Source organism: Neiella litorisoli (assembly GCF_014773395.1).
In the GTDB taxonomy this organism is placed as follows: Bacteria; Pseudomonadota; Gammaproteobacteria; order Enterobacterales; family Neiellaceae; genus Neiella; species Neiella litorisoli.
In genome coordinates, this window is the sequence record NZ_JACXAF010000001.1 from 57672 (window position 1) to 173014 (window position 115343).

At 51.0% G+C, this 115343-nt stretch carries 101 protein-coding genes (2 of these 101 cut by a window edge); 63 read left to right on the forward strand and 38 right to left on the reverse strand.

The annotated features are described in order from the left end of the window. A protein-coding gene (locus IC617_RS00265) for an FxsA family protein (protein WP_191142985.1) crosses the window boundary here: on the reverse strand, positions 1 to 311 show its 5' portion. It extends 166 nt beyond the left edge of the window; only the first 311 of its 477 coding nucleotides appear in the window; it begins with the start codon at positions 309 to 311; its stop codon lies off the left edge, out of view. A gap of 121 nt (positions 312 to 432) precedes the next feature. Then, positions 433 to 831, reverse strand: a complete 399-nt coding sequence (locus tag IC617_RS00270; RefSeq protein WP_191142986.1) for a hypothetical protein — start codon at positions 829 to 831, stop codon at positions 433 to 435. Positions 832 to 991: 160 nt separating this feature from the next. Between IC617_RS00270 and cutA the strand changes: the two genes are divergently transcribed. The 6 genes from cutA to IC617_RS00300 all read left to right on the forward strand — a co-directional run bounded on the left by cutA (position 992) and on the right by IC617_RS00300 (position 7575). Then, positions 992 to 1336, forward strand: coding sequence for a divalent-cation tolerance protein CutA (gene cutA, locus IC617_RS00275; RefSeq protein WP_191142987.1), 345 nt, complete (start codon positions 992 to 994; stop codon positions 1334 to 1336). Beyond that, positions 1330 to 3123 (forward strand): protein-disulfide reductase DsbD, encoded by a 1794-nt coding sequence (locus tag IC617_RS00280; protein ID WP_224745692.1) that lies wholly within the window; start codon positions 1330 to 1332, stop codon positions 3121 to 3123. Before cutA ends, IC617_RS00280 begins: the two co-directional genes overlap by 7 nt. A gap of 307 nt (positions 3124 to 3430) precedes the next feature. Then, positions 3431 to 3892: a type II 3-dehydroquinate dehydratase gene (gene aroQ, locus IC617_RS00285; protein WP_191142988.1), complete on the forward strand. Its 462-nt coding sequence runs from the start codon at positions 3431 to 3433 to the stop codon at positions 3890 to 3892. A gap of 23 nt (positions 3893 to 3915) precedes the next feature. Next, positions 3916 to 4365: an acetyl-CoA carboxylase biotin carboxyl carrier protein gene (gene accB, locus IC617_RS00290; protein WP_191142989.1), complete on the forward strand. Its 450-nt coding sequence runs from the start codon at positions 3916 to 3918 to the stop codon at positions 4363 to 4365. 11 nt (positions 4366 to 4376) lie between these two features. Next, a complete protein-coding gene (gene accC / locus IC617_RS00295; RefSeq protein WP_191142990.1) occupies positions 4377 to 5720 on the forward strand; it encodes an acetyl-CoA carboxylase biotin carboxylase subunit in 1344 nt (447 codons plus the stop codon). A gap of 667 nt (positions 5721 to 6387) precedes the next feature. Beyond that, positions 6388 to 7575, forward strand: coding sequence for an ROK family protein (locus tag IC617_RS00300; RefSeq protein ID WP_191142991.1), 1188 nt, complete (start codon positions 6388 to 6390; stop codon positions 7573 to 7575). 310 nt (positions 7576 to 7885) lie between these two features. On the opposite strand, the gene IC617_RS00305 is transcribed toward IC617_RS00300, so the two are convergent. From IC617_RS00305 to IC617_RS00330, 6 genes are all read right to left on the reverse strand, one after another. Further along, entirely contained in the window at positions 7886 to 8221 is a 336-nt protein-coding gene (locus IC617_RS00305) for a 4a-hydroxytetrahydrobiopterin dehydratase (protein ID WP_191142992.1), read from the reverse strand. A gap of 118 nt (positions 8222 to 8339) precedes the next feature. Then, positions 8340 to 10331, reverse strand: coding sequence for a transketolase (tkt, locus tag IC617_RS00310; protein ID WP_191142993.1), 1992 nt, complete (start codon positions 10329 to 10331; stop codon positions 8340 to 8342). 9 nt (positions 10332 to 10340) lie between these two features. Further along, on the reverse strand, positions 10341 to 11306 hold the full coding sequence (tal, locus tag IC617_RS00315) for a transaldolase (RefSeq protein ID WP_191142994.1): 966 nt from the start codon (positions 11304 to 11306) through the stop codon (positions 10341 to 10343). 489 nt (positions 11307 to 11795) lie between these two features. Then, complete coding sequence (locus IC617_RS00320) at positions 11796 to 12029, reverse strand: DUF2375 family protein (RefSeq protein WP_191142995.1); 234 nt, start codon at positions 12027 to 12029, stop codon at positions 11796 to 11798. 195 nt (positions 12030 to 12224) lie between these two features. Next, positions 12225 to 13514 (reverse strand): ammonium transporter, encoded by a 1290-nt coding sequence (locus tag IC617_RS00325; RefSeq protein ID WP_191142996.1) that lies wholly within the window; start codon positions 13512 to 13514, stop codon positions 12225 to 12227. Between the two features lie 32 nt (positions 13515 to 13546). Then, positions 13547 to 13885 (reverse strand): P-II family nitrogen regulator, encoded by a 339-nt coding sequence (locus IC617_RS00330; protein ID WP_191142997.1) that lies wholly within the window; start codon positions 13883 to 13885, stop codon positions 13547 to 13549. A gap of 432 nt (positions 13886 to 14317) precedes the next feature. Between IC617_RS00330 and IC617_RS00335 the strand changes: the two genes are divergently transcribed. The 7 genes from IC617_RS00335 to IC617_RS19015 all read left to right on the forward strand — a co-directional run bounded on the left by IC617_RS00335 (position 14318) and on the right by IC617_RS19015 (position 24106). Next, entirely contained in the window at positions 14318 to 16570 is a 2253-nt protein-coding gene (locus IC617_RS00335; RefSeq protein ID WP_191142998.1) for a diguanylate cyclase domain-containing protein, read from the forward strand. Between the two features lie 69 nt (positions 16571 to 16639). Further along, the gene (prmA, locus tag IC617_RS00340; protein ID WP_191142999.1) at positions 16640 to 17515 is read left to right on the forward strand and encodes a 50S ribosomal protein L11 methyltransferase; all 876 of its coding nucleotides are present in this window, start codon (positions 16640 to 16642) and stop codon (positions 17513 to 17515) included. 147 nt (positions 17516 to 17662) lie between these two features. After that, positions 17663 to 18631 (forward strand): tRNA dihydrouridine synthase DusB, encoded by a 969-nt coding sequence (gene dusB, locus IC617_RS00345; RefSeq protein WP_191143000.1) that lies wholly within the window; start codon positions 17663 to 17665, stop codon positions 18629 to 18631. A gap of 28 nt (positions 18632 to 18659) precedes the next feature. After that, complete coding sequence (gene fis / locus IC617_RS00350) at positions 18660 to 18950, forward strand: DNA-binding transcriptional regulator Fis (protein ID WP_191143001.1); 291 nt, start codon at positions 18660 to 18662, stop codon at positions 18948 to 18950. A gap of 102 nt (positions 18951 to 19052) precedes the next feature. Beyond that, positions 19053 to 20645: a bifunctional phosphoribosylaminoimidazolecarboxamide formyltransferase/IMP cyclohydrolase gene (purH, locus tag IC617_RS00355; RefSeq protein ID WP_191143002.1), complete on the forward strand. Its 1593-nt coding sequence runs from the start codon at positions 19053 to 19055 to the stop codon at positions 20643 to 20645. Between the two features lie 109 nt (positions 20646 to 20754). After that, entirely contained in the window at positions 20755 to 22047 is a 1293-nt protein-coding gene (gene purD, locus IC617_RS00360) for a phosphoribosylamine--glycine ligase (protein WP_191143003.1), read from the forward strand. A gap of 121 nt (positions 22048 to 22168) precedes the next feature. Further along, entirely contained in the window at positions 22169 to 24106 is a 1938-nt protein-coding gene (locus tag IC617_RS19015) for a diguanylate cyclase domain-containing protein (RefSeq protein ID WP_191143004.1), read from the forward strand. Here IC617_RS19015 and IC617_RS00370 read toward each other — a convergent pair. After that, positions 24103 to 26292 carry a cation:dicarboxylate symporter family transporter gene (locus IC617_RS00370; RefSeq protein WP_191143005.1) on the reverse strand — a complete coding sequence of 730 codons (2190 nt, stop codon included), beginning with the start codon at positions 26290 to 26292 and terminating at the stop codon, positions 24103 to 24105. The genes IC617_RS19015 and IC617_RS00370 overlap by 4 nt on opposite strands. A 236-nt stretch (positions 26293 to 26528) precedes the next feature. Between IC617_RS00370 and tpiA the strand changes: the two genes are divergently transcribed. After that, complete coding sequence (gene tpiA / locus IC617_RS00375) at positions 26529 to 27284, forward strand: triose-phosphate isomerase (RefSeq protein ID WP_191143006.1); 756 nt, start codon at positions 26529 to 26531, stop codon at positions 27282 to 27284. Positions 27285 to 27357: 73 nt separating this feature from the next. On the opposite strand, the gene IC617_RS00380 is transcribed toward tpiA, so the two are convergent. After that, positions 27358 to 27582: a hypothetical protein gene (locus tag IC617_RS00380; RefSeq protein ID WP_191143007.1), complete on the reverse strand. Its 225-nt coding sequence runs from the start codon at positions 27580 to 27582 to the stop codon at positions 27358 to 27360. Positions 27583 to 27906: 324 nt separating this feature from the next. Here IC617_RS00380 and purU point away from each other — a divergent pair, with 324 nt between their 5' ends. Together purU and polA are read left to right on the forward strand one after the other, a co-directional pair. After that, the gene (purU, locus tag IC617_RS00385; protein WP_191143008.1) at positions 27907 to 28785 is read left to right on the forward strand and encodes a formyltetrahydrofolate deformylase; all 879 of its coding nucleotides are present in this window, start codon (positions 27907 to 27909) and stop codon (positions 28783 to 28785) included. A gap of 628 nt (positions 28786 to 29413) precedes the next feature. Beyond that, entirely contained in the window at positions 29414 to 32161 is a 2748-nt protein-coding gene (polA, locus tag IC617_RS00390; protein ID WP_191143009.1) for a DNA polymerase I, read from the forward strand. A gap of 639 nt (positions 32162 to 32800) precedes the next feature. Here the strand turns inward: polA and gloA2 are convergent. Both gloA2 and yihA read right to left on the reverse strand, forming a co-directional pair. Next, positions 32801 to 33190: an SMU1112c/YaeR family gloxylase I-like metalloprotein gene (gene gloA2, locus IC617_RS00395; protein WP_191143010.1), complete on the reverse strand. Its 390-nt coding sequence runs from the start codon at positions 33188 to 33190 to the stop codon at positions 32801 to 32803. A gap of 2 nt (positions 33191 to 33192) precedes the next feature. Further along, positions 33193 to 33834 (reverse strand): ribosome biogenesis GTP-binding protein YihA/YsxC, encoded by a 642-nt coding sequence (gene yihA / locus IC617_RS00400; RefSeq protein WP_369410341.1) that lies wholly within the window; start codon positions 33832 to 33834, stop codon positions 33193 to 33195. Positions 33835 to 33979: 145 nt separating this feature from the next. Here yihA and IC617_RS00405 point away from each other — a divergent pair, with 145 nt between their 5' ends. The 8 genes from IC617_RS00405 (at position 33980) to IC617_RS00440 (ending at position 41993) form a co-directional block, all read left to right on the forward strand. Beyond that, positions 33980 to 34594, forward strand: coding sequence for a c-type cytochrome (locus IC617_RS00405; RefSeq protein WP_191143012.1), 615 nt, complete (start codon positions 33980 to 33982; stop codon positions 34592 to 34594). After that, positions 34581 to 35294, forward strand: a complete 714-nt coding sequence (locus IC617_RS00410) for a DsbA family protein (protein ID WP_191143013.1) — start codon at positions 34581 to 34583, stop codon at positions 35292 to 35294. The genes IC617_RS00405 and IC617_RS00410 overlap by 14 nt, the downstream gene beginning before the upstream one ends. A gap of 47 nt (positions 35295 to 35341) precedes the next feature. After that, positions 35342 to 35998: a class I SAM-dependent methyltransferase gene (locus IC617_RS00415; protein WP_191143014.1), complete on the forward strand. Its 657-nt coding sequence runs from the start codon at positions 35342 to 35344 to the stop codon at positions 35996 to 35998. A 39-nt stretch (positions 35999 to 36037) separates the two neighbouring features. After that, positions 36038 to 36547: a GTPase-activating protein gene (locus IC617_RS00420; RefSeq protein WP_191143015.1), complete on the forward strand. Its 510-nt coding sequence runs from the start codon at positions 36038 to 36040 to the stop codon at positions 36545 to 36547. Between the two features lie 18 nt (positions 36548 to 36565). Further along, positions 36566 to 37045 (forward strand): DUF2489 domain-containing protein, encoded by a 480-nt coding sequence (locus IC617_RS00425; RefSeq protein ID WP_191143016.1) that lies wholly within the window; start codon positions 36566 to 36568, stop codon positions 37043 to 37045. Between the two features lie 116 nt (positions 37046 to 37161). Beyond that, complete coding sequence (gene hemN / locus IC617_RS00430) at positions 37162 to 38496, forward strand: oxygen-independent coproporphyrinogen III oxidase (RefSeq protein WP_439651242.1); 1335 nt, start codon at positions 37162 to 37164, stop codon at positions 38494 to 38496. A gap of 96 nt (positions 38497 to 38592) precedes the next feature. Further along, positions 38593 to 40506 (forward strand): permease, encoded by a 1914-nt coding sequence (locus IC617_RS00435; RefSeq protein ID WP_191143018.1) that lies wholly within the window; start codon positions 38593 to 38595, stop codon positions 40504 to 40506. An 83-nt stretch (positions 40507 to 40589) separates the two neighbouring features. After that, positions 40590 to 41993: a coniferyl aldehyde dehydrogenase gene (locus tag IC617_RS00440; protein WP_191143019.1), complete on the forward strand. Its 1404-nt coding sequence runs from the start codon at positions 40590 to 40592 to the stop codon at positions 41991 to 41993. On the opposite strand, the gene IC617_RS00445 is transcribed toward IC617_RS00440, so the two are convergent. From IC617_RS00445 to IC617_RS00470, 6 genes are all read right to left on the reverse strand, one after another. After that, entirely contained in the window at positions 41973 to 43220 is a 1248-nt protein-coding gene (locus IC617_RS00445; protein WP_224745693.1) for a mechanosensitive ion channel family protein, read from the reverse strand. The two genes, IC617_RS00440 and IC617_RS00445, sit on opposite strands and share 21 nt — an antisense overlap. Positions 43221 to 43360: 140 nt before the next feature. Continuing rightward, positions 43361 to 44095, reverse strand: a complete 735-nt coding sequence (locus IC617_RS00450; RefSeq protein WP_191143020.1) for an START domain-containing protein — start codon at positions 44093 to 44095, stop codon at positions 43361 to 43363. Beyond that, a complete protein-coding gene (locus IC617_RS00455) occupies positions 44022 to 47624 on the reverse strand; it encodes a hydantoinase B/oxoprolinase family protein (protein WP_191143021.1) in 3603 nt (1200 codons plus the stop codon). The genes IC617_RS00450 and IC617_RS00455 overlap by 74 nt, the downstream gene beginning before the upstream one ends. A gap of 110 nt (positions 47625 to 47734) precedes the next feature. Continuing rightward, complete coding sequence (locus IC617_RS00460; RefSeq protein ID WP_191143022.1) at positions 47735 to 49912, reverse strand: EAL domain-containing response regulator; 2178 nt, start codon at positions 49910 to 49912, stop codon at positions 47735 to 47737. Between the two features lie 498 nt (positions 49913 to 50410). Then, the gene (gene rraA, locus IC617_RS00465; protein ID WP_191143023.1) at positions 50411 to 50896 is read right to left on the reverse strand and encodes a ribonuclease E activity regulator RraA; all 486 of its coding nucleotides are present in this window, start codon (positions 50894 to 50896) and stop codon (positions 50411 to 50413) included. 93 nt (positions 50897 to 50989) lie between these two features. Beyond that, a complete protein-coding gene (locus tag IC617_RS00470; RefSeq protein ID WP_191143024.1) occupies positions 50990 to 51895 on the reverse strand; it encodes a carbohydrate kinase family protein in 906 nt (301 codons plus the stop codon). A gap of 179 nt (positions 51896 to 52074) precedes the next feature. On the opposite strand from IC617_RS00470, the gene IC617_RS00475 reads away from it, so the two are divergent. The 3 genes from IC617_RS00475 (at position 52075) to IC617_RS00485 (ending at position 55816) form a co-directional block, all read left to right on the forward strand. After that, entirely contained in the window at positions 52075 to 52596 is a 522-nt protein-coding gene (locus IC617_RS00475) for a phosphatase PAP2 family protein (protein ID WP_191143025.1), read from the forward strand. Between the two features lie 37 nt (positions 52597 to 52633). Further along, positions 52634 to 53686 (forward strand): MJ1255/VC2487 family glycosyltransferase, encoded by a 1053-nt coding sequence (locus tag IC617_RS00480; protein WP_191143026.1) that lies wholly within the window; start codon positions 52634 to 52636, stop codon positions 53684 to 53686. Positions 53687 to 53953: 267 nt separating this feature from the next. Further along, the gene (locus tag IC617_RS00485; protein WP_191143027.1) at positions 53954 to 55816 is read left to right on the forward strand and encodes a methyl-accepting chemotaxis protein; all 1863 of its coding nucleotides are present in this window, start codon (positions 53954 to 53956) and stop codon (positions 55814 to 55816) included. Here IC617_RS00485 and IC617_RS00490 read toward each other — a convergent pair. From IC617_RS00490 to argS, 5 genes are all read right to left on the reverse strand, one after another. Then, on the reverse strand, positions 55813 to 56193 hold the full coding sequence (locus tag IC617_RS00490; RefSeq protein ID WP_191143028.1) for a gamma-butyrobetaine hydroxylase family protein: 381 nt from the start codon (positions 56191 to 56193) through the stop codon (positions 55813 to 55815). The two genes, IC617_RS00485 and IC617_RS00490, sit on opposite strands and share 4 nt — an antisense overlap. Before the next feature lie 15 nt (positions 56194 to 56208). Then, the gene (gene hslU / locus IC617_RS00495; protein WP_191143029.1) at positions 56209 to 57540 is read right to left on the reverse strand and encodes an ATP-dependent protease ATPase subunit HslU; all 1332 of its coding nucleotides are present in this window, start codon (positions 57538 to 57540) and stop codon (positions 56209 to 56211) included. Positions 57541 to 57572: 32 nt separating this feature from the next. Further along, on the reverse strand, positions 57573 to 58097 hold the full coding sequence (gene hslV, locus IC617_RS00500) for an ATP-dependent protease subunit HslV (RefSeq protein ID WP_191143030.1): 525 nt from the start codon (positions 58095 to 58097) through the stop codon (positions 57573 to 57575). Positions 58098 to 58178: 81 nt separating this feature from the next. Continuing rightward, positions 58179 to 58760, reverse strand: coding sequence for an SPOR domain-containing protein (locus IC617_RS00505; protein WP_191143031.1), 582 nt, complete (start codon positions 58758 to 58760; stop codon positions 58179 to 58181). A 43-nt stretch (positions 58761 to 58803) separates the two neighbouring features. Further along, entirely contained in the window at positions 58804 to 60552 is a 1749-nt protein-coding gene (argS, locus tag IC617_RS00510) for an arginine--tRNA ligase (RefSeq protein WP_191143032.1), read from the reverse strand. 187 nt (positions 60553 to 60739) lie between these two features. On the opposite strand from argS, the gene IC617_RS00515 reads away from it, so the two are divergent. The 5 genes from IC617_RS00515 (at position 60740) to IC617_RS00535 (ending at position 64966) form a co-directional block, all read left to right on the forward strand. Then, a complete protein-coding gene (locus tag IC617_RS00515; protein ID WP_191143033.1) occupies positions 60740 to 61333 on the forward strand; it encodes an LON peptidase substrate-binding domain-containing protein in 594 nt (197 codons plus the stop codon). A 50-nt stretch (positions 61334 to 61383) separates the two neighbouring features. Next, positions 61384 to 61887 carry a glutathione peroxidase gene (locus IC617_RS00520; protein ID WP_191143306.1) on the forward strand — a complete coding sequence of 168 codons (504 nt, stop codon included), beginning with the start codon at positions 61384 to 61386 and terminating at the stop codon, positions 61885 to 61887. A 244-nt stretch (positions 61888 to 62131) separates the two neighbouring features. Further along, positions 62132 to 63547, forward strand: a complete 1416-nt coding sequence (locus tag IC617_RS00525; RefSeq protein ID WP_191143034.1) for a DUF4397 domain-containing protein — start codon at positions 62132 to 62134, stop codon at positions 63545 to 63547. Positions 63548 to 63597: 50 nt separating this feature from the next. Further along, on the forward strand, positions 63598 to 64269 hold the full coding sequence (locus IC617_RS00530; RefSeq protein WP_224745694.1) for a sigma-70 family RNA polymerase sigma factor: 672 nt from the start codon (positions 63598 to 63600) through the stop codon (positions 64267 to 64269). After that, positions 64262 to 64966 (forward strand): ChrR family anti-sigma-E factor, encoded by a 705-nt coding sequence (locus IC617_RS00535; protein WP_191143035.1) that lies wholly within the window; start codon positions 64262 to 64264, stop codon positions 64964 to 64966. Before IC617_RS00530 ends, IC617_RS00535 begins: the two co-directional genes overlap by 8 nt. 5 nt (positions 64967 to 64971) lie before the next feature. On the opposite strand, the gene priA is transcribed toward IC617_RS00535, so the two are convergent. Then, positions 64972 to 67176, reverse strand: coding sequence for a primosomal protein N' (priA, locus tag IC617_RS00540; RefSeq protein ID WP_369410342.1), 2205 nt, complete (start codon positions 67174 to 67176; stop codon positions 64972 to 64974). A 223-nt stretch (positions 67177 to 67399) separates the two neighbouring features. Between priA and rpmE the strand changes: the two genes are divergently transcribed. Together rpmE and IC617_RS00550 are read left to right on the forward strand one after the other, a co-directional pair. Further along, a complete protein-coding gene (gene rpmE, locus IC617_RS00545; protein ID WP_087504122.1) occupies positions 67400 to 67612 on the forward strand; it encodes a 50S ribosomal protein L31 in 213 nt (70 codons plus the stop codon). Between the two features lie 101 nt (positions 67613 to 67713). Next, positions 67714 to 68514: a thermonuclease family protein gene (locus IC617_RS00550; RefSeq protein WP_191143036.1), complete on the forward strand. Its 801-nt coding sequence runs from the start codon at positions 67714 to 67716 to the stop codon at positions 68512 to 68514. 17 nt (positions 68515 to 68531) lie between these two features. On the opposite strand, the gene IC617_RS00555 is transcribed toward IC617_RS00550, so the two are convergent. The 5 genes from IC617_RS00555 to IC617_RS00575 form a co-directional block, all read right to left on the reverse strand. Beyond that, positions 68532 to 69005, reverse strand: a complete 474-nt coding sequence (locus tag IC617_RS00555; protein ID WP_191143037.1) for a nuclear transport factor 2 family protein — start codon at positions 69003 to 69005, stop codon at positions 68532 to 68534. Positions 69006 to 69081: 76 nt separating this feature from the next. Then, on the reverse strand, positions 69082 to 69522 hold the full coding sequence (gene cynS / locus IC617_RS00560) for a cyanase (RefSeq protein WP_191143038.1): 441 nt from the start codon (positions 69520 to 69522) through the stop codon (positions 69082 to 69084). Between the two features lie 42 nt (positions 69523 to 69564). Continuing rightward, positions 69565 to 70482, reverse strand: a complete 918-nt coding sequence (locus tag IC617_RS00565; protein ID WP_191143039.1) for an ABC transporter ATP-binding protein — start codon at positions 70480 to 70482, stop codon at positions 69565 to 69567. A gap of 3 nt (positions 70483 to 70485) precedes the next feature. Continuing rightward, positions 70486 to 71310 carry a nitrate ABC transporter permease gene (gene ntrB, locus IC617_RS00570; RefSeq protein WP_224745695.1) on the reverse strand — a complete coding sequence of 275 codons (825 nt, stop codon included), beginning with the start codon at positions 71308 to 71310 and terminating at the stop codon, positions 70486 to 70488. 2 nt (positions 71311 to 71312) lie between these two features. Then, on the reverse strand, positions 71313 to 72788 hold the full coding sequence (locus IC617_RS00575) for a CmpA/NrtA family ABC transporter substrate-binding protein (RefSeq protein ID WP_191143041.1): 1476 nt from the start codon (positions 72786 to 72788) through the stop codon (positions 71313 to 71315). 392 nt (positions 72789 to 73180) lie between these two features. On the opposite strand from IC617_RS00575, the gene IC617_RS00580 reads away from it, so the two are divergent. From IC617_RS00580 to IC617_RS00590, 3 genes are all read left to right on the forward strand, one after another. Beyond that, positions 73181 to 75064: a sigma-54 interaction domain-containing protein gene (locus IC617_RS00580; protein WP_224745696.1), complete on the forward strand. Its 1884-nt coding sequence runs from the start codon at positions 73181 to 73183 to the stop codon at positions 75062 to 75064. Between the two features lie 74 nt (positions 75065 to 75138). Beyond that, complete coding sequence (locus tag IC617_RS00585) at positions 75139 to 75564, forward strand: DUF2178 domain-containing protein (RefSeq protein ID WP_191143042.1); 426 nt, start codon at positions 75139 to 75141, stop codon at positions 75562 to 75564. Continuing rightward, positions 75564 to 75794 (forward strand): helix-turn-helix transcriptional regulator, encoded by a 231-nt coding sequence (locus IC617_RS00590; RefSeq protein WP_191143043.1) that lies wholly within the window; start codon positions 75564 to 75566, stop codon positions 75792 to 75794. The genes IC617_RS00585 and IC617_RS00590 overlap by 1 nt, the downstream gene beginning before the upstream one ends. A gap of 85 nt (positions 75795 to 75879) precedes the next feature. On the opposite strand, the gene ppc is transcribed toward IC617_RS00590, so the two are convergent. Then, positions 75880 to 78531, reverse strand: a complete 2652-nt coding sequence (gene ppc / locus IC617_RS00595; RefSeq protein WP_191143044.1) for a phosphoenolpyruvate carboxylase — start codon at positions 78529 to 78531, stop codon at positions 75880 to 75882. A gap of 341 nt (positions 78532 to 78872) precedes the next feature. Between ppc and argC the strand changes: the two genes are divergently transcribed. From argC to argH, 5 genes are read left to right on the forward strand one after another with little or no spacing between them, the layout of a single operon-like run. Next, a complete protein-coding gene (gene argC / locus IC617_RS00600) occupies positions 78873 to 79907 on the forward strand; it encodes an N-acetyl-gamma-glutamyl-phosphate reductase (protein ID WP_191143310.1) in 1035 nt (344 codons plus the stop codon). Beyond that, positions 79904 to 80674 carry an acetylglutamate kinase gene (gene argB, locus IC617_RS00605; protein ID WP_191143045.1) on the forward strand — a complete coding sequence of 257 codons (771 nt, stop codon included), beginning with the start codon at positions 79904 to 79906 and terminating at the stop codon, positions 80672 to 80674. Before argC ends, argB begins: the two co-directional genes overlap by 4 nt. A 42-nt stretch (positions 80675 to 80716) precedes the next feature. Beyond that, a complete protein-coding gene (locus IC617_RS00610; protein ID WP_087504130.1) occupies positions 80717 to 81631 on the forward strand; it encodes an ornithine carbamoyltransferase in 915 nt (304 codons plus the stop codon). Between the two features lie 33 nt (positions 81632 to 81664). Beyond that, positions 81665 to 82879, forward strand: a complete 1215-nt coding sequence (locus IC617_RS00615; protein WP_191143046.1) for an argininosuccinate synthase — start codon at positions 81665 to 81667, stop codon at positions 82877 to 82879. 2 nt (positions 82880 to 82881) lie between these two features. Beyond that, entirely contained in the window at positions 82882 to 84801 is a 1920-nt protein-coding gene (gene argH, locus IC617_RS00620) for an argininosuccinate lyase (protein ID WP_191143047.1), read from the forward strand. A 129-nt stretch (positions 84802 to 84930) separates the two neighbouring features. Here argH and IC617_RS00625 read toward each other — a convergent pair whose 3' ends face one another. Next, positions 84931 to 88140, reverse strand: a complete 3210-nt coding sequence (locus tag IC617_RS00625; RefSeq protein ID WP_191143048.1) for a thrombospondin type 3 repeat-containing protein — start codon at positions 88138 to 88140, stop codon at positions 84931 to 84933. A 378-nt stretch (positions 88141 to 88518) separates the two neighbouring features. On the opposite strand from IC617_RS00625, the gene IC617_RS00630 reads away from it, so the two are divergent. Then, positions 88519 to 89604 carry an AI-2E family transporter gene (locus IC617_RS00630; protein ID WP_191143049.1) on the forward strand — a complete coding sequence of 362 codons (1086 nt, stop codon included), beginning with the start codon at positions 88519 to 88521 and terminating at the stop codon, positions 89602 to 89604. A gap of 68 nt (positions 89605 to 89672) precedes the next feature. On the opposite strand, the gene IC617_RS00635 is transcribed toward IC617_RS00630, so the two are convergent. Beyond that, entirely contained in the window at positions 89673 to 90869 is a 1197-nt protein-coding gene (locus IC617_RS00635; RefSeq protein ID WP_369410350.1) for an amino acid aminotransferase, read from the reverse strand. Between the two features lie 191 nt (positions 90870 to 91060). Between IC617_RS00635 and oxyR the strand changes: the two genes are divergently transcribed. Together oxyR and IC617_RS00645 are read left to right on the forward strand one after the other, a co-directional pair. Further along, entirely contained in the window at positions 91061 to 91963 is a 903-nt protein-coding gene (gene oxyR, locus IC617_RS00640; RefSeq protein ID WP_191143051.1) for a DNA-binding transcriptional regulator OxyR, read from the forward strand. A 69-nt stretch (positions 91964 to 92032) separates the two neighbouring features. Beyond that, positions 92033 to 92326, forward strand: coding sequence for a PilZ domain-containing protein (locus IC617_RS00645; RefSeq protein ID WP_191143052.1), 294 nt, complete (start codon positions 92033 to 92035; stop codon positions 92324 to 92326). 23 nt (positions 92327 to 92349) lie between these two features. On the opposite strand, the gene IC617_RS00650 is transcribed toward IC617_RS00645, so the two are convergent. Both IC617_RS00650 and IC617_RS00655 read right to left on the reverse strand, forming a co-directional pair. Next, positions 92350 to 93528 (reverse strand): cyclic di-GMP phosphodiesterase, encoded by a 1179-nt coding sequence (locus IC617_RS00650; protein ID WP_191143053.1) that lies wholly within the window; start codon positions 93526 to 93528, stop codon positions 92350 to 92352. Positions 93529 to 93566: 38 nt separating this feature from the next. Then, positions 93567 to 96182 carry a penicillin-binding protein 1A gene (locus IC617_RS00655; RefSeq protein ID WP_369410343.1) on the reverse strand — a complete coding sequence of 872 codons (2616 nt, stop codon included), beginning with the start codon at positions 96180 to 96182 and terminating at the stop codon, positions 93567 to 93569. A 234-nt stretch (positions 96183 to 96416) separates the two neighbouring features. On the opposite strand from IC617_RS00655, the gene IC617_RS00660 reads away from it, so the two are divergent. From IC617_RS00660 to IC617_RS00700, 9 genes are all read left to right on the forward strand, one after another. Next, on the forward strand, positions 96417 to 97490 hold the full coding sequence (locus IC617_RS00660) for a pilus assembly protein PilM (protein ID WP_191143054.1): 1074 nt from the start codon (positions 96417 to 96419) through the stop codon (positions 97488 to 97490). Then, on the forward strand, positions 97487 to 98071 hold the full coding sequence (locus IC617_RS00665; protein WP_191143055.1) for a PilN domain-containing protein: 585 nt from the start codon (positions 97487 to 97489) through the stop codon (positions 98069 to 98071). Before IC617_RS00660 ends, IC617_RS00665 begins: the two co-directional genes overlap by 4 nt. Beyond that, the gene (locus tag IC617_RS00670; protein WP_191143056.1) at positions 98061 to 98681 is read left to right on the forward strand and encodes a type IV pilus inner membrane component PilO; all 621 of its coding nucleotides are present in this window, start codon (positions 98061 to 98063) and stop codon (positions 98679 to 98681) included. The genes IC617_RS00665 and IC617_RS00670 overlap by 11 nt, the downstream gene beginning before the upstream one ends. Next, positions 98678 to 99193 carry a pilus assembly protein PilP gene (locus IC617_RS00675; RefSeq protein ID WP_191143057.1) on the forward strand — a complete coding sequence of 172 codons (516 nt, stop codon included), beginning with the start codon at positions 98678 to 98680 and terminating at the stop codon, positions 99191 to 99193. The genes IC617_RS00670 and IC617_RS00675 overlap by 4 nt, the downstream gene beginning before the upstream one ends. A 14-nt stretch (positions 99194 to 99207) precedes the next feature. Beyond that, complete coding sequence (locus IC617_RS00680; RefSeq protein ID WP_191143058.1) at positions 99208 to 101244, forward strand: type IV pilus secretin PilQ; 2037 nt, start codon at positions 99208 to 99210, stop codon at positions 101242 to 101244. Between the two features lie 185 nt (positions 101245 to 101429). After that, on the forward strand, positions 101430 to 101948 hold the full coding sequence (gene aroK / locus IC617_RS00685) for a shikimate kinase AroK (protein WP_191143059.1): 519 nt from the start codon (positions 101430 to 101432) through the stop codon (positions 101946 to 101948). Between the two features lie 12 nt (positions 101949 to 101960). Next, a complete protein-coding gene (aroB, locus tag IC617_RS00690; protein WP_191143060.1) occupies positions 101961 to 103034 on the forward strand; it encodes a 3-dehydroquinate synthase in 1074 nt (357 codons plus the stop codon). A 17-nt stretch (positions 103035 to 103051) separates the two neighbouring features. Then, entirely contained in the window at positions 103052 to 104581 is a 1530-nt protein-coding gene (locus IC617_RS00695) for an AAA family ATPase (protein WP_191143061.1), read from the forward strand. Beyond that, a complete protein-coding gene (locus tag IC617_RS00700; RefSeq protein ID WP_224745697.1) occupies positions 104578 to 105405 on the forward strand; it encodes a Dam family site-specific DNA-(adenine-N6)-methyltransferase in 828 nt (275 codons plus the stop codon). The genes IC617_RS00695 and IC617_RS00700 overlap by 4 nt, the downstream gene beginning before the upstream one ends. A 15-nt stretch (positions 105406 to 105420) precedes the next feature. Here the strand turns inward: IC617_RS00700 and IC617_RS00705 are convergent, their stop codons facing one another. From IC617_RS00705 to IC617_RS00715, 3 genes are all read right to left on the reverse strand, one after another. Further along, positions 105421 to 105594, reverse strand: coding sequence for a DUF2970 domain-containing protein (locus IC617_RS00705; RefSeq protein ID WP_191143063.1), 174 nt, complete (start codon positions 105592 to 105594; stop codon positions 105421 to 105423). Positions 105595 to 105636: 42 nt separating this feature from the next. Then, entirely contained in the window at positions 105637 to 105957 is a 321-nt protein-coding gene (locus tag IC617_RS00710) for a hypothetical protein (protein WP_191143064.1), read from the reverse strand. Positions 105958 to 106102: 145 nt separating this feature from the next. Continuing rightward, positions 106103 to 106810: a TorF family putative porin gene (locus tag IC617_RS00715; RefSeq protein WP_191143065.1), complete on the reverse strand. Its 708-nt coding sequence runs from the start codon at positions 106808 to 106810 to the stop codon at positions 106103 to 106105. 323 nt (positions 106811 to 107133) lie between these two features. Here IC617_RS00715 and rpe point away from each other — a divergent pair, with 323 nt between their 5' ends. From rpe to arsJ, 9 genes are all read left to right on the forward strand, one after another. After that, complete coding sequence (rpe, locus tag IC617_RS00720) at positions 107134 to 107841, forward strand: ribulose-phosphate 3-epimerase (protein WP_224745698.1); 708 nt, start codon at positions 107134 to 107136, stop codon at positions 107839 to 107841. Beyond that, positions 107841 to 108521 (forward strand): phosphoglycolate phosphatase, encoded by a 681-nt coding sequence (locus IC617_RS00725; RefSeq protein ID WP_191143066.1) that lies wholly within the window; start codon positions 107841 to 107843, stop codon positions 108519 to 108521. Before rpe ends, IC617_RS00725 begins: the two co-directional genes overlap by 1 nt. 9 nt (positions 108522 to 108530) lie before the next feature. After that, entirely contained in the window at positions 108531 to 109535 is a 1005-nt protein-coding gene (gene trpS / locus IC617_RS00730) for a tryptophan--tRNA ligase (protein ID WP_191143067.1), read from the forward strand. Positions 109536 to 109659: 124 nt separating this feature from the next. Then, positions 109660 to 111324 (forward strand): FAD-dependent oxidoreductase, encoded by a 1665-nt coding sequence (locus tag IC617_RS00735; RefSeq protein ID WP_191143068.1) that lies wholly within the window; start codon positions 109660 to 109662, stop codon positions 111322 to 111324. Next, positions 111321 to 111731, forward strand: a complete 411-nt coding sequence (locus IC617_RS00740) for a YeeE/YedE family protein (protein ID WP_191143069.1) — start codon at positions 111321 to 111323, stop codon at positions 111729 to 111731. The genes IC617_RS00735 and IC617_RS00740 overlap by 4 nt, the downstream gene beginning before the upstream one ends. Before the next feature lie 2 nt (positions 111732 to 111733). After that, a complete protein-coding gene (locus IC617_RS00745; protein WP_191143070.1) occupies positions 111734 to 112186 on the forward strand; it encodes a YeeE/YedE family protein in 453 nt (150 codons plus the stop codon). Positions 112187 to 112251: 65 nt separating this feature from the next. Then, entirely contained in the window at positions 112252 to 112650 is a 399-nt protein-coding gene (locus tag IC617_RS00750; RefSeq protein WP_191143071.1) for a metalloregulator ArsR/SmtB family transcription factor, read from the forward strand. A 14-nt stretch (positions 112651 to 112664) separates the two neighbouring features. Next, positions 112665 to 113672 carry an ArsJ-associated glyceraldehyde-3-phosphate dehydrogenase gene (locus tag IC617_RS00755; RefSeq protein WP_191143072.1) on the forward strand — a complete coding sequence of 336 codons (1008 nt, stop codon included), beginning with the start codon at positions 112665 to 112667 and terminating at the stop codon, positions 113670 to 113672. Continuing rightward, entirely contained in the window at positions 113672 to 114862 is a 1191-nt protein-coding gene (gene arsJ, locus IC617_RS00760) for an organoarsenical effux MFS transporter ArsJ (protein WP_191143073.1), read from the forward strand. Before IC617_RS00755 ends, arsJ begins: the two co-directional genes overlap by 1 nt. Here the strand turns inward: arsJ and IC617_RS00765 are convergent. Next, positions 114852 to 115343 carry the 3' portion of a TMEM165/GDT1 family protein gene (locus tag IC617_RS00765; protein WP_191143074.1) on the reverse strand. It continues 105 nt past the right edge of the window, so 492 of the gene's 597 nt are visible here — the last part of the coding sequence; its start codon lies off the right edge, out of view — the gene reads right to left on this strand; its stop codon occupies positions 114852 to 114854. The genes arsJ and IC617_RS00765 overlap by 11 nt on opposite strands.

Consider the following 115343-nt stretch of genomic DNA (forward strand, 5'->3'; position numbering starts at 1 on the left):
TGGCGTAGCGGCGGCAGCAACAACAAAGCACCGAGAGCATCGGTGATAAAGCCGGGGATCAACAAACATAGGCCAGCAAACGCCAGCATACCGCCTTCAATCACTTCCGGCGCAGTGGTTTGGCCTTGCGCCATGTTTTGCTGAGCGCGTTGCATCACGCTCAAGCCCTGACTGCGAACTAATGACAACCCCACGATTGCGGTCAGCACCGTCAAGCCAATCGCGCTTAATGCGCCAATTTGGCTACCGACTTGAATCAACACAGTTAACTCAACAATAGGGACCAACAAAATCAATAACAGAAAAGGCAAAGTCTTGCTCCAACGTCGTCTTGAACCATAAAGATGGGGGCATTTGGCTAATTTGCAAGCCAAGCCCTCATCGTTTGAGCGTCAGACAGCCTACAGGGCAAAAGGTTGCAGCCGCGCTCATTTAGTTCTTACCTGCTTTCTTAACAGCTTTCTTAGTCGCGTCTTCCACCCTGCGGGCCCCGACAACACCTATGACAACAGCAGCAGCGCCACCCGCTCTTGCCGAGTTACCGAAATCAAATTGCTCTTTGCTGATCTCGGCAACATCGGCAAGTTGCAAGGTCAACTCATCACTGGAAATGGTAGTGTCATCAATAGCTGTCACTATAAAGCTATGTTGCGTGCCATCAAGCATGGACACATACACTTGCTCGCCCAGCTCAATCTGTTCGGCATACGTGGTGTAAACCTCCCCATGGCGGCTGTTGTTATATTTCAATCGCACCGGCTGAACAGAAGAGCAAGCAATAAGGTGAAGGGCAATGGTGATCAACATGATCAAACGTTTAAGTGGCGACATTTGCTGTCCTTAGCACTGAGTCTTACAAGTATGACGTAAACGTTAGCACAGAATTTCACCAGCTGGATTTGATCGGAACTGATTTCTGCACTTGCGGCGAAGCGTGTTATAACAGCCCTTACAACTTGATTGATCAATTCGCCTCTCGGCAACGTTGTATATGACGAATAGAACCAACACGCAGCCCAGCAATGACGAAGTTCGAGTGGTGCTCACTACCTGCGCGTCCACCGAGCAGGGCGAGCAACTGGCGCAAGATTTGTTGTCGGCAGATTTGGTCGCATGCGTGAATATGTTGCCTCCGATGCAAAGTTTTTACCGCTGGCAAGGTCAACTTTGCAATGAAATGGAAGTACAACTGGTCATCAAAACCAGAGCCGAACATGTTGAGGCAATCAAAAGCTGGCTGGCTCAACACCACCCTTACGACACACCAGAAGTGCTGGTGTTGTCCGTTGCCGACGCCAGCCTTGCCTATCACCAATGGATAAAAGAAGTATGTTGACCCAAGCGAGCCGAATTCCTGCTTTGTTGCGCGATCAAATGCAGACATTGTGTTTGACATTAATGACAGCATTGATGCTGCTCATCAGTGCCAGCAGCGTTGCTAACCCGCTATCGTTTTTAAATGACACGCCGGAATTTTTGCCAGAGCACGAGGCATTCGAGTTCTCTGCAGACGTCATTGAACCGGGCAAAGTCGAGGTATTTTGGCAAATCGCTGACGGTTATTACCTGTACCGAGACAAGCTCAAGTTTGAACTGAATGGCGAGCTGATCACGCCCGAGCAGTTACCACCAGCAGAACCCCATGAAGATGAATTTTTCGGCTTAACTCAGGTCTACTACTTTAATTTGGTGGTGCCATTGAGTTACCAGAGTGACACCGATACCAATATCACCGTCACCTATATGGGCTGCGCTGAAGCTGGATTGTGCTACCCGCCAACCAAACAGAAAATATCAGTCCCGTCGACTGCCAACCAAACCACGTCTGCAACCAGCCCCAAAACACAGGCAGATTTAGCCAACTCGTTGGCATCAGATAGTAAATCAACCACCCTCGCCTTGTTCTTTTTACTCGGCCTCGGGCTGGCATTTACTCCGTGCGTATTTCCGATGTACCCGATTTTATCGAGCGTCATTGCTGGCAACCGCAATGCCTCGAAAGGCCGCGCATTCGCCCTCAGTTTTACATACGTACAGGGCATGGCGTTGACCTACACCTTACTTGGCTTATTGGTGGCCTCTTTTGGAATGCAGCTACAAGCCGCATTCCAGCATCCTGTCGTTCTAATCAGCCTGAGTGTGTTATTTGCCGGTTTAGCGTTATCTATGTTCGGCGTCTTCAACCTGCAATTGCCGGCCAGCCTGCGCGACCGGCTGCAGCAAACTAGCCAGAACATGGAAGGCGGCCGTTATGGTTCGGTATTTGGTTTAGGCATTATTGCCGGTTTGGTCGCCTCACCTTGCACCACCGCGCCACTATCAGCAGCGTTACTTTATGTCGGTCAAAGTGGCGATTTAGTATTTGGCGGCAGCGCCTTGTATTTGCTGTCACTGGGGATGGGCTTGCCATTGCTCATTGTAGGAACGCTTGGCGCCAAGCTGCTGCCGCAAAGCGGGCCGTGGATGAATACGGTCAAACACTTGCTCGGTTTCATGACTCTTGCGGTACCAGTATTTTTGCTCGAACGCATCGTTCCAGCGACAATCAGCTCAGCATTGTGGGCGCTACTACTGCTGCTAACGGCCAGTTATTTGCTGTTCGCGCTGCGCCAAGTCAGCAAACCCATCGTTGGCACTTTGGGTTATGCGCTAGCGGTGATTATGCTTGCTGGCGCCGGTTATTTTGGCTTGCAACTAGCCCCCGCAACGGTTGCCACAACAGCGCCAAGCCAGCAGTTATCAAAAGATGAACTCGGCTTTATCACCGTCACCAATCAGCAAGAGCTGCAACAGCAACTGGCCGATGCCGCCGCCCAAGGGCAACCCGCCTTGGTCGATTTCTACGCCGACTGGTGTGTCGCGTGTAAAGAGTTCGACAAATATACTTTTCCCGATCCGGCGGTGCGCCAAGCGCTAACTGGCTGGCGCCTGATCCGCATTGATGTCACCGCCTCAACATTACAAGACATTGAACTGCTCGAAGCCTATAACATTCTCGGGCTGCCGAGTTTGCTGTTGTTTTCGCCGCAAGGGCAAGAGTTGGCTCAATATCGCATCGCTGGCTTTTTAAAACCACAACCCTTCATCGGCCACATCCAAGCGGCAACCGCATCACAGCGCTAACCTGCCGCCGTGATGACTTGCTACTAAAATTACCGATTTGGCCTACACTAGAGGGTCAAATCGGGCTGTTTACTCAATCCATGCAGATAGTCGTGCGACGAAGCACGCCGTTAAAGCCGCTATTTTTGGTAAGGCAATCACATATTTTCGGAGATTAGACCAGAAAAAAGCTGCGAACAGACACGATTTTCCATTATCATCGCAAAAAACAACAAATACTCGTTTTTTCGGGAACTTTTCGAACAATAAATACTCTAACGAAAAGTTAACAACAAATAACAACATTTTTGCCGAGGATCCCTACAGAATGCCCAAAAAATATCGCATCTTGGTACTCAATGGCCCAAACCTAAATTTGTTAGGAACGCGTGAACCCGATAAGTACGGTCACCAAACCTTGTCCTCCATTATTGACCAGCTGCGCGACTTGGCATCCAAATATGATGTTGATATCGACCACCTGCAAAGCAACTCAGAAGCCGAATTGATTGACACCATTCATCAGGCGCACAACAAGGTCGATTTTATTCTGATTAATCCGGCGGCATTCACCCACACCAGCGTTGCCCTGCGCGATGCCTTGCTGGCCGTGGCGATCCCGTTTATTGAAATTCATTTGTCGAACGTTCACGCCCGTGAGCCGTTCCGGCAACACTCCTATTTATCAGATGTGGCACAAGGCGTGATTTGCGGTCTTGGCCCCATCGGTTATGAACTTGCCATGCTGGCTGCGTTTCAACAGCTGTCATCGGCCAACCCAACAAACTAATTCGAATAAGAGATCCCTACATTATGGATATTCGCAAAGTAAAAAAACTGATTGAGCTGGTTGAAGAATCTGGTATTTCCGAACTAGAGATCACCGAAGGTGAAGAATCTGTTCGCATCAGCCGTGGCGGTACGGTTGTAGCTGCAGCTCCCGTTGCTGCAGCACCTGTTGCAGCGGCACCAGTCGCAGCGCCAGTGGCCGCTCCTGCGCCAGCTGCAGAGTCTGCTGCTGAAGTTGCTGGCCATGCGCTGAAATCACCTATGGTGGGTTCTTTCTATCGTTCTCCTGCGCCAGGCGCTGCGGCATTTGTTGAAGTCGGCACTCAGGTCAACGTTGGCGATACGGTGTGCATCATCGAAGCAATGAAAATGATGAACCAAATCGAAGCAGACAAAGCTGGCGTTGTGAAAGCAATCCTAGTGGAAGATGGTCAAGCAGTTGAATTCGACGAACCACTCATCATCATCGAATAAGCGAGTCCGTCATGCTAGATAAAGTAGTGATTGCAAACCGAGGCGAAATTGCTCTGCGCGTATTGCGTGCTTGCAAAGAACTCGGCATCAAGACGGTTGCAGTGCATTCGACTGCCGATCGCGATTTAAAACATGTATTGCTGGCTGATGAATCAGTTTGCATTGGCCAACCGCCAGCGACTGCCAGCTATCTCAACATCCCGCGCATTATTGCCGCCGCTGAGGTGACTGGCGCGGTGGCAATTCACCCAGGTTACGGTTTCTTATCGGAAAATGCTGACTTTGCTGAGCAAGTGGAGCAAAGCGGCTTCATCTTCATCGGCCCGAAAGCCGACACCATTCGCGTGATGGGTGACAAGGTTGAAGCCATTAAAGCGATGAAAAAAGCCGGCGTTCCTTGTGTGCCGGGCTCCGATGGCCCATTGGGTGACGACGAAGCGAAAAACATCGCCATTGCCAAGCGCATTGGCTACCCAGTGATCATTAAGGCATCTGGTGGTGGTGGTGGTCGCGGCATGCGGGTGGTGCGCGCAGAAGAAGATCTGCTGCAATCCATTCAAATGACCCGAGCTGAAGCCGGCGCAGCCTTTAACAACGATCAGGTGTACATGGAGAAGTATCTTGAAAACCCTCGCCACATTGAGGTTCAAGTACTTGCCGATGGTCAGGGCGGTGCGATTCACTTAGGCGAGCGCGACTGTTCAATGCAGCGCCGCCACCAAAAAGTGATTGAAGAAGCGCCGGCACCGGGGATCACTGAAGAAATGCGCAAATTCATCGGTGAACGTTGCTGCCGCGCTTGTTTAGAAATTGAATATCGCGGTGCCGGTACCTTCGAATTCTTGTATGAAAACGGCGAGTTCTACTTTATTGAGATGAACACCCGTATTCAGGTTGAGCACCCAGTTACTGAAATGGTCACTGGCGTTGACTTGATTAAAGAACAGCTGAGAATTGCCGCTGGTCAACCATTGTCATTCAGCCAAGACGACATCAAGCTCCGTGGCCATGCCATGGAATGTCGGATTAATGCCGAAGATCCAGACAGCTTTATCCCGTCGCCGGGCACCATTGAGCGCTTCCACCCGCCGGGTGGTTTGGGCATTCGTTGGGACTCTCATATTTACTCAGGTTACAAGGTGCCGCCAAATTACGATTCGATGATCGGTAAATTGATTACCTACGGCGAGAATCGCGATGTGGCCATTGCTCGTATGCGCAATGCCTTGGGCGAACTAGTGGTTGATGGCATTAAGACCAACCCGCCGTTACACCTAAAAATCCTCGCTGATGAGAATTTCCAGCACGGTGGTACCAACATCCACTATCTGGAGAAAAAGCTGGGGATGCAGTAACCCACAGCAAGTAAAAACAGCAAACGCAGCCACATTGGCTGCGTTTTTTGTTTAGCGGCTAAGCGACTGTTCTCTTCGGCCTAGCGATCGCAGACCAGCGGTCGACGATGCACAACTGCTCTGACCTTAAATTATTTCTTGTATAAAATTAAATTATGATAAGCCAATCACAAAGTGAGCGTGGAACCGGTCCCACAGATAATGTATTCTTCATTTCACGGTTATAGCTCCAATTGCCCGCAGTTGAGGATTGCCATAACGCATGTTTCGGGTCCTAGCCTACCTAAACAGCAGCGCCAATAGTCAACCTGCGATTAGCCGCAATGGTGAGCCATACCGCCTTCTTATAAGTGTGTTGCGCGCACGTTCTAGCCTTTCGTCGCTCGCATCAGCTTCCATGCTGGCACTACTTATCAGATGTTACCTAGCCTTTTTTGTTACCCAGACCCATGGTCTGGGTTTTTTTTGCTCAATTGGTCACAAAACTCTATTTGCAGTGAACCTCTATTCAAGTTACAACAAAGTTAGGACTGCAAAATAATACTCAAAATAAATACACGGCAGATATTCAGCGCGAGATAATTGCTTTGCACAACATAAAAATACTCAGCGTTGACCAAGCAGCAGTCTGCTCCAAACACGACTTTAGGCCATTACAAGAACTACCATGAAAAAAATCACAGATACCGAACAAATCCGAGCGTCCAATCGCAAGCAAATCGTTGCTGCATTGCGTGCTCATGGACCATTGGCACGGGTAGAACTTTGTGAGATCACAAGCTTGAGCCCCGCCACCGTCACGGCAATCACATCTGATCTATTTAGTATTGGTTTTCTCAAAGAAAGCAGTACTACTCCCGAAGGACATCAGGGTCGAGGTCGCCCCAAGGTCAATATTGACCTCAACTCAGAAGCAGCTTTTGTCATCGGTATTCTGCCCTCGGTCAACCAGCTTGAATTTGTCCTTGGTGACTTAAAAGGCAACCTGCGTGAAACGCACAAGGTGGCCATTCAGCTCGATCGCCTCGATGAAGAGCAATTCATTACCTTGGTGATTGACGGCATCAATGACTTTCTGGCCTTTACCGGCATCGATCGCAATCGCCTCAGCGCCATCGGCATTGCGATGCAAGGCCCCGTAGACAGCGACGCGGGCGTGATCACCTGGAGTCCTGCGCTATCGATTACCAACGTCCAGATCTGCCAGCCGCTCGAAGAACGGTTTAACGTGCCGGTTGGCATTGCCAATGACTCAGATATCGTGGCATTGGCCTTGCGCCATTTAAATAACTACTCCCATGACATCAACCTGCTGAGCATTGTGCTCGGCCAAGGTGTGGGTATGGGTGCTTTAATCAATGGCCAACTTTACTCTGGCTCTCGCGGCGCCGCCGGCGAGTTTGGTCATGTCAAGTTCAACCTCGAAGGGCCGCAGTGCCGCTGTGGTGCGCGCGGCTGTATTGAAGCCTATTGCAGCGACTACGCACTATATCGCGACGCTGCCACCATCATGCATTTGCCGAGCTCAGATAACCATCGGCCAACCGCCGCTCAAATGCAGGCGATCCTTGATGAACTCGACAATGGCAACGAGGCGCTGCAGCGCATTTTTGATCAAGCCGGACGAGTGTTAGGACTCGGCATTGCCAACTTAGTCACTGTGCTTGATCCTGAGCGCGTCATTATTACCGGCGCCGGTGTTCATGGCTTCCCTTATATGGAACAAAGTTTGAAGCGAGCAATGAGCGAGTCGCTCCTGCCAAACCATTCAACCGACATTGTTGAGAGTTACAGCTGGCAAGAAGACTTAAAAGCAACTGGGGTGATTCAGCTGAGTCTAGAGCGAGGCGATTAATTCACTGTCCAGTTTTGTTGCCACTGTGGTGTGAATAAAAAACAAACAGAAAAAGTGTGATCTAAATCACCTTTCTACTATAATCAGCCCGAGCAATCCGCTCGAACTGATTTTAAGAGGAGAGAAAGGTGAACAGTCGACTCAAGAAGACCCTTGAGGACACCCCGTACAGCTTGTGGCTAACGCCGCAGCGGTACATACCAGAAGCGCGGGGTTAATCATGACAGTCGAAAATTGACAAGGCCAGCGATTCAACCAGCTGGCCTTTTTCTTGGCTAAATTTGAATTGATAGCCATCCACCTTGAAGCGTCATGAAAGCGCATCGGTTTTCGCGGCCATGACAAAATCGTTTTTGTGTAACCCTTTGATTTTATGAGTCCACCAAGTCACCGTCACCTTGCCCCACTCGGTTAAAATGGCCGGATGATGACCATGCTGTTCAGCCAACTCCCCAACTTGGTTGGAAAATGCTAACGCCTCGACAAAGTTAGTGAAACGAAACTGCCGCACTAACTTCAATATGCCCAGATCATCAAAGACCTGCCATTGGGGTACTTCTGCAGCTAGCGCCGGCATTTGTTCATCGGTTACCCGAGGCGCATCAGCACGGCACGCATCGCAAGTTTGTTGGGCCAGCTCTGTCATGGTTATGTCCTTTAATCGTCGTTTTAGGTGTCACTGTTTAACGTCTCACTAAGACTAGTCGATCAGGCAAACAAAAAGGGCTACCCGAAGGCAGCCCTTTAACATAGTTGGGTTTGGCTTACAGGCTGTTGGCTGCTTCAACAACTGCCTCAGCAGTAATGTTGAAGTGCTTGAACAAATCGCCGGCAGGCGCTGACTCACCATAAGTGGTCATGCCAATAACTTTGCCGCCTAAACCAACATACTTCCACCAGAAGTCAACATGCAGCGCTTCAACTGCGACGCGCTTAGTAACCGCTGCTGGCAACACAGATTCTTTGTACGCGGCGTCTTGCGCATCAAATACCGTGGTACATGGCATCGAAACCACACGAACCGCTTTGCCTTGTTCGGTCAAGGTTGCTGCTGCGCTAACCGCGAGTTCAACTTCAGAGCCGGTGGCAATCAGAATGATTTCTGGGGTCGCGTCAGAGTCAACCAACACATAACCACCTTTGGCAACGTCTGCTTGTTGCTCGGCCGAGCGAGCCATCGGCGCCAAGCCTTGACGAGATAGAACCAGAGCAGTCGGGCCGTCAGTTTTCTCAACACCTGACTTCCAAGCAACACCTGTTTCAAACTCATCACATGGCCGCCACGTGTCCAAGTTAGGCGTGTTACGCATGTTCGCCACTTGCTCAACTGGCTGGTGCGTTGGACCGTCTTCACCCAGGCCGATTGAGTCGTGGGTATAAACGTGTACCAAACGCTTCTTCATCAACGCCGCCATCCGCAATGCGTTACGGGCGTATTCCATGAACACCAAGAAAGTTGCGCCGTAAGGGATGAAACCACCATGCAACGCCAAGCCATTCATGATGGCACTCATACCAAATTCACGAACACCATAGTGCAGGTAGTTACCTTCAGCATCGTCGCCAGTGATCGACTTCGACGATTTATGGAAGGTCAGGTTTGATGGAGCCAAATCAGCCGAGCCACCGAGTAATTCAGGCAGTTCTGCACCGATCACATCCAATACGTTTTGTGACGCTTTACGCGATGCAACTTTGTTTGGCTCTGCGGCAAACTTAGCCAGCATCTCAGTGGACACTTGCTCCCAGTTTGCAGGCAGCTCGCCCGTTGCCCGACGCTTCAGCTCTGCAGCTTCTGCTGGGTATTCTGCCGCGTAGGCTTCGAATAGTGCATTCCACGCAGTTTCTTTTTCAGCACCGGCATCAAGCGCATTCCAGCCTGAGTATATGTCGGCAGGCACTTCAAAATCACCGTATTGCCAACCCAAGGCTTCTTTCGATGCTTTGATTTCGTCGGCACCGAGTGGCGCACCGTGACAGTCGTGGCTGCCGGCTTTGTTTGGTGAGCCAAAACCAATCACGGTTTTGCAGCAAATCAGCGTTGGTTTTTCACTGTCGCCTTGTGCCAGCTTAATTGCCGCAGCAACAGCTTCAGGATCGTGACCATCAACATTTTCGATCACTTGCCAGCCATAAGCGCGAAAGCGAGCTGGGGTGTCATCGGTAAACCAGCCTTCTACTTCGCCGTCAATGGAGATGCCATTGTCGTCATAGAACGCCACCAGTTTGCCCAGTTTCAAGGTGCCGGCCAGCGAACATACTTCGTGAGAAATACCTTCCATCATGCAGCCATCGCCCAAGAAGCAATAGGTGTAGTGGTCAACAACATCAAAGTTTGGTTTGTTGAAGTTTGCCGCCAGAATTTTTTCTGCTGCAGCAAAACCTACGGCATTGGCAATACCTTGGCCAAGCGGGCCAGTGGTGGTCTCAATGCCCGGCGCATAGCCGTATTCAGGGTGACCGGCAGTGCGAGAATGCAACTGACGGAATTGCTTGAGATCGTCGAGGCTCAAGTCGTAGCCGCTCAAGTGCAGCAAGCTATAAATCAGCATGGAGCCGTGGCCGTTGGACAGGACAAAACGGTCGCGGTTGAACCAGTCTGGATTGCTTGGGTTGTGGTTAAGAAAATCATTCCACAACACTTCAGCAATATCAGCCATACCCATAGGCGCACCTGGGTGACCAGAGTTGGCTTTTTGTACCCCATCCATACTCAGGGCGCGGATGGCGTTCGCTAAATCTTTACGGGATTGCATGAGAACCTCTTATCTGACTGCTTGAATACCGGCCAGCAGTTTGTCTTCCATTATGCCTTGATCCACTGTGAAGCCGCGGATGCCTTCAGCCAACTTTTCAGTTGCCATGGCATCTTCGTTGTGGCCCCAGCGGAACTCAGCTTCTGTCATTAATGCAGGCTTCTCTTGACTGGCCGCAACCGGTTTGAGCGCAGTTTCGAGCGTGCCTTCCATGCCTTCCAGCTCTTCCAACAGCGCAGGGCTGATGGTTAAGCGGTCACAGCCAGCCAACGCAATGATTTCGCCAGAATTACGGAAGCTGGCGCCCATCACAATGGTGTCGTAACCATGTTCTTTATAATATTGGTAAATCTTCGAAACACCGATCACGCCAGGCTCTTCAGCCGCGGCATACTCCGTGCCCGGATTTGCTTTTTTGTACCAGTCTAAGATTCGGCCAACAAATGGCGAAATCAGGTACGCGCCAGCTTCGGCACAGGCGCGCGCCTGAGCAAAGCTGAATAACAGCGTCAGGTTACACTTGATGCCTTCTTTTTCAAGTTGTTCTGCCGCGCGGATGCCTTCCCACGTTGAAGCCAGCTTAATCAGTACTCGCTCTCGGCTCGTACCGGCTTCTTCATACATGGCAATTAGCTTACGAGCTTTGGCAACGCTCGCTTCGGTGTCGAATGATAACCGCGCATCGACTTCAGTGGAAACCTTGCCGGGCACTTGTTTGAGGATTTCTTGTCCCATGGCAACAATTAGCTTGTCTGCAGCCAGTGCAACCGCTTGTTGATCGTCCTCAGTTTGCTCAGCGGCCCACTTGAGAATGTCATTCAATAGCGGCTGATAGGTATCCAAAGCCATTGCTTTGAGGATCAAAGACGGGTTAGTCGTCGCATCTTCCGGTTTAAAGCGAGCAATTGCATCAACATCGCCGGTATCTGCAACCACAGTCGTCACCTGCTTAAGTTGCTCAAGGATATTTGCCATGTGGTCGTCCTACTAATGTATTTACTGTTTCTTTTATGAGAGTTTTTGCGCAGTGACAACACTGCTCCAGCGACCCTCGCCAATGTGAGAAATGGGTAGTCCAAGCTAGTGACTACCAGAGTGCTCACTCGATATTGAGAGCAACCGAGTCACACCAAATTCATTCATCGTTGAACGAGAGTATGAGGATGTCGGCGACTTGCGACATCAAAAGGCGCCTGATCCAACCAGTAAAGCGGATCGAAACGGACGCTCATTGTACAGCCTTGATGCCGGATTTCGACTATTTATGCGAATAATTGCAATAATTATTTAGCCAAAGAGTCCCAGAACTCGTTCATGGCTAAGGTATGAGATTGGACTAAGGAATTGAATTACTAATTTTGGTTTTGTAATAACCAATTTCGGCGTTTGCCAGTGACGCTCACAACAACGGCTTACTACGGTGAATTTGCCAAGTTGCCGCATGATAATGCGGCGTATTGGGCATTATTCGAAATCAACTTCAGTGACGATTTCGGCCGAAGAGAGCGGCAGCACTCGGTCGCCAATGCGATTCAGTAAGTGACACTCGCCGGCTAATACGGCAATGATTTGCTTACCTTCTTTGTATTCCAGCGGAATAATGGCACGACCACCATCACCCACCTGCAACTCGAGGATCTCATCCCGAAGACGGAGATCTGATTCGCTGAAAAACAATACTGTTACTTTTAGGTTCATGATGCGTCCCACCTGCTTCACGGTCAAATCGACTGACCCAACCTACTACTGACAAAATATTTCCAATTGGGTCGGCTTTAGACTATCGCGCTTTTCAACCCGAAAGGCAATTATCGACACCACATTCACAACACTCAGCATGACTGCCAAGTTAGCAAAAAGCCGGGCGAACCCGGCTTTTCATGACGTTGCTGATTACAGATCGTAACCACGCTCGTCGTGGAGCACTAAGTCGAGGCCCTGTGTTTCTTCATCTGCAGTCACTCGCAGATCAACAAACACGCTGACCAGCTTCAACAGAATCCAGGTGACCACTGCGGTATAGACAAATGTTGCCACCACACCGGTTGCCTGAACGACAAACTGAGAGCCAATGGTCATGCCATCGGCCAGCCCCTGACCGCTGAAGATACCCAGTTCAGCAGAAGCAAATACCGCTGCCAACAAGGTACCTAGAATGCCGCCAACACCGTGGACTGGGAAAACATCCAATGAGTCGTCGATTTTTAATTTACGTTTAATTAGCTGAGTGGCGTAATAACACACCACACCGGCACTCAGACCAATCACTAAGGCGCCCATTGGGCCAACAAAACCCGAAGCTGGGGTAATGGTACCCAAACCAGCAACCATACCGGTGACGATACCCAGCACCGACGGTTTACCGTATTTGATCCATTCCATCGCCATCCAAGCCAAGGAACCGGCTGCCGCAGAAATATGAGTCACGGTCATTGCCATGGCCGCATCACCATTAGCCGCTAACGCCGAACCACCATTAAAGCCAAACCAGCCCACCCACAGCATACCGGCACCACAGACGGTCATGGTCAGGTTATGCGGCGGCATTGGTTGGGTTGGGAAACCTTTACGTGGTCCCAACACCAGCGCAGCAACCAGCGCAGCAACACCAGCAGTGATATGCACCACGGTACCACCGGCGAAGTCCAGCAAGCCCATTTCACCGAGCCAGCCGCCACCCCAAACCCAGTGAGTGACCGGCGCATAAACGGCCAGCAACCACAGCGCAGAGAAAATCACAACGGCCGAAAAACGCATCCGCTCAGCAAAACCACCGATGATCAGTGCTGGTGTAATGATGGCAAAGGTCATCTGGAATAAAGCAAACAAAGAGGCTGGAATATCGCCATTGAGCGCTTGCTCGGTTAAACCGGCAAAGAATATATGGTCGAACGAGCCAACCAAACCATTGCTGGCTTCACCAAAGGCCATGGTGTACCCCACCAGCAGCCAGAGCACCGAAGCGATACAGGCAATGGCAAAACACTGCATCAGTACCGACAGAATATTCTTCGCTCGGACCAAGCCGCCGTAAAACAGCGCCAAGCCTGGCAGCGTCATGAACAGCACGAGCGCTGTTGAAGTTAAAATCCAAGCCGTGTTGCCGCCGTTGAGCGCCTCTTCTGCGCGGGCAACACCAGAGATACTCATGAGCGCGCAGGCCCATAAAGCAAATTTAAACATGATTAGGTTCCTATTTATTATTCGATGCGCTGTTATAAAGCGTCGTGATCGGTTTCGCCGGTGCGGATCCGCACGACATGCTCAATTGGAGTCACGAAAATTTTGCCGTCTCCAATATTGTGGGTGTTTGCCGCGCCGGTAATCGCTTCAACAACCTGGTCAACACGATCCGAAGCGACAGCCACTTCGAGGCGCAATTTAGGAACAAAATCGACTTGATATTCGGCACCACGATACAGCTCGTTATGACCTTTTTGGCGACCGAAACCTTTGACTTGCGTGACAGTCAGGCCAAGCACGCCAACGCTGGCCAGCGCGTCGCGCACGTCATCCAGCTTAAATGGCTTGATAATGGCGGTAATCAGCTTCATCTGATTGCTTTCCTTTTAAAAATTGCATAAATGCAGCAATGCTGCGCTTAACCGCAGGTTGGTTCCCCTGCAAAGTTGCACTCAAGTAATGCTGCGCCGTCACCATTCAACTCGGTTGAATGCGATGTCGGGCAAATTGTTGTAGTTATCCAACGCGATTCGCGTCCGATCACTTGAGCCAAGCGCGATAAGCTAATTTGTTAGCAAAATTTATTCTTTAATCTAAGTCACATCGCGACTTAACAAATTACTAACAGGGCAAATAATTCGATCCGATACGGTGGTGCAAGACCCGATCCTCTTCTACGCTTGATCAGTTGAGCAACTTTTTACTTGGCGCAAACGAGCAACGGAGCCATTGCTTCAAGGTCTGTAAAAATGTCGATAAGGTACAAACCACCCTTTGTGAGTTTGCGTTGGCAGGTCGCCATCGTGCTCATTGCATCTAGCGCGATTGCCGTGCTGGCCTTAATGCTGTGGGCGGCTTCCGAAAGTAAACAAGAACTCAATCGACGGATTCTACTCGAACAACAACACCTGATCGCAGAGCTTCGCAACACCTCCAAGCAAGGCTTTCATATTCTGCAAGAGCGGGCCCAGCAGCTCGAAGCCGTGCTGCCACTGATCACTGACGAGCAATCCCTGCAGCGCTTAGCAAGCAGTTTCGACGCCACTATTATTGATGGCTCCGGCAAGTTGCTCGCGGGCAATAACCCGCCAACCGATGCCAAAGCACAACAATGGCAACAAGCGTTGTTGGCAAACGGCGGCGAATATCGGCGCTGGCATTGCCATCAACGATGCGAATTACAGTATTTTTCGGTGCATGATTCAGAAGCCGCCAAACTCACCATTCAGCGTATTGTCATTGATGATTTGATGGAAAAGCTGGACATCGCCCACTCGGCAAATTTGTGGCTCGTGGCACCGGCAGCCGACTCGCTCACCCTGTTTTATCAAACCGCCCCACTGCCAACACCATTCTCTAGTAGTGCCACCAGCCCGCCGCTTCCGCCTGATTTTGTCTTGATTGGTAATCATCGGCCCCAAGCAATGTGGCGCTGGCCGTTACAAAATGATGGCATCGCCGCTGAATTATGGGTGGCAATGCCAACTCAGCAATCCATTGCCGCAGTCGAGCAGGTCTGGCTCAAGACCACCACCTATATCGTGGTAACACTTACCATTTGCTGTGCCATGGCCATTGGCTTGATTTGGCGGCCACTACTGCGTTTGAGTCGTCAAGCTCGCCAGTTGCCGCTGCTCGCCACATCCAACCAATCGATCCGCACGCCTCAGCATCGATTAGTGCGCGATGAATCGCACTTATTTGCTGCTGCCAGCCAGGAGCTGGCTGATAAATTAAAAGCTCAGCGCCACCGACTGCTACAACAAACCCACGAATTAAAGCGCTTGGTACAACATGATCAACTGACCGGCCTCAACAACCGCTCGATGTTCGAGCAATCGCTGCAACAAACGCTCGGCCAGCTCGGTCGGCACCTGCAATCACTCGCCCTGATGTTTATGGATTTGAACAAATTCAAAGAGATCAACGACACCATGGGGCATGATCAGGGTGATCAGTTATTGCAGCAGGTCGCCATGCGGTTAGCCGCAACCATCCGTAAAAGTGATGTGCTGGCCCGATTTGGTGGCGATGAATTTGTCATCCTACTGCCAGAGCCCGGCGGCCAACATCAATTACAGCTCCTTGCCGATAAATTGATTGATAGCGTGATTGAGCCGATCCAACTTAGCAACACCACAGTACAAGTCGGCTTATCAATCGGGATTACCACCTGCAACGATCCCCAGTGCAGCATCAGTCAGCTGCTGCGCGAGGCCGATACCGCCATGTATGCCGCTAAACATTCCGGCTCGAGTTGCGCTCGTTTTTATCATTCGTCGCTCGGCAAAGAAGACCGGCAAGCACAAGCACTCGATAGCGCCTTGGCCGAGGCCTTGAATAACAACCAACTGCAGCTGCAGTATCAGCCGATGGTCAATCTGAGCAATGACGACATCGAGCATTATCAAGCGCTGATCACTTGGCCTGCGGCACCAGAAGCAATACGCCAGGGCGCCGAAGTCATTCAGCAACTGAGCAACCCGAAACTGCAACAGCAAACGTCGGAGTGGTTGTTAAGGCAAGTGCTCGACACCTTAGATCGGGTCACCGTCAATCAAATGCCTTGCCGCCTTTATATTCGTGCGGCCGACTGCCATCCTGAGTTGCTCCGTCAATTGGTGCTGTGTTGCCGCCGCGACAACACCGCCGCGCGCCGGCTCGGTTTGCTCATTGATGAACAAGACTACCTTGATCAGTTTGCTCAAATCCAAATGGAGCTGAATCTGCTGTATCAGGCCGGAGTTGCAATTGCCCTTGATGGTTTCGGCAACAGTCTTGGCGCCCTCAATCAACTATCACAAATGCCACCGGCGATGGTGCGCCTCGATGCTAAATTCTGCAGTGGCGTATCGCTACAAAATGGCTTTACCCAATCGCTGATCTTAATGCTCCACAAACTTAATATTAAAGTCGTCGCATCCGGTGTCAGTGATGCCGATGATCGCCGTAAATTACAGCAACTAAACTGCGACTTGGCGCAAGGGCCCTTGGTTGCTGCGGTGCTGTCAGAACACAAACTGATCAGCCAGTACACCGCCAGCTCGCACCTTTGAATTTGCTTTACGGCCGAGCGCCGTTAAAATGCCGACCGCGACTCCTTCCACATCTAACAGAGGCAATTCATGGCCTGGCTTCAACTTCGAGTAAATGCAACAGCAGCTTCAGCCGAATCCATTGGCGATGCAATGAGTGAATGTGGCGCCCTATCGGTGACATTCCTCGACTCCAAAGACACGCCTATTTTTGAGCCACTGCCGGGTGAAACCCGATTGTGGGGCGAAACCGACGTCATGGGTTTGTGGCAGGCCAACGCCGATATGGACGTAGCGCTGCATCTGTTGCAACAACAATTTGGCGAATTGACCTACAAAATGGAAGCGCTGGAAGATAAGGACTGGGAGCGCGCTTGGATGGATAATTTCAAGCCCATGCAGTTCGGTAACCGCTTGTGGGTTTGTCCGAGCTGGTGCGATGTACCACAGCCAGAGGCAGTGAACGTCATGCTTGACCCAGGATTGGCATTTGGCACCGGCACCCACCCAACAACGGCACTGTGCCTCGCTTGGCTCGATGGTCTCGATCTGCAAGGCAAAACCGTCATCGATTATGGCTGCGGCTCGGGCATTCTTGCCGTTGCTGCGCTGAAACTTGGCGCCGCCCGAGTGATCGGCATTGATATTGATCCACAAGCGATTCAGGCTTCACAAGCCAATGCTGAGCGTAATCAGGTGGCCGACAAGCTAGAGTTGCACCTTGCCGGAGAAGTCGAGTTACCGGCCGCCGATGTGTTAGTTGCCAACATTCTTGCTGGGCCATTGCAGCAATTGGCGCCAACCATCGCTGAACTTGTCAAACCCGACGGTGTTTTAGCCTTGTCAGGGTTATTGGTTGAGCAAGAAGAAAGTGTAAAGCAAGCTTACCAAGATCAGTTCAATTCGCTGCAAGTTGTCGAACAAGAGCAGTGGATGCGCATTAGCGGCATCAAGAAAAAAAGCTAGAACGGCTATTTTAGCGACAAGTTCACCTCAATTTGCGTCAGCGCAAAGCACATTCTTTGAACTAGCAATTGGTACACTATTTAACCTTTTCAGCTGCACAAAAAGGGCGTAATATAGCCGCCCCTTGGCAGTGATTGGTGATTTTTCGTGCAGATCGGTGATTTCAAATTAGAGCATCCTGTGATCTGCGCGCCCATGGCTGGCGTCACCGACCGCCCCTTTCGGCAAATGGCAAGAAAGTGGGGAGCGAGCTTAGCCGTCTCTGAAATGCTCTCTGCTAACCCCAGAGTTTGGGACACCGATAAATCGCAGCAGCGCATGGACCACAGTGGTGAGAGTGGCATTCGTGCCGTTCAAATCGCCGGTTCAGAGCCGGAGTTGATGGCCAGCGCCGCGCGCCATAACGTCGCTAACGGCGCACAATTGGTCGACATCAACCTCGGTTGCCCTGCGAAAAAGGTCAACAAAAAACTGGCTGGCTCGGCGTTAATGAAAGAGCCCGAGCTGGTCGAACAAATCGCCGCAGCGGTTGTTGCTGCTGTCGATGTACCGGTCACGCTGAAAATGCGAACCGGTTGGGATCAAGACAACAAAAACGCGGTCGACATTGCCAAACGTGTCGCTCGTGTCGGCATCCAAGCCTTGACGGTTCATGGTCGCACTCGCGCCTGTGGCTATCGAGGTGAGGCCGAGTACGACACGATTCGCGCGGTAAAACAAGCCGTCGATATTCCGGTGATTGCCAACGGCGACATCGACTCACCGCAAAAAGCCAAGCAGGTGATGGCTTACACCGCAGCCGACGGTGTAATGATTGGCAGAGGTGCTCAAGGGCGCCCCTGGTTGTTTCAACAGGTCGCTCATTATCTAGCGACCGGTGAAGAGCTTGCAGCCCCTCCGCTGATGGAGCAACTGCAAGTGTTACAAAGCCACGTGCATGCACTGCATGAATTTTACGGCCCTGTTAAGGGTATGCGAATTGCGCGAAAGCACGTGGGTTGGTTCGTTGAACCGTATGATCAGCAACGACAGTTCCGTGCCGCCTTCAATCAGGTCGAAGGTGAAGCAGAACAATTGGATATGCTGGTTAAATTTTATCACTCGATTAATCAATAAAGCCGCTGTAACAAAGAGCTTAAAACTTATGTTCGAAAACAACTTTAAAACTGAGACAGTCTCTACTGAAACTCCTTCTACACAAGTATCTCAACCAACTCTGCGCGAGTCGGTTAAGCAATCGGTCAGCAACTACCTTGCAACCCTCAACGGTCAGGATATCAACGACTTGTATGAGTTAGTTTTGTCAGAAGTAGAAGCCCCTTTGCTTGAAGAGATCATGACTCACACTCGTGGTAACCAAACTCGTGCGTCCATCATGTTGGGCCTGAACCGCGGCACCTTGCGCAAAAAATTGAAAAAATATGGCATGAACTAATTATTGCCTCAGGCAATAATTGTCATGACTTTTGGCTGGCTCCCGAGCCAGCCTCCTTCCCGCTAAACTAGCATTCAAGTTCACAGTAGATAGGTACAACTCATGGAAGCTCCACGACCGGTTAGGCGTGCTCTGCTCAGTGTTTCTGACAAAACTGGTATTGTTGAATTTGCCCGGGCACTTGCTGCTCGCGGTGTCGAATTACTCTCAACCGGCGGCACTGCGCGCCTGTTGGCTGATGAAGGTCTGACCGTCACTGAAGTGTCCGATTACACCGGGCATCCAGAAATTATGGACGGCCGAGTCAAAACCCTTCATCCAAAAGTTCACGGTGGCATTCTTGGCCGTCGCGGTACTGACGAAAACGTCATGACCGAAAACAATATCCAGCCTATTGATATGGTCGTGGTCAATCTGTACCCATTTGCACAAACCGTGGCAAAACCAGATTGTTCGCTGGAAGATGCGGTGGAAAACATCGACATCGGTGGCCCAACCATGGTTCGCGCTGCCGCTAAGAACCACAAAGATGTGGCTATCGTGGTTAACGCCAGCGACTATGACCGGGTCATTGCAGAGTTGGATGCCAACGACGGTTCGTTAGTTCACGCCACACGCTTTGATCTGGCCATTGCCGCCTTTGAACATACCGCCGCTTACGACGGGATGATCGCCAACTATTTCGGTACCATGGTGCCAAGCCATGCCGCCAACAAAGAAGGCGACGACGAATCTAAATTCCCGCGCACCTTCAATAGCCAGTTCATCAAAAAGCAAGACATGCGCTACGGCGAAAACAGCCACCAAGCGGCTGCTTTCTATGTCGAAGCCGAGATTGATGAAGCTTCTGTTGCCACCGCCACTCAGCTGCAAGGTAAAGCGTTGTCGTACAACAACATCGCTGATACCGATGCGGCCCTTGAGTGCGTTAAAGAATTCAAACAGCCAGCTTGTGTCATCGTTAAGCACGCCAATCCATGTGGTGTTGCAACTGACGACAACATCCTAGCGGCGTACGACAGCGCTTTTAAAACAGACCCAACCTCAGCATTTGGTGGCATTATCGCGTTTAACCGCGAGCTGGATGCCGAAACCGCCGAAGCAATCGTTTCTCGTCAGTTTGTTGAAGTGATCATTGCGCCTGTGGTTAGTGAAGCAGCTGCCCAAATCGTCGCAGCAAAACCAAATGTCCGCTTGCTCGAGTGTGGTCAATGGCAGAGCCAAACCAAAGGTTACGATCTGAAGCGCGTCAATGGCGGTTTACTGGTCCAAGATCGCGACCAAGGTATGGTAAGCCAAGAGCAGCTGACTGTTGTTAGTAAGCGCCAACCTACAGAGCAAGAAATGAAAGACCTGATGTTCTGCTGGAAGGTTGCCAAGTTCGTCAAATCCAACGCCATCGTTTACGCCAAAAACGAAACCACTATTGGCGTCGGTGCTGGCCAGATGAGCCGCGTCTACAGTGCCAAAATTGCTGGTATTAAAGCCGCCGATGAAAGCCTAGAAGTAGCAGGCTCGGTGATGGCATCGGATGCCTTCTTCCCGTTCCGTGATGGCATTGATGCAGCCGCTGCTGCAGGGATTACCGCGGTGATTCAGCCAGGTGGTTCGATTCGTGATGACGAAGTCATTGCTGCGGCCGACGAAGCCGGCATGGCGATGGTCTTCACCGGCATGCGCCACTTCCGTCACTAAGTACCCTCAAGGGCAGCCAATGGCTGCCCTTGCTCGATCAGAGCAACCCAATTGAACACTCTGCTTAGCAAAATGCTGAGCAAACACAACAGCAAAAAAGGATTCAAACATGAATGTTTTGGTAATTGGCGGCGGTGGCCGCGAACATGCCCTGGCTTGGAAAGCGGCGCAATCTCCGCAAGTCGATACCGTTTATGTTGCTCCCGGAAATGCCGGCACCGAGCTGGAAGCCAAATTAGAAAATGTCGCCATTGATGGCTGCGATATCCCAGCCTTGGTTGCGTTCGCCAAAACGAACAATGTTGGTTTGACCATTGTTGGCCCGGAAGCCCCGCTTGTGATCGGCGTGGTTGATGCATTTCAGGCCGAAGGCTTGGCCATCTTTGGTCCCACTGAAGCCGCTGCGCAATTGGAAGGTTCGAAAGCCTTCACCAAAGATTTTCTCGCTCGCCACCAAATTCCAACGGCCGATTACGGCAACTTTACCGACACCGATGAAGCTCTGGCTTATGTCCGTAAAGTGGGCGCACCAATTGTCATTAAAGCCGATGGCCTAGCTGCCGGTAAAGGTGTGATTGTTGCCATGGACTTGGCAACCGCCGAAGAAGCCATTAAAGACATGTTATCGGGCAACGCCTTTGGTGAAGCCGGTAGCCGCGTGGTGATCGAAGAGTTCCTCGACGGTGAAGAAGCCTCTTTTATTGTCATGGTTGACGGTAAAAATGTGCTGCCAATGGCGACCTCTCAGGATCACAAGCGTGCTGGCGATGGCGACACCGGTTTGAACACTGGCGGCATGGGCGCTTACTCGCCGGCTCCGGTTGTCACTCAGGACATTCATGATCGGATCATGGCTGAAGTCATTATGCCAACGGTTGAAGGCATGGCTGCAGAAGGTCACCCATACACTGGTTTCCTCTACGCCGGCCTAATGATCATGGCTGACGGTACGCCAAAAGTGATCGAGTACAACTGCCGCTTCGGCGATCCTGAAACTCAGCCAATCATGATGCGGATGCAATCCGATTTGGTTGAGCTTTGCTTGGCCGCCATTGACGGTAAACTTGATAGCAAAACGGCCGAGTACGATCCTCGTGCAGCTGTCGGCTTGGTATTGGCTGCCGACGGTTATCCGGGCAGCTATCCCAAAGGTGATGTGATCGCCGCGTTGCCAGAGCCAGCGCAAGACGATGCCAAAGTCTTCCACGCTGGCACCGCCATGAAAGACGGCCAAGTGGTTACCTCGGGTGGTCGCGTGCTATGTGCCACAGCTCTCGGTACCAACGTGACTGAAGCACAAGCGAAAGCTTACCAGTTGCTGCACCAAGTGAAATGGCCGACCGCCTATTTCCGTAACGACATCGGTTATCGTGCTATTGCCCGCGAACAAGCCGACAAGTAACGCGAAAACTGGTCAAAATGAGAGCCTGTCCTAGCAGACGGGCTTTTTTGTGATATGTTGAAAACACGCAGGGTAAATTTTAGTTCTCATTGATACCAACTCGACTAGGGAATGGTTGCGCGTGATCCCACTCAACAAGCTGATTACCGGGCATTTTAGAAAGCTGTTTCTGATTCCAGTACTGACTCTGGAGTTAGCACTACTGGCGATGTATTTTCTCGTCAACCAGCTGATCACCGATGAATCGCGACAAGACTTGCTGTTTGAGCGCTCGCAAAATGTCTACGAGCATCTCGCCATGCGAGCGCAGGATCTCAACCACCGCTTTTACGAAGTTCGGCGGATGCTGGAGTTAATTCAAGATCAACAGCAGCGCAGTTTTGCCAACCCCAGCAGTCAACAATACTTGCCCCATGGCCCTGCCGAATTTGCTTTAGCCGACAATGGCGTATGGCGCAAAAGCGTCGATAACGGCGGCGCCAGCGTGTTCGTCTCTCGCCAGTTTGCCAGTAACCCAGAAACCCAGCAAAAAGCCAAAGCGACCGAAAATTTCGATCCGCTGTTTATTGCCGCAGTTGAACAAATTGAACTGGTGGACGCGGCTTATTTTAATAGCTTCGACAATATCAATCGTTACTACCCATTTATTGAGGATGTTCATCTTCAGTTTCCCGCTGATATGCACATTCCCAATTACAATTTTTATTATCTAGCCGACTATCAGCATAACCCCGAGCGCCAAATGGTCTGGACGCCCGCCTATCTTGACCCTGCCGGACAGGGCTGGATGGTATCGGCCATTGCCCCAATCTATCATCAAGACCGACTCGAAGGTGTCAGCGGCCTAGATATCACCTTGGATTCGATGATCAGCGAAATTGAGCAGTTGGTTCTGCCATTTGCTGGCGAATCATTTTTAGTTGATGAAGGCGGTCGCATTATCGCCATGTCATCCGGCATTCAGCAGCTGTTAAATCTACGCGAGCTGACCCACCACGACTATGCCAATGTGGTCACTCAAACCCACGAAAAACCCGACGAATATCTAATTGAGCAGCTGCCCTACTCAGCATTTCGGCAAAGCATTAGTGGCATGTTTAAGCACAATGAACACACCCGCTACGTTGAACACAATGAAGAAATATTTCTAATCGCCAGCCAGCAAATCGCCGAGACCAGCTGGCGCTTATACAGCATCACCAATGCCGACCAAGTGGTATTGCGAATTAATGAGCTGGATCAGCTAGCCATTGAGTTAGGGATTGTTGCGATTGCCCTAATGATCTTGTTTTACGTGCTGTTTTATATCTTAGTGAAACACCAATCGGGCAAACTGTCGCAGCGCATCTCAGCCCCCATCAAAGAACTTCAGCAAAGCAGCCGCCAAGCCAGCAAGGGCAATCCGTTTATTGCTCCTAATGAATCGGGCATTGATGAGTTGGATGAATTGGGCGATAGCATTGGCTCGATGGTCAACATTCTGAACGAACAGGCTCGTAATCTGATCCGCGGACAACAGAAGCTATCATCGGAGCAAAGTCACCGCGCCCGCTTGGAACAACAGGTCAGCACCGATGAGTTAACCCACTTGCTCAACCGGCGTGGCCTACTGAGTCAAGGCGAGAAAGCGCTGCAATACGCCAAAGAACAGCAACAACCATTATCGGTGATCCAATTTGAAATCGGCCAATACCCGCAGCTAATCGAGCGCCATGGCATTCAAAAAGCCGAGCAATTAATTCTGCAATGTGCCAACTGCTGCCAGGCCTTGATGCCCGATAACGCAGTACTGTCTTACCCGGCAACCGCTCAGTTTATTTTATTGATGCCCAATGCCGATATTGAACACGCCATTAATCACGCCCGCCGGCTGCGCAGCGAGCTGTATTTGAGTATTGAGATTGATGGCAGCAGCGCCTCGGTGCTGACTCACTTTGCGGTGACGGCTGCCAGTCTGGAAAGTCACGAAAGTCTGCTGTCGATATTAACCAAAGCCCAGCAGTTGCTGGAGCAAAGCCGCCATCGACCGCAAACCTCCATTCATACCGAGCGACCTTAATCGTCGCTTGGCGGCTGCTCTGCCGGATCGTCGTCCCACTGCAAGACATTTCGCCAAATCGACCAGCGAGGCGTGTCAGGCTCAGCGCCTTCGCCGAGGATCCAGAAGCGGTATTGCTGATCAAAGTAACCGTTCACTTTTTGAATTTGCACCCAACTCGTTAAGTACTGGTGTAAATCTTCGTTTTGCCGAGCAACGGCAAAGCCCACTGGATACTGGCGCGGCGTCGTTTTCGAGACCACCACATTGTAGCTAGGGAAAAACAAGGTCCAGGCGTACCCTTCTTCGGCACTGATCACCAGTCCATCGGCATCAATCTTACCGGTGAAAAAATCACGCTCATGCTCAATTTCGATGAAATTGACATGGGGAAACTCATCGCGCAGCAGCCTGACCAATCGCTTATGCTGAGCAATCGCCAAGGTGACTTGTCTGACTCGGGCCTCTTTTGCCAACCTATCGTAAGCATGGCGATCATGATCTTTCACCACCAAGCCTAAATTGAGCGTCAGAATCGGCGGGCTAAAGCGCATTTGCTCAATGGTCTCGGCATCCATTTCAATGCCCGATACGGCAATATCGAAATAGCCCTGGGCGAGCGGCACTTTCAAGCTATCGCCATGATAGGGAATAAATTCCACTTCAACCCCCAGATCGTAAGCAAGCTGGCTGGCAATATTGATATCAATGCCAACCAATTCGCCACTGCGGTTGAAGTAGGAAAACGGCACTTTACCAGGTAGATAACCGATACGAAGTACGCCACGGCGCTTGATTTGTTCGACATTGGTCAGCGAGTACTGACCACCGTCGTACGTTTTTGGCAGGTCGGCATAGACTTGCTCGGGCACGCGGCCCACCCGCTTCATTTCAATCAGGGGGTTGGTGACCTGATCAACATTCAACAGCCAAGTCGACAATCCTCGCATCGATAAGATAAACGCCGCCGCACCGAGCACAAAAATAATCGCAAAGCGCAACGCGCCGCCGCCAACCGGCTTCCATTGGCGTTGGATCAAGCACAGCGATAGCAACACAAACGCCACCAAATGGACCACCGCCACAATCGACATCATGCGCGATGTCACCACGGTACCAACCAAGAATAATTGATACATGTCGGCCGGTAAGCGCATTAAGTCGAGCAAAAACGGCACTGCGACATTGACCGCGCCAAACAGGCTGAGTAGACCAGTCACGCCGAGTTGCGGCATGTCCAGCGCATCGATGGGGGAGCCAACAAACCAACCTGAAAACACCACGAACAGAATCACCATTAACTTGCCTGCGTTCGGGAAGCTAAAGGCAATCGGGATCAGTACATCAACCATCTGATCGGTCTGCTGATTTTCCAATTGGTGTTTGCGGTAAAGATCTTTACAGCCTTGTTCAATCACCGGCAGTACAATCAACACGTTGGCGGTAACAAATGCCGTGACCAGCGCATCGCGGCTCACTTGCTCCACTTCACGCCAGGTAAACGGCGTAAAGCAGGCGATCAATGCCGGTAAGATGATGTACGCCAGCAGCAGGCCGACCGCGATAAAGCTCAGTAAGAACACCTGCAAATTATTCAGCTCTGCCACCGTCATGGTGCCAGCAGCAGAAGCGGTAATAGCAAAAATGCCCACCGGCATGGTTTTTAAGGCATAGCTGGTGACGATGTTGAGCCCCTTGCCGGTGACCTTACACAGGTTCAATACGTCGGTTTTATCTTCGGTGCGAATAAATGCCACGCCAAGGGCAATGGCAAATACCACCACAGCCGGAATAGAGCCATCGGCTAATGACTTGAACGGGTTGGCGGGAATATAAATATTGAGCAGATCAGGTGGCGGCGATGAGGTGATCACCGAGGTCGAGAAAAATGACGCTTTGGCGATTGCCGGAAATGCCATCGACATGGCAAAAATAGTCAGCAGCGCGGTGCCCCATAGCAACAACAGCACCATGCCGGCTTTGTTGGCGAGGAGCTTTGCGTGCTCTTTAGTCAGCGAGCCAAAGCCACCGATGAGTGACACCAGAATGTAGGGAATAATGGTCATCTGCATTAGCATAATGACCGCTTCACCCACCACGTTCATCCAGCCGACTTTCTCACCAAAAAATAAACCGACACCAAGCCCAGCGATCAGGCCGATAAGAATCCACTGAGACGACGACAAATGAAAGATTCGAGAACGCATGCCAAACTAAACAATTAATACAAACTGGCGTTAATAATACAGCAATCACGCGCGCTATTTCTGTTGTTCACTGCTTTATTCACGGGATCGGCGCAAACGGGATTGATACATGTCAAACCAGCTCGGCTCTGCTAAGCTTTTGGGTTGCTCCGAGGCGGCACCACGTCTATCCTTTGTGCCACTTAAATTCAAACCCCAAGAAAAACCCACAAGAATCCAATTCAGGAGATTTGCTTATGCCACGCCCTTTAGTGATGGGTAACTGGAAACTCAACGGTACCAAAGAATCAGTAGAAGCATTGCTGAGCGGTATTCTTCCAGCCGCAGAGTCCGTCAAAGACAGTGCTGATGTTGCTGTTTGTGCACCAGACATTTTCATTGACCAAGTAGCCCGCAAGCTGACCGATACAGCCATCGCTTGGGGCGCGGAAAACAACGACGTTCACACCAGCGGTGCGTACACAGGTGAAACCTCACCGACCATGCTGAAAGAGTTTGGTTGTACTTACGTGTTGGTTGGCCACAGTGAGCGTCGTCAATACCACGGCGAAACTGACGCCAGCTGCGCGCAAAAATATGCCTTGTTGCAAGAGCATGACTTAATCCCAGTATTGTGCATTGGTGAGACTCTGGAAGAGCGTGAAAGCGGCCGTACCAATGACGTGATCCGCACTCAATTGACGCCTGTACTGGAAGATCTGGGTGTTGAAACCCTGAAAAAAGCAGTCATCGCCTATGAGCCAGTTTGGGCCATCGGCACCGGCAAAGCTGCAACCAAAGAAATGGCGCAAGAAGTACACGCCTTCATTCGCCAGTTGATTGCTGAGAAATCTGCTGAAGTCGCCGCTGGCGTGCAAATCCTGTACGGTGGCAGCGTGAAAGCAGCCAACGCTGAAGAGCTGTTTGCTCAAGCCGACATCGACGGCGCCCTCGTTGGCGGTGCTGCGCTAATCGTTGAAGAATTCAGCGCAATCATCAAAGCTGCTGGCTAATTGCCATTGCAGCCCAAAAAAAAGCAGGCCTTGCAATGGCCTGCTTTTTTTATCGCATTGTTTATTTAAGTTTTTAAGAACTTACCGCTTCCAACTCTAAGGCCAGATCATCACCCGATAATGCTCGCTCGATGGTGCCTAAGTTGATGAGGGTAAGGTGCTCCTTGCTCGTTCCAGAGGCATAAGATTCAATGGCCGAACTCAGGCACTGATCGCTCATGTCACTAAACTGAGGACGTGCTCTTAAGTAGTACAAAGCTTCTTCTGCGGTAAAACGAGTGCGAATGCTCCGCGTCATCAGATCCTCTCCTTTCTTTCATCCCACTAAGTATTGAGTTTAGTTGACTCATCAGCAGTTGTTGGTGGTCAATCAGCAGATAGTTGGTAATTGCCTGAAATCAGATACGATCTTTTTTTGCTTACCGACCACTGATTTTGCCCCTTTGACGCTAACCCATTGATTTGTGATTTTACCCAGCGGTCATTGTTTAGGCAGTGAACCAATCGATGCAAAATTGCCTTAATGGAGGGCGAAACAGGCCCTAGCAGTTGCTTAATAGTTGATCCCAACTTTCGTGTGGTTAATACTGAGCGCCCTATTCAACACTGAGATTTGAGTCACATGGCAGTACAAGGAGCAGCGCCAGTATCAGCAATCTTGCTGATTTCTTGCCCCGATCAAAAAGGATTGGTGAACACCGTCACCCAGTTTATCTACACCAATGGTGGCAACGTGGTCGATTTGGAGCAGCATGTCGATCGAACCGAAGGGCGCTTTTTCATGCGTGTGGCATGGGATCTCACTGATTTTGTCATTCCCCGCGAGTCGCTGGCCGATGCCTTTAACAAGGCGCTAGCAATCCCCCATCAAATGGAGTGGCAGCTTTACTTCTCAGATTGTAAACCGCGCATGGCGGTGTTCGTTTCCAAGCACGAGCATTGTCTGTTCGATATTCTTGCCCGTTACCAGTCTCACGAGTGGGATATTGAAATACCACTGGTGATCAGCAACCACCCAGACTTAGAGCAAGCGGTGACCAGCCTAGGCATTGATTACGTCCATATTCCGGTCACGAAAGACAACAAGGTCGAAGCGGAACAACAGCAACAGCAATTGCTTGAGCAATACCAAATTGATTTTGTGGTGCTGGCCCGATACATGCAGATTTTGTCTGATGAGTTCATCAAGTCTTACCCGAATCGCATCATTAACATTCACCACAGCTTCTTACCGGCATTCCCCGGTGCTCGGCCTTACCATTCGGCCTATGAGCGCGGCGTCAAAATCATCGGCGCAACCAGCCACTATGTCACCGCAGAACTCGATGCTGGGCCCATTATCGAACAGGACGTCGAGCATGTTCGCCATACCGATGAAGTCGAAGATCTGGTGCGCAAAGGCCGCGATGTCGAAAAGGTTGTGCTATCGCGGGCGATTTGGCGCCACTTCAACCACCAGGTGCTGGTTTATGGCAACCGAACCGTGGTCTTTGGCAGCTAAAACCGTGTTGCAGTAGGGCGAGTCGGGCTTTCCAAAAAGGGCACAAAATTCGTGCCCAACTTTTAATCAGAACGGACATTTAATAGCCAATTTGGAGCAAGCGCACGTTTTTGATCTTCGCTGAAAATAGCCCATGTAAAAAACTTGTTGCTCTGTTATATTTCCCAACCAGCATTTTGAGACTAAGCAAGAGCAGCACGGAAGCAGTCGTTCGTTCCCCGCATCACTCTACAAAGTTGTACACAGCCTCGATGTTTATTTGAGTATCATTATCAGCACTCAAATAGACAACAAAAATGCATTTATTCAATCAGTTACAATCTCTTTGGCAAAATGCCTCAGGGATCTCAATGCGTGCCCGAAATTTCTCAACAGAGTTATCCACAGACGACCGCAGATACCCACACGCTAAAAATCAACTTTTTGCAAGCCTTTTTTTCGTTTGAAATAATTACTCTAATCGAATCAAAACCATCACCAAATCATGGTCAATGAAGGAATCTTTGCGAGTGCGAATGATTGAATATTATTGCACCACTGAAGAGCGCAACTCAGCCGCAGCAATGTTGGCGTTGGTAAATCAATTTGTGGCATCCTAATGCCCCCTATTCTGAACAACTAAAAGACTATGACTAATGTCCCGCAGCAACCGCTGATCTTGGTTGATGGCTCCTCATATCTCTACCGTGCCTACCACGCGCCACCGCATCTAACCAATTCCAAAGGCGAAGCGACCGGCGCCGTTTATGGCGTAGTCAACATGCTGCGCAGTCTGATTAATCAATATCAGCCAACTCATATGGCCGTGGTCTTTGATGCCAAGGGGCCAACCTTCCGCGATGAAATGTATCCCGAATACAAAGCGCAGCGGCCGCCGATGCCCGATGATTTGCGCAGTCAAGTAGAGCCCTTGTATGACGTCATTCGCGCCATGGGGTTGCCACTGATTGCGATTCCTGGGGTCGAGGCGGACGATGTCATCGGTACGCTGGCGGTTCAGGCAAAAGCGGCTGGATTACATACGTTGATCAGCACCGGCGATAAAGATTTAGCCCAGTTGGTCAATGATGACGTGACGCTCATCAATACCATGAACAACACCATTACCGGCCCTGAGGAAGTGGTAGAGAAGTTTGGTGTTGGCGCCGAACTAATTATCGATTACTTAGCCTTGATGGGCGACCAAGTGGACAACATTCCCGGCGTTTCCGGCTGTGGCCCGAAGACGGCGGTGAAATGGCTAAACCTTTATGGCTCGATGCAGGGCGTGATCGACAATGCCGATGCGGTGAAAGGCAAAATCGGCGAGAAACTGCGGGCAGCAATTGACCACCTGCCGCTGTCCTACCAGCTCGCCACCATCAAATTAGATGTTGAACTAGAGCCACAACACGCACCGGCAGAGCTGCAAGTGCAACCTGCCGATAACGATAAGTTGGCCGATTTATATGGTCAGTTGGAGTTTCGCCGCTGGTTAAAAGAAGTGCTATCCGCTTCAGAGTCGGCAAACAGCGCCTCGAGCAGTGACCAAGACGCAGCCGAAGTGACGCCACAAGGCATTGATACCAGCCAATACAAAGTCATTCTGAACGAGTCCGAATGGCAAAAATACCTTGCCAAGCTGGAAGCTTCGTCAGCATTTGCAATTGATACTGAAACCACCTCGGTCGACTACATGGCTGCCGAATTGGTGGGGATCTCACTGGCAATCGAGCCCGGCCAAGCTGTGTATGTGCCATTGGCTCACGACTACATGGACGCCCCCGAGCAACTCGACCGCGATCGAGTGTTGGCCGATCTGCAGCCTCTTTTGAGCAGCGACAAGCACAGCAAAATCGGCCAGAATCTCAAATATGACATCAGTGTATTGGCGAAATACGGCGTGACCTTTAGAGGCCCGCTGCACGACACCATGCTGCAATCCTATGCCTACAGCTCGGTTGGCTCACGCCACGACATGGACAGTTTGGCGTTAAAATATTTGGGTCACAATGCCATTAGCTTTGAAGATGTTGCCGGCAAGGGCGCCAAACAACTGACCTTTAATCAGATCCATCTGGATCAGGCTGGCCCTTACGCCGCCGAAGATGCCGACATCACGCTGCAACTGCATCAGACACTGAGCGACAAACTTCAAGCAGAGCAATCGCTACACTCGGTTTATCAAGATATAGAGTTGCCATTAGTGCCGGTATTATCGGCGATTGAGCGCAACGGTGTATTAATCGATGACATGTTACTCAGCCAGCAAAGCACCGAATTAGCAATGCGCCTTGAGCAGTTGCAAAGTGAAGCGTATGAACTGGCCGGTAGCGAGTTTAACTTGTCGTCACCAAAGCAGCTGCAAGCAATTTTGTTTGATCAGATGAAGCTGCCAATCTTGAAGAAGACCCCGAAAGGCGCACCGTCAACGGCCGAAGAAGTGCTGCAAGAGCTAGCGTTGGATTATCCATTACCTAAGCTGATCCTCGAACACCGTGGTTTAAGCAAGCTCAAGAGCACCTATACCGATAAGCTGCCGCGGATGATTAATGCCACCACAGGGCGAGTGCATACGTCCTACCACCAGGCCGTCACCGCTACGGGTCGGTTGTCATCTTCCGATCCAAATTTACAAAACATTCCGATTCGTACCGCCGAAGGTCAGCGCGTGCGTCAGGCCTTTATTGCGCCACAGGGCACCAAACTGGTTGCCGCGGATTACTCGCAAATCGAATTGCGCATCATGGCCCACTTATCGGGCGACAAAGGCTTACTCAACGCTTTTGCGAAAGGCCTCGACGTACACCGAGCCACCGCAGCGGAAGTATTCGGTGTCGATGTTGACGCGGTAACAGATGATCAGCGCCGCAGCGCCAAGGCAATTAACTTTGGTCTGATTTACGGCATGTCGGCATTTGGCTTATCCCGCCAACTAAACATCGGTCGCCCGCAAGCTCAACAATACATGGATACTTATTTTGAGCGCTATCCCGGTGTGCTGGACTACATGGAGCGGACTCGGGCGCAAGCCAGCGAAGATGGCTATGTCGAAACCTTATTTGGTCGCCGCCTACATTTGCCCGACATCAAAGCCCGCAACGCCGCGCGTAAAAAGGCAGCCGAGCGTGCCGCGATTAATGCGCCAATGCAAGGCACTGCAGCAGATATCATCAAACTGGCCATGCTCAAGGTTTATCAATGGTTACAACAGCCTGAAAACCAAGACATCAAGATGATCATGCAAGTCCACGATGAATTGGTCTTTGAGGTGCCAGAAGGAAAATTAGCGGAAACTCAAGCGCAGTTGTGCCAACTCATGGAGTCGGCCGCGTCACTCGATGTGCCATTGCTGGTTGAAGCTGGCGCCGGAGACAACTGGCAACAGGCTCATTAAATATAACAAAAACAGCGAGTTAAAAATTTTATTTAGAGAAATGAATTTTTCTCGGAACTTTTGCCGAAACACCTGTCTAATCTTGTGTGAACGCTGCATACAACAGTTAGTGGTTGTGTTTCGCAAAGTGTGTTTTTTCTAGCCGATCATGAAGATCGGCTTTTTTTTGTCCAACATTCTTGTTCAAGGTCAAGTCACCTTCAGTTTTGGTAACTTTATTACGAAAGCTGCTTTCACCGGCCAGAACGAGTGTGTATAGTCAATCGCGTAGGGTACAGAGGTAAGATGTTCTATCTTTCAGACCTTTTAGTTCACGTAATTGAATAGGCTTATATATGCCGCCTCAGCTGTTCGCAGCTGAGGCGTTTTTTTTGCACGTCCCGTAGTAAATATCAAACTCAGCTCCAATCGCTCAACTCCTTTCAAGAAAACGGTTACTTTTCGACGTTACCGTAACTTTATAACGCCGATTCGGTAAGTTACCCCGCTCGAACATTCAGTCCATGCGATCGGTAAAAAATATTTCTGAACTTTATTTGAACTTTTAATTCGGCGGCGGGTCTGAACTTATGCAAGCAAAAAGTGCTTTGTCCAATCCCCCCTTATTGGAACCCTGCGTCTAGCCAACGCGGGGTTTTTTTATGGCTGAATTTCGTATAGCTCCAACGGCAAGCCATCCGGATCGGCAAAGAAAGTAAAGCGCTTGTTGGTGAATGGATCGACACGGACTGGCTCAACAGCAATGTCAGCATGATGCAAATGAGCAATCGCATCATCCAAATCGTCGACCCTAAACGCCAGATGGCGCAATCCACAAGCTTCTGGTCGACTCGGTCTTGCAGGCGGCTCTGGGAAAGAAAACAATTCAATCTGACAGCCATCCGGCAATGCCAGATCCAACTTCCAACTATCACGCTCTGCGCGGTAATTCTCCGCCACCACCTTCAGGCCCAATAGCTCGACGTAGAATGCCCGCGACCGTTGGTAATCACTACAAATGATGGCGGTATGATGAATGCCTTGAAGCAAGGTTATTGCGCCTCTTCGCTGTCGTCATAGTCCTCGGTTTGCTCTAGGCACCAGCGATTAACCGTCGCTTCCATTTGCTCCAAACCGAATTTTCGCAATGCCGAGAAGGTAATCACTTCGACCTGATCACCGTAGAATAAACAAGCTTCACGGACCTTTTTCAGCATTTTGCTGCGCTCTGACTGGCTCAGCTTATCGGCTTTGGTAAGCGTGACCAGCACTTGCAAGCCACTATCGACTGCCCACCCCACCATTTGCTGGTCTAAATCTTTTAGCGGATGTCGAATATCCATCAATACCACCAAGCCTTTCAGGCACTGGCGTTTTTGCAAATATTCGCCAAGCGCGCGCTGCCATTTATTACGCACCGCAATCGGTACTTTGGCAAAACCGTAGCCGGGCAAATCAATCAATCGGACCTCTTCGGTCACGTTAAACACATTGATCAATTGCGTTCTGCCGGGAGTTGAACTGGTTTTTGCTAAGCGCTTTTGTCGAGTTAGGGCATTCAGCGCACTCGATTTGCCCGCATTGGAGCGACCAGCAAAAGCAATTTCAATTCCTTCATCCGCTGGCATGTGGCGAATATCTGGCGCGCTGGTGGTAAAGCGGGTGTTTTGGAACAAAAGCTGTTGATCTGACACGATCATCCTCCGGCCATTGGGTTACTTTTTGATAATTTGGTGTACAATATCGCGCGAGTCAGCGCTGTGTGGTAGCAATTGTATCACGTCCCTTTAACGGGCGGCGTTTGCGTCAGACGAAACAAACTATAACAACAGGTAATAAATGAAAAATGTCATCTTAGCTTGCGTTATGGGTTTACTCGCCTCCACCTCTGTACAGGCAGTAGATCAAGCAGCGCTGGAGCAAACAGCCCTCACATGTAGCGCTTGCCACGGCCAGAATGGCCACGCAACCATGGATATTTATCCAAACCTTGCTGGTCAGAACAGTAAATACTTGGCCAAGCAATTACGTGAATTCAAAGCGGCCATGACTGGCGGTACCGGTCGTGTTGACCCAGTAATGGGTGGCATGGCAATGGGCCTCAGTGAAGAAATGATTGTCGCGCTTTCGGATCACTACGAAGCAATGCCAGCGAAAACGGGCACGACACCAGAAAGTGTTATTGAAGTAGCCAAACCGCTATACATTGGTGGCGACATCGAGCGTAAAATCGCTGCTTGTGTAGCTTGCCACGGTCCTCGCGGCAACGGTCAGGAGCTATCAGGCTTTCCAAAGATTTCAGGCCAGAATGCTGATTACATCAAAAAGCAATTGGAAATGTTCCGAGACGGCTCTCGTAACAACGACCTCAATGGCATGATGCAAGATGTTGCGGCCAAACTAACCGATGCCGAAATTGACGCATTGGCGAAATACTTAGGTGGCTTACATTAATCGCTTGATATCAAAAGGCGGCATTTGGTCGCCTTTGGTTATTGTATTGTGCTTGCTGGTTGGCACGCCGACTGTGTCGGCAGAGTCTTACCAAGCGGGCACCCATTACCGCCAAATCGGTAATGGCCAAGTTGGTCAAGGCGCCACCATAGCGATTGATTATTGGTTTTGGTTTGGTTGTGCCAGCTGCCAGCTGTTTGAGCAACGCCTTACTCAACTGCAAAGTGCTGATACCGAATGGCGCCACATCCCGGCCCAGTTGCGTCCCCACTGGTATTTTCATGCCAAGGCATTTTACCTCGCCGAACAACAACCGCAGGCCGACCAACTGATCAGCCAACTGCGCCAACAGCTTATCGATGATCCGCAAGGGTTAAGTGATATCGACAGCCTCATCGCTTGGTTTGTTGAACGCGGCGTTGATGTCAATGTTGCTGAGCAGCAACTAATGTCACCGCTACTCAATCAACAAATCGACGCCAACTTGACCAAGCAGCAACACTTGCAGATCCGTGGCGTACCTACCGTGGTGATCGGCAATCAATACTTGGTTGATGCCGGTATGGTGCAATCGGTTGAGGAATTTATCGGCGTCACCCAATACTTACTGGCGGTGCTTCGCCAGCATCGTGAAGAAGCCGGCTTCGAATGGACTGATGAAGATCTGCTCGCGCAACCTGAACCCGTCTCGGCTCAATAGCTCATTCGTCACTGCGAACCGCACTTTAACGTCAGTACCTCTTTACCATGTCTTGCTCCGATAACCATATCTGCCCGTTGTGCCTAAATCAGGCCATTGACCATTATCATCAAGATAAGGCGCGCGACTATTTTCAATGCCGACGCTGCCAGTTAGTGTTTGTTGACCGTGCGAGCTTGCCGCCACTCAGCGCCGAAAAAGCAGTGTACGATTGTCACCAAAACGATGTTGATGACCCCGGCTACCGGCGCTTTTTAAATCGCACCGCTGAGCCGCTATTGGAGCAGATTAACGCTCAGTCAAATGGGCTGGATTTTGGCTGTGGACCGGGCCCCGCATTGGCAGCCATGTTTACCGAGCAGGGTCACTCGATGGCGACTTACGATCCGATTTTTGCACCGGATCAGACGCCACTGAGCAGGCAATATGACTTTGTGACCTGTACCGAAGCCATTGAGCATTTTCACTACCCCCATCAAGAATGGCAAACCTTGCTGAAGCTGGTGCGCCCGGGTGGTTACCTAGCCATCATGACCAAATTAGTGGTCAATCAGCAACGCTTTAGTCAGTGGCATTACAAGCTGGATCCAACTCATGTCAGCTTTTTCAGCCGCGCCACTTTTGAATACCTCGCACAGCGAGACCATTTGACACTGGAATTTATCGATTCAGATGTCATGCTTTTTCAAACACCGAAAGATTAATGACCAATCGATCGATAACTGCAATCGTCAGGATCTGAAATGACCCGTAAAAAGAAAATCCGCACCGGCGGCCCATTAGCCGCAGCCAAGAAACAACGCCAAGGCGAGTCGGTCAACCCCAGTAGCAGCAAGAAGGCAGGTAAGGGCAAGGCGTCCGGCTCGCGCCACTCAGGCCCAGCACAACAAGGAACAGCAGCGCAAGCCGAAGCACGTGATAAACGTACCGGCAGCAAAAAGCCGATTTCGCTGACTCCTGTTGCTAAGCCAGCAACGGCGAACAAAAAAACCACAGCGGCGCCACAGTGGCCGCCGACATCTGAAAAAGCCATGTTGGCAGCACTGCAAGCTTTTGAGCAAGATGCCAGCTTTATGGCGCAGCTCGATACTCTAGAGCAAGGCGGTGTGCTGCCGACCGAACAGCAAGATGACTTTAACCAGAAGCTAGAGCGTTACGACTGGTTGCTCGAGCAACTCGATCCAGATGGCGATGATGATGATTGGGATGATCTGTCTGAGCAAGGTAAGTCGTTAAAAGACGAGTGGTCATAGGGTAAAGGAAAGTTATTGATGTCGTTGAAGTTAGCTTTACTGGTAGGTGCCGGTGTCATTATTGCTGGGTTGGCGTTTTATGCAGGTCGCCTGTTATGGATGGTAAAAGCCCAACGCGAGGCACAACAGCAACTCGCGGCGCAAAAGCGCCAACGCTTAATCGACCAAAACCAGAAAATCTGGCTTAGCATTGACACCATATGTCGTGCGACCCAACAAGGTCAGTGCTGCAGCTCGGAAGCGGCCATTCGCCTGTGTGTGTTATTAGATAATCTGGCGTTCAGCCAACGCCCCGATTTAGCAAACGAGTTCCCGGGGCTTCACGGACTGTCGCAAGCAATCAAGCATCATCCCACCCATGACGCTCGCAAAAGTTACTCGAAAAAAGAGATCCGCCAACTCGACCGCGAGCGCGAACAATTGGAACAAGAGTTCGATTCGCAGATACAACTAGATCTGAATCAACTCCTTAAGAAACAATTACCACTGATCGCTTGATCCTGGCGGCAAGGGCTAGGATCATGGCGCTTTGATCCTAGCCAGCCAGCAGCGGAGCGCTCATGCAAACAGGCCAACCTCAGCAATCAGACAGCGATGTAATTTGGGATCCTGCTTTGCTGGAAAAGTACAATACCAGTGGCCCGCGTTACACCTCTTACCCCACGGCTCTTTCATTTCATGATCAGGTAACACGCGCTGATATTATCAGCAGCTGGCAGCAAAGTGACCGCAATGAATTGTCGCTTTACGTCCATTTGCCGTTTTGTCACACACTTTGCTATTACTGCGGCTGTAATAAGGTCATTACCCGTCATCCAGAAAAAGTCGACCGCTACCTCGATGCGCTGGAGGCTGAGATAGCCGGATTACCGGCAGAATTCAAAACCAAACCGGTCAGCCAAATTCACTGGGGCGGCGGCACGCCAACCTTCCTAGACAGTGAGCAAAGTGAACGTTTAATGACGATGCTGCGTACTGCCTTTGCGGTACAAGATAGCGCCCAGATCAGCATTGAAGTTGACCCTCGGGAATTTCCTTTGGAGCGGTTAGACACCCTCAAACGCATTGGCTTTAACCGCTTAAGCATCGGCGTACAGGACTTCTCTGAAACGGTGCAATTGGCTGTCAATCGCATTCAATCCGAACAGTTAGTGGCTCATTTGATGGCACACGCCCGCTCACTCGGTTTTGATTCCATCAATCTAGATTTGATCTACGGCTTGCCCCATCAAACCATCAAAAGCTTTGCCGCAACTTTAGAGCAGGTTTTGGCGCTCGATCCGGAACGGCTGTCGATTTTTAACTATGCTCACCTGCCTGACCGATTCGCCGCGCAGCGTAAAATCAAAGATGAGCACTTACCGCCTGCAGAGCAAAAACTCGCCATCCTGCGCCACACCATCGACACCCTCACCAGTGCCGGTTATCAGTTCATTGGCATGGACCATTTTGCCAAACCTGACGACGAGCTCGCGGTGGCGCAACGGCAAGGTGTATTGCACCGCAACTTCCAAGGCTATACCACCCATCAGAACTGCGATTTATTGGGGCTTGGGGTCTCGTCAATTAGCCAAATAGGGCGCTCATTTAGCCAGAATCACCGTGAACTCAAACACTACTATCAGGCGATTGAAAGCCACCAGCATGCTCACACCAAAGGCTATGTGTTGAGTCAGGATGACGTTATTCGGCAACGCGTCATTCGCGATTTAATCTGCAATATGCAACTGACCGTCGGTGATATCGAAAAGCAGTTTGCGATCGATTTTAATGACTACTTTGCCGATGCCGTGCAGCAACTGCCCGAGCTTGCTGACGATGGCTTGATTGTTTGGGATGGCAACACCATCACTGTGGAGCCAGCAGGCAAGTTGCTGATCCGAAATATTTGCATGTTGTTTGATGCTTACTTGAAACAATCACAGCAACGTTTTTCCAAAGTTATTTGAGAATAATTCTCAACTAAACGCTTGCTCGAATCAGCCGCCGCCGCTATAGTGCGGCTGCTATTCAATTAATCAACACAAGTGCTCAACTGACTGCACATGATGCTTCTAACTCTCTCTATTTCGGCTCTTTTTCTCGGTCCTTTGCTGTATCGATTGATTGCCCGCAACAGCAACTTAATGAGTGCGTTAGATGCGTTTATCTTCGTCGTCATTGGCGGCGTCGTGTTGTTTCATATGCTGCCAGATATCTTGCAGGTTGGCGGCATCTGGTCACTGGCATTTCTGGCGTTAGGTCTAGCTGTACCCACCATACTTGAGCACACCTTCCACGCCATTGCTCGCCACGCCCATGCTGGCGCCCTGCTATTTGCCGCATTGGGCCTTGGGTTTCACGGTATGACTGACGGTGCCGCATTGGCCGAGGCAACCACCAGCGATCACCAATCACTGCTGGCTGCGGGAGTGATCCTTCATCGCTTGCCCGTAGGCTTAACGATTTGGTGGCTGCTGCGACCACACTTTGGCGCAGTCGTCGCCTTACTGGTATTGGCAGGGATCTCGGTTGCCACTGTTTTTGGTCATCAACTCGCAGAGCCACTGCTTCATGAGCTGCATGGTCCCGGCATCGCTTGGTTTGAAGCCTTGGTGGTTGGCACCATTTTGCATGTGGTGTTCCATCGTCCTTACCATGAAGACCACAATCATCAAGGTCTGAGCCATGAAGGTCATAGCCACCAAGGCCATCAGCACGCTCATCATCATGACCACCGGCAATCCGTCCAACAAGAGCCAACAACTGACTGGTTGCAAGGCGTTGGTAGCCTGCTCGGTGTCGTGGTTTTGCTGGCGATAATGGTGCCCTATTGGCTCGGCACCATTGAACATCAACATGGTCACCACGATGATCACGGCCACCATCATGCCGAGGTGATGACACCACCACTGGCCGATCATTCCAGTGCAGAAGTGCTGCACCGCTTGTTGGACTTGAGCTTAGCGGTCGCTCCCTGGTTGCTGCTCGCTTACCTGCTTGCTGCCACCATCAATTTTCTGCTTCCCACACCATTTGCGACGCCGCGCAAGCAAGATGACGGCGACAGCCCGGTGATGCAGTCCATTCGCGGCGCGATTGCTGGCTTACCGCTGCCTATATGCGTACCCAACGCCAGCCGGCTGTACAACTTGCTGTTACAAAATGGCGCCGGACAAACCTATGCGTTAGCGTTTTTAATTGCCTCGCCATTACTGGGGATTGATGCCCTATTGCTGACATGGGGGCTACTCGGCGCTGAATGGACTTTATGGCGGTTAGTGGTGACGTTTGTCTTTAGCATGGTGATGGCGTTAGCCATTGGCTACTGGTTACGCCAATCGTCGTCGGCAACAGAGGTGTCACAACACACAGATCATCCGAGTTCAGCAACGGACAAACCTGCGATTCACTGGCGTACCCGCATGCAACAAGCCGTGCGTCATGGCTACGCTCACCTCATCGACCACACTGCGCCTTGGGTGATCACCGGCCTGATCGTGGCGGCGCTGTTGCCTTCGGTCACCGGCCTCAATGAACTGCCGATTCTGCCAACTTTATTGGTGCTGGCGATGCTCAGCTTGCCACTACATATTTGTGCCACGGGTATGACACCTTTGCTGGCCGTGCTACTGATGGCAGGCTTAGCGCCAGAAGTTGCGTTAATTCTGTTGTTGCTGGGGCCTGTAACCAACCTGACCCAAATGAAACTGCTATCGCGTTTACACGGCAAGCGCAGCGCCCAAGTGCTGACCTTAAGCATGGTATTGTGCGCCTTAGCGATGACTCAGTTGATGCCCTATTGGCCGAGCGAGACCCTGACCTTTGAGCACAACCAGCATGCCGATCATTGGTGGCAATACGTAGCGCTAGTTGCCATTACACTGCTCTATACGGTGTCATTGCTTCGTCGCGGCGCTCGCGCCTTTGTTGCCGAGTTGCTGCCAACCAACAATGGCCATCACCACAAACATCACTAATTCAGTGAGCCAATATTGGCCCACTGAGCCCGCCGCTCTATAGTGACGTAAACACGCTATTATCAGCCGCCGCGAGAGCCTCCATGCAAGCAGCCGAACTTGATCAGCAACTGAGTGAACTACAACAACAGTACCGGCAGCAGCCAGTGCCAACGTTGAACGAGCGTCAAGCATGGCTAAAAGCGTTACAACAAGCTCTAAAAGCCAACCACCAGCAACTGGCCGAAGCACTCAACCAAGACTATGGCCAGCGCCCCATTCAAGAAACCCAATTAGCCGACGTGGTGCCAGTGCTTCAACAGCTGCGCTACACCCGCAAGCGGCTGAAGCGTTGGATGGCGCCCAGTAAACGTCACCTCGATATGGCCTTATGGCCGGCTCGCGCTGAAGTGCAATATCAACCCAAAGGGGTGGTTGGCATCATCGTGCCATGGAATTTTCCGCTGATGTTATCGGTCGGGCCGCTAATCAATGCGCTGGCGGCGGGGAATCGGGTAATGATGAAGTTATCGGAATACACGCCGGTGTTTAACCAACAGCTGGCGTCCCTGTTGCACTCGACTCTGGGAGAGGAGGTCATTCGAGTCATTCAAGGCGATGCCTCCGTCGCTCAGGCATTCTCCAACCTGCCTTTTGACCACTTGCTGTTCACCGGCTCCACGGCTATTGGCCGCCATGTAATGGCAGCTGCGGCAAACAACCTGACCCCAGTGACGTTAGAGCTGGGAGGTAAATCACCGGTGTTAATTGCCGATGACTGTCCTATTGCGCTGGCTGTCGCGCGAATAGCTGCTGGCAAGTGTCTCAACAGCGGCCAAATTTGTGTCGCTCCAGATTACGTGCTTTGCCCCGAAGGCAAAGTCGCCGAATTCGTCAACGCCTTTCAGGCGCTTTATCGCAAGCAATATCCGCAAGGCGTGCAGAGCCCCGATCTGGCCAGCATCATCAACGATGCTCAGTTTCAGCGATTACAGCAATTACTCGCCGATGCCGAACAACAAGGCGCGCGTATTGTCGCTATGGCTAAACCCGCTTGCGAACCCCAGCAGCGCCGTTTAGTGACGCATCTGGTCACTGGCGTCAATGACAACATGCGGCTGATGTCAGAAGAAATTTTCGGGCCGGTATTGCCCATTGTCGGTTATCAGAAAGTTGAGCAAGCGATTGATTACATCAACGCAGGCGCTCGGCCACTGGCGTTATATGTGATGAGTTTCGATCGCCAGTTACAGCAACGCATTGGTGAAAGAACGATTTCTGGCGGCATGGCAATCAACGATACCTTGTATCAAGTGGCCATTGACGATGCACCATTTGGCGGCATTGGCCCTTCGGGCATGGGACACTATCATGGCCCCGAGGGTTTTCTCACTTTTAGTCACGCCAAAACCGTGCTGCGCCGCGGCAAATTTAGCCCCGGCGCTTTACTACAAGCACCTTATGGGCGCTGGTGGCAGCGCTTAATTCTACGCTTTTTGCTGCGTTAAGCGGCCGACATCAGCGCCGCTTGGCGCTTGAAACGCGCGCAACTCAAAGTTAGTCAAAATGGCAAACACATGGTCGAAAATATCGGCCTGTATCGCCTCATAATCGGCCCATTGCAACTCGGCACTAAAACAATAGATCTCAATCGGTAAACCTTTGTCTGTTGGCGCCAGCTGTCGCACTAACAAGGTCATGCCTTCATGAACATGTTGATTGGCTTTTAAGTAAGCTTGCAAGTAGGCCCGAAACACACCGATGTTGGTCAGCCGGCGGCCATTGACGGGACTTGAATTCAACGAGGACTCTGGTTGCTGAGCCAATTCTTGCGAAATACTTTCAAGGTAGCCCGCGAGCAATTCAATGCCGCGTAGCTGCGCCATTAACGCGTCATCCAAAAAGCGAATGCTGCTGACATCAATATGCAATGAACGCTTAATCCGGCGGCCACCCGATTCCTGCATGCCACGCCAGTTTTTGAATGAGTCAGTGATCAAGGCATAGGTTGGAATGGTGGTAATGGTTTTATCCCAGTTGCGCACTTTAACCGTGGTTAAACCAACATCGATGACATCACCATCGGCGCCATATTTAGACATTTCAATCCAATCACCACGCCGCACCATGTCGTTCACCGATAATTGCACGCCAGCAACCAGACCGAGCAAGGTATCGCGAAAAACCAGCAATAAGATGGCGGTGAAGGCACCCAAACCACTGAGCAAATAAGCCGGATTTTGATCAATCACCACACTCAACACAGTAACCGCTACAGCGATCACAATCAGCAACTTGAGTAGCTGTTGTAAACTGCGCAGCGGAAGTTTGTTAGCACTGTCGCGCAAATCAGCTAAAGCGGTCGCCGCATTGATGAGAGACATGACGCTGAGCGAACCCATGACCACCAAATACAAGACCGCCGCTTTCGATAAAATGGCCTGCAAATTGGGGAAGTCGGAAAAAATAACTTCGGCCCCCCAATAGAAAACCACCCCAGGTAGGAGGTGAGCGGCGCGCTGAAATACCTTGTGACGCCACAACACATCATCCCACTGCATTCGGCTATCAATGACTTTTTGTTGCACCCACAGCAACACCACGCGGCGAGCCAACCAGTCCACCACCACACCTAACAAAACCACCACCCCGAGTAACACGAACATCGCCATTATCGACGGCACGCCGTGGCTGCTGAGCATGACTTGTAGGTCTCGAAATAACTGTTCAATCATATGGATAATGCGGCTTTATGGTGATTAATAGGGCCAGTGTGACTGCCATCGACAGCGGTTTCAAGCCCACTTACTAGAGCCTGTTGAACTTTGGTGTATGAATTTTGACGAACCCGTCGGGCAGCAAAGATCAACTGGCTCTAATCTTTGCCAAAGGCAGGAAAATGGTCGATCACTTGCCGTAAGCGCTGGCAATAGCCCGGCTCCAATGGCGCTGAAAAATCCCATGTTGGCGCGGGTGCTGGCTCGTAGCGTTGAATGATATTGATGAGATTATCGAGAGTGGTATTCAACACCGCGGCCTGCGCTGGATTAACAATAAAATTGGGCACGGAGCCAGGATCATCAATGTAGCCCAAGTAACTTAAACGGCTTTGTTGTGGCCCCATTCGCTGGGCAAACCAACATGTTTGCATTTGCCTGACTCGCAAATAGCCCTTGCTCTGACCTCGCAATTGCGGCGTTGCCTCGGCTTGCAACCAAATTCCATTGTCCTGATGCCAATGCCGCGACTTGGTCACCAAATCACGATTACTGACCGGCCAGGGCGGCGAGTACCGGCTGTACACTAAAAACTGATTGCCGCTGAGTTGTTGCAACACAATGGCGTCGGTTGCGTGGTGAGCCCAGGATGGCACTGCCGCCGTGTCAAGCAGCAATGCCAGCATTGCTTCGGCTGGCACCGCCAACTGCAGCTGAGCAAAATATTCGCGCTGGCCGCTCGAAATCAGCGGCCTGCTGGCAAACACCGCGTCATGACGTTGCCAATGGATACGCCACGACTCAGCAACCGGCCCAGTGTCATCCGCTGCTGGTGCTGTTTGCACGCCGTTCAGCAGGGCCAAAACCAGCGCCACCAGGGGTTTCCAGCTCAATGCAATCTCCTTGTTGAAGCCGAACCTGAGCGGCATAAGGCAACAGCTCGACGCTGCCATCCGCACGAATCACTCGATTAATACCGGCAAGCGCATCATCACCACCCGCAATGCCCGGCGGCCCTGACGTGCGATGGTTACTGAGAATCGATACATCCATTGGCTGTTTAAATTGCAGCCGTCGAATAACCCCATCGCCACCTGAATAACGGCCCGAGCCACCGCTGCCTCGGCGGATTTGGAATGACTCCAATATCACCGGAAAACGATGTTCTAGCACTTCGACGTCAGTGAGCCGAGAATTCGTCATGTGGCAATGAATCGCGTCGGTGCCGGCGCCATGCAAACCAGCCCCAGTGCCACCACAAATGGTTTCGTAATACTGATGGTTGGCATCGCCGAAGATCAAATTGTTCATGGTGCCCTGACCGGCAGCCATGACGCCCATGGCTGCAAACAAGGCATTCACCACACACTGAGACGTTTCAACATTGCCAGCGACGACCGCCGCCGGTGCCTGCGGTGACAACACCGAACGCTCTGGAATAATAATAGTCAGCGGTTTCAAACAACCGGCATTAAGTGGAATATCATCATCCACCAAACACCTGAATACATACAGAATAGCAGCCATGGTCACCGCTTTCGGGGCATTATAGTTGTCAGCGGATTGCGCCGAGGTGCCACTAAAGTCGATGGTTGCCGACTGCGCCTCAGCGTCAACCCGAATGGCCACTTGGATCTGGCTTCCATTATCCATTGGGTAGCAATACTCACCATCACTGAGCTTGCCGATGGCCTGCCGAACACAACTCTCGGCATAGTCCTGTACATGTTGCATATAAGCTTCAACGGTCGCCTGACCAAAATAGTCCAATACCTTGCGCAACTCGCTCACGCCTTTTTGGTTGGCCGCCAACTGAGCCTTCAGATCCGCAACATTTTGCGTCGGATTTCGCGCAGGATAAGGGCCAGAAGCCAGCGCACTGATGAGCTGCTGATGCTGAAATTGGCCTTGTTTCACCAATTCAAAACATTCAAAGCAAATCCCTTCGTGCTCCAGTTGTGTCGAATGGGCTGGCATTGAGCCCGGCGTGATACCACCGATATCAGCGTGATGACCTCGACTGGCGACCACAAAAAGTAACTCGCCGCGATCATCAAACACCGGTGTCACCACGGTTAAATCAGGTAAATGCGTGCCACCATGATAAGGACTATTGACCAAATAACTGGAGCCCTGTTGCGGCACTAAACGTTGTAATACAGCTTGTACCGTTTCTCCCATCGAGCCGAGATGAACTGGCATATGAGGAGCATTGGCAACCAGTTGCCCGTGCTGGTCAAACACCGCACAACTAAAATCGAGACGTTCTTTGATATTGACCGAAGAGGCGGTCTGCTGCAGCACATGGCCCATGTGGGTGGCGATGTGCATAAACAGGTTATTGAAAACTTCGAGCATGACCGGATCGACTTGCTGGCCAATTTGTTGCTGCGCCGTGCGCTCTAGGTACCGGCTTAGGATCAGGTTATTGAGCGGATCGACCGTCGCCCGCCAGCCCGGCTCAATGACGATGGTTGTGGTGGTATCAAGAATAATCGCAGGGCCATCAATGGCTGAGCCAACAGATAATTGCGAACGGCGCCAAAATGGTGTGTTGTGCCAGTCGTTGGCAAAATACACCGGCCGCTCCGCGATTGGCTCAATGCTATCGCGGGTTTGTTCCGGCGTCGCATGCGTTGTCATATCAGCCTGATTGGCAATCACTTCGACCGTGACACTGGCGATCACCAATTGAGCATCGGGCAAACAAAAACCAAATAGTTGCTGATGGGCGGCAGTAAATGCCTGTTGCATCTCATCAGCCGTACTCCAAGGCACGTTTAGTGTGGTGTCAGCGCCTTGGTAACGGAGCGCTAATTGCGGTTTTACGTCCAGCTCGGCTGGCGCGATAAGTTGTTCGCTCACCGACGCCGAAGCTTGTTCGGTAAGCCGAGTTAAGCATTGCGCCGCAGCAGCAAGACCGGTGGTGTTAAAATCCTGCTCGAGCGTCTGGCTTAGCAATTCACGAATGCTCGCCAAGCCCATACCATAAGCCGACAACACACCTGAAAGCGGATGAATTAATATGGTATCAATACCCAGCTCATCGGCGACCAAGCAGGCATGCTGAGGCCCAGCGCCGCCGAAGCACGACATGACAAAATCACTAACCGGATAACCACGCTGCACTGAAATAGTTTTGATCGCATTGGCCATGTGATTCACCGCAATCTGCAAAAAGCCACTGGCGATTTCGGCGCTACTTTTGGCGACTCCTGACTGCGCCATTTGCTGCTGTAATTGCGCAAATGCGCTGCTCACCGCATCGCTATCCAGCGCTTCGTCACCATTATTACCAAACACACTCGGGAAGAAATCTGGCTGTAGCTTGCCCAGTAGAATGTTGATGTCGGTGACCGCTAACGGACCATTTTTGCGATAACCAGCAGGGCCCGGATCAGCGCCCGCTGAATCAGGACCAACCCGCATCCGCTGGCCATCAAAAAATAACTTGGAGCCGCCGCCAGCAGCGACGGTGTGGATATTCATCATCGGCGCACGAATGCGAACCCCAGCCACTTCAGTTTCAAAGCGACGTTCATAATCACCGTGAAATAGCGAGACATCGGTGCTGGTGCCACCCATGTCGAAACCGATAATCTGCTCAAAGCCAGCTTGTCTGGCCGTTTCGACCATGCTCACCACGCCGCCAGCCGGGCCCGACAAAATGGCATCTTTACCGGCAAACTGGTCGGCGTCCGTCAGGCCGCCATGGCTTTGCATAAACTGCAATCGAGCCCCTTTCAGGCCTTGTCGGACCCGTTCGACATAGCGGCTTAATACGGGTGACAAATAGGCATCAACGACACAGGTATCGGCACGTCCGACTAACTTGATTAAAGCACTGGCCTGATGGCTCAGTGAAATCTGATCAAAGCCAATGTCGCGGGCAATTTGCCCCGCTAACAACTCATGCTGTGGGTACTTGTAACTGTGAATAAAGGCAATGGCACACGCGCGAATGCCCTGATCATAAACCTGCTGCAACTGCGATTTCAGCGTATCGATCGCCAGCGGCGTCAACACTTCGCCACTATCAGACATGCGCTCTTCAGCTTCAACGACCGCCTGATAAAGCCCTTCGGGCTTGCTCACCGCTCGCTCAAATAAGTTGCTCCGATGTTGATAGCCAATGGCAAGGGCATCGGCAAATCCTTTAGTGATCACCAGTGCTAAGGCATCACCTTTGCGCTCAAGCAAAGCGTTGGTCGCAACCGTTGTGCCCATTTTGACAACGTCAACTTGGGCATCAGCTTGACCCTGTTGACGGAGGATGTGCTGAACACCGTAAGTCACGGCATCTTGGTAGCGCTCGGGGTGCTCTGATAGCAGTTTGTGGACATGCAATTGTCCATCTGGAGCCTGCCCCACTAAATCCGTAAATGTGCCGCCCCGATCAATCCAAAACTGCCAATTTGCCATGCTTCCATCCTAGTGTTTATCTTTAGGCCGACAATGGTGGCAGGAACAGCCGCGCTAGAAAAGTGCCTGCGCTGACATCCGAGCAGCTTTGCGGCGGCTCGGACACAGCATTAGAGGGGACGAAAAGCGTTGAGGAATTTTGTCAGATCGCTAAACGGCATCGGTTTGGCAAAGAGGTAACCCTGACCACAGTGACAGCCCATGTCGGCCAGTTTTTGTTGCTGCTCTGGCGTTTCAATGCCTTCGGCGACCACCGTCAGGTTAAGGCGCTCTGCCAGCCCGATCACCATATCAATGATGGAGGCAACTTCTACTTTGTCGATATCCATCACGAAGGCGCGATCAATTTTAATGGTATTTAAAGGTAACTGTTTGATATAGCTGAGACTTGAATAACCGGTGCCAAAGTCATCAATGGCCACTTTGACACCCAAGGTGCGAACTTTTTCAAGCAGACCAATAACCACGGTTGGATCTTCCATCACCACACTTTCGGTGATTTCCAGCTCTAGGTTTTCAGGGCTGATCTGATGTTGGGCCAAAGTGCCTGTGACTTGCTCGAGGAAGTTATCCTGACGGAATTGCTGCATCGAAATATTCACCGCAACCCGAACCGCAATATCTCGCTGGGTCAGCTCGCTCAAATCAGAACAAGCTTGCCGCATCACCCACTCGCCGATTTCGGTGATCATGCCAGAGTATTCAGCCAACGGAATAAATACAGCGGGCGAGATAAAGCTATTGCCATCACGCCAACGCAGTAGTGCTTCAACCCCTAAAGTGCGCCCAGAGGCTAAATCAATCTGAGGCTGATACCAGACTTCTAATTGTTGTTGAGTCACCGCCTGACGCAGTTTGCGGATAATATCCAAACGCTCTTGCGTACGAACTTCGTAGTCCGATTCAAAATAGTTATAGCGAGCAGCGGAGCTACGCTTGGCCTGACTAAGCGCAATGCTGCACTGGTGCAAAACAGTCAAGCCATCATTATGCATTTCAGAGAGTCGGCACAGGCCAATTCGCGTGCGCAGCGGCAATTGGTGGGCCCCAACAGCGAGCGGCTGTTCAAACACAGCCATGAGATTATCTGGCGTAACCACCTGGTTAGGGCCAACAATACCAAACACATCAGCGTTGAGACGGGCACATTTGACGCCATCGGATTCAAACCGACGGGTCAGCGCTTGGGCGATCGCGTTCAGGGTTTCATCACCAAAATCCTGACCCAAGCTGTCGTTAATATCGGCAAAGTGGCTGATATCAAGTAACGCTGCGGTTGTATTGAAGTCCCGCGCTGCCACCATGGCATCGAGCGAGCCGATAAAGCTAGCGCGATTAGGCAGTTTGGTCACGTCATCAACAAAGGCGGTCACTTGTAGCTTGCGCATTAAGGCGAGATTGACAAAAGCAACGCGAACGTGAGCCAGATAAGACTCGATGACTTGCTGATCGATGCGCCGCAAGCGGCTTGGCGTCCGTATGACCACCACCGCGGGTAAATCACTGCAATTGACATTCATGACCAAGGCATTGCGCTTGGCAACGGTACGCTCAGCAAGCATAACCTCATTGACTAACGGCTCTAAGTCGTCCGCTAGCGGCAATTGCTGGAATTCGCCAACGCCAGCAACCAAGGTCGGATTGCTACCTTGACAGAAAAATGCGCCATCGATGTCAGCTCCGACCAAATCGTGCAACTGGCCCAGCACACAATGGGCAAATTCGGTTAACACATCTGAATCGGCGTCATTACGCGCCCGCCGCACGGTCAGCTCTAAACCGCTTAAACTGGTGTTGAGCATGTTGATTTGGCGGTAGGAGCGAATAGCGGTGGTCACCAGAGTCAGTAAGCGACGCTGGGTCAGCTCTGTCTTGGTGGCGTAATCATTGATGTCGTAGTCTTGAATGACTTGATGTTCTGGCGCGTAGCCGGGCTGACCGGTACGCAAAATAATGCGCGGCGCATTCATCGACAAGTGCTCGCGGATGTAGGCCACCAGCTCGAGACCTGCGTTGTCGGTTTCCATCACCACATCAAGCAGAATGACCGCAAAGTCGTTATGCTCACGCAGCACTTGGCGCGCTTCCTTGGCACTGTAGGCATGTTCGAATTCCAAGGTGCGCTCAAGTACGAGCTCACTGCCCAAGGCTAAGCGAGTAACTTTGTGTACTTCTTCGTCGTCGTCAATGACCAACACTCGCCAGCTGGCACGGTCAACGGACGAGGAAGCTTGCTGTTCCGGTTCATCTGCAAAGACAAATGGAGCATCATCAGAGCTTACTGCCATTCCCAACACTTTCCTTTCTTGCGCTAAATACGAGCGAATGAAACTAACTATACGTCAGATTATTCTACTTGCATCTTATACAACGCAATTTTGCGAGTTAGCTCGTTGCTTAACCAACAAATAAAAAAGCCGCTTACTCCTGTCCCTGGCCCTGATGCGATGGAGTAAGCGGCAACAAAAAACGAAACCCAGCGAGTACCAGAGTTTCTACAGGATGAAGAGCAAAACGAATGCCAATCTGCTCAACATCACATTTTTTTGTTGCTGAGGAGTACTAATGCTGGTTCAAAATGATATTTAAACCAATAAAAACAATCAGATAAGTTAACATAAAGGATATCAGAGAGGAGCGTAAAGGTTTCTAAACCCAAACAAGCGAGGCCAAAGGTTGAGTGAGAACGAGTTGTAAAATGGTGCGCAGAGCGGTGATTTTTGGTGCGCAACCAAGCAGTTGCACACCAATTTAGGGAATTGACCGAGAATTAGTCAGGAGTAGGATTATTCGATATCGAGCGGCTCGGAAGACAAGATCACTCCGGTATTATCGGCGTAGACATGATCTTCCGGTAAGAACGTCACGCCACCGAAGTTAACTGCTAAATCTTGCTCGCCGGCGCCCTCACTATCAGCACCCACTGGGATCGAGGTCAACGCCTGAATACCCAACTCCAATTCAGCCAAGGCGTCCACATCACGGACACAGCCATAACAAATAATGCCTTCCCAATCATTCTCTAGGGCAGTTTCAGCAATAGTAACGTCGATCAGTGCGCGACGCAGTGACCCTCCGCCATCGACAAGCAAGACTTTACCGAGTCCAGATTGCTGCACCAGCTCCTGAATCAGGCCGTTATCCTCAAAACATTTAACGGTGATGATCTGGCCTCCAAAGGAAGACAAGCCGCCAAAATTAGTAAACATGGGTTCAACCACATCGACCAAATCACCATAGGTATCGCACAGTTCAGAAGTATTGTATTCCATCGCATTATTCACTCGGCAGAGGCCAGTTGCGAAACAGTATAAACCAGCAAGTCGCGGAAACCCATTGATTCGATCAAACTCGGCCAAGTTCAACTAACTTATTGGCGTAACAGAGAGAAATGCCGCAGTGACCTGCTCTGGCGTCAACTCGTCATCAACCAACTCATCGGAGCCAACGCAACAAGCGGCGACTTTACTGGCGATCTGCAAACACTGCTCCGCTTTAAATCCTTGGTGATAAGCAAACAAATAGCCGGAGAAAAATGCATCGCCAGCACCGTTGCAATCGTTCACTTCCACATCCGCTTCAGCCGCGACTTGATACCACTGATGGTCGGCCGTTAACGCTACTGCGCCATCCTTACCTTGGGTGCAAACCACCAATTGCTTACCTTGGTCAATGAGTTGCCACATCAGCGGTTTCGGATCGGGCAGCTTGTCATTGCTCATAAAGACATAGTCTGCGGCCTCGACGAAGTCTTGATGATAGGGATTAACGCCATCGTAATCGTGCAGATCGCACCAAATCGGCTTGCCCAGTTGCTTGGCAAACGGCAACAAACGGCGGCAATAATTGATAATGTTAATCACCACATGATCGGCGTGCAGCATGGCTTTGGATAAGTGATTGGGGTCGATGCCGGGCCACTCGCTAGCAGCATGGGTATAGATGCTGATCCGACGACCATCGGGGTCCATGATATTGGTATGGCGCTCGGTGCCTCGGGGATCGATATCGGTAAGTAACTGCACCGACGTTCGGCGAAAACGTTGTTGAATTTTGTCGCCCCAGTCATCTTGCCCAAGCACTACATGAAGCAGCACATTGAAGCCCAAACGCTCTAGGTTCAATGCTTTACCAGCGCCAGTGCCGCCGACTGTTTCATGATAATGGCGGGCAAATAATGCAGCAGGCTGCGGTTTGGGTAAGTCATCCAGATCGATAATGGCATCCCAAGACACCCCGCCAGCCACAAATATGGTGCTTTTCTTTTTCATCACGACGTCACTCCAGTACGACAGCTTTCGCTACCACTTAAGGTTAGCTGATGATAAGACTCGTTATGCGCCAAATAGAGTTCGGGTAAAATTGATTAAAATGTCCACAATGTTTCACTGAACTGTCATATTGGCTGTCTAGGCTTGTCTGCGAAAGAGAACAGACAGGTTGAAACGCCATGTTGCTAAGCACCATTCAGCGTGCAGATCACGCTTTGTATGCATCCATTACGGACCGCAAACACGCCCGCCATGCCGCCGCCGTTGCGCGCTGGGTTTCAAAAACGGGCGATGGCCACCTGTACGTGGCATTAGGCGTCATTGCACTGATTTTCGATGGCAATCATGGCGTTAGCTTTTTTAGCGCGGCACTGACCGCATTCGCCTTTGAATTGCCGGTGTATTTTTTGATCAAAAACGCATTTAAGCGCAATCGCCCCTGCGATGTCATGCGCTCTTTACCTGCGTTTGTAAAGCCATCGGATCAATTCAGTTTGCCTTCTGGCCATACCGCAGCTGCATTTGTCATGGCAGCTATTGCCAGCCACTTTTATCCGCAATTCGGCATTTGGATGTTTGCATGGGCAGGCTTGGTTGGCGCCTCTAGGGTGTTACTCCGCGTTCACTTCCCTACCGACATTATTTGTGGTTTGGCACTGGGTGCTTGTGCTGCTTGGGGCAGCCTCATGATCTGGTCCTAAACCGTCTGTTAAAGCAGTTAATGGAAGCTATCAATTCATGCGAATTTTGTATGGTGTACAGGCCACCGGCAATGGCCACATCACGCGTGCTCGCGCCATGGCACAAGCGCTCAATCAAACCGACATTGAAGTCGATTATTTGTTTACCGGCAGACCCGCCGAGCAGTTATTCAATATGGAATTGTTTGGCGATTATCGAGTTTTGCCGGGCTTAAGCTTTGCCACGCATCAAGGGCGAGTGGATTTATTAAAAACGTTCAAACAAGCTCGGATCAAGCAGCTTATCGACGATATTAAAAACCTGGATGTGAGCCAGTATGACTTGGTGCTCAATGATTTTGAGCCGGTCTCAGCATGGGCGGCTAAACGAGCCAATAAACGTTGTATTGGGCTTTCCCATCAATCGGCTTTTAATTTCGATATTCCCAAAACAGGTCAGGATATCGGCTCGAAGCTGGTCATGCGTTACTTTGCCCCTTCATCAGAGCAGCTGGGCGTTCACTGGCACCATTTCGGCCAGCCAATTCTGCCACCAATTATCGATGTCGGCATGAGCCAAACCCACACCACCGATGGCAAGGTAGTTGTCTATTTGCCATTTGAAGACTTAGCCACGATTAAACAACTATTGCAGCCATTTACTGACTACCACTTCTACATCTATCACCCTCAAGCGACAGATAGCGAGCAGGGCCACTTGTCGTTAAAAGCATTGAGCCGAGTGACCTTTGAACAGGATCTACTTGAGGCACAGGGCGTTATCGCCAATGGCGGCTTTGAGCTACCCAGCGAAGCGCTGTTTCTTGGCAAAAAAACCCTAGTGAAACCTCTGATGCGACAATTTGAACAAGAAAGCAATGTATTAACACTGGAGCAGTTGGGGTTGGCCAGCAGCATGGCAACGCTTGATCAAGACAAAGTCAGGCAATGGCTCAATGCCCCCGCAGCTCAACCGATTAATTACCCTGACGTTGCCGGCCGATTAAGCCTCTGGCTGGCCCAAGGCGCTCAGCAACCGCTTGCTGAACTGAGCCAAGAGCTGTGGCAAAAAGTGCAGTTTCCCAGCTACGCCACGCTCCCCGCTTCCTAGGGTCTGTGCCATTATCTGGCACCACATCACGGTTTTGCCGACCAATGGCCTTTGCAGCCCGTCAATTTTTTCGCTTTCACTGCCATTGAACTATTTTTAATGACAAGGACAGCAACTGCTTGACTTCCCTGAGACTTCTATTGGGTTTAACCCCTACAGATTGCTCAATGGCGGTCGATAAGCAGAACAGAGCTGACGCGTCACACCAGTTCAATGCCTTGAGCTGTGATGTGACCAACAGCGACTTTTGACGGAGTACTTTGATTTATGACTATTCGAAACCGCTTGTTAATTCAACTTGTGGTCGGCGCAGCATTGATGACCATGTTATTAGTCGTCGCCATTGTTGTTGACCGTTCGTCCCAATACTACGCCCGTCTATCAGCCTCCGTGCTAACGGACATGTTTCAGGTTGAATCAATGGCTTATAACGTCAGTCAGTTCGAGCGGGTCAAAGACTTGCAGTACATCGAATCATTCAACCGCAATCATGGCCAAGTCGAGAGTACACTGTCGGCGCTGAGCAATGACATCAAATCCGATGACATCACCAAGCAACTGCAAAGCACCCAAAAAGCGGTGGCGGATTATGTCACCACAGTCAATCGACTGGTGGAATTGCGGCAACAAATTGGCCTCACACCAAAAACAGGGTTGTACGGTGAACTTCGCTCGGCGGTCCACGAAGTCGAAACCCTGCTCAATGCCCAAAACAGTTACCAACTGATCTCCCAGATGCTGCAGCTACGCAGAGCCGAAAAAGATTTCATGCTGCGTTACGACAAAAAATACCTCGGTAAATTTAACAAAGGTACTGAAACTTTAAACGCAGCCATTGGTAACAGTGGCTTGCCTGCAGCGACCCAAAGTCAGCTGCGCAGCTTGCTAGCAACCTATGGCCAGCGTTTTACCACCTTAGTTGAAGCAGAAGAGCGCATCGGCCTGACACCCGATGACGCCCTCAGGGGACAACTCCAGCAAGCCCAGGAAAATGCTCTGCAACAAATTAGCCAATTGAACGAGCTCATTGCCGTCACCAGCAGCGAAGTGCGCAGCCAATATTTAACCGTAGCGACCATCGTTGTGGTGCTTCTGGCTATTGGCCTAACCATTCTGGCAGTGTGGACATCGCGTTCGATCACCACAAAAGTCAACGCACTGCAGCGCTACATGCAGCAAGTCGTTGATACCAAAGACCTAACGTTACGAGCTGATGAAAGTGGTAAAGACGAGTTGGCCATGGTCAGTCGTGGCATCAATCAATTGCTCGCCTTGTTCCAACAACTCGCCGAGCAAGTATCCAAATCCAGTGCCATTTTGGACGATGCCGTCGGCCGCTTATCGACTCAAGCATCGAGCACCCATGACGGCGCCATTCGCCAGCTCGAGGAAACCGAACATGTCGCTACAGCGACCACCGAAATGGGCCAGACCCAAAGCGAAATTGCCCGCAATACTGAATCGGCAGTGACTCATGTCGATTCAACCTATGCAGAGGCTGAACGCGGCACCCAAGAAGTTGATAACAGCATTAACCACATCAGCGCACTCTCGGAGAAACTAAATCAAACCACCACTCAAGTGCAGCAGCTCGCAGAACAAGGCAATACCATTGGCTCCATGCTTGATGTCATTCGAGGCATCGCCGAGCAAACCAACTTGCTGGCGTTAAATGCGGCAATTGAAGCAGCGCGAGCTGGTGAATTGGGGCGCGGTTTTTCTGTCGTTGCTGACGAAGTGCGAAGCCTCGCCAATCGCACGCAGGAGTCCACCGAAGAAATTGCCGCCATTATTAAGAACCTGCAAGACAGTACCGGCACCATTGCTGAAATGATGGGCGAGTGTAAGCAATCAGGAGAGGTCAGCGCCGAGCTCGCCAGTGGCGTTGGCGATGCCCTGCATTCCATCTTGCAGTCAATGTCTGGCATTGTCGATATGAATACCCAAATCGCCACAGCCACTGAGCAGCAAAGTCTGGTGTCAGCGGAAGTGACTCGCAATATTCAACGGATCCGCGATATTGCCGAATCCACCAGCACCGAGTCCGAACAAAGTGTTGCTGTCGCTCACGAAGTCAGTGAGCAATCGGAAAACTTACGTCAGCAGGTTAGTCAATTCAAAGTGAGTTAGGCGTTGTCGTCGAATTTGACTTGAATCGGGATTTGCAGCGCTTGCTTGGTCGCACAGCGCTGCCGATAGTCGGCCCATAGCGCATCTTTGTCGCGACTCAGGCGGTACAACCAATCCCACGAATAAATCCCTGAGTCATGGCCGTCATCAAAGATCAGGCGCACGGCATAATGACCCACCGCCTGAGCATCAAGAATTTTTACCTCGGATTTGCCTTCAACCAAGATGGGATTGCCGTGCTGCTGCACTTCCGCTGATGGCGAGTGGACACGGAGAAATTCAGCTTCGAGCGAAGCGGTCAAGCCATCGTTAAAGGTCAGAGCCAATAGTTGGCTCTGACGATGTAGTTTAATGGCTGTCGCTCTGATTTGACTCATGGCTCGCTCAAGTGATTACAGAATGAAGCGGCTTAGATCTTCGTCTTCAATCAGTTCATCGAGGTAGCGATTAACATAGTCAGCGTCAATGACGATGGTTTCACCGTTGTGATCGGACGCTTTATACGAAATCTCTTCCATCAATCGCTCCATCACCGTATGCAGTCGGCGTGCACCGATGTTTTCGGTGCGCTCATTGACTTGCCAAGCGGCTTCTGCGATGCGCTGGATCCCCGATTGTTCAAACTGAATAGTAACCCCTTCGGTGGCCATCAGCGCTTGGTATTGCTCCGTCAATGACGCACTTGGCTCAGTCAGAATGCGAACAAAGTCGTCGGTGCTCAAGGCCGATAATTCCACCCGAATCGGCAAACGACCTTGCAGCTCAGGGATCAAATCCGACGGCTTGGCCATCTGGAATGCGCCAGATGCGACAAACAAAATGTGGTCAGTCTTGACCATGCCATGCTTAGTGCTGATGGTGCTGCCCTCAACCAGCGGCAACAAATCACGCTGCACACCTTCGCGGCTGACATCTGGGCCAGAGGCGCTGTCGCTGCGCTTACAAATTTTGTCGATCTCATCGATAAACACTATGCCGTGTTGCTCAACGGCGTTAAGCGCCTTTTGTTTGAGATCTTCTTGATTAACCAGCTTGGCCGCTTCTTCTTCGGTCAGCGCTTTGAAAGCATCTTTCACTTTCAATTTCTTCATCTGACTATGGGTGCCGGACATGTTTTGGAACAAGCCCTGCAGCTGATTGGTCATTTCTTCCATACCCGGTGGCGCCATGATTTCAACGCCGGCTTGGGGTTGCGACACTTCGATTTCGATCTCTTTATCATCTAAATCGCCTTCGCGCAGTTTTTTGCGGAAAATTTGCCGAGTGGAGGACGTATCCGGTTTGCCATCATCACCCCAACCTTCTTTGGGTGGTGGCAGCAAGGCATCAAGAATGCGGTCTTCGGCCGCTTCTTCGGCGCGAAACTTATTCTTGTTCATCTCTTGCTCTTTGACCATTTTGACGGCCATATCGGTCAAATCGCGAATGATCGAATCGACTTCCTTACCGACATAGCCCACTTCGGTAAATTTAGTCGCTTCCACTTTGATGAACGGCGCATTGGCGAGTTTCGCCAAACGACGAGCAATTTCAGTTTTACCGACACCCGTGGGGCCGATCATCAGAATATTTTTCGGAGTCACTTCCTGACGCAGCGCTTCTGGCAACTGCATCCGGCGCCAGCGATTTCGCAAAGCAATGGCAACGGCTCGCTTGGCGTCTTGCTGACCAATAATGTGAGCGTCCAACTCGTGGACAATTTCGCGGGGAGTCATCTCAGACATAACAGCTTCCTAGTAAAACCAGCGAGGCAGGATCAGTAATCCAGCTGCTCGATGGTTTGGAATTGGTTGGTGTAAACACAGATATCGCCAGCAATTTTAAGGCTCTTCTGGACAATCTCGTCAGCGCCCAGCTCGGTGTTCTCTAACAAAGCGGTCGCGGCTGCTTGGGCAAACGAGCCACCCGAACCGATGGCGATCAAATCGTGCTCCGGCTGCACCACATCACCATTGCCGGTGATGATCAATGACGCGGTATGATCGGCCACGGCGAGTAGTGCTTCGAGTTTGCGCAGCATGCGGTCGGTGCGCCAGTCCTTAGCGAGCTCGACCGCAGCACGAGTCAGGTGGCCCTGATGCATTTCCAGCTTGCTTTCGAAGCGCTCGAACAGGGTAAAAGCGTCGGCGGTGCCGCCGGCAAAACCGGCCAGAACTTTGTCGTTGTAAAGGCGGCGAACCTTCTTGGCATTGCCTTTCATTACGGTATTGCCCAGCGAAACCTGGCCATCACCGCCAATCACAACTTTGCCATTGCGACGAACAGAAACAATCGTGGTCACAGGCGTTCTCCTAAATTATACGGTTAACTGCAAGATAGGGGCGCCTGAAGGATTTTCAAGGGATGATGGCCAGATCGACCATCACCAATACCAGATTTTACAACCTCGCACGGACGCGCGTTGCAATGCATGGCGGTCTTTTTCTGCCAATCGTTTGGTCTTGTAAGGCCCGAGGATCACCTTGTACCAAACGCCATTAGAGCCTTCTGCGCGGCGCACTTCGGAACTCAAACCTTGGAACGCAATTTTTGCTTTTAGTTCTTCCGCCTGACTTTGGAGGCGGAACGAACCACATTGCATCAAATAAGGACGGGTTTGCTCTGGCGCTTCTGGCACATCGACTTCGACTTCCTTCGTCTCCAGCTCTTCAATAAAGCTCCACCGTTCTTCTGGCTTTTCCGGAATCGCTTCGGCTGGCTTACTGGTGGTGCTGTGTTGCTCTTGAGCTGGCTGTTGCTCAACCCGTTCGGCGCTGCCTTTAATCTGGCTCAAGCCATAACCAAAGGCCGCAATAAGCGCCACAATGATGACGAGGCGAACCCAAGGCAACTGCACTTGAGCACCATTGCCGCGCGCCTGATTGGCTCGCGGGGTGTTTCTACTGTTGCTCCGCGCCGGTTTCTTTTTCGGCGCAGGCTTCCGCTTGGCGTAATCTCTTGGCATAAAACAGCGACCAGTGAATCAAAGTTTCAATCGGAAACGGCAGTTACATCCGCGCCAACGTAGCAATGCCGAGCAAGCCCAAACCAAGCTTCAAGACTTTAGCGGTAGCGCCACAGAGCAACAAACGGCTGGCGCGAACATCGTCAGCAACGCCGTCTTTGTTCACAGGGCAAGCTTCATAGAAGCTCATGAACTGGCCTGCCAATTCGTATAGGTAGGTACATAGCAAATGTGGCGAGGTTTTCGCTGCAACATTGTTCACCACATCGCTGAATTGAGTCAGCTTCTGCGCCAATGCCTGCTCTGCGGCTTCATTAAGCTGCGGCGAACCGGTGAGGCTGTCACCATCAACGCCTGCTTTGCGGAAAATCGATTGAATACGGGTATAAGCGTACTGTAAATAAGGCGCGGTATTGCCTTCAAACGACAACATGTTGTCCCAGTCGAAAATGTAATCCGTGGTGCGGTTCTTCGACAAATCAGCATACTTCACCGCGGCCATGGCAACCGCCGTGGCAATTTCCGCACGCTCATCATCGGCTAGATCCTGGTTCTTTTCAGCAATCAGGGCATTGGCACGCTCTTCTGCTTCATCCAGTAAATCAACCAACTTCACCGTGCCGCCGGAACGGGTTTTAAATGGCTTACCATCTTTGCCGAGCATCATGCCGAACGCACAGTGCTCCAGTGAGACTTGCTCTGGCACATAGCCCGCTTTGCGCGCAATGGTCCAAGCTTGCTGTAGGTGCATGGCTTGGCGCGAGTCAATGAAATACAGCACACGGTCAGCACCGAGCTCAGCAACCCGATATTTGGCACAAGCGATATCCGTGGTGGTGTACAGATAACCGCCATCTTTCTTCCGAATAATGACGCCCATGGCATCACCATCTTTACCTTTGTATTCGTCGAGGAACACCACCATGGCGCCAGCATCTTCAACCGCTAAACCTTGCGCCGCCAAATCATCAACAATGGCAGGCAACATGTCGTTGTAGAGGCTTTCGCCCATCACGTCTTTGTCGCTCAGCGAAACATTGAGGCGATCATAATTGCGCTGGTTTTGCTCCATGGTGATATCAACCAGCTTGCGCCACATGGTTTGACAGTACTCATCACCGCCTTGCAATTTCACCACGTAATTGCGCGAGCGCTCGGCAAACGCTTCGTCTTCGTCATAGTGCTTCTTGGCTTCGCGGTAGAAGGCTTCCAGATCCGATAACTCCATATCTGACGCTTGTTCATTCTGCACTATTTCCAGATAAGCGATCAGCATGCCGAACTGGGTACCCCAGTCGCCAATATGGTTGGCGCGGACGACTTTGTGGCCAAGGAATTCCAGTGTCCGTGTGACGGCATCACCAATCACAGTGGAACGGATATGGTGAACCGCCATTTCCTTAGCGACATTCGGCGCCGAATAATCAACCACCACAGTCTGCGGAGTCGCAGCCAATTGCACGCTGGCGTGCTCATCGGCCAGTAATTGGCTGATTTGATCGGCCAGATGGTCTGGGTTAATGAAGAAGTTGATAAAGCCCGGACCCGCGATCTCGATCTTGCTGATTGCAGCATGTTCTGGCATCAGCTCAATAATCTGTTGTGCCAACTGACGCGGATTGGACTTGGCAGGCTTTGCCAGCATCATCGCCAAATTAGTAGCGAAGTCGCCGTGACTCTTGTCTTTGGTGCGATCAATCTGTAGTCGAGGCTCCAAATCAGCAGGCAGAGTTCCTGCTTGTTTCATTTGCGAGACAGTTTCGAGCAACAGGGTTTCAATAATCGCTTTCATAATAACAATAAGTCCGGAATGGTTAATGACGCATCAGGGTGCAAGCGGCAAATTGTAAACCGCTCAGCGGGTATATTTCTACCTGCACTTGGATATTCCTCAGGCAAGTTGATCTCTGGCTTCAACAACTCGTAGTAAAAACCAGAGTTATGGCAATTCCTATGGTGTTTACAAGGTCAAGCAGAGCATGAAGCAAGAACAAGAATTCGCACTTTTTCCACTCACTGCCCACGTCTTACCGGGCGGCAAACTGCCGTTGCGAATTTTCGAGCCCAGATATGTCCGAATGGTTCGCGATGCGGCGGCGGGCGGGCGACCGTTTTGCATGTGCATGCTCGATGTCAAAGCCAAGCCGCAAACCATGATGAACATGTACCCGCTCGCCACCGAGGTGGCCATTGTTGACTTTGACCAACTGCCCGATGGCATGCTCGGGATTACTGTGCAAGGTCTCAGGAAGCGCCGTTTAGATCGAGTTTGGGTTGAACAAGATGGTTTAAAAGTGGCAGAGACCAGCATTGTTCCCGAATGGCCAAAACAAGGGTTATCATTAACTCAGCATAAAATTGTCGAGCAGTTACATCGCCTCTACCAAGACAATGAAAGCTTACAAGGTCTGCAACTGGATTTTCACGATAACGACGCCAGCTGGCTGTGTCAGCGCTGGCTAGAGTTATTGCCGATGGACCCCAACGACAAACAACTATTAATAGAACAACCCGATTGCACCGCCGCATTAGCGTTTTTGGAGCAAGCAATCAGGACCACAGGAGAGTCATAGTGATCACTAAACCCGGCAATTTGCTGAAATCAATCGCCCTTATCGGCGCCATGGTCAGTTTCACTGCCAGCGCCGCTTCGTGCCCAGACACACTGAAGTTCGTCAAACGCAAACTAAACAGCTCGGAGACAGTCAACCTTTGTACCGAATACAGTGGCAAGACCCTGCTGATCGTCAATACCGCCAGCTACTGTGGCTTTACGCCCCAGTTCAAAGGTCTCGAGAAGCTCTATGCCGATTACAAAGATAAAGGCTTGGTGGTGTTGGGATTCCCCAGCCATGACTTTAATCAGGAAGATGATGACGAAGGCAAAACCGCGGAATTGTGCGAACTGACCTACGGCGTCAAATTCCCAATGTTCGAACCCATGCCGGTCAGAGGTGATGACGCTGACCCGCTCTATCGCAAATTAGCAGCGCAAGCGGGTGAGGCGCCAAAGTGGAACTTCCATAAATACGTAGTCAATCGTGAAGGCAAGGTTGTGGCGTCGTTTAGCGCCATGACCAAGCCCGACAGTGACGATATGATCGAAGCGATCGAATCGGCGATCTAGAGCCTGTTGATCTTTGCTGCCGCAACTGCCGCTTCGATAGCGGCAGTTTTGTTTTTAACGACCGAAGATATGCATTCGGAGCAAATTATCAATAGGATCACTTTCGCCGCAACTTTTCTTCATTTTGCGATCAATTCCTAAATTTTATCGACGTGTTCACTAATTATCTTGCCTAGCCGTGATCGTCATCCTGAGCCCCACCGTTAATCAACTTGCACCCAGACGATAACAAGGACTCACCACCATGAAAGTCACCAAATCACTCTTAGCTGTTGCCGTAACCTCTTTACTCGCCGCTTCGCTTTCCGGTTGCGGAGGTAGCAGTAATGGCTCGACCGTCAGCTCAATCAACGAACCAGAATACGCTTACCTACGTGTCTTCCACGCTGCGCCTGACGCGCCAGCGGTCAACGTATGGCTCAACGGCGCGCCAGCATTAGAAGGCGTTGATTACCAAGTAAGCTCTGGCGCAATTCAAGTGCCAGCCGGGACCCACACCGTGCAAGTCGACGCGATTTTAGCTGATGGCTCAACCCTCACGGTTATCCCAGCCACAGAGTTAATGCTTGATGCCGATACCGAGTACAACGTGGTTGCCACCGGTAAGGCCGCACTCATTGGTAGTGGCGATGCAATGGCATTTGGCCCGCAAATCATTGCGCGTCCCGCGTTGATGCCGGAAGGAGCTCGTGTGCAAGTGATGCATGCTTCGCCGGATGCGCCCATGGTTGATGTCTTCATCACCGCGCCAGGCGATGACCTCAGCACCGCCATGCCATTCGCCGACAATGTCAGCTTCCCAATGGCGACCGATGCCATTGAAGTGCCGGCGGGCAGTTATCAAGTCCGGATCACCTTGCCTGACGATCCATCTGTTGTGGTGTTTGATTCAGGCACCGTCGATGTCCCTGCCGGCTCTGACTGGTTCGTGGCAGCAGTGACTAACACCGATGCCGGTAGCTCGCCGGTCAATTTGCTCGTCGATGCGGCCAGCGCTTCACTGGTAGTGCGCGATGCGGCGATGGAAGCAGATATTCGTGTCGCCCATACTATCAGCGATGCGCCAGCGGTTGATGTGTGGATCAATGGCGGCGCCCCAGCAATGGATAGTCCACTGTACAACGTCGCGTTCAAAGACTTTACCGATTACCTGATGGTACCAGCTGGTGACTACCGCTTCGATGTCGGCGTCAATGGCACCGATCCTGTGGTCGTGGTGGATGCGCTTGGTCTCGACGCCAGTCTGATGCCAGCCTACAAATACACGGCGCTGGCGATCGGTAATCTCGCTGATGGCATGGCCAACGATGAACTGTTCGTGGTGATGGATGAAAACACGCGTCGAGTCGCGACCGAAGCAAAACTCCGCGCCATTCACGCCTCAACCCTAGCTGGCGATGTTGATATTTATGTCAGCGCAGATGCAACCCCATCAAGTGACGATGTCATTTTGACCGGCGTGCCTTATAAAGGCGACAGCACCGTATTGTCGGTCACGCCAGGCATGGCTTATGTCATGGTGACGCCAGCTGGCGATCCGGGCACGATCGCTATTGGGCCAGCAGAACTGCCGCTTGAAGGTGGCACTTTGACAACTTTAGTGGCCATTGATGATCCAATGTCGGCAACTGGCGTATCAGTCATTAGTTTGGATGATTAGTTGTTGATAGCCGAGCCCTTCGGGGCTCGGTCAACACCATAGGAGTCAGGATGTCATCAGCACCGAGTAGCGTTTGTGGTTATACTGCCAACACTTCTCCTTTAGTGTCGGGCCAGATGAAACCGCAACCAGAAGCAAAATCGAAGTCGCCAGAAAATGATGGTCAGCGTTGGAAGGATGCGCTGGTTCAAATCGCCGAAAACAAGTGCCGCAAACATTACGCCGCCTTGTTCAATCATTTCGCGCCACGGTTGAAAATGTTTGCCATTCGCTTATGCGACGGCAATGAAGCAGTCGCTCTGGAGCTGGTGCAGGACACCATGATGACGGTTTGGCAAAAAGCCCATTTGTACAACGCCGGAAAAGGCGCTGCGTCAACTTGGATTTATACCATCGCTCGTAACCTACGATACGACCAGTTGCGCAAAGCCAGCAGTAAAGCTGACGTGATTAGCGCTGAAGACCTATGGCCGGTATTAGAAGCAGAAGCCGACGAAGGCCGCAGTCAACCGGATCATTTGGTGTTGCAACTACAACTGGAAAAGTACTACGACGCGTTATCGCCAGCTCAAATGGAGGTGATCCGCAAAGTGTATTTAGAAGATAAGCCGCAGCAACAAGTGGCCGATGAGTTAAACATCCCGTTAGGCACAGTGAAATCTCGTATACGGTTAGCAGTGCAGAAGCTACAAGAAAAAATTGAGGCTAACGATTATGATTAAAAGCCACCCAAGCAGCGATTTATTGCGCGCCTTTGTCGGCGGAGAGCTACCGCCCGCGCTAGCGCTTTGCGTTTCTGCCCATGTCGATATGTGTCGCTTGTGCCAACAACAAGTAAAAGCAATTGAACTGGAATTAGCAGCAGAGATTGAGCAACAGCCAGAGCCAACCGCAGACGTCGAGTTATCCGCTGATTTGTCAGCCATGATGGCAGCGATTCTCGACAGCGATCCGGCGCCAGTCGAAACCGCCAGCCTTGCCCGTGAACACAGCAAGCCCAAGCACATTCGCTGGCAGCAAAGTAAGTTCTTGTTACCCCGAGCACTGCAGCGTCAAATGTGCGATCAGCCCGAGTTAGTGGCGGGTGATAATTGGCGTCAGTTGGGCAAGCTGTGGCGAGGCCGACTCGCAGAACATGACGCCTGGCGGACTAGTTTCTATTACATTGAGCAGGGTGGTGAGATCCCAGAGCACACCCACAAAGGCCGCGAAATCACCTTGGTGCTGTCGGGCAGTTTTGTCGACGGTGATGAGGTTTACCAAGAAGGTGACTTTATCTATCGCGATGGCGACCACACCCACAAACCAGGTGCCAGCTCGACTGAGGACTGCTTGTGTTTCACCGCAGTCGAAGCGCCATTGCACTTCACCAGTGGAGCCACCCGCTTGCTCAACCCGTTAGGCAAGTTGTTGTACTAATTGCCTTAAACGGTGTCGTGGGGATCGACATCAACATGCCACCGCACCACTTGGGCGAGCTTAGAGCCTTCTATCTCGCCCAGTGTTTGGTTGAGCAGCTGCTGAATCGCTGATTTTTGTGGTGCCAGCAAAGCCAGTTGCCAACGATAACGCCCTGCTTTGCGCACCATGGCGCACGGTCCCGGCGCCATTACGATGACGCCACCCTTGTCGTTTACGCCTCTGGCGGCTTCCGATAGTACAGACTCCGCCGACGCCAGAAACTCAGCCACCTTGGTTTCATCATTCGCTTCAGCTCGAATGATGGCGATGGCCGCATAGGGCGGTAATTGCGCTTGTTTACGCTCTGCGAGCAACGCTTGCGCGACTTGCTGATAACCTTCGGTTTGAAGTTGTTGTACCCAAGGATGATCGGGGTAGTGGGTTTGCAGCAAAACCTGCGCCTGCTGACCCGCTCTGCCGGCGCGGCCAGAAACCTGAGTGAGAAGCTGACACATTCGCTCTCCGGCGCGAAAATCACTGCTAAACAGCGCGCCATCAACATCGGCAATGATCACTAAGGTGACATCGGCAAAATCATGGCCTTTGGCCAGCATTTGAGTCCCTACCAAAATTCGATAGTGACCCCGCTGAACATCGGCGACTAGGTTTTCAAAGGCATCTTTACGGCGTGTTGAGTCGCGATCGATGCGCACCACGGGATATTGCGGAAACTGCGCCTGCAAGGCCTCTTCGAGTTGCTCGGTACCCTGACCAACCGGCACCAATTGAGTGCTACCACATGAATCACATTGATGTGGCACTGGGCGCTCAACTTGGCAATGGTGACACACCAGTCGGCGAAATCCTTTATGCCATGTGAATGGCCGATTGCAGCGCTGACACTCGGCAAACCAACCACACTCATGACACAGCAAGACAGGTGAAAAGCCACGACGATTCAAAAACACCAGCACTTGGTTGTTGTCTTGCAGATGCTGTTCCATGGCGTTGATGATGGGCGCAGACAAAGGACCGCTCATGACTTGCTGACGCATATCGATGGCCGCAATTTGGGGAAGCTGGCCGCCCGCTGCGCGCTCGGTCAGAGTCAAGTGTTGATAGCGACCGGCTTCAACGTTGGCCAATGATTCAAAGCTCGGCGTGGCGGAACCTAATAACAGCGGCACTTGCTCATTTCTGGCCCGCATCACCGCCAAATCACGCGCCTGATAACGAAAGCCATCTTGCTGCTTATAGCTGCCATCATGCTCTTCATCGACCACAATTAAGCCCAAATTCGCCATCGGCGTAAAAATAGCCGAGCGAGTACCAAGTAATACCGGTAGCTCTCCGGTTCGCGCTGCTTGCCAAGCAGCCAGTCGCTCACTGTCGTTCAGCCCAGAATGAACCAGACCAATCCGAACCCCGAGATGATTGCGAAAACGGCTCAAGGTTTGCGGCGTCAGACCAATTTCAGGCACCAGCACCAAGACTTGCTTGCCCTTGGCAATCACTTGCGCCATGACATCAAGGTAAACCCGAGTTTTGCCTGAGCCGGTAATGCCCTCAAGCAAGCTGACCGAAAATCCCTGCAAGCGCGAACATAAGGCGGTAATAGCAATACTTTGCTCGGTAGTTGCCGGCGGTTGAGTCGGCTGACAACACGCGGATTCATTCAAGGCGCTCAGCGGCGCGGGTTCAATCCAGCCCTTTTTCGCCACCGCTTGAATGGTGGCGCCAGTCACGCCTTGAGCACTCAGCGTTGCCCGTTCCTGAGCTCCGGCTTTCAGCAACTCCAATAACTGCCATTGCTTGGGCGCTCGCTTGGTCGACTGACTATCTTGCGCCGCTCCGGCCTCAGTGAGCTGCCAAACTTCAATATCAGCACTGTTGGGTTGCTCACCCAAACGCAACTTCTTCGGCAAAGCGTGACTGAGCACTTCGCCAATCGGATGTTGATAATAGCGCCCTGCCCATTTAAATAAGTCGAGCAAGGATGGCGGCCAAATCGGCGTCTGATCAAACACCTCATCAATCGCCTTTAATTGCTCAACGGGCCATTCGCTGTGATCGCTTTCGCCCACCACAATACCGATCATCATGCGGCGACCAAAGGGCACTCTAACCCGACCACCAACAACGATTTGTTGCTCGGGATGAGGTAAATAATCAAAGATTCGCCGCATCGGTACCGGCAAAGCAACATGAATAAAGCGAAGGTCTGACACGAACAAAATCACGCTATTTTGGAATAGCGCAAGCTTACCATGGTTCACCCAGCGCAGTGGAACCGAGCCAAGCCAAACTAAAATTGGTTAAAAAGTTAGCAATTGGGCTTGATCCCGCACCACAACTGCTTTACCATTCGCGCCCCAAACAGAAGTAACTAAACCACGTGTGGTGTCTGACTCCGGGTTGGATAGCGACACGGCCTGATAATTGAGGTTTTCCATGCAACAAGGTATTCACCCTGAATACGCTGAAGTAACAGCAACTTGCTCTTGTGGTAACACAATCAAGACTCGCTCTACTTTAGGTAAAGATTTCCACATCGACGTATGTAGCTCTTGCCACCCGTTCTACACTGGTAAGCAGAAAGTTCTGGATTCTGGCGGACGCGTTGATCGCTTCAAAAAGCGTTTCGGCGCTTTGGGCAAGAAGTAATATTCTTGCACCAGCAGAAAAAGGCGCCGGATGGCGCCTTTTTTGTTTGTCCGCCCCGTACTGAAATCCTTACCCACTGAGCGTCGTCGGAACAAAACATCATGAGTCTATCGCGTGTTATTCTTTTTGCTGGTTTGGTGCTTTCCTATCATGCCTTTGGCCAGATGCTCGACTGCCTGCCACAAGGCGCCGCGCAGCAAGTCACCATGGCGCAACTCCACGATGGCGATACCATTACCCTAACCGACGGCCGCCGCATCCGCTTTACCGGCATCGACACCCCAGAGCTTGACCACAAGCAGCCTTCGCGCAACGAACCCTATGCCTTACAAGCGCGCAACCGCCTCGACCAGCTGATTGACGATAAACCTCTGAGCATGGTTGTCGATCGTCGCCCGCGCGATCGTCACGGCCGCACCCTTGCCCACTTAGTCAATCATCAAGGTAAAAACATCAACCAGCAGTTACTACTTGGCGGTTATGCCAAGCTGATGGTGATTGGTGATAACGACTTGTGGCGCTGCTACAACATGGCCGAGTGGATTGCCCGTCGCGATAAGCGAGGCTTGTGGCAACTTGCAGCGAATCAGCCATTGGCGGTCAGCCAAATCAACCGGCCTTCAAAGCGATGGCGCGAATACCGCGGCACCGTGACCAAATTTCAACGCAACCAAAATCACAGCTGGTGGCTACTTGATAACAAACTGTGGGTCGGCGGGGAAAACCAAGTCATCGAGCAATTGCTGATCCCAGCCAACCCGTCGGTGGCTGGCGAAGATTGGATTGTCCGCGGTGTGTTGTATGAGTCCTACGGCAAATGGCGAATTCGCTTAAACCACAGCTCACAGGTTATTCGCATTGATGAAATGGAGCGCTGGGTTGATAAGGTTAAGCCAGACTAAGATCTGTTGCTCGGAGCTTACAAACCAAGTTGGCTAAGTGATGGGTAATCATCCGGCCGAACATCGCCATCCCAAGTAAGCAAACGCTCACTTTCGGCGATTGATAAATCATTGATGCTGGCGATCCGTCGTTGCATCAAGCCTTGTGGGTTAAATTCCCAGTTCTCGTTGCCATAAGAGCGGTACCAATTGCCTGAGTCATCATGCCACTCATAAGCAAAACGAACCGCGATGCGATTGTCGGTGAAAGCCCATAATTCCTTACACAAACGGTAATCCAGCTCTCGTTGCCATTTACCGCTAAGAAACGCCTCAATCTGCTGCCGACCTTGAATAAACTCGGAACGATTGCGCCACACCGAATCCGCACTGTAGGCCAAAGCCACGGCGGCAGGATTTTTTCGATTCCAAGCATCTTCCGCTTTACGCACTTTTATCGCCGCCGAGGTGGCATCGAAAGGCGGAAATGGTGGCCGAGATTCGTCAGTCATTGCGCTCTCCTTGTGGTTTGGCTGCCATTGGCAGCCAATACCCTTTACTTATTTTGTTGTGGTTATGGCGGGATCATCACCAAGATTTATATGGCAGGAACTTACCGTTTAGCGTCAGTAACACTCGGTCGCCTTTGGGATCTTCGATTTTGTCCACTTCCATCGAGAAATCGATGGCACTCATGATGCCGTCACCAAATTTCTCCTGAATCACTTCTTTGAGGGTTTCGCCATAAACCCCAACCACTTCGTACAGCCGGTAAATTAAAGGATCCGTCGGCACGGCCTGATCCCAAATTTTGGTTGGAAAGGCAATCAACGCCGTGGTGACTTCCTCGCCCAGCCCTAAGTAGCTGCTGATGGCGGCGGCTTTTTCAGGCGGCGCGCTATTCATGCCAAGACAAGCCGATGCCAGCCACACTGGCGACATATTCAAATCGACCCCCATCTTTTCCCAACTTAGGTTTAACTGGGTCTTAGCGGCTACGATGGCATCAGTCATTTGTTCTTTATTCATAAATTGCTCCTTGTTGTTCAACAACATCAGGTCAAAACAAAGTTATGCAGCGGGCTGCTCCGACTCACTTGCAACAAGCTTGATGTCGGTAGGTTCGGGTTCATCGGTCATATCATCCGTTGGATCGACAATCACAGGGCTATTGTCTGACGATTCGCGCAACGCCAGTTCGCCCGAGCGATTGACGAGGAAATCAACCAAATGATTGCGGATCTTGTAGTAGCCAGGGTGCTCGATGATGTTTGAGCGCTGGCGCGGGCGCGGTAAGTTGATGGTCACTGACTCGGCAATTTTCGCTTCAGGACCATTGGTCATCAGCAACACCCGATCGGCCAGCAAAATGGCTTCATCGACATCATGGGTGATCATAAACACGGTCTGCTGCGACTCCGACCAGATCTTGATTAGTTCGTCTTGAATAATGCCTCGGGTGAGCGCATCAAGCGCGCCAAAGGGTTCATCCAGCAACAACAACTTCGGTTGGGTGGCAAAGGCCCGCGCAATACTGACTCGCTGGCGCATGCCACCCGATAGCTGTGATGGTTTGCGGTCCATCGTTGTCGACAGGCCGACCATTTCCAAGTACTTCTTGCTGTGCGCCTCGACCTGCTCCGCCGACCAGCTTGGAAAACGCGCACGGACCCCGAAGTTGACGTTTTGCAGCGCACTTAACCACGGCATCAGACTGTAATTCTGAAATACCACACCGCGGTCTAAGCTGGGCCCCGCTACTTCTTTACCTTCCATGATGACGCCGCCAGATGACGCTTCGTCTAACCCGGCCAGCACGTTAAGAATGGTCGACTTGCCGCAGCCCGAATGGCCAATAATGCAAACAAATTCGCCTTTCTCTAGGGCAATATTGACGTCCTTGAAGACCACCAAATCCGGCCCTTTGTTGGGGCTTGGGTAGGCTTTACTCAGGCCTTCGACCGATACCAAAGGTTTTTTATCTGTCATGGGCTACTCCTCGTAAGCGACCAAGCGGGAAACAGCTGACAACGCCATGTCCAACAGCATGCCCACCACGCCGATCATCAAAATGGAGAAGATCACGCTGTTTAAATCCAGGTTGTTCCACTCGTTCCACACGTAGTAGCCGATGCCGGTTCCACCCACCAGCATCTCTGCGGCAACAATCACCAGCCAAGCAATACCAATGGAGATCCGCATTCCCGTCAGAATGGTTGGCGCGGCAGCCGGCAGAATCACACTCCAAGCAGTTCGCCATGGGCTGAGCTCATGGGTTTGCGCCACTCGGATCCAATCGCTGCGAACATTGGCCACGCCAAAGGCGGTGTTAATTAACATTGGCCAAATCGAACAAATGAAAATCACAAAGATCGCCGACTGTTCCGAGTCTTTGATGATGAACAATGCCAATGGCATCCAAGCCAAGGGCGAGATCGGCCTTAACACCTGAATAAACGGATTGAGTGCTCGGTACATCAACGGCGACATACCAATGACAAAACCGAGCGGAATGGCAATCAACGCCGCTGCAAAATAGCCGGTCAGCACCCGATAGAGCGAGTAGGCCAACTGAATGCCGATGCCTTTATCATTTGGGCCTGCATCGTAAAAAGGATTGCTCAACTCCTGCCACGCCAAAGCCAACACTTGCGATGGCGGCGGCACCCGAGCCTGATCGTCAGCGCCACCCATTAACAACTCAAACTCGGTTAGCGCTTCCGATGCTTCAGGAGGCTGGTTCATCGCCTCCCACAGCCCCAGCAAAACCGCGAGAAACACTAGTGCAACAACAGTCGCTCGCATGTTCAATGACATCATTAACCCCTTTTGATGGCAAAGCTGTTGACGTAACCTTCCGGATCTCGGTAATCGAAGGGCTTGCCCATGATGGTGTAGTTCTCATAGGTTTTGCTCGGCGCTTCGTAGCCAAGATCTTTCATCACTTTGGCGGTATCCGAAGCAACGTAGACCTGCTCAGCAATGCCTTTGTAATCAATATCACCATCGACATAACCCCAGCGTTTCATCTGCGTCAGGATCCATACCGCCATCGAATGCCACGGGAATGGGTCAAAATCGATCCGATCAGGGACGTCATAAACCTTCTTCTCCAAGCCATCCACATAACGGCCGGTCAGCACCTGGCGAATCACTATCTCGGGCTGGTTGAGGTAGTTCTTTGGTGCAATTGCGGCAGAAATTTCGCTGCGGTTTGCCGGGTCGGCCGAATAGTGGGTTGCATCGACAATGGCGCGGAACAATGCGGTATAAGTGTTCGGCATCTCAGTGGCAAACTTCTGGCTACAAGCAAACGCACAGCATGGGTGCCCTTCCCAAATATCTTTGGTCAGGGTGTGAATGAAGCCAACTTTCTCGTACACCGCGCGCTGGTTAAATGGGTCCGGCGACAGGTAACCATCGAGGTTGCCCGCGCGCAGGTTGGCGACCATTTCTGGTGGCGGGACCACGCGAATTTGAATGTCTTTATCTGGATCAAGACCGAATTCAGCGACGTAGTAGCGCAGCAAGAAGTTGTGCATGGAATAGTCAAACGGCACGCCAAACTTAAAGCCCTTCCATTGCTTCGGATCGCGCTTATCTTTGTGTTTGTTGTGCAGCACAATGGCTTGGCCATTAATGTTTTCTACCGCCGGCATGATGTAGGGCGTCGCAGTAGAGCCTGCGCCCATGGTCATTGCCAATGGCATTGGCGTCAGCATGTGCGATGCATCGTATTCGCCATTTAATGACTTATCGCGAGCAACCGCCCAACCCGCGGTTTTGATCACATCAACATCCAATCCGTACTTGGAATAGAAGCCCATCGGGTGGGCCATGATAATTGGCGTGGCACAAGTAATCGGCACAAAGCCAATGTTAAGTTTGGTTTTCTCGAGCTGACCGATGCCATCTTTTACCGCGGCCTTCACTTTATCGAGCGGTAAAATGGAGCCCAGTGCCGCGGCTAAAGTACCGCCACCCACCATGCGAATAAATTGGCGACGGCTCTGATCATGATGACCAAACATGCCGCGGACGATGGCGCTTTCCACTGCCCGATCCATGATGTCTTCTTGCGTCATTGCCGCTTGTTGACTGGCTTTTTGTTCAGGCTTAACTGACTGGCGAGCTTGCTGATCATATTGATCACCATAGGCTTCAAGCGCCTCTGTCCGCTGTTTGTCGCTCAGTTGCGGTTGGCGTTGCAGTTGGCAATCCATACAATCGCAATCGATGGTGTGCGTCAGTCCGACTTTGTGATCAAAAGGGTTTCCTAAGCTTTTGATGGCCATGCCGTATTTCTCCCTTTGAAAGTACTGTGATTAATTGGCTTGGAAACAAAGCACCAGAGTTGTGCTTGAGCCATTCACTGCACCTAAAACTGCAGCAAAAATGGTCGTTACGCGGCTCGACTGACGGTTAGCGCCCCGTGAATAAGTCGAGTTCGCTGGCCTTGTTCCCTACGCCAGAGTGAGTTGCAAAGACAGAACCAACTTTTCAAAACATGCTTAACTAATTGTTTTTAATTAATTTAATGAGAAATCAAAGGCTCTAGATATGGCTACGAAATTTCGTAGAACACGAAAACTCGTAGTTGCGACCACGACATTTCGTAGTGATTGGCGTAAAAATTGAAATGCAATTCAATATGGACCCTTGTGCGCTCCAACGAGCAGAGCAGTTGATGGCAACAATTGAACAAATCGCTTTTTGGAATTCTCCCGTACCCCAGTTGATGGTGTGCCCCGTATCAAACCTGATTGAAGCGGCCAATAAGTCTGCTTGCCAATTGCTGCAGGTGCCTTTAGCCGAGCTAAAACAGACCCATGCCAGTAGCTGGTTTAATCACTGCTTTACCCAATTAGTGGTATTCACTCAGGAAACCATGATGAATGGCCACGCTTGGTCAGATACCTTGAGCGTCAAAATCGCCGAGCAAGAAACACCCATCACGCTTGAAACACTGGCCAGTCAGGTTGAGCTGGAAGGTCGGCAGATGATTCAGTTTGTTTTTCAGGATGTTGAAAAAATCGACCGCAATCGAGTCCAATCTGACGCCGAGCGCCACTACCGCTCTGGGATTGGTCAATGGCAGCGAATGGCGCGCATTTTTCAGGACTTTGAACGCGAAAATCAGCTTATTCTTGATGCTGCTGGCGAAGGTATTTATGGCGTTGATGCCAATGGCCAAGCCACCTTTATTAACCCTGCTGCCGAGCGGATCTTAGGCTTTCGAGGCGAGGAGTTGATTGGTCGTAATATTCACACCGCCATTCACTATAAACATTGCAACGGCAACCATTATCACGTTGAAGACTGCCCGATTTATGCCGCTTTTCAGGAAGGAGAAGTGCGTCAGGTAGATGACGACGTATTCTGGTCAAAATCCGGCGTACCCATTGATGTGGAGTACACCAGCACACCAATCAAAGATGGCGATCAAGTGGTTGGCGCAGTGGTGATTTTTCGCGACATTACCGAAAAGAAACGCGCCCAGCGCGAGCTGGTTCAAGCCTTAAAAGAAGTCGACCAACTGCGCCAGCAATTGGAAATGGAAAATGCCTATCTACAAGAAGAAATCAGTTCCGAATTCAACAACCACCAAATAGTCGGCCGCTCTCAAGCAGTCCGAGAGCTGGTGAAACAAATTAATTTAGTGGCACCAACGGATGTCACCGTGCTTATTTGCGGCGAATCAGGCACAGGTAAAGAATTAATTGCTCGCGCCATTCATGAATCAAGTAAGCGCAGTAAACGGTCGTTGATTCGGGTGAATTGTGCCGCTATTCCCGCCGAACTGTTTGAAAGTGAATTTTTCGGCCATGCCAAAGGCTCCTTTACCGGCGCCACCAGCGACCGACCGGGGCGATTTGAACTGGCCCATGGTGGCACCTTGTTTCTTGATGAAGTGGGCGAGATCCCGCTGGCGTTGCAGGGCAAATTACTGCGGGTGCTGCAAGAGCAGCAACTGGAGCGAATTGGTGAGTCATCAACGCGCAATGTCGATGTTCGCATCATTGCCGCAACCAACCGAAATCTTGCCGAGATGGTGGCCGCCGGCACCTTCCGCGAAGATCTGTACTTTCGCCTAAACGTATTTCCCATTGAATCAGCGCCGTTACGACAACGAGCGGATGATATTCCGCTTTTGGCTCAACACTTTCTCGACAAAGCCGGTAAGCGACTCAACAAGCCCGACATGCGGATCTCACTAGCCCAACTGGAAACCCTCAAGCGCTATGACTGGCCGGGCAATATTCGTGAATTAGAAAATGTCATCGAGCGTCAGGTTATTTTGGCTCACGGCCAATGGTTAAAGTTTGACGACTTGCAAACCGAGACTCAGCAGCGAACCGAATTGAATATCGCGGAATCAGCCATTGTCACCGCCAGTGATTTAAAGCAACACGAGCGACAGAGCATTATCAATGCCTTGAAACAAGCCAGAGGCAAGGTCTTTGGCCGCGATGGTGCGGCAGAAATTATGGGCGTAAAACCGACCACACTGGCTTCACGCATCAAACGGTTGGGTATCGATGTGCGCCTGTTTAAGGGCGAACATGTTTGATGTTAAAAATATTTGACATCAGATGTCTGCCGAACTAGGGTCTATGTTAAATATTTTTAACACTGGTGTCTGTCATGTCATTCCAAGAAAAGTCAGCCTGGGTAATGCTAGTGGCACTATCCTGTTCTGTTATTTTTTATGTTGTTAGTCTTTTCAACTTAACCATTAATTCAGGAGCATTACCCTCGCCTAGCGCACCCGCTCTACTTGGGTTAGCTATTGTGACTGTCGTAATCGCGATAGCTGGCCATATCATTGCGGCTGTTTTGAACCCAAAGGAAGCCAATGCGCCAGCTGATGAGCGTGAGCGCTTGATTGTCCAAAAAGCTGGGCATCTCTCTTCGCATGTTTTGGCAGTCGGCGTTGTTTTGGCTCTGCTGTCATTTCTGTTGATACAAGACGGACAGATCCTGTTTTATGGGTGTTTTGCCAGCCTTGTTTTAAGCCATTTAGCAGAGTATGCCCTGCACATTGTGTTCAATCGAAGAAGTCTAAATTAATGCCGAAGCCATTCCCGATATCAAATAACGTCCGAGTATTACGTGAACAAGTGGGTCTAACCCAGTCTGAACTGGGTGAGGCGATTGGCGTCACTCGACAAACAGTTGCAGCCATCGAGCAGCGTCGTTATTCGCCATCGCTTGAAACTGCGTTTCGTCTTGCCAGACTGTTTGAAACAGACATTAACGCTGTTTTTTATTGGAATGATGAATCCGAAGAATCAGCATAATCTTGAGCCTGTTGATCTTTGGCTGTAACCAAACAAAAAGGCCGCCCATTTCGAAGGCGGCCTTTGTCAATCAACTCACCGGAAATTAACCACTGTTGCGCATACCGGCAGCAATACCTGTGATGGTAATCATCAGCGCGAGCTCTAAGTGCTTCTGCGCAGCTTCGCACTCTTCATCACCTTCACATGCACGATTGCGTTTCAGCAACTCCGCTTGCAAGCGGTGCAGCGGCTCCATGTAGGTGGCGCGGAGCATAATCGACTCGCGACTCCACTGCTCGCGAGACATCAAGCCCTCATCATGAGTAATCGATAGTACCGTATCGATGTCAGACGCCAATTGATTGCGCAGTTTCACGCCCAATGGTTGCAACTCTGCTGGTACCAACACTTTGTCGTAGTAGGCCGACAAACTAGCATCCGACTTCATGAACACCATTTCCAGCATCAGCATCCGAGTGCGGAAGAATGGCCAAGTGGTGAACATTTCCTCAATCAGTTCGGCCTTGCCAGAGGCCAACGCACTGGCCAATGCTTGTCCCGCGCCCAGCCATGCAGGCAGTACCAGACGGTTCTGCGACCAAGCAAAAATCCAAGGAATAGCTCGCAGTGATTCAACACCGCCGCCAGGTTTACGCTTGGCGGGACGCGAGCCCAGCGGCAATTTGCCCAGCTCCTGCTCTGGTGTCGCTGCGCGGAAGTAAGGCACAAAATCTTTCTCGCCGCGAATAATCGCGCGATAAGCTTCGCACGATTCTTCGGCCAAGCCATTCATCACCTCGCGCCAGCTATCTTGTGGCACTGGCGGTGGCATTAGCATGCCCTCTAGCACCGCGCTGGTGTAAATGGCCAAACTGCGCACCGCTAAATCACTCAGACCGAACTTAAAGCGAATCATTTCGCCCTGTTCAGTCACCCGCAGGCCACCTTTGAGGGAGCCCGGAGGTTGCGACAAAATCGCTTGGTGAGCAGGCCCGCCACCGCGACCAATGGTGCCGCCACGACCGTGGAACAGGGTAATGGCAATATCTTTTTGCTCGGCCAGCGCCACCAGAGCTTCCTGCGCTGAATATTGCGCCCAAGCAGCGGCAAGAACACCAGCGTCTTTGGCTGAATCCGAGTAGCCAATCATCACTTCTTGTTTGCCATTGATGTAGCCACGGTACCAGTCCACAGAGAACAGGCGTTCCATACAATCAACAGCACCATCCAAATCATCGAGTGTTTCGAACAGGGGAGCCACTGGCATGGCATAGCTGATGCCTGCTTCTTTCAACAGCAGGTGAACCGACAACACATCCGATGGGTTACTCGCCATGGAAATAATGTAGGTACCCAAGGTATCTGGGTCGGTATCGGCAATCACCGCACAGGTGTCTAGTACTTCTTGTACCTCTTCACTTGGCTGCCAATTGCTTGGGATCAGCGGACGTTTGCTATTCAATTCCTGCAGCAGGAACGACTGCTTGTCTTCCTCGCTCCACTGCATGTAATCGCCCAACCCAAGGTAGCGAGTCAGCTCGCTGAACACTTGAGCATGACGCTCACCATCTTGGCGAATATCGAGGCGAGTCAGGTGAATACCAAAGCAGTGAACGCGGCGGATAGTGCGCAACAGGCGATCATTGGCAATGGTTTTCATGCCGCATTCAATCAACGAGTCGTAGCACAATTGCAGCGGCACCAGCAGATCAGCTTTGGTATTGATCAAACCATCTTGTTTAAGCTGAGAGCTGCTGCCGTTAAGTGCGCGGAACAGTGCGGCGCGGGTTGCTTTCATCCGGTCTCGCAGGTTTTTGACGATTTCGCGATACGGTTCATTGCTATCAACCACCAACTCACGCACTTTGTCGTTGCATGCGCGCATCGATAATTCGCTCGCTAATACGTCCAAATCAGCGATGTACAGATCGGCTGCTTTCCAGCGGGCCAAGTACAGTACTTCACGAGTAACTTTAGCCGTCACAAATGGGTTACCGTCACGGTCGCCGCCCATCCATGAGGCAAATTTCACCGGCCGGGCATCAATCGGCAAGGACATGCCCAACTTGGTTTGCAGCAGATCATCAAGCTGCTCTAAATAATCAGGTATGGCATTCCACAGAGATGACTCAACCACAGCAAAGCCCGATTTGGCTTCATCCACTGGGGTTGGTCGCTGACTACGAATTTCGTTAGAGCACCACGCTTGATGGATCAGCGATGCCAAACGATTTTCAGTTTTCTGGCGCTGACGGCGCGGTAAATCAGTTTGCTCCAATAACTCCAGACAATCGGCGACTTCCACATACTTGTTGATCATGGTGCGACGACTGGTTTCAGTTGGATGCGCGGTTAACACCAACTCCACCGACAGCTGGTTAATTGCTTCAGCGAGTTTGTCTTTGCTGATTTCCTGCTGCTCGAAGCGCTCGAGCATGTCTTCAAACGGATCAGGCTTGTCGATGGCTTGATTCGCTGCTCTGGAAATGTTGTGGTATTGCTCGGCAGTGTTCGCCAAAGTCAAGAAGTGGTTGAAGCTACGCGCAACGCCCATGAGCTCATCATCGCTCAGGTCATTTAAAGTTGCTTCTAGCTGTTGGTTGGCGTCGCTATCACCAGCACGCGCAGCCTTCGATAAGGTGCGAATGTGTTCGACTTGGTCAAATAGTTCTTCGCCCAAGTCCTGACGAATGACATCGCCTAACAGGTTTCCTAATGTACGCACATTGGCGCGCAAGGCTTCATAGTGTTCCATGAACATGTACCTTCGTTAACGCTGCAAACAAAATAAAACCAGCAAGGTGCCGGTTTCAAAATTAGTGCTGTTACTAAGCGAGGCAAATTGGCCTCGAATAGTTTACCGATTCTATCAGGTATATAAAAAGCCTCAACTTGCCGGCTTTCTGACCACTTTCTGAACACGATCTATTCAATTGTGGTAACTAAAGTTTACAACAGAGCGAATTGAATAATCCATATATTCATGCATTTTTGTTGCATAACCATGCAATCAAAGCTAATGTGTGACTCTCATTTTAAAGGGTGCCCTTTACCCTTGTTTTTTGCCCTGATAATTCTGGAAAAAGTATGTCTCAGTTGATTCGTTGTGCCGTGATTGGAGCCAGCGGTTATACCGGCGTGGAGTTGGCAGCACTGATTGCTCGCCACCCGCAATTAGAGCTCGGAAAAGTTTATGTTTCCGCCGCTTCTGTCGATGGTGGTAAACAGCTGAGTCAACTGCATGGTCGCTTTCTGGGATTACTCGATTTGCCGGTAACCCCGCTTACCGATGACGAATTGGCGCAAGTTGGTAAGCAGCATGACTTGGTGTTCCTAGCCACTGAGCATCAAGTTTCAACCCAACTTGCACCGACCCTTTTGGCTCAAGGCGCCGTAGTGATGGACTTATCCGGCGGCTTCCGCTTTGCCGATGCCGAGGTTTATCCGAAGTTTTATGGCTTTGAGCATGAGCAGCCTGAATTACTGAAAAAAGCTGTTTATGGCCTTGCTGAATGGAACGCCGACGCGGTCAAAACAGCTGATTTGGTTGCCGTTCCCGGTTGTTACCCAACCGCATCATTAACCGCATTAAAACCCCTGCAAGAGGCTGGACTATTGGATGACGTCCAATATCCGGTGATCAATGCTGTTTCTGGTGTTTCAGGCGCTGGCCGCAAAGCCAGCATGACCAACAGTTTCTGCGAAGTCAGCCTGCATCCATATGGCGTGCTAGGTCATCGTCACCAGCCTGAAATTAGTGACCAACTCGGCCGCGACGTTATCTTCACACCGCACTTAGGCAACTTCCCACGTGGCATTGTTGCCACGGTCACAGTGAAATTGGCCCAAGGAGTAACAGCTGAACAAGTTAGTCAGGCCTATCACAAGGCGTATGACAGCAGCAGTTGCGTTCGTTTGTACGATGAAATGGGGCAAACACCAAGCATCAAGAATGTGGTCAACACCTGTCATGTCGATATCGGCTGGAAAGTTGATGAAGCCAGCGGTCACGCCGTGTTGATTGCAGCCGAAGATAACTTGCTCAAAGGTGCTGCTGGTCAAGCCATTCAATGCGCCAACCTGCGCTTTGGTTTGATTGACTTCCCGTTTGAGTCAGGAGCTGCGCTGTGAGTTTAGTGGTTATCAAACTTGGCGGCGCGGTAATGGAGCAAGCTGAGCCTGCGCTGAAACTGTTCAGCGCAGTGGCCGATCTGCAGGCCAAAGGCCATCAGGTGGTATTGGTCCATGGCGGCGGCATTTTTGTTGAACAACAAATGCAGGCCCAGCAACTGGTCAGTGAAAAGCTCAACGGTCTGCGCGTGACCCCTGATGAACACATGCCGGTTGTGGTCGGCGCGCTTGCCGGTTACGCCAACAAACTACTCGTCTCTTATGCCAAACAAAGCGGTGTTGATGCCTGTGGCATTAGCCTCGCCGATGGAGGCATTACCACAGCAACAGAACTGAATCCGAAACTCGGTGCTGTTGGGACGTGTGAAGCAGCTGATCCTGCCTTAGTGCAGGCTCTTTTATCGGCAGGCAAAGTGCCGGTCATTTCGTCCATTGCGATGTCGGCCGAAGGCCGCTTGCTCAATGTCAATGGTGACGATGCGGCAACTGTGATTGCCCAGTTACTAAGCGCCGATTTAGTGCTACTTTCTGATGTCGACGGCGTGTTGGATGGCGACAAACAACTGATCCCACAGCTGGATGAAGCAGGCATTGAACAATTGATTAGCGATGGTGTCATTACCGATGGCATGATCCCAAAAACCAAAGCAGCATTGGCAACAGCGCGGTCTCTATCACGCCCCATTGCCGTTGCTAACTGGCGTTATCCGGAGCGACTGATAGGCCTATTACAAGGCGAGCCAGTCGGCACCCGTATTCTGCCCTGATTAACCGACAAACCGTCAGACAGCGACACATCGAGATAAATTATGACGTTTGAACATTTACTAACGGTCAAGGATCTGGACAAAGCGACCATCGAACAGCTGATCGCCCAAGCCATCGACCTCAAGCAAAACCCGCAAAAATATCAGCAGGCGCTGGCCGGCAAGAGCATTGCTACCATTTTTGAAAAACCGTCGCTGCGAACTCGCGTGAGCTTTGATGTTGGCATCCAAAAATTGGGCGGCCACGCGGTTTACCTCGACCAACAAAATGGCGCATTGGGCAAACGCGAAAGCGTCAAAGACTTTGCCATGAATCTGTCATGCTGGGTTGATGGCATTGTTGCTCGGGTATTCAGCCAGAAAACGCTGGAAGAGCTAGCCGAATACGGTTCAGTGCCGGTGATTAACTCACTATCAGATTTGTATCACCCCTGCCAGGCATTAGCCGACTTCCAAGCACTTACTGAGCAGTTTGGCAGTGTTGAAGGTAAAACGCTGGCTTATGTTGGCGATGGCAATAACGTCACCCACTCACTGATGCTGACCGCAGCCATTCTGGGCTGCAACATGGTCGTGGTGACACCGCCGGGCCATAGCGTTGATGGTCAGGTTGTCGTCGATACTCAAGAGCTTTGCGCCAAGTCCGGTGCCAAATTGGTGATTAGCAATGACATCAACGATCTGAAAGGCGTTGATGCGATTTATGCCGATACTTGGATTTCAATGGGCGACGAAACCCCATTTGAAGTGATTGCCGAAAAATTCATGCCGTATCAGGTCAATAAGCAACTGATGGCGATGAGCGGCGCACAATACTTCATGCACTGCCAGCCAGCGCACCGGGAACAAGAAGTGACTTCCGATGTACTGGACGGCAAGCAATCCATCATCATGCAACAGGCCGAAAACCGCATGCACGCGCAAAACGCCGTGATGCTGGCACTGTTACAGAAATAAGTGAACTAAATAAGAATTTTGGAGCGCGAGATAATGAGCGAAACAATTAAAAAAGTCGTGTTGGCCTACTCTGGTGGTTTGGATACTTCTGCCATCATTCCTTGGCTTAAAGAAACCTACCCAGGTTGTGAAGTAGTTGCTTTCTGTGCCGATGTTGGCCAAGGCGATGAAGAGCTAGAGGGCTTGGAAGAAAAGGCATTGGCCTCCGGTGCAACTGAATGTCACATCGTTGACTTAAAAGAAGAGTTTGCCGCTGATTACATCTACCCAACCTTGAAGACTGGCGCTATCTACGAAGGCACTTACCTGTTGGGTACTTCGATGGCACGCCCAGTGATTGCCAAAGCCCACGTTGAAGTGGCACGTAAAGTTGGTGCGGATGCGGTTTGTCACGGTTGTACTGGTAAAGGCAATGACCAAATCCGTTTCGAAGGTTGTTTCGCAGCACTTGCTCCAGATTTGAAAGTTATTGCTCCTTGGCGTGAGTGGACCATGGAGTCTCGTGAAGACTTGCTGGCTTACCTCGCAGAGCGCAACATCCCTTGTTCTGCCAGCCTGACCAAGATCTACAGCCGTGATGCCAACGCGTGGCACATCTCAACCGAAGGTGGCGAGCTGGAAGAAACTTGGAACGAACCTTCTGAGCAAGCTTGGGTGTGGACAAAATCACCAGAGCAAGCACCAAACGAAGCGGAATACCTGACCCTGAAAGTTGAGAACGGTGAAGTGGTTGCCCTGAATGGCGTAGCACTCAGCCCGTATCAAATGGTCGTGAAGTTGAACGCGATTGCTGCCGAGCATGGCGTTGGTCGGGTAGACATCGTTGAGAACCGTTTGGTCGGCATGAAGTCTCGCGGTTGTTACGAAACGCCGGGCGGTACCGTGATCATCGCCGCGCTAGAAGCGATTCGTGAATTGGTGATGGACAAGCGTTCACGCGAGTGGCTACACACCGTTGGTGAGCAGTTCGCACACTTGGTCTATGACGGCCGTTGGTTCACGCCGCTAAAAGATTCTCTGTTAGGCGCTGCCGATGCCTACAGTGCTGACATGAACGGTGAAGTTGTGCTGAAGCTTTACAAAGGCTCAGTAACCGCAACTCAGAAGCGCTCACCAAACAGCCTGTACTCTGAAGAGTTTGCTACTTTTGGTGCTGACGATGTTTACGACCAAAAACATGCTGAAGGTTTCATCCGCTTGTATACACTATCAAGCCGGATTAAAGCGCTGAAAGATCAGGAGAAGTAATCATGGCGTTATGGGGTGGACGTTTTTCACAAGGCAGTGACGTACGATTCAAAGCATTTAATGATTCGTTGCCGTTCGATTACCGTCTGGCGGAACAGGATATTGTTGGCTCTGTGGCTTGGTCACAGGCGTTACAAAAAGCTGGCGTGCTGACTGTTGAAGAGCAGCAAGACTTGCAACAAGCATTGGAGCAATTGCTGGTTGAAGTGCAGCAAGATCCGAATCAAATCCTCCAGTCGGATGCGGAAGACATTCATTCCTGGGTCGAAGGCAAGTTGATCGATAAGGTCGGTGATTTGGGCAAAAAACTCCACACCGGCCGTAGCCGTAATGATCAGGTCGCCACCGATCTCAAGCTGTGGTGCAAAGAGCAAGGCGAAGAAATCTACGCCGCATTGGTCAAGCTGCAAGAAGCGCTGGTTAACCTAGCTGCTCGCGAGCAGTCGACGGTTTTGCCAGGTTACACCCACTTACAGCGCGCCCAGCCATTGACCTTTGGCCACTGGTGCTTGGCTTATGTTGAGATGTTCGATCGTGACTTGAGCCGAGTGAAAGATGCACTGCATCGAATGGACCGCTGCCCACTGGGCTCCGGCGCTTTGGCCGGTACTGCCTACCCGATTGACCGTGATGAACTGGCGCAATCTTTGGGCTTCCGCTCTGCCACCTTGAACAGCTTGGATGCGGTGTCTGATCGTGACCACGTGTTGGAGCTGTTGTTCTCTGCCAGTACCTCCATGCTGCACTTGTCGCGTATGGCCGAAGATTTAATCTTCTACAACTCAGGTGAAGCTGGCTTCATCGAGTTGGATGATGCAGTGACCTCTGGTTCGTCGTTGATGCCGCAGAAAAAGAACCCGGATGCGCTGGAACTGATCCGTGGTAAAACCGGTCGAGTTATTGGCTCGTTAAGTGCCTTGATGGTCACCATCAAAGCGCTACCAATGGCCTACAACAAAGACATGCAGGAAGACAAAGAAGGCCTGTTTGACGCGGTTGATACTTGGCTGGCGTGTTTGGACATGGCGTCACTTTGCTTGCAAGACCTCAAGGTCAATCAAGATGCGACTTTGAAGGCAGCTCAACAAGGCCACTCCAACGCCACTGAACTGGCTGACTATCTGGTTGCCAAAGGCCTACCATTCCGCGAAGCACACCACGTGGTGGGTGAAGCTGTGGTGGCGGCGATTGAGCAAAACAAAGCGCTCGAAGAGTTCGAGTTAGCCGATCTCAAGCAGTTCAGCGATTTGATCGATGATGATGTCTTTGAACACCTCACCATCGAAGCCTGCCTTGCTAAGCGCGAAGTGCTTGGCGGTACCAGCCGTGCCAGTGTTGAGTCGGCACTGAATGGTAAGAGCGGCTTCGAAACCCAGCAAGGCCAAGCCAAAGGCGGTACGTCGGTGGGTCAGGTTGGTTACGCGCTTGGTCAGGTACAGCAACGTTTGAACGCCCAGAAAGCGGAAGTATTAAGTGTTCGCGAAGCTCGCTTGTCTGATATGGATGAGATCGATCGCATCGTTTCTCATTGGGCCAAAGAAGGCGAAACGCTGCCACGCAGTCGTGATGATTTGCTTCGCTCTATTCTCGACTTCGCTGTTGCTGAGATTGATCAGAAAGTTGTTGGTTGCTCGTCGCTGTATATCTACGGTACCGGCTTAGCGGAAATCCGCAGCCTCGGCGTTGACTATGACAAGCATGGCCAAGGCCAAGGTAAAGCACTGGTGCAATACATGATGCAACGCGCGAAAGACCTTGAGTTGAAGCGCTTAATCGTCCTCACTCGAGTGCCAACTTTCTTCGAGAAAATCGGCTTCACCTACACCAGCAAAGATCAGCTGCCGGAGAAGGTGATGAAAGATTGCGATATTTGTCCGAAGAAACACGCCTGTGATGAAGTCGCGATGGAATACTTCTTGTAATCAATTGCTATCCAGCTGAATTGCAAAGCCCCGATTATCGGGGCTTTTTTGTGGTTGCGCTATGTGCAATATCGCAAGATGGAAGCCCGCACTGCAAACCCAATACGCCGCTGTCTGTTGCGCGAAGAACTAACGAACCCTCTGCAGGCTCTTTCTATTGCGAGTGATGACCAACAACACTCCCACAACTAGGCAATAGAAATTGATACTGCCGCCTCCGCCTGACTGTTGTGACGCACCGCCATTGCTACCTCCTCCTGACGAACCACCGCTGCTACCGCCAGAATTGCCATTGTCATCGTCCGGCACATTGGTACTTTTAGAGGAGTCTCGAGGGTATGAATCAAGCCAGTCATTGACGCCATCGTTGTCGTCATCCAGATCAGCTATATCGCCAATACCATCGCCATCGTTATCCAACCACTCACTTGCGTTCAGCGGGAACAAATCGAAAGTGTCTTCAAAACCATCATTGTCATCATCGATATCGAAACCATTGCCAATCTGGTCGTTGTCAGTGTCAATATGTTCCAAATAGTGCAGCGGTAACGCATCATCAGCATCAGCAACACCGTCACCATCAAAATCTTCCCCAGCTAACTGGGCCGTCACATACGGACCACCAAATCCTGGCTCATAGGTTGATACACCTTCTCTTTCCTGACCAATAAATATCTTATTTTGAGCGGCGAGAATCGTTGTTGGGTAGTGTGTACTTAAAACAGATTTCGTCATCAACAATTCAGTGCTTTCATTACTCAATGAATAGCGCGTTAAATATTCGAATTGTTGTGAATTCAAGTAATCGGCAAAGTCGGTGACGTAAAAATCACTTCCCGCAAAAGCGCCAACTTGAAACCCTCCATCCGCCAGTTCAGGCCCAAGTGCCCGAGTTCCAGCTGCTGTTCCATCAGTAACCCACATCCGGTAGGCACCATCTTGGTCATATGCGCTATATATCAGCTGTGCGCTATCGGGAGTTGAATACAGTTTGTGGGTGCCCCACTGATTATATGCAACATCATAGAGCTCGATCAGAGATGAAACTTTTCCACCTTGTCCCTCGCTTGACCAAATGGCATTGTCCCTCACAAAGGCAATGCCTTGGTTAAATCTGGTCATCGTTCGAATCGATAAATCATCGACATTTTTCAAGATGTTGATCAGGCCAGAAGGCTGCCATAACCATAAATTGGATGACCCAAAGTGAGTCACTAAATATAGGCCGTCAGGTGTGGATAACACCTCTTCGATAAATGGAGGTATTTCCTGATCGCCGAACGGAATGGTAAATGCTTCGACCACGTCACCAGTTTCTCCATCGACCTTATAAACAATCGAGCGTTGTTCAATGTGCTCATCGTTATTCACTAAGAGCGTAAAGTAGACCTCTTGTTGATGAACAAGGATTTTGTCAATGTTCTCGCCATTTATCGCTGTTTGAGGGAAGTTGGTAAGTGGTTTGGTACCTTCTGTAGTGGTATCAGTAACCCAAAGCTGACACCTCATGTAGCCGTCCTCAATGACAGGAGCTTGAAAGAAATACTGACTGCCCAGCGTCGCCACTTTTCGGTTGTTTACGTCATAGTCAACACAATGGTCATGCATCTCGGTAATGAGTGTTGTGACTGTGCCAGTATCATATCGGTAAAACATCAGGTCGAGGGAATCAGAATAAACGGCATTCTCTAGCCACCAGTACTGCCCTCCATCAACGGGCACTATTTGCACTAATTTCCTATTTGGAAACGACCATTGAGTAACTTGAGAACTTTCCATTGTCGAAGCATCTGTCTTCCACAATTCTCGCTCTATATGGTGACCAAGGAGCCCGTCTTTGATGCCATACCACCGATGCTGCATAGTAAAAAACACCTCATCACCGGTGCTGGCAAGGGGGCCTTTTTGCACTCGAGTTTGCCCGTAGCCGACATCCTTGGCTAGCAGAGTACCTGGCTCAGAACTATCGGTTCGCCACAGCTCAATACCATGCTCCTCATCAAAACCAGAGAAAAACAAATCATTGGCAACAAAATGCCAAGGACTATAGGACCACAAATTATTGGGAATGCCATTTTCTGAGATTCGAACAGTACCTTCTGTTGTGCCATCGCTAACCCATATTTCGTTAGTGATTGAAGTGGAATTTGAATTGTCGGGCACATGCCGAGCCAAAACAATTTTGCTTCCTTTTGCACCAAGCATTTTAAATTTTTCAAATCTCACCGGAGGAAATTCAAATACCTCTGTAATGCCACCATCGCTACCATCAATGCTCACCAACTTGTGTGTATCTAACCCGTTAATGGGATCATAGAACTTAGCGATGAAATAAACTTTGTCGTTAAGTAACGTTAAGCTCGCCGGAGAGCTTACGTATGTGAAGCCAACCTCCTGCCGCGGATCGATATCAAGCAGAGTGGTCGTACCTTGGCCATTTTCAGAAATCACATAGATTTCATCAGCTGCGGCGACAACTGAGCTACCCAACTGGATCGCCTCGGCGGCTTGAGAGGGAGCGCCATTTCTATAGAAATTTACCGCATGCGAGCCTGTAGTCGTGCCATCAGTGAACCAAAGCTGAGCGGTAGAGTTAAAATAAACACCTGTGTCCGCAGGGAATATCCTCTCATCTGCCGATACCGTCACATCGGTCAGTCTGATGGCTTCGCCACTATGATTAACCGCCCAAATATTCCCTTTGCGAGTTGAAGAACTAGCGATAAAAAACAGTTTGTCTGCAGACACCACCATGTGTCGCGGAGAGCTGGCACAATCATCACCTATGCAAAGGTCAACTTTTGATGTCCCGCTTGCTGTCCCATCAGAACGCCAAAGCTCGGACTTTAAATAGTTGTCATAAACAGGGAAATAAACATGACCGCGAAAGCTAACCATTTGGTTGCCACGTTGGTTTTCTCTTCCATCTTTTAATTCAGCAATGAGCTTCTGATTCCCGCCGGATAAATCAGTTGAAACAAGCCCTTCAGGTGAAAAATAAACGATTCGATCATTGACGACGGCATAGGGGTTAGACATTTCTCGCCCCCCCCAAGATAGATTTGAGACCACCTGCTTTGCAGTATTATTTGATGAATCGTAACGCCACAAACCAATACCTCGATAAGCAGGCTGGGCACTACAACACCGAATATCGAGATCCGGTTGGCCAACAAAGAACAAATACTGGCCGTATTGTTGATAAAAGGTAGGCGCTATCGACTCAGAGCGAGACAAGTCTCTGTTAGGGTCGACTTCATAGATTTTTTGCTCTAACGCGCTAGTCCCAATGGGAGTTAGCAGTGAACTCAACAATAGAATGGAGTGAATGATCTTCATTTTTTAGTTCCCTTAAATAATGTTCATTCGGACTTTTAGAACAATACTTCGCTAATCGACACAAGCTACTTACTCTTCCGCAGTCGCGGAATGGTCGGGCGTTATGGTACCGAATCGCTATGGATGTTGTTATTTGGAAGGGTATTACCGTGGCTAGAGGCCACTTTGAAAACCAGTCCTTGGTACAAAGCGAAAATCTTGCTAGCGCTATGTAAGCATATCGCGCAGAAATATTGTGTGTAGTAAATCATATCGAGCAGAATTGACGCAGAACTTTGTCTACTTGGTTGCAATGGATCTACACAATAGTTTGTTGCGCTGTCGCAGCAACACCGTGTTAGGCTAAGTGCCAACACATCAAAGCAAGGGACTGATGCGATGACTCAAACCCCTTTTCGAAATCCGCGTAGCTGGCTATTGATTGGTTTATTGCTCGCTGCGGTATACGTCTGCTATCAACTCATTTTGCCGTACATCGAGCCCATTATTCTGGCGCTGATTTTCGGCATTTTGATGGCGCCAATCAATCAATGGCTACAGAAGAAGCTGGGCAATCGAGCTAACTTGACGGCGGTGCTCAGCTGTATCTTGCTAACCTTGGTCATTCTGTTGCCGGCGTTCACTGTGATTGTTGCTATCGTCAGGCAAGGCATTAACTACACGGTGGATTTACGCAGTTGGATCGACCAAGGCGGTTTGGAAACCATGTTAGCGCACCCTTGGGTGCAAATTGTCAAAGCCAAGCTGGCAATTATTCTGCCCGATGATTTCCTTACTCCTGAGAACCTCCGGACTCAAGTCGTTGGCGTCGCCAGTGGCGCCGGCAAAAGTCTGGTGGGAATTTCGACTGGCGTACTGGGCAGTTTGAGTCACTTCCTCATGCAACTGACCTTAATGCTGTTTGCCTTGTTTTTTGTCTTGCGCGATTACGATCGTATGGTCGACTTCTTTCGCCACGCCTTGCCGCTCTCCCGCAGTCAGGAGGATGCCCTGCTAGAAGAAATCGAGGCCGTCTCCAAGTCGGCACTACTTGGCACCATTTTAACGGCGATGACCCAAGGCGTTGTCGGTGGTTTAGCGATGTGGCTAGCGGGTTTCCCTGGCTTATTCTGGGGCACCATCATGGCATTCGCGTCGTTAATTCCGGTGGTCGGCACAGCATTGATCTGGCTGCCTGCGGCCTTGTTCCTGATTATTTCCGGCGATACCGGCTGGGGTATTTTCCTAATTGTGTGGGGCGTGGCCGTAGTCGGCAGCATCGATAACTTTGTCCGACCGCTGTTCATGCAGGGCGCAGGATCGCTCAACACTGTGGTGATCTTCTTCTCGCTACTCGGTGGTTTGCATATGTTTGGCCTGATGGGGCTGCTCTACGGACCATTGATTGTTGCCCTAACGCTGGTGTTGTTTCACCTCTATGAAGCCGAGTTTCATGACTTTCTCGATCAGCAGGATCGCTCTTAGCAGAGCGGCCAACTCGCACACAAAAAAGGCGCCAAGTTGGCGCCTTTCGTTTAGCAGTATCAGACCGCTTATTTGAGGACGTCTGCAACACCGGTGCAAAGGACGTCCATGTTCGCTTTGGTCATGCCAGCAACGCTGATGCGGCCCGAGCCAACAATGTAAATACCGTGGTCTTCGCGTAGCTTGCCGACTTGCTCTGGGTTTAATCCAGAGAATGAGAACATGCCATTCTGGCGTTGAATAAAGCTAAAGTCGCCATCGACACCTTTGTCAGCCAAAGTCTCAACGAACAAGTCGCGCATTTGATGAATACGAACACGCATTTCAGCAACTTCGGCAACCCACTGAGCATACAGATCATCGTTACCCAAAATAGTGCTCACTACTTTTGCACCATGGGCTGGCGGGTTGGAGTACATCGCCCGAATGTTGACTTTGACCTGACTGAACGCCGTGTCAGCAACGTCGGCACTTTTCGCTACCAAGGTGAAAGCACCGGTACGCTCATTGTACAAACCAAAGTTCTTCGAGAACGACGACGCAATCAGCAGTTCATCGTGGTTACTCAGGAAGGTGCGCAAACCTTGTGCATCTTCTTCAATACCAGTGGCAAAGCCTTGGTAGGCGAAGTCAAACAGCGGCAACCAACCGGCTTGTGCAGACATATCAGCCAGCACTTGCCATTGCTCGGCAGTCGGATCAATACCCGTTGGGTTATGGCAGCAACCGTGGAACAGGACTAAATCACCGGCCTTGGCGCCTTTCAGGCTTTCCACCATGGCGTCAAAATCAAGATCGCTGGTCTCGGCATTGTAGTAAGCGTATTTTTCAACGGTCAAACCTGCTGCACCAAATACTGCCGCGTGGTTCGCCCAAGTTGGATTGCTCACCCAAATCGTTTTACGCTCTAAATTACGTACAGCAAAATCAGCAGCAATACGCAGCGCACCGGTACCACCTGGCGCTTGCGCCGTGCGAGCGCGATTATCAGCAATCACCGCACTGTCGCCACCGAACAGTAGCTTTTGTACATGTTTGCCGTATTCCGGCACACCTTGAATACCTAAGTAAGACTTGGTTTTCTCGGTATCCAGCAGCAGAGCTTCAGCTTTTTTAACCGAAGCAAGAATCGGGGTGGTGCCCGCTTCGTCTTTATATACACCAACGCCTAGGTTGATTTTGTTGTCGCGTGGATCTGCATTGTAAGCTTCAGTTAAACCCAGAATTGGATCCGCCGGCGCTAGAGGTACCGATTCGAACATGATGGTTTGCTACTCCTGTAGTAGTGAGGGCCTCAGATTTTAAATAAACCTCTGCCGTTATACCACTAGCGATGCAGTGCCGAAAGACTGACCAGTACAAATAATTGACCGCTCTTTGATTCGCCGCAAACCCGCGACTTTTGATAGCCAATATGTTTAAAATATTGAACAAATGATTGGCAAAGATAATCAATATGAACTTACGCGATTTCGAATATCTGCTCGCTCTTTATGAAGTCCGCCATTTTCGCAAAGCAGCGGAGCGCTGCTATGTCAGCCAACCGACGTTAAGTGGCCAGATTCGTAAGCTTGAAGACGAACTCGAACTCACGCTTATTGAACGCGACACCCGCAATGTCATGTTTACCCCTGCTGGCGAATCTGTGGTTGAGCATGCCCGCCGCGTGCTCAGCGAAGTGAAGCAACTCAAAGACACCGCGCAGTCGTTTCGCGATCCCATGTCTGGTGAATTAAAGCTAGGTTTAATCCCCACTGTTGCGCCTTATCTGCTGCCCAAAATCATGCCGCACCTGTTTCAGAATTTCCCAGATATGGGATGGCAACTGGAAGAACAGCAAACCCATGTGCTGCTTAATTTATTGCGCGAAGGCCAGCTCGATGCTTTGTTGTTGGCTTGGTTGCCAAATGAAATGCAGGGGCTGGCACACATCACTTTGTTCGATGAACCACTGTGGTTGGCGGCGTCAAAGGATAATCACCTGATTAAGCAAACAGGTGTCGAACTCAGCCAACTCGACGGTGAAACGGTACTCATGCTTGAAGATGGCCACTGCCTCCGCGATCAGGCCTTGGGCTACTGTTTTAGTGCGGGTGCGAACGAGGATGGCACCTTTCGCGCCACCAGCCTTGAAACCCTGCGTCACATGGTCGCCACCGGTCGCGGTGTCACCCTGATGCCTTATCTGGCCATTCAGGAACATCATCAGGCTGACCCACTACTGGGTTACCAGCCTTTTAAATCACCACAACCCACCCGCGAAATTGCGCTGGTCTACCGCCGTGGCACCAGTCGTATCCGCACCTTGCAAGCGCTGGCTGATGCGATCAAGGAAAGTGTGACCATCCCGACAGCTTAACTCCCATTCCCTTGCAATGTGGCTAAACTCGGGGGATACAAGGAGTGATTTTTTATTGAGGGCGAAGTAATGATTACTCAAGGTGAACGACGCAACTTTATCCGAATGTCAGTTGATACCCCCATTCGGGTTCAGCGGAGCGCGTCGGGAGAGACGTTAACCGGCACTTGTCAGAACTTGAGCGCGACCGGTCTGGCAGTAACCCTTGCAGAGCCATTGCAAATGGGTGAAGAGGTGGAAGTATTCATCGATACCACGGGCGATAACATTCGGCCGCTGGAAGCGACCGCCAAAGTCCTTCGCATGGATCCGCTTGAGCAAGACAAATATGATGTCGGGCTGGAAATCACCGGCTACAAATAATCGTTGAGCCGCGGCCTTTAGGGTCAGATGTAATTTTTCAGGTCGAGCCCGTATGTGTCGGGCTTTTCAGCACTGATGATTTTGTCACTTTCGTATTGTGCCAAATTATACATTTCGACCTGAATGTGGCGGTTAAACTTGGCGTTGTAGACCAACTTTAAGACAGGTCGGGTTGGTGCCTTTTCGTTGATCTCCACGACCACTCCCAAACGGCCACTTTGCAGTTTTACCAAAGTCCCAACTGGGTACACATTAATGCAGCGAATAAACGCATTGACCAGCTCCTGATCGAGCTTTTCTGGCGCCATGCTGCGAATAATGCTCAGCGCCGCAGTCGGTAGCATGGCTTTCTTGTAAACCCGCTCGCCGGTCAGGGCATCAAAAATATCAACAATCGAAGCCATTCGCCCATATTGGCTGATGGCACTGCCGGACAGGCGTTTGGGGTAACCCGCACCGCTCAATTGTTCGTGATGCTGAACAATCACTTCCATGGTCGTTTTTGGCAATACGACTTGGTTTTCGTCAATAATGTCGCGCCCATGCAACACGTGCCGCTTCATTTGTTCGAATTCTTCGGGCATCAGTTTGCCGGGCTTGTTGAGGATTTCCTCCGGCACTCTGAGCTTACCAATATCATGCAGCAAGCCGCCGGTGACCATATCGGCAATGACCTTCTCGTCCAGCTTGAGATAACGACCAAATACGCCGAGCAAAATACCCACGTTGATACTGTGCTCTAGCAAGTACTCATCTTTTTGCCGAATGCGAGTCATCATGGTAAGCGCTTGTGGATTACGAAAGACCGAGTCCATCAACCCTTCGCCTAACTCCTTAAACGCTTCAACATCAAGATTGTGGCCTTGCTGCAAGTCGCGAAACGCTTTTTTCTGCAGTTGTCTGGCCTGATTATGGAGCGCCTTAGCCTGCTCCATTTCGCGCTCAACGCTGACCATAGGTTCGTCGTAGCGCGTTTTAGGCTGGCTTTGCGAAGCATCAAGCCCCTCTGCCTTTTGTTGCTCCGGTAGTTTTTTGTCTGGATCGATATGTAGTTGCTCGACACCTTTGCTGATCAGTGCATCGATACTGGCTTGAGAGGTGACAAACCCAGGTTTCTTGAGGGCAAAGTTACCCCGACATTTAGCAATGCCAGTGATAAACATACCCACCTTGAGTTCGTTGATCGAAATGGTTTTCGTCATACCCAACTACACGTTATCCCGCTATCAGTAGCACTAATTTAAAACAATTCGTCATCGACAGTTGCAGGTTGCTGAACTTCATTATCAATGAATGGATCAACCGGTTGCACTAATGATTCGGCATATTGGGTTGGCTCGGAGCCGGCCACAAAGTACTCGAAGCGAGTCGAGCTATCGGTACGATGAGTCAATAGTCCGGACGATCGATCAATCCTAACACTGACAATATTATCCGGCGCAGTAAATGACTGAACCGGCATATTTTGCAATGCAACTTGCATAAATTTGATCCAAGCAGGCAACGCCGTTTTAGCACCAAATTCCTTGCCGGTAATTTGGTTGCTACCGAGGTTGGGGTTGTAAGCCGTCGACCCCAGCTTGCGCCGGTGATCATCAAAACCAATCCAAGACGTTGCTACCAGATTCGGATGGAAACCAGAGAACCAAGCATCTTTGGCGTCATTGGTGGTACCTGTTTTACCGGCAATATCACGACGCTTTAAGGCTCGAGCTGCGCGCCAACCGGTACCGTTCCAGCCGGTGCCTGCGGACCAGTCGCCGCCGCCCCAAATCGCGCTATTCATCGCTTGAGTGACCAAGAATGTGTTGGTGTCTGACACCACATGTGGCGCCTGCTGCGCCTGATCGACCGGTAATGCAGGGCAAATGGCGAATTGGTCTGCGGCAATCTCGGCAAATTCAGTCAGCTCAGTGAATTCAGTCATCGACTGTTGCAACGCCTCACATTCGGGGCAGGCAACCTTTGGCTGCTGTTGGAAGATTCGATTACCGTGCTGATCTTCAATCCGCTCGATTAGGTATGACTTCACTTGATAACCACCATTGGCAATGATGGCAAAGCCGTTCGCCACATCCAACGGAGCAAAGCTTGCCGAACCGAGCGCCAACGATTCATTGGGCGGAATGTCTTCAAGCGGGAAGCCAAACTTGCTCAGGTGCTGCCTGATCTTTTCAATGCCAACGGCCCGCAACAAGCGCACCGACATCACGTTCTTCGACTGCGCCAAGCCCAAACGTAAACGAGTGTCACCATCATAGACTTCAGGTGAATTCTTCGGCCGCCAAGCCACTCCGGCAGACGCATCCCAGTGGCTAATCGGCGCATCAGCAACTAAGGAAGCTAAACTGTAACCGTTGTCAAAGGCCGCAGAATAAATGAAGGGTTTGATGTTGGAGCCGAGCTGGCGCTTGGCTTGGAAGGCTCGGTTGAACTGGCTTTGGGCGAAGCTAAACCCGCCGACTAGGGCACGAATCGCGGCATCTTTTGGGTTCAGCGCAATGAGCGCAGCAGAGGCTTCTGGCAATTGCGATAGCGCCAAAGAGCCATCGGTTGCAGCAACGGTCATGATGACATCACCGGGCTGAACAATCTCTGCGGCCGTTTTTGGTGCTGCGCCTTGGCGCTCATCGGTAATAAAAGCCCGTGCCCATTTCATGCCATCCCAATTGATCGTCCCTTGCGTGCCGTCGCGACGGATCACTTGTGCCGACTGTTCAGCAACAGTCATTACCATCGCCGGGACAAGATGCTGATAGCCGCGGTATTGCTTCAGGTATTCAATGACCTGAGTCTGGTCCCACATTGGCTCCGGTAACATCAATACTGGTTCTAGAGGCTGCTGTTGTTCGCTTTGATCGTCTAGTTCAGGCACCGCCAACCATGGGTTTGCAATGGCGCCACGATAGCCGTGACGATGATCGTAATCGAGTAAGTTTTGTACCACCGCGTCAATGGCGGCTTGCTGTTGCTTTGAATCAATGGTGGTAAAGACTTTAAAGCCCGAGGTATAGGCGCGCTCCTCACCGTAGCGCTCAACCATATATTGGCGCGCCATTTCAGCAACATAAGGCGCATTCATCTCAATCGCCGGACCGTGGTACTTACCTTCTAACGGCGCCTGCATCGCCTCTTTGAATTGTTCTCGGGTAATGGCTTCTACTGCCAACATCCGCGCCAACACGACATTACGGCGCTCGACCGCATTTTCAACGGAATAAATCGGATTCAGAATCGACGGTGCTTTTGGCAAACCGGCAATCATGGCGATTTCAGGCAGGGTCAGTTGGTCAACCGTCTTACCGAAATAGACTTCCGCCGCAGCGCCAACACCATGGGCACGATAGCCCAGCGGAATTTTGTTGAGATAGAGTTCGAGGATCTGATCTTTGGTCAGCAGTTGCTCGATGCGCCAAGCGAGCAGAATTTCGCGAATTTTTCGGCGATAAGTTTTGTCACGGGTTAGATAAAAGTTACGCGCCACCTGCATGGTGATGGTACTCGCCCCCTGGCGCTTTTCGCCGGTAGTCACCAGAGACACGAAAGCACGGGTGACACCAATCAGGTCAATACCGGGGTGATCGTAAAAACGGGAATCTTCAACCGCCAGAAAGGCGTCTTTCATCTGCTGAGGAATTTGCTCAATAGCCAGCGGGATGCGGCGTTTCTCACCGAACTGCGAGATCAACACACCATCATTGGTATACACCAGCATGGGAGTTTGCAGTTGGACATCTTTAAGTTCGGTAACGTCTGGCAGGTCACGACTGAAATAAACCGCAACAGCAATGGCGACAATCAGCCCGAGCACGCCGCAGCTGAAGAAAAAAATCAATAGAGAACGCAATAATTTCACGGTTAGTAATCACTTACATCATGAAGCCGCAGCCAAAATCCAGTCCCTTCCGTCAGGGCCTATTGGCCTGTGCTGTATTCATCAGACCACAGGGGCAAGAGTATAAAGAAGTCGTTGCGCAAAAGACACAAAATAGCGAACTGTGTTGAAACTCCACGTAAAAGCGCTTGTTTTTTTGTGCAGGTCTAACAGTATAATCAAGCTTAACAATAGCATTACAATGGATTTGCATACGTGAAACTTGAGCGCTTATGGAAACGTAGCCAACCGCCATTGATTGGTCTTGATATTGGTTCCCATTCCGCCAAAGCCGTATTACTAAGCAAAACTGAAGATGGCTGGGTGTTAGAAAATGCATCCCAAGTAGCCATCCCGACTGGTGCTGTTGAAGAACATGAGATTAAAGATTTTGAAGCGGTTGGTAATGCCCTTCGGCCATTATTAACCCGCTTTGGTAAAAAGAATAACTTGGTTGCGGCGGCAGTTGCCGGTTCGTCCGTGATCACCAAGATCATTTACGTCGACGGCGGTGGCACCGAAGCTGATTTAGAAGCTCAGGTGCAGATTGAAGCCGACCACTTAATTCCTTTCCCGCTTGAAGAAGTCAGTCTTGATTTCGAAGTCATCGGTACCAACAGTTCAGATACCAGCCGCAAAGACATTCTGCTAAGCGCTTGTCGCACCGAACACGTCGAGTCGCGAGTGGCAGCATTGGAAACCGCCGGCTACACGCCGAAAGTGATGGACATTGAAGCCTTTGCGCTCGGTCGCACGTTAGCGGTGATGAGTAAGCAGTTCCCCGACGACATGGCTAACAATACGGTAGCGATGGTCGATATCGGCGCCAATATGATGCTGTTCAGCATTGTCAGCGATGGCGAAACAATTTACAGCCGCGAGCAGCCATTTGGTGGCGAGCAATTTAACCAAGCAGTGGTCGGTTATTACGGCATGGAGCCCCATGCTGTTGAGGAAGCCAAGCTGGCCGGCACGCTACCGGCTAATTATGATTTTGAGGTGCTGGCGCCGTTTCAGACCCAGATGGTGCAGCAAATCCGCCGCAATATTCAGATTTTCTCAACATCAAGTGGCATTAGTGAAATCGATGCTTTGATCCTCAGTGGTGGCAGTGCCATTCTGCCCGGTACCGTTGAATTGCTGCGCGAAGAATTGGCGCTTCACGCCATTGTTGCCAATCCTTTTGTCAACATGACCGTGGCGGAATCACTGGATCAGGAAAAACTCGCCGCATCGGCTCATCAATATGCCATTGCCTGTGGCCTAGCCATGAGAGGCCATCACGAATGAGTCAGATCAACCTGCTGCCATGGCGTGAAGAAGCCAAGCAAAAGCAACAACAAGAATATTTAACCATGCTGCTGGCTGCTGCTATTGGTGCGGCGCTGATTATGTTTGCAGTGTCATCGTTTTACAGCAGCAAGATCTCGACACAGCAGGCGCGGAACAATTATCTCCTGCAAGAAACAGCAATTCTGGATAAAAAGATTCAGGAGCTCAACGACCTCAAGCAACGCAAAAAAGATTTGGAGCAGCGCTTAAAGCTGGTTCAAGAGCTGCAGCTCAGCCGTAACCTGCTCACTCAATTATTTAACGCCATGGCCGATATTATTCCTGCAGGTGTTTATTTAACTCGGGTTGAGAAAACCGGCCGCTTGCTAAAGATTGAGGGCATTAGCGAATCGAACAACCGGCTAGCCAATTTGGTGCGTAACATCGACGACTTAGATTGGCTCCACAGCCCAAGCATCCAAACCATTGAGGTGGATGAGATCCGTCCGAAATTACTGAGCAAGTTCGTCATGACGGTGCAAATCGTCGAGCAAGAGCTGACCTCATCCGAGCAAGGAGGAAAAGCCAATGGCAATTGATTGGCGCGCCGAGTTCGAACAGCTGAAGCAAGTCGATCTTGATTTAGAAAACATGGGTGGCTGGCCAATTTTGGTCAAACTGATTTTTGCTGTGATGTGCTCGGTGTTCGCGGCGTTTTTGGTGTATTACTTTGTGATTAGCGATCAGCTCGATACCTTAGAGCATGAACGCAACGTTGAAGTAGAGCTGCGGCAAAAATATCAGGTTAAATATGGCGTCGCGGTGAACGTTGAAATTTACCGCGCCCAGCTAGCTGAAATCGAAGAGCAATTTCAGTCCATGCTCAAACAATTGCCAACCCGCCACGAAACCGCGGCACTACTGGACGATATGACCTATGTCGGCACAGCGAACGGGTTGCGCTTCGACAAACTGGAATGGCAACCCGAGCAGCAACAAGAATTCTATATTGAACTGCCAATGAAGTTAGAGGCAGTAGGCCAATACCATCAGCTTGGCCAGTTTGTCAGCGATGTCGCAAGTTTGTCACGAATTATCAGCTTGCATGACTTTGAGCTGGTCGCCGATCCGGACTCTGACAAAGAATTACTCAAGATGAGCGTGCAAGCTCGCACCTATCGCTATAAAGAAGCGGAGGAGCAACAATGAGATTAGTTGCAATGCTGCTCGCCGCTTGTTTACTGGCCGGATGTGGCGACGACTTAGCCGACGTAAAACAATTTGTGCAAAATACTCAGGATGCTTATCGGCCGAAACCCGAACCATTACCTGAAGTACCCGAGTTTACTCACATTCCGTACACCGCCAAGGTCGTTCGGAGCCCGTTTGTCGAGCCGGTCCCTGAATTGATTGAAGTTCAAGTCGCTCAGCGCAAAGACTGCCTGACGCCACAACCTGACCGACAACGCCACCCATTGGAATCGTTTGCCCTCGATGACATTACGATGCGCGGTACCATGGGAACAGACAAACAGCTGTATGGCTTGGTACAAGCCGACAGCGGCAGTATTTATCAGATCCAGATTAATGATTATCTGGGCCTGTTTCATGGCCGAGTCGTTGCCGTTACCGCACGTCAAATCTTAATCGAGGAGATGGTGCCAGAAGGTGACGGTTGCTGGGCCAAACGCATGAATAAATTAGAATTAATCTCCGGCTGATCACGGGGAAAGTGATGGGAGCAAGACTCGTGTTAATTCGACAGATATGGCGCATTCTTCTGGTAGTGGCATTACTACCAACCATGGTCTTGGCCAGTCAGCCACAGCTCATTGATGTTCGTTATAACAATTTGGTTAACGACCAATTTGAACTCGAGCTGGTCTTTGACCAGCCGTTTTTACCGCCACAAACCACAGTTGCAAAGCTTCCCGAGCAAGTCATTGTGTCATTCCCTGATAGCGTCTCGGCCATGACGCTGTCGAGCATTCCTGTTGATGAAAAAGGCGTGCAACGGGTTAACTTTTTTCAAACATCAGAAGGGCTTGCCGTCCATACCGTGATGGATCGCCTACGCCCCTATTCTGGCCGCATTCAGGGCAATAGTTACATCCTCAGCCTTGGCCGTGTCGATGGCGCAGATAATGACGACTTACCTGATTACCTGAATGAAATTACCGCCATTGATTTTCGTCGCAGCGACAGTGGCGGCGGCGATGTGTTGATCTTTCTTGCGCGTAACTCAGTCGCTGCTGATGTGATCCAGCAGGGCGAGAAGGTGGTGGTCAGCTTCTTCGATGTCAGCATTACCGAAGCGCTCGTAGCGCTGCTTGATGTCACCGATTTTGCCACTGTGGTGGAATCCATCGATGTTCAGCAACAACAACAGAAAGTCACCCTAACCATTGCGGCAAACGGTGATTATCGCTTCCATCATCAACAGGTCGATAACTTATTTACGGTCAGCTTAGAGCCGGTTCTGGAAGCCGAAATTGCCCAACAATCAAAGTATTCGGGCAAGCCCATCTCGCTGAACTTCCAAGACATTCCGGTTCGTACCGTACTGCAAATTATTGCTGATCATAACGGCTTCAACCTAGTCACGACCGACACCATTACCGGCAACATGACACTGCGTTTAGATGGTGTGCCTTGGGATCAAGCGCTTGACATGATTCTCAAAATTCGCGGCTTGGGTAAACGAATGGAAGGCAATATCTTGTTAGTGGCGCCAGCCGATGAGTTGGCGATCCGCGAGGCACAAGAATTGCGTGCCCAACAAGAGGTCGAAAAACTCGCGCCACTATTTGCCGAATACGTGCAAATCAATTATGCCAAGGCCGATGACATTGCTGAGTTGCTCAAGAATGATGAAGCCAACATGCTGTCAGAGCGCGGCTCGGTAACCGTTGATGAACGAACCAACACCTTACTCATTCGTGACACTGCCGAACAATTGGAAGAAGTTCGTCGCCTGATCACCGTACTCGACCGCCCAGTCAAGCAAGTGTTGATTGAATCTCGGGTGGTCAATGTCCGCGATAGCGTTGGCGAAGAGTTGGGTGTCCGCTGGGGGATCACCAACACCTTCGACGCAGGTTCTGGCAATGGCGCCACATCCGGCACTATTGAAGGAGCCAACGATGCCAATAATGGCGTCGTGCCATCGATTGCCGACCGCATGAACGTTGATTTACCGGTTGCCAATGCTGCCGGATCGATTGCCTTCCAAGTGGCTAAATTGGCGGATGGTACCGTCATTGACCTCGAGCTATCGGCTCTGGAAGTGGAGAACAAAGGTGAAATTATCGCCAGCCCACGGATCACCACCGCCAACCAAAAGCCGGCCTATATTGAGCAAGGTGTCGAAATTCCATATGAAGAAGCCACTTCCAGCGGCGCGACCAATATCGAATTCAAAAAAGCAGTGCTGAGTTTGCGGGTAACGCCGCACATTACCCCCGACAACCGTATCATTCTCGATTTGGTGATCACCCAAGATACCCAAGGCGAGGAAGTACCGACTTCCGCTGGCGGCCGCGCGGTTGCAATCGACAAACAGGAAATTGGCACGCAAGTCTTGGTGGATAATGGCGAAACCGTTGTTTTAGGTGGTATTTATCAGCAAATTAATACCAAATCAGTTTCCAAAGTTCCGGTTTTAGGTGACCTTCCTGCGGTCGGCTGGCTATTCCGCAATACCAATGAATCCAACGAAAAACGAGAATTGCTGATTTTTGTGACCCCAAGAATCATCACCGAAACGCTATGATTCTTTACAAAGCCGTCAAAAAATCATATAAACATCGGTCGGAATTGCGCTGACCGGAACTCGGCGCAATCACTAACGACCAAAATGCGCTGTTTGGCGCTGAACTTCGCACTCTCGAGCGCAATTAATTCTGATAGACGTTCACGGTAGAAGCGAACACTTCTTGATTTACCCGTAAAGACGCAATGGCTGAAAAAAGAAATATATTCCTTGTTGGCCCAATGGGAGCCGGCAAAAGCACAATTGGCCGCCAATTGGCCCAAGAACTTCATCTGCAGTTCTTCGATTCAGATCAAGAAATTGAGAAGCGCACCGGCGCTGATATTTCTTGGGTATTCGATATCGAAGGCGAAGCTGGCTTTCGTGCTCGCGAAGAATCTGTGATCAATGATCTGACAGAAAAGCAGGGCATCGTTCTGGCAACTGGTGGCGGCTCCATTAAGAGCAAAGAAAATCGCAATCGTTTGTCAGCGCGCGGCATTGTCGTGTATCTGGAAACGTCCATCGACAAGCAGTTTGCTCGCACCCAACGCGACAAACGCCGACCACTTCTTGCCAATGCCGACGATCCACGTGAAGTATTGGAAGAGCTGGCCGGAGAGCGCAACGAACTGTACAACGAAATCGCCGATGTCGTCGTTCAAACTGACGATCAAAGCGCCAAAGTTGTCGCCAGCCAAATCATCAAACAACTCGATCTGTAAAAGAGGTTGAATATGGAGCAGGTCACAGTCCAGCTGGATGACCGTAGTTACCCGATTTTCATTGGTTCGGGACTCATCAAGGATAGCAACTACATTGCTCCATACATTCGCGGCAAAAAGGTTGTCATTGTCACCAATGAAACCGTCGCGCCGCTTTACCTTGATGCAGCGTCAGAGGCCCTTACTGCATTTGATGTCAGTGCCGTTGTGCTGCCAGATGGCGAGCAATACAAAACGCTAGAGCACCTCAATAGTGTGTTCGACAAGCTGCTGGCAGACAATCACGGCCGCGATACCACTCTGGTTGCCTTGGGCGGCGGCGTCATTGGTGATATGGCCGGCTTTGCGGCAGCTTGCTACCAACGCGGTGTCGACTTTATTCAAATTCCGACGACCTTGTTGGCGCAAGTGGATTCTTCAGTTGGTGGTAAAACCGCGGTCAATCACCCGCTGGGCAAAAACATGATTGGCGCCTTCTACCAACCGCGAGCGGTGATCATCGACATCGACTGCCTGCAAACGCTGCCCAAGCGCGAGCTTTCTGCCGGCATGGCTGAAGTCATCAAATACGGCATCATCGAAGATTTCGAGTTCTTTGAATGGCTTGAGCAACATATGGATGAGCTGATGACGCTGGAGCCAGCTTTAATGGCCAAAGCCATTGCTCGTTGCTGCCAGATAAAAGCCGATGTTGTCGCTGCCGATGAGACCGAACGTGGAAAACGCGCCCTACTCAATTTAGGCCATACCTTTGGCCACGCCATTGAAGCTGAACAAGGCTACGGCAATTGGCTTCACGGCGAAGCGGTCGGCACCGGCATGGTGCTCGCCAGCCAAACCGCACTGCTCGAAGGGCTAATCGATCAAGCACAACATGATCGAATGGTGGCCTTGATCAAAGCCGCGGATTTGCCAGTTACAAAACCGGCCGAGATGGATTATGCTGCTTTTATCAAGCACATGATGCGCGATAAGAAAGTCCAAGAGGGCAAATTGCGCTTAGTGCTGCCAGAAGCAATCGGTCGAGCTGGTATCTATAGCGCTGTGCCAGAATCCGTATTGCAACAGGTGATCGACAGCCACTGAACCACGCAGGCCCTTTGATGGAACTTGAGCCACAAGCCACTAGCCTTTTGCCATCACAGCAGCAGTTAATGCTGCGGATTCAGCATCTGGCTGGCCTCGACTCCAATCTCGTCATCATTGCGGGTCGCGAAGGAGCCGGTAAGCACACCCTTGCTTCAGCCCTCGTCGAGCAATATAGCGCCGAATATGATCTGGCATGGCTTGAGGTCAGCAGTAAAAGCTCTGACTCCGTGGTCCGCGCCCAGCTGCTCAATCAACTCTTTGCCGACACCGCCTACGACCCCGACGAGCCGCTCCAGCATAGCGTCAACCAAATTCTTGGTGATACTGGCGGCAAGCAGATGATCGTCCTGACCCACGCCGACCGACTCAGTAATCAATTACTGGTTGAATTGTGGAGTCTGGTAGAAAACAGCCGCAAACTGCCCGCCGGCACCCACCACATTAGCGTACTGATGTTTGCCGAGCCGATGTGGGCCAATCGCGTATCGCGCGAAATGGCGGCAATTACCGAAGCCGACCAACCTGTTTTACAAATCCCATCGCTGCCACTCGAAGAACGCAAGCAACTGTTCTCACTACTCCAGCAACGCCTCGGTCACAGCGAACTCGACACTGACTTGGTTGAGCGCCAACTCGATGAGCAAGATGGTTTGCCTGGCGAAGTGGTTGCTTTATGCCAAGACGCCGGCCCGATTACCGACGACACCGATGATGCGGCCGAGGAAGACAAGCAGCGACAAGCAATTCCAAAGATTTGGCTGATCGCCGCTGCGGTCGGTTTAACCCTGTTGCTGTTGATCCTCTGGTGGGCCACGTCTGGCCAGCAGCCAACGAATGAGCCATCAGAAAGTGCTGCAGTGGTGGAACAAATTAGCGAAGCCGTGGCATCAGTCGAGCCTCAGGCTGACGAGACGGCGCACGATTTATCACAGCCGGCGGTTGCGGACGAGCCGCTGGAGTCCTTACCCGAGCAGCTACCGGAGACCACGGTGACCACACAGGTCGCCGATGAATCAGATAAGCAACGGATCGAAGTTGATGAGCAAACCATCAGCTCCATCGAAGCTGCCGACAGCAGCAAGGATTCAGCAGCAACCGCGCCACAAGAAGTTGAACCAGCAGCAGTTGAAGCAGCAGTCATTGAGACGGCCACAACCCCGCTAGCAGCTGAACCTGAAATTGAACCACAAGCGGCGCCAGAACCAACGCCACAAGTTGCCACTGGTAACACTAATGCTGCCGTTGAACCGAGCCCTTGGTGGCAGCAGCTCGATAGCAACCGTTATGTCCTGCAATTGGGCGTCATGAGCAGCCAAAGTCGCTTTGACACCTTTGCCCGCCGCTACGGTTTGAGCGACGATCCACTGTTCCGCCACTACCAAAGTGAGCGCAACGGCAAACGTGTCTTTATTGGCGTTTACGGCGATTACCCGTCATCTGCGGCAGCTCGCCAAGCATTGAACTCTATGTCTGCGCAAGTTCAGGCGCTCAAGCCATGGCCCAAAACTGTAGCCACCATTCAACAAGAAGCTGTCGCACCTTGAAAGGCTCGAAACAACGCTCTTTTTTGAAGTGGGCTGGCGGTAAATTTGCGCTAATTGAACCCATCGTCAAACAGCTGCCAACAGGTAATCGCTTAGTCGAACCTTTTGTTGGCGCCGCCAGCGTATTCCTCAACACCGATTATGAGCATTATTGGCTCAATGACATCAACCCCGATTTAATTGATGTCTATCGTCGCCTGCAAAGCAGTCCTGAGCAGCTCATCGAAGCCACTCGACCACTCTTTACCGCAGCCAATAATCAAGCTGATGTTTACTATCAGCTGCGCAATGAGTTTAATCAAAGCCAAGCAGGGCTGCGGCGCGCCAGTTTATTCATCTACTTTAATCGTCATGGCTACAACGGGCTGTGTCGTTACAATCGCTCTGGTGGTTTTAATGTGCCGTTCGGGCGCTACAAGCGGCCTTACTTTCCAGAGCAGGAAATGCGTGCCTTTGCCGCCAAGGCTCACTTAGCAACATTCACCTGTTTGCCGTTTGAGCAAGTCTTCGCCAATGTTCAGTCTGGCGATGTGGTTTATTGCGATCCGCCGTACGCGCCTCTGAGTGCCACAGCGAGCTTTACCGCCTATGCTGGCAATGGCTTTAGCAGCGACGCTCAACTCAAGCTTGCAGAGTGCGCCAATCAATGTGCCAAAGAGCAACGCTCACCGGTATTAATTAGCAATCACGATCTTGATTCAACACGCTTTTGGTATCAGGAAGCTAGCATTACCGAGCTCAATGTACGTCGCAATATTAGTCGTAACGGTAATGGTAGAGGCAAGGTGAAGGAGTTGTTGGCACTGTACGCCATCGCCGAATGAGCGCGGTATAACAACTCAGCCGAGCACCCAGCTGACAATAATCAGCAATCCCAGCACCAATACAGTAATGAGTACAATGCCAGCAATAATGTATGGCAGTACCTTTTTTTGACTAAAATCCTGCTGTCGAACGGCTTCGGACTGGACGCCAAAAATCGCCGCTGCAGCGCTTTTCAAATAACGCCACATCGGGATATCAACATAAGGATTAAGGCCGAGAAGCTGAGCGAGTTACTCAGTTGGCTTTTTGTCGGATTGGATTCGATCGCTACTATTGCGAGAAATCAGCTCAAGCAAATCTAAGAAATGAAAACTAGTAGAACGGCTACTGCCAGTTGCCCAACCATACCAAGAAGTGGATGGGTTGTGGGTCGCTAATGCACATTGGTTAGTTGGGTGGCTGCTTGGCAATGCATTGTTGTATTCAACACCTGCTTCACAATCACAGCTTAGCAAGCCAGTGACCGACTGAGCTTGTCCTTGATAGGCAAAGCCAGCGACCACGACAGTCGCAGCGAGCGCGCTGCCAGAAAGCCAGTATTTAAGAGCCATGTTGGTTGCCTTTGTCCAATTCCATGTACAAACGGTTAACAAGTATACAAGGATGTTTCTGATGAAACAAATTGATCTGAAACAAAAAAACACCGCCAAATGGCGGTGTTTTTATATCGCATTGTAATCTTTATATTTTTATGTCTTACAGGTCGAAATCGACAGAGTAAGATACAACAGCTTTCATGTCATCGAGGTTACCCATGTCATCGATGTCAGTCTTAGACAACATCAAAGAGAAACCGTCTTTTGACAGAGATGCGCTGTAGTCAACGTAGCTGTCGCCGAACCAATCTTCAACTGAGTCACCGTCGAAGTAGCCAACGTGCAGACCCAACTCCAAACCTTCAGCAACTTCAAACGCCGCATCAGCGCTGTAGTACAACCAGTCGTCATCCATGCCGTCAGAGAATGCGTCGTCACCAGAGTTCAACAGGTAAGCAACACCAACAGTCAGGAAGCTGTAAGAAACAGAACCGTACAGTTCGCCCAGATCGATGTCTGCGCTGTCATCTGGGTAAGCGTAGTAAACGTAACCTACGTCATAAGAGAAATCGCCTACAGTGCCGCCGTAACCAGCGTAGAAGTCAATTTCATAAGAAGTATCAAGACCATCTACTTCGTTGCCACCGAAATCAACAGTAGAAACCCAAGTACCAGCGTAGAAGCCAGAAGCGTGCTCATAGTCGATACCGCCAGAAACAGCTGCGCTATCGTCAGATTGAGTAACGCCACGCCATAAGTAGTTGCTGGTAGCTGCAGCATTTGCAGACAGACCTTCAACAGCCATTGCTGGGGCAGATAAAGTTGCGGCAACAATCGCTGAAGCGATCAAAGTCTTAGTTGCTTTCATTAGTGTGTACTCCTGGATATGTGAGTGATGTTATTCGACTTTTTAGTATGTCGTTCATATGCTGAGTCCAACAAAGCACAGCCTGTGCCACACTTACAATATCTATATTTATTAATAATTTATGAATAACCATTCATTTTTTGCGAATATATCCGCACCGCCTTGTGCACCAAAAATGAACTCTAAATTAACCAATTATTCACTTTTGGTGCAAAGTGGTATTCTTGGTGCAACTATTAATCCCACAACCGCACTGCAATGGCCGTAGTGATCCGCTAAACTATTGCCTTCTTATTCTTCTAGATGGCTTGAGTAACTTGCGAATGGCGAACGAAATCCCCACCCAGATCATTGCTCCATCGATACTTTCAGCTGATTTAGCTCGGTTGGGAGAAGACGTCAGTAACGTGCTAGCAGCCGGCGCTGACTGGGTTCACTTCGATGTGATGGATAACCACTACGTACCGAATCTGACTTTTGGTCCAGCAGTGTGCAAAGCACTGCGCGATTACGGCATCACTGCACCAATTGATGTCCACCTCATGGTTGAGCCAGTGGACGCGCTGATCCCACAATTCGCCGACGCAGGAGCCAGCCTGATCAGTTTCCACCCTGAAGCGTCAAAACACCCCCACCGCAGCATTCAAGCGATTAAGGCCGCTGGTTGTCAGGCGGGCGTAGTGCTCAATCCGGGCACGCCGCTGAGTATTCTCGATTACCTGATTGATGACATCGATTTGATTTTGCTGATGTCCGTCAACCCAGGTTTTGGCGGGCAAAAATTCATTCCAGCAACCATGGACAAAATTCGCCAGACCCGAGCCATGATTGATGCCTATGGCCTGCCGATTCGGTTGCAAATTGATGGTGGCGTCAATGTCGCCAATATTGGTGATATTGCCACAGCAGGGGTCGATACCTTTGTCGCTGGCTCGGCTATTTTTGGTCAGCAAGATTATGATTTGGTGATCGCGCAAATGCGTGAACAATTGACACTAGCCCAAGCCAACGCAGCACAAGAGAGCGAATAATGAAGGTCGAGCAAATAAAGGGCATTGCTTTTGATTTAGACGGCACCCTACTCGATAGCGCCCCCGATCTGGCGGCGGCGGTCAACGCCATGCTGACTGGCCTCGGCGCGGAGCCGGTGGCAGAAATTCAAGTTCGTCACTGGGTTGGTAATGGCATGCCCGTCTTGGTGCAACGCGCTATGCGACATATTGGTGCCGATGAATCGCAATTCGACCACGCCTTTTCGCTGTTTGCCCAAGCTTATGCTGATGATCCAACGTCACGGTCAACTTTATACCCCGGCGTTGCCGAGGCGCTAGCCCAGTTGCACCAACAAGATATTCCGATGGCGGTGATCACGAACAAGGCACAACGATTTCTGCCAGCAATCTTGTCCGGCTTTGATATTGCTCCATATTTTTCTCAGGTTTTGGGCGGCGATACGCTGGCCGAGAAAAAGCCTCATCCCATGCCGCTATTGCATGTCTGTCAGCAATGGCAGATTGAGCCGCAACAATTATTGATGGTTGGCGACTCAAAAAATGACATTGAGGCCGGAAAAGCCGCCGGTTGCATGACCCTTGGCTTGACCTACGGCTACAACTACGGCGAACATATCGGCCTTAGCAACCCCGATCAGGTTGCCGACAACTTACTTGAGCTAGTTGAGCAACTGGCTCCAACCAATCAACTCGTTTAGGTAACACAGATGTCCAAACCCATTGTGCTCAGCGGTATTCAGCCCTCTGGAAGCCTCACTATCGGAAACTACATTGGTGCAATTAACCAATGGGTGCCGATGCAAGATGAATTTGACTGCTTCTTTATGTTGGCAGATCTGCACGCCATTACCGTGCGTCAGGATCCACAGCAACTGCGCGAGCAAGTGTACGACTGTTTGGCCATGTACATCGCCTGCGGACTGGATCCGGAAAAAAGCGCCATTTTTGTTCAGTCCCATGTACCAGAGCACGCTCAACTGACTTGGGTACTGAACTGCTACACCCAAATGGGCGAGCTGAGCCGGATGACTCAATTCAAAGATAAGTCGGCGAAAAATGCCAGCAACATCAACGTTGGTCTGTATGGCTATCCGGTATTGATGGCCGCAGACATTCTGCTTTATCAAGCCGCCCAAGTACCGGTTGGTGACGATCAGAAACAGCACCTCGAACTGACCCGCGATGTTGCCACCCGCTTTAACAATATCTACGGCGATACCCTACGCGTGCCGGAGCCGATGATCCCGAAAGTTGGCGCCCGTATTATGTCGCTGCAAGAGCCGACCAAAAAGATGTCAAAGTCGGATGCCAATCCTAAGTCGTTCATTTTGCTCAATGACACCCTCAAGCAAATCACCAAAAAGATTAAATCGGCGGTGACCGACTCTGATGAGCAAGCGCGCATTTTCTTCGACACCAAGGAAAAGCCTGGTGTGTCTAACCTGCTGACGTTGCTGTCGATTGCCACAGGCCGAACTATTGACGACTTGGTCCCTGAATACGAAGACAAAATGTACGGCCACCTCAAAGGTGACACCGCTGAAGCCATTGTCGCCATGATTGAGCCGATTCAGCAGAAGTACGCTGAACTCAGAGCCAATGCCGATTATCTGCATTCGGTGATGCGCAGCGGCGCCGATCGCGCCAGCGAGCAAGCTTCGAAAACACTGGCGGCGGTATACGACAAGGTCGGCTTCATTAAAGCGCCTTAGTCACTCGCCCGATTCACTGATTGTTACAGCCAGCGTCATGCTGGCTTTTTTATATCAATCCGTATGGACATTTGCCCAACAACCATTATATTAGATTTATCTAATTTTTAATTAAGGTGTTCTCATGACTCGTATAGTCATTATTGGCGGCGTCGCTGGTGGCGCTTCTGCTGCGGCTCGAGCTAGGCGAATGAGCGAATCAGCCAGCATTGTGATGTTTGAGCGCGGCGATTACGTCTCGTTTGCGAACTGTGGCTTGCCTTACCACATCGGCGGCGACATTGAGTCGCGAGACGCCTTGTTACTGCAAACACCACAAAGCTTTAAGCAGCGTTTCAATGTTGAAGTGCGTGTTCGCAGCAATGTCGAGGCCATCAACCCGACCGAGCAAACGGTAACTGTCCGCAACCTGGATACCAACGAATGCTACCAGCAACCATATGACAAACTGCTACTCAGCCCCGGCGCTAAATCCGTCCCCCCCCCTATTGAAGGCCTGAGCAGCAATCGCACCTTTACCCTGCGCACCATACCCGATATGGATCAGATCCAAGCACTGATCGACCGCGACAAGCCCAGTCACGCAACCGTGCTTGGGGGCGGTTTCATCGGTTTAGAAGCGGCCGAAGCATTGCGCCAACGCGGTATTGAGGTCGCACTGGTCGAATTTGGCAAGCAGGTCATGGCCAACGTCGATGCAGAGATGGCCAGTCCGCTGCATCAAGAGCTGCGCGACCATGGCGTCGATTTGCGCCTGGCAACAGCACTGACCGCCGTCGCAGACAATGGTGATTCGTTGACCTTAACTCTGTCTAACGGCACTTCACTGAACACTGAATTGCTTATCTTAGCGACCGGCGTAAAACCTGAAACAGAGCTAGCGAAGCAAGCTGGAATCGCCCTTGGACCAACGGGCGGGATTCAAGTCAACAGCCGGATGGAAACGTCCGTCGCCAACATTTTTGCCGCTGGCGATGCCGTAGAGCATGTTGATTTAGTCACCGGCCAAGCGGCGCTGATCCCACTCGCCGGCCCCGCCAACCGTCAAGGCCGAATTGCCGCTGACAACATGCTTGGCGGCGACAAACATTATCAAGCGACCCAAGGCACGTCAGTGTGTCGGGTATTCGGCCTGACCATTGCGGCCACCGGCAGTAGCGAAAAGGCACTACTCAAAGCCAAGCGCCCGTTTGAAAAAATCTACGTTCACCCAATGAATCACGCCGGTTATTTTCCTGGCGCGAGTGCCGTTAGCCTGAAACTGCTGTTTAATCCTGACGATGGCACCATTCTCGGCGCGCAGGCTGTCGGTAAAGACGGCATCGATAAGCGAATTGACGTGCTGGCGATGGCGATTCGCGCCAACCTCTCGGTGTTTGATCTTGAAGAACAAGAGCTTTGTTATGCGCCGCCCTATGGTTCCGCCAAAGATGTGGTCAATCTGGCAGGCTTTGTCGCCGCCAATTATCTGCGCGGCGAAAGCGACATTTGCCAAGTCGAAGACGTGCTTGCACCAAGCCCTGAGCAAGTCATTCTGGATGTCCGCAATCCTCCAGAACTAGCCAATGTCGGCACTATCGACCACGCCATCAATATTCCGCTCGATTCACTTCGGCAACGGCTCGACGAACTCGATCCGACGAAGGAGTATCTCGTCAGTTGCATGGTTGGGTTGCGCGCACATGTCGCGACTCGACTCCTGCTCAATAGCGGATTCAAGGCCAAAAACATGACCGGCGGTTACAAAACCTATCAAATGGTCAAAGCGGCAAGAGCGGTGGCCCCATGACCGAATTTACTCCTCTCAGCGCATTACTCGGGGGCGCACTTATTGGTTGTGGCGCGGTGTGGTTGTTGCTGCTAAATGGCCGCATTGCCGGCATTAGCGGCATTGCCAGCCAATTGCTAGCCAAACCAAATGGCGACTGGTGGTGGCGACTGGCCTTCGTTGCTGGGCTAATTGCTGCACCGTTATTGTTTTTTAAACCTGCGCAGGTACCTGATCTGTCAGGCCATTCCGATCTGCTGGTGATCGTCGCGGGGCTTTTGGTTGGAATCGGCACCAAAATCGGTTCGGGTTGCACTTCGGGTCATGGCATTTGTGGCATGGCGCGGTTATCGAAACGCTCAATCATCGCCACGCTGGTGTTTATGGCCACGGCGATTGTCGTAGTCGCCGTACAAAGGTTGCTGTAATCATGAAATATGCTTCACTGCTATCGTCCGCCAGTGCCTTGATGAGTGGCTTGTTATTCGGCGCTGGGTTAATGGTCTCTGAGATGGTCAACCCAGCAAAAGTGATTGGCTTTTTGGACATTTTCGGCCACTGGGATCCGTCACTTGCCTTTACCATGGCTGGTGCGCTTGCGGTGTACGCGCCCGTTTATTGGCTGCTGGTTCGGCGCCGCAGCGACTCGATGCTGGCGCAACCCATCCAAATTCCGAACAATCGCGAGATTGATTGCCCGCTGCTAATCGGTGCCATTTTATTTGGCGCGGGCTGGGGCTTGGCTGGGATCTGCCCTGGCCCTGCGCTCACCATGCTCAGCTCGCTGCAGCAGCCCATCGTGCTATTTGTTGTCGCCATGTTCGCAGGATTTTGGCTGGCACCAAGATGGTTAAGCTTGCTCGGTAAAGCCACTTCGTCATAAATATTCACTATTTTACATATGTGATATTTCGGATATGATGCAGCTTCGCTCGTTGGAGGTGCATCATGCCGGATACTCAACAAACCACGCCCCAAACAAACGGTTCACTAGACCGCTCTCTTGACGCCATCAAGGCGTTAGCTGATGCCAATCGACTTGAGCTGACCTTGCTCATTGCCGATCAGGGCGAGTTGTGCGTTTGCGAACTGGTGGTTGCAGTGCAACAACCGCAGGCCAAAATATCCCGCAATCTTGCATTACTTCGCCGCGCAGAAATTCTGCTCGATCGCCGCCAAGGCAAATGGGTTCACTATCAACTCAACCCATCGACCCCAGATTGGATTAAGCAAATGCTGACCACGATCAAGCAAACGGAAACCCGTCACCTCAATCAGCAGCGCCAACGCCTAGAGCAAATGGGGGACAGACCCCAACGCTTAAAAAACTGCTGTCCAAGTAGATAAATCGGAGAACAATCATGACCATCAAAGTAGGGATCAACGGCTTTGGCCGCATTGGCCGTCTCGCGCTTAGAGCCGCATTTGACTGGCCGGAGCTGGAGTTTGTCCAGATCAATGATGTCGCCGGCGACGCCGCGACATTAGCCCACCTGCTGCAATACGACTCAGTGCAAGGCACTTGGCCACATACCGTTGACTGCGATGGCAACGATATTGTGATCAATGGCCACCGCATTGCCTGCAGCCAGCAACGCAACATTGGCGATATTGATTGGTCGGGCTGTGACGTCGTGTTGGAAGGCACAGGCGTCCATCGCAAAACCGAATTATTGCAGCAATACATTGACCAAGGTGTAAAGCGCGTCGTGGTCTCTGCACCGGTGAAAGAGCCGGGCATTGCCAATATCGTAATGGGCGTGAATGACCACATTTATCAGCCCGATCAGCATCCAATCGTCACTGCTGCGAGTTGCACAACGAACTGTTTGGCGCCAGTAATTAAGGTGATCAAAGAAACCTTTGGCATCGAGCGCTGCATGATGACCACCATTCATGATCTGACCAATACTCAGACTATCCTTGATGCGCCACATCAGGATCTGCGTCGTGCCCGCGCTTGCGGCATGTCATTGATCCCAACGACCACTGGCTCAGCCACCGCCATTGTAGAAATTTTCCCTGATTTAAAAGGCAAAATTAACGGCCATGCGGTGCGCGTCCCACTAGCGAATGCTTCACTGACCGACATGGTCTTCGAGCTGCAGCAAGATACCGATGTAGCAGCCGTTAATGCGGCATTAAAAGCGGCAGCCGAAGGCGACTTGCTGGGTATTTTGGGCTACGAAGAAAAGCCGCTGGTGTCGATTGATTACAAAGGCGATCAACGCTCAACGGTGGTCGACGCTCAAAGCACCATGATGCTCGAGTCACGAATGCTCAAGATCTATGCTTGGTATGACAATGAAATGGGCTATGCAACCCGCACCAGCGAATTGATCCGCAAGGTCGGTTTGTCGGATTTGTAGTGAAACAGTATCTGCTCGTTACCTTCAATTACTGGAATTTCACCCTGACCGACGGCGCGCTGCGCATGTTGGTGGTGCTGCACTTCCATCAGTTAGGTTACTCGGCACTCAGCATCGCCATGCTGTTTCTGTTTTACGAAGTGTTTGGTGTGGTCACCAATTTAGTTGGCGGCTGGCTGGCCACTCGGCTGGGCCTAAATAGCACGATGAATATAGGCTTGGCGCTGCAAATTATCGCTCTTAGCGCGCTGGCGGCGCCTGCAGAATGGTTGTCGATTCCCTATGTCATGGCCGCTCAAGCGCTGTCAGGCATTGCCAAAGACCTGAATAAAATGAGTGCCAAAAGCAGCATTAAGATGCTGCTGCCTGAGCAACAACAAAGCGCTCTGTATAAATGGGTGGCGATTCTAACTGGCTCAAAGAACGCGCTCAAAGGCATGGGCTTTTTTCTGGGGGGCGCACTGCTGGCTTGGCTCGGGTTCAGCCATGCCATGCTCGCCATGGCAGCGGTGCTTGCTGCGGTACTGATCATGAGTTTGGTACTACTGCAGAAAGATCTCGGCAAAGCCAAAGCAAAAACCAAATTTCGCGATATTTTTTCCAAAAGTCGCAGTGTTAACGTCCTGTCAGCGGCGCGCATGTTCCTGTTTGGCGCGCGCGATGTCTGGTTTGTGGTCGCCTTGCCGGTCTATCTAGCCAGCGTTTTCGACTGGCCTCACATCCAGGTGTCTGGCTTTCTTGCGGTGTGGGTGATCGGCTATGGCTTGATCCAAGGCTTAGCGCCGGCCATCACTCGCGCCGGACAAGCGCTACCTGATGGCCGCTCGGCGCTATTCTGGGCAGCGCTGCTGGCAGCGGTGACCACTGGCGTGGCGGTGCTGGTGACCATGCAGTGGCAACCACAGTTAGCGATTGTGGTTGGCTTACTGGCTTTTGGTGCCGTGTTTGCGGTCAATTCGTCACTGCATTCTTATTTGATCGTCAGCTACGCCAACCGCGACGGCGTGTCATTGGACGTTGGGTTCTATTACATGGCCAATGCCATGGGCCGCTTGACCGGCACAGTGCTATCTGGGCTTGTTTACCAAGTCGCGGGGCTCACTGCCTGCTTATGGGTTTCAGTGGCATTTCTGGTGCTCACCAGCTTGATCTCACTGGCGCTTCCGAAGCACAGCTCAGTCAGGCAATAAGCTGGATCGCCATGGCCAACGCCATCACCAGAAACAGCACGCCGCTGGCCAAATGCAGCCAGCGCAATTGCAATCGCCGGAGCAAAGCACAACCAATTAGCACTCCGAGCGCTGATGTCATCGCCAAGCCCAAAGTGGCGCCAAGCCAAACCGAAAGAATGTCAAATTTAGTGCTCAGCGCCGCCACACTAAGTTGAGTTTTGTCGCCTAGTTCGGCCACTGCGATCAGGCTGAAGGTCGATCCAATCACGCGCTTGCGGCTAACGTGGCTGACATCAGAAGTATCTTCTGCTGGCTGATCTTGCCCTTGTTGCCACTCCTGCCAACCCTGCCACAACGCTTGCAGGCCAAAGATCGCGAACAGCACCGCAGCAGCGGTCAACACCCATATCGTTGGCAACCAACTGGCTAGCGTGCCGCCAACCGCAACGGCCAGCGCATTAAGCCCGGCAAATGCCAAGATGGCGCCGATGAGCACCTG

What these genes read in the sequence shown, in the direction of transcription:
- IC617_RS00585 (WP_191143042.1), top strand. Translation starts at nt 75,139, where the DNA reads ATGTCATTCCAAGAAAAGTCAGCCTGGGTAATGCTAGTGGCACTATCC.
- trpS (WP_191143067.1), top strand. Translation starts at nt 108,531, where the DNA reads ATGTCCAAACCCATTGTGCTCAGCGGTATTCAGCCCTCTGGAAGCCTC.
- IC617_RS00380 (WP_191143007.1), bottom strand. Translation starts at nt 27,582, where the DNA reads ATGACGCGGAGCATTCGCACTCGTTTTACCGCAGAAGAAGCTTTGTAC.
- IC617_RS00725 (WP_191143066.1), top strand. Translation starts at nt 107,841, where the DNA reads ATGAAGGTCGAGCAAATAAAGGGCATTGCTTTTGATTTAGACGGCACC.
- IC617_RS00420 (WP_191143015.1), top strand. Translation starts at nt 36,038, where the DNA reads ATGACCCGTAAAAAGAAAATCCGCACCGGCGGCCCATTAGCCGCAGCC.
- IC617_RS00550 (WP_191143036.1), top strand. Translation starts at nt 67,714, where the DNA reads ATGAGTCTATCGCGTGTTATTCTTTTTGCTGGTTTGGTGCTTTCCTAT.
- IC617_RS00435 (WP_191143018.1), top strand. Translation starts at nt 38,593, where the DNA reads ATGATGCTTCTAACTCTCTCTATTTCGGCTCTTTTTCTCGGTCCTTTG.
- IC617_RS00330 (WP_191142997.1), bottom strand. Translation starts at nt 13,885, where the DNA reads ATGAAGCTGATTACCGCCATTATCAAGCCATTTAAGCTGGATGACGTG.
- IC617_RS00425 (WP_191143016.1), top strand. Translation starts at nt 36,566, where the DNA reads ATGTCGTTGAAGTTAGCTTTACTGGTAGGTGCCGGTGTCATTATTGCT.
- rpe (WP_224745698.1), top strand. Translation starts at nt 107,134, where the DNA reads ATGGCGAACGAAATCCCCACCCAGATCATTGCTCCATCGATACTTTCA.
- IC617_RS00525 (WP_191143034.1), top strand. Translation starts at nt 62,132, where the DNA reads ATGAAAGTCACCAAATCACTCTTAGCTGTTGCCGTAACCTCTTTACTC.
- accC (WP_191142990.1), top strand. Translation starts at nt 4,377, where the DNA reads ATGCTAGATAAAGTAGTGATTGCAAACCGAGGCGAAATTGCTCTGCGC.
- prmA (WP_191142999.1), top strand. Translation starts at nt 16,640, where the DNA reads ATGGCCTGGCTTCAACTTCGAGTAAATGCAACAGCAGCTTCAGCCGAA.
- IC617_RS00370 (WP_191143005.1), bottom strand. Translation starts at nt 26,292, where the DNA reads ATGCGTTCTCGAATCTTTCATTTGTCGTCGTCTCAGTGGATTCTTATC.
- IC617_RS00490 (WP_191143028.1), bottom strand. Translation starts at nt 56,193, where the DNA reads ATGAGTCAAATCAGAGCGACAGCCATTAAACTACATCGTCAGAGCCAA.
- tal (WP_191142994.1), bottom strand. Translation starts at nt 11,306, where the DNA reads ATGGCAAATATCCTTGAGCAACTTAAGCAGGTGACGACTGTGGTTGCA.
- argS (WP_191143032.1), bottom strand. Translation starts at nt 60,552, where the DNA reads ATGAAAGCGATTATTGAAACCCTGTTGCTCGAAACTGTCTCGCAAATG.
- IC617_RS00580 (WP_224745696.1), top strand. Translation starts at nt 73,181, where the DNA reads ATGGCAACAATTGAACAAATCGCTTTTTGGAATTCTCCCGTACCCCAG.
- accB (WP_191142989.1), top strand. Translation starts at nt 3,916, where the DNA reads ATGGATATTCGCAAAGTAAAAAAACTGATTGAGCTGGTTGAAGAATCT.
- IC617_RS00440 (WP_191143019.1), top strand. Translation starts at nt 40,590, where the DNA reads ATGCAAGCAGCCGAACTTGATCAGCAACTGAGTGAACTACAACAACAG.
- argH (WP_191143047.1), top strand. Translation starts at nt 82,882, where the DNA reads ATGGCGTTATGGGGTGGACGTTTTTCACAAGGCAGTGACGTACGATTC.
- ntrB (WP_224745695.1), bottom strand. Translation starts at nt 71,310, where the DNA reads ATGTCATTGAACATGCGAGCGACTGTTGTTGCACTAGTGTTTCTCGCG.
- IC617_RS00320 (WP_191142995.1), bottom strand. Translation starts at nt 12,029, where the DNA reads ATGAACCTAAAAGTAACAGTATTGTTTTTCAGCGAATCAGATCTCCGT.
- IC617_RS00530 (WP_224745694.1), top strand. Translation starts at nt 63,598, where the DNA reads ATGTCATCAGCACCGAGTAGCGTTTGTGGTTATACTGCCAACACTTCT.
- aroQ (WP_191142988.1), top strand. Translation starts at nt 3,431, where the DNA reads ATGCCCAAAAAATATCGCATCTTGGTACTCAATGGCCCAAACCTAAAT.
- IC617_RS00555 (WP_191143037.1), bottom strand. Translation starts at nt 69,005, where the DNA reads ATGACTGACGAATCTCGGCCACCATTTCCGCCTTTCGATGCCACCTCG.
- IC617_RS00715 (WP_191143065.1), bottom strand. Translation starts at nt 106,810, where the DNA reads ATGAAAGCAACTAAGACTTTGATCGCTTCAGCGATTGTTGCCGCAACT.
- polA (WP_191143009.1), top strand. Translation starts at nt 29,414, where the DNA reads ATGACTAATGTCCCGCAGCAACCGCTGATCTTGGTTGATGGCTCCTCA.
- IC617_RS00650 (WP_191143053.1), bottom strand. Translation starts at nt 93,528, where the DNA reads ATGACGAAAACCATTTCGATCAACGAACTCAAGGTGGGTATGTTTATC.
- IC617_RS00665 (WP_191143055.1), top strand. Translation starts at nt 97,487, where the DNA reads ATGAGTCAGATCAACCTGCTGCCATGGCGTGAAGAAGCCAAGCAAAAG.
- IC617_RS00470 (WP_191143024.1), bottom strand. Translation starts at nt 51,895, where the DNA reads ATGAAAAAGAAAAGCACCATATTTGTGGCTGGCGGGGTGTCTTGGGAT.
- purU (WP_191143008.1), top strand. Translation starts at nt 27,907, where the DNA reads ATGGCAGTACAAGGAGCAGCGCCAGTATCAGCAATCTTGCTGATTTCT.
- IC617_RS00505 (WP_191143031.1), bottom strand. Translation starts at nt 58,760, where the DNA reads ATGCCAAGAGATTACGCCAAGCGGAAGCCTGCGCCGAAAAAGAAACCG.
- IC617_RS00460 (WP_191143022.1), bottom strand. Translation starts at nt 49,912, where the DNA reads ATGGCAGTAAGCTCTGATGATGCTCCATTTGTCTTTGCAGATGAACCG.
- IC617_RS00415 (WP_191143014.1), top strand. Translation starts at nt 35,342, where the DNA reads ATGTCTTGCTCCGATAACCATATCTGCCCGTTGTGCCTAAATCAGGCC.
- IC617_RS00705 (WP_191143063.1), bottom strand. Translation starts at nt 105,594, where the DNA reads ATGTGGCGTTATTTGAAAAGCGCTGCAGCGGCGATTTTTGGCGTCCAG.
- IC617_RS00565 (WP_191143039.1), bottom strand. Translation starts at nt 70,482, where the DNA reads ATGACAGATAAAAAACCTTTGGTATCGGTCGAAGGCCTGAGTAAAGCC.
- cynS (WP_191143038.1), bottom strand. Translation starts at nt 69,522, where the DNA reads ATGAATAAAGAACAAATGACTGATGCCATCGTAGCCGCTAAGACCCAG.
- IC617_RS00300 (WP_191142991.1), top strand. Translation starts at nt 6,388, where the DNA reads ATGAAAAAAATCACAGATACCGAACAAATCCGAGCGTCCAATCGCAAG.
- IC617_RS00750 (WP_191143071.1), top strand. Translation starts at nt 112,252, where the DNA reads ATGCCGGATACTCAACAAACCACGCCCCAAACAAACGGTTCACTAGAC.
- hslU (WP_191143029.1), bottom strand. Translation starts at nt 57,540, where the DNA reads ATGTCTGAGATGACTCCCCGCGAAATTGTCCACGAGTTGGACGCTCAC.
- IC617_RS00675 (WP_191143057.1), top strand. Translation starts at nt 98,678, where the DNA reads ATGAGATTAGTTGCAATGCTGCTCGCCGCTTGTTTACTGGCCGGATGT.
- IC617_RS00280 (WP_224745692.1), top strand. Translation starts at nt 1,330, where the DNA reads ATGTTGACCCAAGCGAGCCGAATTCCTGCTTTGTTGCGCGATCAAATG.
- IC617_RS00710 (WP_191143064.1), bottom strand. Translation starts at nt 105,957, where the DNA reads ATGGCTCTTAAATACTGGCTTTCTGGCAGCGCGCTCGCTGCGACTGTC.
- IC617_RS00615 (WP_191143046.1), top strand. Translation starts at nt 81,665, where the DNA reads ATGAGCGAAACAATTAAAAAAGTCGTGTTGGCCTACTCTGGTGGTTTG.
- IC617_RS00480 (WP_191143026.1), top strand. Translation starts at nt 52,634, where the DNA reads ATGCGAATTTTGTATGGTGTACAGGCCACCGGCAATGGCCACATCACG.
- IC617_RS00270 (WP_191142986.1), bottom strand. Translation starts at nt 831, where the DNA reads ATGTCGCCACTTAAACGTTTGATCATGTTGATCACCATTGCCCTTCAC.
- IC617_RS00625 (WP_191143048.1), bottom strand. Translation starts at nt 88,140, where the DNA reads ATGAAGATCATTCACTCCATTCTATTGTTGAGTTCACTGCTAACTCCC.
- oxyR (WP_191143051.1), top strand. Translation starts at nt 91,061, where the DNA reads ATGAACTTACGCGATTTCGAATATCTGCTCGCTCTTTATGAAGTCCGC.
- rraA (WP_191143023.1), bottom strand. Translation starts at nt 50,896, where the DNA reads ATGGAATACAATACTTCTGAACTGTGCGATACCTATGGTGATTTGGTC.
- IC617_RS00575 (WP_191143041.1), bottom strand. Translation starts at nt 72,788, where the DNA reads ATGGCCATCAAAAGCTTAGGAAACCCTTTTGATCACAAAGTCGGACTG.
- IC617_RS00520 (WP_191143306.1), top strand. Translation starts at nt 61,384, where the DNA reads ATGGTCAGTTTCACTGCCAGCGCCGCTTCGTGCCCAGACACACTGAAG.
- IC617_RS00630 (WP_191143049.1), top strand. Translation starts at nt 88,519, where the DNA reads ATGACTCAAACCCCTTTTCGAAATCCGCGTAGCTGGCTATTGATTGGT.
- IC617_RS00455 (WP_191143021.1), bottom strand. Translation starts at nt 47,624, where the DNA reads ATGGCAAATTGGCAGTTTTGGATTGATCGGGGCGGCACATTTACGGAT.
- purD (WP_191143003.1), top strand. Translation starts at nt 20,755, where the DNA reads ATGAATGTTTTGGTAATTGGCGGCGGTGGCCGCGAACATGCCCTGGCT.
- IC617_RS00735 (WP_191143068.1), top strand. Translation starts at nt 109,660, where the DNA reads ATGACTCGTATAGTCATTATTGGCGGCGTCGCTGGTGGCGCTTCTGCT.
- IC617_RS00740 (WP_191143069.1), top strand. Translation starts at nt 111,321, where the DNA reads ATGACCGAATTTACTCCTCTCAGCGCATTACTCGGGGGCGCACTTATT.
- ppc (WP_191143044.1), bottom strand. Translation starts at nt 78,531, where the DNA reads ATGGAACACTATGAAGCCTTGCGCGCCAATGTGCGTACATTAGGAAAC.
- IC617_RS00445 (WP_224745693.1), bottom strand. Translation starts at nt 43,220, where the DNA reads ATGATTGAACAGTTATTTCGAGACCTACAAGTCATGCTCAGCAGCCAC.
- tkt (WP_191142993.1), bottom strand. Translation starts at nt 10,331, where the DNA reads ATGCAATCCCGTAAAGATTTAGCGAACGCCATCCGCGCCCTGAGTATG.
- IC617_RS00405 (WP_191143012.1), top strand. Translation starts at nt 33,980, where the DNA reads ATGAAAAATGTCATCTTAGCTTGCGTTATGGGTTTACTCGCCTCCACC.
- tpiA (WP_191143006.1), top strand. Translation starts at nt 26,529, where the DNA reads ATGCCACGCCCTTTAGTGATGGGTAACTGGAAACTCAACGGTACCAAA.
- IC617_RS00535 (WP_191143035.1), top strand. Translation starts at nt 64,262, where the DNA reads ATGATTAAAAGCCACCCAAGCAGCGATTTATTGCGCGCCTTTGTCGGC.
- IC617_RS00670 (WP_191143056.1), top strand. Translation starts at nt 98,061, where the DNA reads ATGGCAATTGATTGGCGCGCCGAGTTCGAACAGCTGAAGCAAGTCGAT.
- IC617_RS00325 (WP_191142996.1), bottom strand. Translation starts at nt 13,514, where the DNA reads ATGTTTAAATTTGCTTTATGGGCCTGCGCGCTCATGAGTATCTCTGGT.
- IC617_RS00755 (WP_191143072.1), top strand. Translation starts at nt 112,665, where the DNA reads ATGACCATCAAAGTAGGGATCAACGGCTTTGGCCGCATTGGCCGTCTC.
- rpmE (WP_087504122.1), top strand. Translation starts at nt 67,400, where the DNA reads ATGCAACAAGGTATTCACCCTGAATACGCTGAAGTAACAGCAACTTGC.
- IC617_RS00745 (WP_191143070.1), top strand. Translation starts at nt 111,734, where the DNA reads ATGAAATATGCTTCACTGCTATCGTCCGCCAGTGCCTTGATGAGTGGC.
- aroB (WP_191143060.1), top strand. Translation starts at nt 101,961, where the DNA reads ATGGAGCAGGTCACAGTCCAGCTGGATGACCGTAGTTACCCGATTTTC.
- IC617_RS00695 (WP_191143061.1), top strand. Translation starts at nt 103,052, where the DNA reads ATGGAACTTGAGCCACAAGCCACTAGCCTTTTGCCATCACAGCAGCAG.
- IC617_RS00305 (WP_191142992.1), bottom strand. Translation starts at nt 8,221, where the DNA reads ATGACAGAGCTGGCCCAACAAACTTGCGATGCGTGCCGTGCTGATGCG.
- IC617_RS00645 (WP_191143052.1), top strand. Translation starts at nt 92,033, where the DNA reads ATGATTACTCAAGGTGAACGACGCAACTTTATCCGAATGTCAGTTGAT.
- IC617_RS00680 (WP_191143058.1), top strand. Translation starts at nt 99,208, where the DNA reads ATGGGAGCAAGACTCGTGTTAATTCGACAGATATGGCGCATTCTTCTG.
- IC617_RS00610 (WP_087504130.1), top strand. Translation starts at nt 80,717, where the DNA reads ATGACGTTTGAACATTTACTAACGGTCAAGGATCTGGACAAAGCGACC.
- cutA (WP_191142987.1), top strand. Translation starts at nt 992, where the DNA reads ATGACGAATAGAACCAACACGCAGCCCAGCAATGACGAAGTTCGAGTG.
- IC617_RS00475 (WP_191143025.1), top strand. Translation starts at nt 52,075, where the DNA reads ATGTTGCTAAGCACCATTCAGCGTGCAGATCACGCTTTGTATGCATCC.
- IC617_RS00485 (WP_191143027.1), top strand. Translation starts at nt 53,954, where the DNA reads ATGACTATTCGAAACCGCTTGTTAATTCAACTTGTGGTCGGCGCAGCA.
- IC617_RS00515 (WP_191143033.1), top strand. Translation starts at nt 60,740, where the DNA reads ATGAAGCAAGAACAAGAATTCGCACTTTTTCCACTCACTGCCCACGTC.
- fis (WP_191143001.1), top strand. Translation starts at nt 18,660, where the DNA reads ATGTTCGAAAACAACTTTAAAACTGAGACAGTCTCTACTGAAACTCCT.
- purH (WP_191143002.1), top strand. Translation starts at nt 19,053, where the DNA reads ATGGAAGCTCCACGACCGGTTAGGCGTGCTCTGCTCAGTGTTTCTGAC.
- IC617_RS00590 (WP_191143043.1), top strand. Translation starts at nt 75,564, where the DNA reads ATGCCGAAGCCATTCCCGATATCAAATAACGTCCGAGTATTACGTGAA.
- aroK (WP_191143059.1), top strand. Translation starts at nt 101,430, where the DNA reads ATGGCTGAAAAAAGAAATATATTCCTTGTTGGCCCAATGGGAGCCGGC.